The sequence below is a fragment of the Hymenobacter sp. FMD4 genome, assembly GCF_058932745.1.
The window spans coordinates 1-115,343 of sequence record NZ_JBZYWH010000010.1 but is presented as its reverse complement, the minus strand read 5'-3'; the positions used below and the strand labels follow the sequence as shown (position 1 = coordinate 115,343).

Sequence of the window (115,343 nt, the reverse complement as noted above, 5' to 3'; positions counted from 1 at the left end):
TGACACGAATATACGCCCTATTCGTGGCCGCTCGTAACCATGTATATCCACGAACGCAAAGATTGGCCATGGTTTACTTGGCAGGCGAATCGCATTGAGACTTTACTGGGTGAGGTGAACCGTCAGCAGGGGCGGTTGCTGGGTCGGATGGAGTCGCTGGGCTTTGCCCTGCAGGAAGAGGCCGTGCTGGCTACCATCACGCAGGATGTGGTAAAGTCTTCGCAAATCGAGGGTGAGCGGCTGGATGTAGCGCAGGTGCGCTCATCAATCGCGCGGCACTTAGGGCTAGAGGTAGCTGGGTTGATTCCGTCATCCCGGCAAGTGGACGGCGTAGTGGCCATGCTGCTGGACGCCACGCAGCGCTACCAGCAGGCCCTGACGGCCGAGCGGCTGCTAGGCTGGCACGCCTTGCTGTTTCCGACCGGCTACTCGGGGATGTACCGGATCCGGGTAGGGCAATGGCGGCAAGACGAGTCGGGGCCCATGCAGGTGGTGTCCGGCGCCCCGGGCCGGGAGAAGGTGCACTTCGAGGCCCCGGCGGCCGCGCGTCTGCCGGCGGAGATGGACCGGTTTCTGGCTTGGTTTAACGAGCCGGTGGTTGTATCAGGCCTGGATCCGGTACTCAAGGCCGCCCTGGCCCACCTGTATTTTGTTACCCTGCACCCGCTGGAAGACGGCAACGGCCGCATTGCCCGGGCCGTTACCGATATGCAGCTAGCCCGGGTGGACCAGACGGCCAAGCGCTTTTACTCCATGTCGTTTCAAATCGAGCGCCACCGCCGCGCGTACTACGACATCCTGGAGCAAACCCAGAAAGGCGACCTGGACGTTACGGCCTGGCTTGCTTGGTTTCTTACCTGTTTGGGCAATGCCATTGCCGCCTCCAACGATCTGCTCTCCGCTATTTTGCGGAAGGCGGAATTCTGGCGCCTGCACGCGGCTACGCCGTTTAACGAGCGGCAGCGCCGGATGATCGATAAGCTTTGGGGGGACTTTGTCGGCAAGCTCAACTCGAGCAAGTGGGCCAAGATGAGCGCTTGCTCCAAGGAGACGGCCGTGCGGGACATCAACGACCTGTTGGCGAAAGGCGTGCTGCGCAAGGAAGAGGCTGGCGGCCGCAGCACCAGTTATCTACTGAACCCTGAATCGGGTGGCTGAGCAATCGCTCTGCAGTAAACTTAGTACCGATAATACTTACTTATCGGTACTAAGTTTAAAAGTCGTATTTTCGAGGTGAAAACTCATCGGTACTCCTTTATTATATAGCACATGGAAAAGTCAGCCCAGCTCGCCGTGGTCGTACCCACCCGGAATCACGCGTTGGTCGAGTTACCACCTTCGGTGGCCAAGTACGTCGAGGCCGGGCTACACGGCGCGGAGAATACCAAGCGCGGGTACGCTGCGGACTTGCGGAGCTTTCAGGATTTTTGTGAGCACCATAACCTAGTGCATTTGCCAGCTGATGTGACGACCGTAGCAGCGTATGTGTCGCAACTGGCGGATCGTGGATTGAAACTAGCTACCATACGCCGGCATGTGGCGGCCATCAGCAAGTTGCATCAACTCGCGGGGCAGCCTTCGCCTACGAACCATGAAGCGTTGAATGTGGTGCTGGACGGCATTGCGCGGGTGGTTGGCAAACGGCAGCGGCAAGCTCCTGCCTTTACAGTGGCGGAATTAAAGCAAGCTATTCGGGCAATGGATCTGACTACACCAACAGGTCTTCGGGATCGGGCAGTGCTACTGCTGGGCTTTGCCGGAGCGTTTCGCCGGTCTGAACTCGTGGCGCTCAACGTAGAAGACGTGGAGATGACGCGTCAAGCATTGGTGATTCATCTGCGGCGTAGTAAGACGAACCAGTACGGGCAAGAGGAAGACAAAGCATTATTTTATGCTCCTGGTGCAGATTATTGTCCAGTGAGGGCGGTACAAGAATGGATTGAATTTTTAGGACGGAGTACCGGGCCGCTGTTTACGCGCATGAGCCGTGGTAACAAGAATCGTCCCGCTCAACCCGGGAAGGCACGTTTGAGCGACCAGAGCGTGAATGATTTGGTGCAGCGCCACCTTGGCCCTGCTTACACTGCTCACTCGTTAAGAGCGTCATTTGTTACCGTTGCTGTGGAAGCTGGCCAATCAAACAAAGCAATCAAGAACCAAACGAAGCAAAAAACGGATGCAATGATTGAGCGCTATGCTAGACTAGATGATGTCAAACGCTTTAATGCGGCTCAATATTTAGGACTTTAAAAGTCCACCTACAGCAAGCCGCCTCGCATCTGCTATCCTGCATCGGCCGTCATCTCCCGTCCGACCACCCCAACGTCGAGCACCTGCGCCAACGCCTCACCGTCATTAACCTCAAGGAGAAGCGCGGCCTCTTCCCGCATGACCAAGATCAGCTGCTGCATAATGCAGCCCACGCCGCTCAGCCCCAAAGCTCATTAATGCGCGACAACGCGCCTAAGAGTGCCGCTTAGCCGTGCAATATCCCCTAACCCTGCCGTCTGAGTTATCCGTGCGTACTCACCTATGCCAAGCTGCTGCAGCTACTTGTTAAGTGCTGAGTCAAGTCCTGCCAAACCTGCCTCGAGAAGCATAGTAGCAAAGCGTTTTCCATCTATCAACTGAATGCCCGATTCTTGCGCTGCTAACTTACAGTCTTCTGCAAAGCCATCAGCTGTAGAAACAACCCAGCACACGCGAGAATAATCGCTGTCTGTTACCTCCTTGCTTTCCTTGTATGCTTTGATTTGTTCAGCTGCCCAAGAAGAAGTTTCCCTCGTGTGAAACTTTGCTTGGACATAGATGATAGTCTTAATAGGCTCGAAAGTGGCTACAACGTCTGCATCCCCTTCTTTGTCTGCTGCATTCTTCGCAGGTATCCATACATCCGAAGCTCCTACACGCTGGAAATACCATTTGATCAGCCTCTCCAACTTGTCAGGGTTTAAGCTCTGGTGCATAGCCGCAAGCACACTGGGTACACTCGCTTCAGTAATCTGGGCGTGAAGGTTGATAGGTCGGTTTTGGTTGCGAGCTGCAATAGCGTTTTCTACGCTTTGGCGCAGGTCTCCAATCCAAGCATTTGTTGACCTGATCTTCATTCTTGCAGTTAGAGCAGCATCAGCATACTGTTCTCTACTAATGCTCAAACAGACAGGTGTGACTTGCCATACAAAGCCCAGATCAATTGCTTCCGATTGTGGTGACTCATTAGTTGCGGCACGGTGTAGCAGGTTATCAGCACCTACTTCTATGATGTTATCGTGCCAGTCTTTTAAATCAGGAGCTTGTATTTGCCCAATCGGTAAAGCTTTGCTTCCAGTCAATTCGTAAACGGAGAAGTTCCCCCAACTAGGAACAACCACCCAGTCTCCTGTTTTCATTTCGTGGATAAACCGCCAAAGATTATGACGCGTTCTAGGCCTCGAGCCCCATTGTTCGTCACACATTTGCTCTAGAGCTTCCCATCCTATAAATAGTACATCATCTATAAAACTACTGGTGGAGAAATCAGAAAAGCCGATACTTAAGTAGTTGTGTTGCAGTAATGGGTAAGTGACGTCTGCGTGATGAGATATGCGGTGGAGCCAGATGTTGCTCATTGCGGATGATGATAAGAAAGGGGAACGTACAGTATGTAAAAGGCAATTTGCTTCAATACATATACTTACAACACTTCTACCCGGGCACTCACAATGTCTTCAAAACCCAACAAGAGGCCGTTCGCATCTATCCATCGGTCTAGTTCTCGTAAGTAAGTAAACACATGTAGTCGCGGAGTTGTCAATGCTTGACAAACTATGCACAGCCGGTAATTGGTAGTATCGGCTTTTAGGTGCTTATACTCATTCGGCGTAAGCTCTACTATCAACCTTGAACCAGAAAGGCCTTTTACTTCCAGCTTCAGCAGTTGCTTTTTCAACTTAGCCTCTAGGTCCCAACCCACATTGTCCTTTTCAACAGAGTCGACAGAATAGCCGAGTGCTACATAGTGCTTCTCAACTACCTCAATAGCCTTTCTCTCAACAGCTATACGCTTTAAAACGTCGGGCTGGCGCGCAGCCTTCGGCCGCTTGGTCAATACTGGAGGCAACCCTTTGTCTGTGTAATGCTGGATATAGTGTAGCACAGTTTTTACGAACGGCAGGTTATCATCAGCAAACCAAACATTGCTCTGCCCCATACCATCCTTGCCACGGGGCACTAACAATGTGCGTGCATCTGGCTCTAGGAGTCTTGCATTATTCTGGTCAGCTACCGCATGATACCCGACCTCACGTCCATGCCAACCCCACGATTTAGATCGAGTGAAGTCTAAAGGCTTGTATCCTCGATAAACGGTTGCTGACGTGTACCAGCCTACTACATAGGTTCCACCATTCATAGGATGCCGCGCTGTCCAGACCACTGTTACCTCTGAAATAGAAACGTCAGACGGGGAAGCGCCTATCCTTGATATGTTAATAGTATTACCTCGCACGGGCTGTACGTACCCGTACATTTTTCCACGATGCGGCATGAAATTGTACATTTCACCACCGCTTTCATTCTCTTCAACATACCGTCCTCCACCTTGGATTCTGTCATTATCTGAACCTGCATATCGGTTCATCCATCCTGTATTGAAGAATATAATTCCGCGCATGCTCTATCGTTTTGGCAAATATGCTTGTAATAATGTCCACTGCACTACAGAGTGCTGACGTGTCGACTCAACTCCTTTTTGAGCTGCCTGGCTGTGCTATCAAAGCTGTTGGCATGTTGGTTTTAGATGCAGCAGTAGGTAATATTATCACCTAATTTGCGTCAGACAACTAATCCTGAGTTTCAACAAAGCCTTCCACAGATGTATCTAGTCGATCGTATCCAGAAGAAGATGAGTGTTATCGAACCTGTGACGTTTGGCAGTAAAGCCTTATCCGAGCGGGCCGATTTGCAGGAGTGGTTAGTAGCTAACCCAACAGCACTTGGCGAACCACTCCTCATCATTCAAAAGGAGTTTGACGGCTTTGATGGTACCTATGAGCGTTTGGATCTACTTGCCCTTGACAAGCAATTCAACCTCGTTGTTATCGAGAACAAACTCGATGATTCCGGCCGTGATGTTACTTGGCAGGCCCTGAAATACGCTTCTTACTGTGCCGGCTTAAGTACTCAGGATATCGTACGCCTCTTCCAGTCATACCTCGACAAATACCACAAAGGGGATAAAGCGGAAGAAAAGCTCATTGAGTTTTTTGAAGGTGCTGCCTACGAAGGCCTGCTCAACCAAGCCGACAACGGTATTCGCATCTTCTTGGTAGCGGCACGTTTCCGCAAAGAGGTAACGTCTACTGTGCTGTGGTTGCTTAATTACAACGTGCGCATGCAATGTCACCAGGTAACCCTTTATCAGCTTGGTGACCAGCTGCTACTGAATGTAGAGCAGATCATTCCGCTGCGGGAAACGCAGGAATACACCATTCGCATGGCTGTAAAGGCGCAAGAGGAAGCGCAAACCAAAGCCGCCGAAGTGCACCGCCACGAGATTCGTCGCAAGTTCTGGCAGCAGCTCCTCCCGCTAATCAACCAGAGGACTGACCTTTTCTCAGGCGTAAACCCCACGCGCGACCATTGGCTGTCGGCCGGCTCCGGTGTACGCGCTGCTCCTTATTCCTTTGTCATTACCTACCGCTCAGCCTCGGTACTGCTCAACCTTTCCCGCCCTGAGCGCTGGGAGAATGTCTGGCTGTACGACCAGCTCTTTGCTCAACGCGACCAAATAGAACAAGCCTTCGGCGCCCCACTTACCTGGGATATCAAAGACGGACGAATTTCCGTCAAGATAGAATACCGCAAGGAAGACGTTAACTACTTCGACCAAACGCAGTGGCCCGCCATCATGGCTTTCCTCACCGACGCCATGGCTCGCCTAGAAGTAGCATTCAAGAAGCCCCTAGCAGCTGCTTACGCTGCCTTGGCTACAGCCAGTCCAGAGGCCGCCCTTGCTGATTTAGAGGAAACAACGCCAGTCCTGCCCGAGCTAGTCGAATAGCCCGCCATTTGCGCCGCGTAGTTAGTGGTTATGTGCTATTGCTGGGGGCATTTTCGCATCCGTCTGCGTGCCTGAAAGTTCGTCGCCATGACGACAAGTAACTATGCCCTGTTCTGTCAGGCTAGCTCATGCAGGAGAATAACTCCAATAGTGGCCTGGCCTGACAGAGCAGCTTGGAGCAGTAATTTGATACTCGGTTGTAGTGAAGCATTGTATAGCTTTACCCTCCAAACTTTGCCTTTTCAATTCAGGCCACACTTTGCAGTTATCCTTCTTTACTCCCCCAATGGCCCAACCTTCAGATAATCAGCAGTTCTTTCGCAAGCTCGACCGCGACTTGTGGAGTTCAGCCGATCAGCTCCGCTCCAACCTTGATGCTGCAGTCTACAAGCACATCGTTTTAGGCCTCATATTCTTAAAGTATGTATCCGACTCCTTCGAAGACCGCCGCACCGAACTGAGACAACAATTTCGAGACGAAAACCACGACTACTACCTAGGAGGCGATGAAGGACTTCTCGAGCAAGAGTTGGAGGTGCGCGACTACTACACCGAGAAAAACATCTTCTGGGTGCCGCCGCGAGCCCGTTGGGAATTCTTACGCGCTAATGCCAAGGTAGCTCCGGGTGAAGTTATTACGCTGCTCGATGCCACGCCTCTGATTGAGCCCAATAGCAAGTCACCCAAGTACCCCGACGGTGAACCTGAGAAGTTTAAGGGTCTCGACATCCTGCTCGACCGCGCTATGCAGGCCATAGAAGACGAGAACCCTGCCCTTAGGAACGTACTCACCAAAGACTTTGCCCGCCTGCAGCTTGATCCTGACAAGCTCGGTCGATTGCTCGATTTAGTTGCCGGCATCCCCTTTAACCACGGCGAGCTGAAGGCTAAGGACATCTTGGGCCATGTGTATGAATTCTTCCTCGGCGAGTTTGCCAGCGCCGAAGGCAAGAAGGGAGGACAGTACTACACACCTGAGTCTGTGGTTTCCCTCATTGTTGAGCTGCTCGAGCCTTACTCAGGTCGTGTGTACGACCCCTGCTGCGGTTCAGGCGGTTTCTTCGTGCAGAGTGAAAGATTCATTGAAGAACATGCCGACACCCAGACTTTCGACCACAAAGACCGCAAGAAGGCCGTAGAAGCCCGTAAGCGTCAGATTTCGGTGTACGGTCAAGAAAGCAACCCCACTACCTGGCGGCTTGCTAAGATGAATCTGGTTATTCGCAATATCGAAGCCGATATTCAGCTTGGTGATACACTGTTGCAAGACAAGTTTCCCGATCTAAAAGCCGATTTCGTGATGGCTAACCCGCCCTTCAACCTCAAGGATTGGGGCGGTGAAACCATTCGCGACGACCGCCGATGGGAATACGCAGTGCCGCCCTCCTCAAATGCCAACTTTGCTTGGATACAGCACATGCTGTATAAACTAGCACCCACCGGCCGTATGGGACTAGTGCTTTCCAATGGCTCTATGTCGTCGAACACCAACACGGAGGGCGACATCCGGCGCGCCATCGTGGAGGCCGACCAGGTGGAGTGCATGGTTGCTCTGCCCGGCCAGCTCTTCACCAACACCCAGATTCCGGCTTGTATTTGGGTGCTCAGCAAGAGTAAGGCCGCCCGCGACGGCCGCCGCGACCGCCGCGGCGAAACTCTATTCATCGACGCCCGTGAAATGGGCTATATGAAGGATAGAGTGTTGCGCGACTTCACAGATGCTGACACTAAGCAGATTGCTGATGCCTTCCACAACTGGCAGCGGGGCGTTGACTATGTGGACGTACCCGGGTTCTGCAAAAGCGCCACATTGGCCGATATTGCCGCTCACGAATATGTGCTGACGCCTGGCCGCTACGTAGAGTCTCAAGCTAAAGAACGCCAAGGTGATTCGTTTGAAGTGGTGATGCCTCAGCTAGTGACTCGCCTACGTGAGCAGTTCGCGGAGAGTGCGCGCTTGCAAGAAGAAGTAGCAAGTAAATTAAGCATCCTAGGCTATGAAATTTGAGCTTGTTCCGTTTACTGAATTGCTTTCAAAAATTATTGATAACAGAGGCAAGACTTGTCCAATAGCCGAAACAGGCATTCCGCTAATTGCGACAAACTGTGTACGCAATACGTCGCTTTATCCTTCTTATGAAAATGCACGTTACGTTTCGCAAGAAACATATGACACTTGGTTTAGAGGCCATCCAGAACCTGGTGATTTAATTTTTGTAACGAAAGGTTCACCAGGCCGCGTTTGTGTTGTACCTGATCCAATTGATTTTTGCATCGCGCAGGACATGGTAGCTGTTCGAGCTGACGAAAGCAAAGTGTACCCACACTACTTGCTTGCTGTGCTTCGCTCGGAGTACACAAAACGTGCAATTGAAAATATGCACGTTGGCACATTGATTCCTCACTTTAAAAAAGGAGACTTTAATAAACTTAAACTTCCCCTCCCAGATAGAGAAACACAGGTTACAATAGGAGGTACATATTTTACGCTTTCCGCCAAAATCGAACTAAACCGCCAACTGAACGCCACGCTAGAACAACTGGCGCGCACCCTCTTCCAATCATGGTTCGTTGATTTCGACCCTGTACGGGCCAAAGCTAGTGGCGAGCCAGAAGAAAGCATATGCCGCCGCCTCGGCCTCACGCCGGAACTGCTAGCGCTGTTCCCGGCGGCGTTGAAAGATTCAGTAATGGGTGAAATTCCAGTTGGGTGGAAAGTGAAACCGATTAGAGAATTGGCTATGATCAATAATCGGTCTTTATCTAAACAGGACTCTCTACCCTACATAGACTATGTTGAAATTGCAGAGACAAACCGTGGGAGTATTGGTTCAATCACCCGCTATGAACCAGGTCGAGAACCGAGCCGGGCCAAACGCAGGGTGAAAAACGGAGATACCGTCATTTCAACAGTTCGTCCTGACCGAGGGGCCTATTTTCTTTGTCTTGAACCTGCTCCTGAGCTTGTCGTCTCAACAGGATTTGCGGTAGTTTCACCAACAGCTGCCCCATGGAGTTTTATTTATTCTGCCCTGACTTCAGAGGATATGCTTCAATACTTAGGCCTTATTGCTGATGGGGCAGCCTATCCTACTGTTAATCCTAATGTAATTGGAAACAAAGAATTTGCCTGGCCAGATAACGAAGCTATTGTTGGTGCTTATCAAGAGTATGCTGGACCGCTTTATCTACAGAGTGAGAGTTATAGGAAAGAATCTCGCACCCTAGCTGCCCTTCGCGACGAACTGTTGCCCAAACTTTTAGCCGGCGACATTCGCCTCACTTAGCACCCCATGAAGCGGTTAAAACGCGAATTTGAGGAACAGGTGCGAGCGGACATGTTAGATGGAAATGTGTTAATTGGCGAGGTGCTAATGAGTCCGTTAGCCATTCTGCAACTTGACACCGACGCTTACAATGCCGAATACGAGCGGTGGCTCAACGAAGAGTGGTATGATCCCCGCAGGGAGAAATTAGACAGCATTTTAGCTTTAGCTCCGCACAATTTAAAAAGGTATCAGGAGCTGTGCGAGGCATTGAGGCGCCGGCAGGTAGTGCCGTTTGTAGGAGCAGGAATGTCGCGAGCATCGGGGCTGCCAGGGTGGGGTAATTTACTTGGGGCACTTCTCAACGATTCTACTTGCAGCCGGACAGAATTTCGCAGATTAATTAGACAAGGGAAATTCGAGGCCGCTGCCGATTTGCTCCGCGCTGGAATGCCGGACCCGTTGTTCAACGAGCAGCTTAACCATCTGTGCCAGGTAGCACCGGCTGTTGTTGCTGGCCCCGTGCGCCTACTACCCGCGTTGTTTCCGCAATTGGTACTCACCACCAACTTCGACCGGGTGCTTGAGTACGTGTATGAGGAGGAAGGCCCACGCATGGACCCGATCTTGTACGGCGACCTGTTAGCTACCTACCGACAGGAGCGTGACCCCAACTTAACGACACTCATCAAGCTACACGGTGACTATGCTACCGAGCGCGGCCGTGTGTTCACTACCGCCGAGTACAACGCTGCCTACACTACAAGCAGCTTGCTGCTACGAGAGTTACAGCTCGCTTCAGCGTCTAACAGTTTACTCTTCTTGGGCGCCAGCTTGGGGCCCGACCGTACCGTGGAAATACTACAAAAAGCCGTTGCGAACGATCCACATCAGCCCAAGCACTATACTTTCGAGTGCACTCCGGCTACTGAGGCCAAGCGCCGCACGCGAGAGCATTTCCTAGTAGATCGTGGAATCTATCCTATCTGGTTTCAGGTCGAAAACAATGACTTTGATGAGAATTTGGAGGCGCTTTTAGTTGGGCTGCTGAAACACATAGGCAAAATTTAACGGGCAGCTTCGATGATAAACGAATCCACTCTCGAGCAATTGGCGGGTACCTGGTTTGCCGAAACTGGTTGGCAGGTAGCCCATGGCCCCGATGTAGCCCCTGACACCCCCGACGCCTTACGTACTACCTTCCACCAAACTAGCTTGGCTAGCCACTTGCTAGCTGCCCTTCGTCGCCTCAATCCCACCTTGCCAGAGAATGTTGTGTTGGAAGTGGCCGAGCGAGTTGTTCGCGCCCAACACCCCGACCAAGTAGAAAGCAACCGGCTCTTGCATAGCTGGCTCACTGATGGGGTACCCGTAGAAGTACTTAGCACTTCAGGAGAGCTACGCGGCGACCGGGCTTGGCTTGTAGACTTCGACGACGTTGCCCAAAACGAGTGGCTTGTAATTAGCCAATTTACGGTGCAGGCCAGCCGCCGCAACCGCCGCCCCGACCTAGTAGCTTTTCTGAATGGGTTACCGGTAGCAGTCATTGAGCTGAAAAACCCGCTCGACCGAGAGGCCGATGTGTGGGCCGCCTACGAGCAGCTGCAGACCTACCGCACCGAGCTACCCGAGCTGTTTCTGGCCAACGTGGCCTTAGTAGTGTCCGATGGCAAATTTGCACGCGTAGGCTCTCTTACTGCAGACCGGGAGCGGTTCATGCCTTGGCGCACCATCCTGAATGAACACGACCAACGGCCGCTGGAGTACGAGCTAGAAACCGTAGTACGTGGCTTCTTCAACCGAGAACTGTTCCTGGACTACCTACGCCACTTTGTGCTCTACGAGCCAGGTTCAGGCGATACGCTCATTAAAAAGATAGCGGCTTATCACCAGTTCCACGCCGTACGCACCGCTGTCGATGCCACCATACTGGCCACTCAGAAACCAACCGCTACCCTGCCCATGGTCCACGACGCGCCAGCCCCTTTTGCAGGCCGTCTACCTGGCATCGAAGAAATAGAGCCTGGCTCACGTAAGGGAGGCATCGTCTGGCATACCCAAGGTTCGGGAAAAAGCATTTCCATGGCTTGTTTCGCGGGTAAGCTGCGCCAACAACCCATCATGCGCAATCCAACGCTAGTAATAGTAACCGACCGGAATGACCTGGATGGGCAGCTGTTTCAGCAGTTTGTGCACGCCCAAAGTGTACTCAAGGAAAAGCCTGTGCAGGCTTACGACCGGGAGAACCTGCGTACCCTACTTGCTGACCGTCCTTCGGGGGGCGTTTTCTTCACCACCATCCAGAAGTTCAGCCCGCTACCCGGCGAAAACACCTTCCCCAAGCTCTCCGACCGTTCCAATGTTGTCGTCATCGTCGATGAAGCTCACCGCTCCCAGTATGGCCTCAGCAGCAAGCTCGATAAGAGGACCGGCAAGTACAAAACAGGTTTCGCCAAGCACCTACGTGATGCGCTACCGCTAGCCACCTTCGTGGGCTTTACCGGAACTCCTCTCGAAACCGATGACGTAGATACACGCCAAGTCTTTGGCCCCTACGTAAGCATCTACGATATCGAGGACGCCGTACGCGACGGAGCAACCGTACCTATCTACTACGAAAGCCGATTAGCCCAACTGCATTTGGTGGAAGGTGAAGAGGTAATAGCTGAGATAAACGAGGAGGTCGAAGAAGTACTTGAGGACGAAGAAGACACAGCCCGCCGCGAAGCTGAAAAAGCCTACTGGACCAAACTTGAGAAAGTAGTTGGCTCCCAGTCCCGCCTCGACCTAGTAGCTGCCGACATTGTGCAGCACTTTGAAGCACGCTCTGCAGCGGGCAACATCGCCGGTGGCGGCAAAGCCATGATAGTAGGGATGAGCCGCGAAATCTGCGCCCGCCTTTACGAAGCCATTGTTCGATTGCGTCCCGAGTGGCACGACGACGATGTAAAGAAAGGCGCCATTAAGGTAGTAATGACCGGTTCGGCCGCCGACAAGGACTACATCAAGAAGCACGTTCACCCCGCCGGCGTGCGCAAAACCTTCGAGAAGCGCTTCAAAAACGCTGCTGACCCACTGCGACTCGTCATCGTTCGTGACATGTGGCTTACCGGCTTCGATGTGCTCAGCCTGCACACCATGTACATCGACAAGCCCATGCAGGCTCACAACCTCATGCAGGCCATTGCACGCGTAAACCGCGTCTTCAAAAACAAGTCCGGAGGCCTTATCGTCGACTACATCGGCATTGCCACTGAACTGAAACGCGCCCTCAAAACTTATACAGCCAACGGCGGCAAAGTAGGCCAGGACGGTAAGGGCGCCCCTACCATTGACCTAAACAAAGCCCTGATTGAGTTGCAGGAAGCTGTACGCGACGTCCGGTACTTGTTGCGTGGAGTTGGCTACCTTAATACCTACCTAACCAATCCGTTGCCGCTGCTCCCCAGTGTAGGCAACCACGTATTAGGACTACCTGAGACCGAGCGCAAAGAGTTCTTTGATAAAGTATTAGCTGCTACCAAAGCCTTTGCCCTCTGCAGCACCTTACCCGGTGCACAGCAACTGCGCGACGAGCTGGCTTTCTATCAAGGCCTACGTGGATTCATCACCGAAAGCACCACGCCCGAAGAAAAGTTAGACCGCGACCAGAGCCGCTACATGCTCAAGCAGCTCCTCGATCGGGCAGTGCAGCCCGCAGGCGTAGAAAGCATCTTCGCCCTGGCCGGTATGGACTCCCCAGACCTAAGCATTCTGTCCGATAAGTTTCTGGCCGAAATGCGCGACCTCCCGCAGCGCCACCTAGCCGTTGAGCTGCTGCAAAAGCTCCTGCACGACCAGATTCATGCCCGCACCCGCACCAACATTGTGCAGGAGCGCCTGTTCACCGACCGCCTTGATACCACGCTGGCTAATTACCGCAACCGCTCCATTCAAAGCGCTGACATACTAAATGAGTTAGTCCAACTAGCTCAAGACTTACGGAATGCCGACAACCGGGGCGAATCACTAGGATTGAGTACCGCCGAGCTAGCTTTCTATGACGCCCTAGCGGACAATGGCAGTGCCACAGAAATATTGGGCGACGAAATGCTGCGCAAAATTGCCGCCGAGCTACTCGACAAAATTAGGCGTAACGCAGGCATCGACTGGCAAAAGCGGGAAAGCGTTCGAGCGCGTCTGCGCAATCTGGTACGTATCACGCTCCGGCGCTACCAATACCCGCCCGACAAGCAGGAAAACGCCATTACTCTCGTCCTTGAGCAAGCGGAGAGGCTGTCAGATGTTATAAGTGCCTCTGAAGTTGAGGTATAAGCATACGCGTCATATCCTGAATGAATGGCGGCTCTTTGAATTTGTTGGCAATGACTCAAGTAGGCTGACGCGTGGCGTTGTAGAGTCGTATGGCTTTTTTAACCACGCCTTAACGGCCTGGCGTGAGACGTCGAAAATGCAGGGGAACCCGCGCAGGCTCGTGAGTTCTTGGTAGACGCGCAGGGCTTTGCCTTTGCGCGCTTCCGAGTACGCGCTGCAGCCAAGCGCACTGCGACGCGGGCGCCAGCAGGTACATCAGTGGTACGCTGCTAATGGTTCGCCGCCACGCTGCTCTAATACATGGTTCCTGCGCCGCGGTAATAACAAGTTTGCATCTGCTGATATACGTGTGTAAGCGGAGTTGAGCCACTAGTCAAAATAGACCTTACTATAGAACAATAGATTGGCGCTACCTAACTATGAAGGCAGCGGAGGACGCTTATATTTGGTTCGAAAACACCAGGAATCCTGCTTTGCTCAGCCTTTCATTATAAAGCATAAAAGAATAAAAGACATATGAAGTTCTACAAAGTTACTTATCCCAGCAAATTTCCTTTGCAAGATGTAGAATATCCATGTTGCATCTTGATGACTAACTCTTGGAATGATTATGGATTTAGAACTCTGTTCAATATCTCAATTTATAGTGCTAGTAAGATTAGACTTATGCGTGATGAAGTAAAAATATTACAGGAAAATATTTCGGATGCACTCTTTGGCTCCTACATAGAGACAGATATACCCGACCAATTTACAGTTTTAAGTAATGACTACTGTTCATTAGGGCAAACTGTGTCGTTTTACGAAGCCTTACATGGTGCCGGATTTGATATTTATGATCCAATATTGAGAGGCTTGCGTGATGTGGTTTATGATCCCAATATCGCTCCGCATTTTCAAGAAATGCCTGGTTTTAAATTATCATTGATTAGGTTCAGTGACGCAGAAAAGGCGTATAGGGAATCAGGTGCGTTGTTTAGAGCCGTTGACAATGAAAGGATATTTAAATTCAACTTTAAATGTCGGATACCAGGTGCTTTGGCAGATCATTCTGTTAATTTTGACTTCACTGAACATCCGACAGGCTTGCATCGGATTACTGTCATCATAGGTCGAAATGGAACTGGCAAAACTCAATTTTTAGCTGAATTTGCTTTGGCAATGAGCGGTTTGGGCTCAAAAGAAAGTTCATCGTCGTTCAGTCCAAGGCGTCCAAGCTTTAGCGAGGTAATAGCTGTGTCATATAGTGTTTTTGACGAATTTGCTAGACCCAATTCACAAACATTCAGTTACACCTACTGTGGGATAAGAGCTCCTAATGAGTCTATTGACATAAATGGCGCGCTTTCTAGAGCAGAGAAACGAAATGAGCGTTTCTTAACCCAGAAACAACTGAGAAAAAAATTGCAGGACTCCGCTAAACTAATTGCAAACCTAGATCGGAGCGACACTTGGGTTTCTGTACTTAACGTTCTGCTAGAAGGAGTATATACCCATGAAAAAACCAAGGATGATTATTTTGAGTTTTCATTCTACGACAGATTGAGTTCAGGCCAACGGATTCTAGTTAATATAATCACTGATATAATAGCAAATATATCACCACAAACAATTATACTTTTTGATGAGCCTGAAAATCATCTTCATCCAGAAGCATTCTCTTCATTGATTAGAGCTTTTAACAAAATACTTGTCAAGTATGATTCTTATGCCATAATCGCTACACATGCGCCTTTGCTATTGCAAGAAACTTTAAGTAGGCAAGTACGAGTTTTTGAAAGAGCAGGAAACAGGCCAAAAATTTCTATGCTTAGCATAGAATGTTTTGGAGAAAATCTAACAGCAATTACTCACGAAGTCTTTGCAATGCAAGGGTCTGCAAATAACTTTATATCATATTTAAAGGAGTTAAGTGAAGAAAGAAATGTTGAGCAAGTTGAGTCGTTATTTCCGTTAGGATTACCTTTGCAAGCAGAAACGTATTTACAAGCGTTAAAAGACTATCCTTCTTCTGTCATATGAGGAACCTATTCCCTCTTTCAAATACCTGTATTTCATATTATGATGATATAATACTGAGTAAGGTCCCTCCTAGAGATAAAATATTATCAGATTTGCGTAACAGAATAATTGCATTATATCAAAGCTACGAATCCAATACTTCCACCCTTAATTTATTAAGGCCGGCAAAGTTTTTACCACATGAAGAAGAAGCTTTGAGGCATTGCTATACAAGTTCAGCTTCAGGGTTAGAAAAACTTAAGTTTCATATCGAATCTTTACAAGATGAGCAGGATCCTTGTGCTGCTGCTATTTGCCAGTATTGCAATTTAAATTTTAGACCAAGGAGTATTGATCATTACCTACCCAAAGAATTGTTTGCTGAGTTTTCCGCTTTATCAATAAATTTACTTCCATGTTGCTTAGATTGCAATAATTTGAAAGGACAAGCATGGTTGACAGATACCGGAGAGCGTCGAATAATTAATTTTTATTATGACTCATTGCCTGCTAGACAGTTTCTATTTGCAAATACTAACATTATAAATGGGAAAGCTTCTTTTGACTTTTATCTAAGCGCAAATTCTGCTGACTTTTGCGGAATGGAAACAATCATCAAAGAACATTTTAATAAGTTGGAACTTTTGGCGCGTTATGCAAAAGCATCCGCGTTAGCTATTGCCGAGGAGAAGAACAACATGAATAGTGTCAGGGATAAGCGTCTTCTCGCTAGTGCTGTTGCTTCAGCCAATAGAGCTTTGAAGAAAAAAATCATCTCTACTAGCACGAATTTTTCGCCAAACTACTGGAAAGTAGCACTTTACCAAAGCATGGTTGCAAACCCTGACGTCTTAGAATGGTGCTTAATATAAAAATAGAGCCTGTTGTGCATTTGGTAATAGGGCAAACCAACACTAACCAGTAAGTTGCGTCGGGAGCTTCTAGGTTACCGCTGTATTATGGTTCTGGCACCAGCTCAACACGGTTGTCAATGCGCTGCGCGACCTAGACGAGTTCAAATGCGTCATCAAGCCGCTGCAGTGTTCCTCAGAGGCATTTTTTCCACGACACGTAAAGTTTAACCTTGGTCATATTAGCTCCTTGACATAGTCGGGCTCGATGTGGTAGGCCTTGTGATTGACTAACTTCGTCAGCATGAGGTCCAACCAAGTTGCTTGATTAACTTTAAACAAGCGGGCAGAATTCTTAAGCAAGAGGTTCCGATAATTAAAAGTTATCGGAACCTATTACATCAAAGATGGGGTACACGCCGTAGCTGAACTTCACCCTTGCGCTGCGCAAGACCAGCTGTCACTGTCCTAGCCACCTCGTTCGGTGCCATTCCAGAAACCGCGGATCAGGCAGGAAGCGCGGCTTCTTGGGCAAGCGCAGCGACTGCTTATGGTACTGCCCCAGCAGCGCCCCCGCAGCGGCCGCATCCAGTCGGTTACCCGCCCGCACGGCGGGCGCCACTTCAATCACGTAATCACCGGGCCGAATGGTGAACAAGCCCAACTCAAAAGCCCGGTCGTGCAGCGCGTTCAAGGCAAGTCCATTGCGCGGGTTAAGTCGGTTAGCCTCATCTTCCGCCCAAGGTTTGATGTGCCCCGCCACCAGCAGCGCGGGCTGGCGCAACCCCGTCACGCAGCAGGTATTGTCATACGCCGCCATAACCGTCTTGCGGAAGAACTGCTGATTGACGCGCACCTTTACTAGCTGCTCTTTTACCCGCCCCGCCGGCACCGGCGGCAGTGGCTCGTACTCCGCCGCCACTTCTTCCAACGTCAAATGCTGCGCCTCCGCCAGCAGCTGCTCGCTCTCCAACGCCTTGCCCGACCAGTCAGCATAAAACTCCTTCCATACCTGCCGGTCCAGGTGACTGGCGTTGCTCATGCCCGCCTGGGATAAGCCCGGGTCCAGGCTGGCGAAGTTCACCAGCTTCAACGCCACCGAGCTAGGCGTACGCTCCAATAAACCAGCCAGCTTGATGATGGCCGGATTACCCTTGTGCAGCTGCCCAAAAGGCAGCTTGCAGTAAAGGTTAATCGCCATCAATAATTCGTCGCGCGTCCAGAGCCGTTGACCTGCTTTCATGCGAGCGAAACTACGCGTTAGTTGTCGAGCGAAAAGTACAACTAACTCAATTGCGTCCTAAGCTCGGCTGTGTAACTTACCCGCCCTTTTGCCTTTATCCTTCCCCCTGAACTTTGCTTAAAGCACTACTCTTAGCCAGTTCGCTCCTCGTTAGCAGCTTTTCCTCCTCCGTTCCGTTAAGCCTCCCAGCCAATTACCATGCTACCGCTGCCGCGGTGTATGTCTGCATGAGTAAGTCGTCCGTGGCTTACCACGCCACCGATAACTGCTCGGGCCTCAACCGGTGCACCCACGAAGTACGCAGCATGTCCGTTAGTGCTGCCCAGGAGCTAGGGAAACGAGCCTGCCACAAGTGCTATTGATATCCGCAGACTGCCCCACTGCTCCAGCTGAATGAAGATCATCCAGTCCCACGACGTTCAAAGCAAACTGATGAACGTCATCCTGACCGCCAAGAAAGAGCTGGTCATCGTTTCGCCCTACGTCAACCTTACCTATACCAAGCAAGTATCCGCCGCCCTGGTTGCGGCCCGCAACAAAGGCGTCAAAATCGATTTTTACATTCGCGACGAGCCCAGCAATGCGGTGAGCAAAGAGCAGGTACTGAGCATGGACATCACCCCCCGGCTCATTCCTAACCTTCACGCCAAGCTCTATTTCAACGAAACCACGGGCATCATTGCGTCGCTGAATCTGCTCAGCAGTTCTATAGGCAACTCCATTGAAATTGGCGGCCAATTGGAAACTCCAGAAGAACTCGAAGAGCTGCGCCTGTTCGTTGCGCAGTTCATAGCTCCTCATGACAACACCCGTCCCCCTGTCGTCGCCACGCAGGCACCCGTTGCTGCTCCTGCAGCCCAAACGACGCTATCTTCAGAAGACCGGTATATCAGTCATGCCCGCTTTGCGACGGCTCTCATGAAATTTATTGATGCCCGTTCGCCCAAGCAGATGTTCGACTCCTGGCGGAGCGACGTCGAGCCGGGCAAGGATGGAAGCTTATTGACCATACGGGCTGTCGGCAATACCATCATGCTGGTGACGGATGAGCCTACCCGCACAGTGCGGCTGCACGCCATTGTATCCGGACGGGAAGCCGAGCGCTTTCCAATCAAGGTGAGCAAGCACTTCACATCCCCAACCTTAAGCTATAACGTCCATCCGGCCGACGACACCCCACTATTTAAGTACAACACCATCCGGGCCTTACTAAAGCAGCCTCTCTCGAGCCTCGATCTGGATAACTTACCGCTACCCGAGAAGAAGAACCTCCTTTTTGATATAGCCGACTTCGTCATTGCCACTGCGGATTACAAGCAGGATTACCGCGTGTGATGATTTTCAACATTCATATTCGTGCTAGCTCATTCCCATCATGCGTCCCTCGCATCAGGCGAGCAGACTATTGCCACCATCCTCAAGCACGATAAGAAGACCAACAGCTACAAAATAGCCTTGCTGCGGGCCATCAACGACTTGTCCCTGCTTTACCCCGGCTTGGTGCGAGCAGGCCAAGCCGTAGCCGTGCCGCTCTCGCGCCTAGCGGAGCTCTGGACCGCCTACTACTGGCCCTTCGCCGACGCCGACCAGCCCATCTACCAGGGCGCCCGCGCCGTGGTCAGTGGCCAGCTCCGCAACGACATAGCCTTTCGCCCGGCCCTGACGGAGCTCCGTCAGGAGTGGCAGCGCACCGTGCAGTTGCCTGCCCAAACCGCCGACGGCTTCTTCCTGCTCACGGAGATGCGCACGCCGCGCCGCCGTGCCACCTACGCCCGCGAGCTGCAGCAAGCCTACGCCCAAGCCGTAGCCGCTGCGGCCAAGGCCTTGCTCATGCCCATCCGCTACGCCGGCCCGGGCGTATGGTGCATCTTCGCCAAACCCGTGCGTTTCGATCAGCTGCCGCCGCACGTTCACCCGTTGCCCGGCACCAACCCCCAGGATGCCTGCCTGGTTGTGCCAGCTACGCTGTGGGAAGCCTTCCACCGCCTCTCGCTCTACGTCGAAGCCCTCTGCCTCCACGAGTGGAGCCTCTTCACCGAAACCGTCACCCAAGACGCCGGCCACGTTGTCACCCGGGGCCAGGTCTACACCCTGCTCACTGCCCGCCCCGACAACCGCCGACCCCTCACTTGGGAGCGGAACCAGGTCGACATCCTGCTCCACGAAAACGTGCGCTTCACCTGCCCCTGGACGCAGAAGCCCCTGACACAGCCTCAGCACTACGACCTCGACCACCTGCTCCCGCTCACGGTCTACCCCGTCAACGAGCTCTGGAACCTGCTCCCGGTCGACCGCCAGTTCAACCAGCACACCAAACGCGACCGGGTACCCGACGCCCAGCGCCTATCCGCCGCCGAGCCCCTGTTGGCCCAGGCCTACGCCACCTACCAGCAGTCCGCTACGTTGCGCCAGGTCATGCTCGAAGACGCCACCCTGCGTTTTGTGGGACTGACACCCGGCCACGACTTTCCCACCCAACTAGCGCAGCGAGCTACCCTATTCATCAACGACGTGGCCAACGCCCGTTACGTCCAACGCTTCTAACTCATGCAGTACCACAAGCTCATCCGTGACCGTATTCCCGCCATCATAGCCCAGTCCGGCCGCGCTTGCCACACGGAAATTATGAGCGAGGAAGAGTTTCGCCAGGCCCTGCGCGAGAAGTTGGTTGAGGAGGCCCGGGAAGTCGAAGCTGCTTCACCAGACGAGCTACCGACTGAATTAGCCGACGTCTTGGAGGTATTCGAGTCCTTGCTCAACGCTCACGGCCTCGACATGGCCGCCGTGCAACGGCTTCAGCAACAACGACGTGCCGAACGGGGCGGGTTTACGGCTCGGCTGCGGCTGTTGGAAGTGCAGTCCTCTCCTTCCGACGACAACCAAACAGCCTAATGAATGGCATTGTAGTGCCGATTCATTCACTAGTAGCTATAGCTAAGTGACGCCGATTCACCTCTCGTTCATCCTGCCAACCAGGCACCTGATATCGGTACTGAATTGTACTCAAGATAGCGTTTATGGTATACTGTAGTAAGTAAACTTTATCGGATCCTAGATAAATGTGATTAATGTAATCCTACTAGACTCAATAGACCAGACAAGCGCAGGTCGACGGTGCTCGACAAAGAGTGCAGTTGCGGATGGTCTCGCAGATGTACACCGGGATGCGAATGGTCATCAGCTAGTGAGAGACTGAAGCACCACAAGTATGAATGGGCAACTGGGTTCCGAAAATGCTTTAATGGCAACAAGTAAATCCCCAAACCGAAGCCCATGATTCGTTTTTGAACCTGTTAAGCTCTACATTCGAGCTACCCTTACGGCGTGACTTAAATCACATAACTGTTTGTTGGGTCCGTGTTTCGGCTGGTAGGCTTGCACCAAGCGCCCCTGGCCTGCAGCCGACTGTACTTATCCTTTCGTTGCGCCATATAGTCGACAATTACTTGCCCTTCATGCGGTCTATTGCTGTTGCCGCGTTGCTATTGCTGAGCACGCCCATACCCTCCTTACTTGCTCAAAGCGACGTAAACGAGGAAACTGCCTCAACCACTATTTACCTGTGTCAAAGCAAGCGGAGCGCTGCTTATCACACTAACCGCTTGTGCGTGGGGCTGAATGAATGTTCAAGAAGCATTCGGAAAAGCACCAGGGCGAAGGCGCGGAAACTGGGCCGCCGCCTCTGCCGCCTGCAGGACTGCCGACCTGCCCCTCCCTCACCGGATTCGGAGGCCGCAGTAGCACCATCATCCGGGAATTATGCGCTGGTCGCCTCCACCGTGGGATTGGCCAGCCTCCTACTTGGTTTATTCGGGTTTCGGCAGGTCGCTACCCGCAACAAACGACGGGATCGCAGCTCCCAGCTGCGCGTTGCCCTAGTAGGTATTGAGCAGGCGGAAGCGGAGTTCAGGTTGCTCACCAACCCTGCCGCCGGCTATTTAACCCACAGCCGCCTTGGTGAGTGGAAAAACAGGCACGTAGGTCTGCATAAGGAAGTACAAACTGCCTTGGTTGGCTCTAATGATTTGACCGCGGCGGAACAGGGTGTCATCAACGACTTTATCCAGCACCAGGAGCAGGGCGAGCCGCAGCGTCAGGCGTTCAATGCCCATGTCATTGCGCAGGAGCTGCAGCAGTACGACTATTTATTCAGCCACGTGGAGGGCCGCAGCCTCGACCAGCAGCAGCGAGCGGCCATTGTCAGCGATGAGGACAACAGCCTGATTATCGCCGGCGCCGGTTCGGGTAAGACCACCACCATCATCGGTAAGGTGAAATACGTGCTAGATCGCTACGGAACCGCGCCCGGTAACGTATTGCTTATCTCGTTTACCAATATGTCGGCTACGACGCTGGCCGATCGCATCGGCGTGGCCGGCATTGAGCCCCGGACCTTCCACAAGTTTGGTAAAGACATCATATGCGCCGTGGAAGGAAAACAACCATCACTTTACGACGAGAGCCAGTTTCCGGCGTTTATCAGCGCTACCTTCAACGCGTTGATGCAGGAGCCGGCGTACGCCGAGCAGGTAACCTCCTACTTTTTGCAAAACCTTAAGCCCGTAAAAGCTTGGGATGAGTTTAACAACCAGGGCGACTACATCCAGCACCTGAAGGACAATAACTTCCGCTCCTACAAGCGCATCCCGCGTCAGCACAACGGCAAACTCACCTACCGGCAGGAGGTGGTTAAAAGCGTGGAGGAATGCCACATCGCCAATTTCCTGCTCTTCAACGGGGTTGAGTACGAATACGAGGCGCCCTACCCGCACGAGACGGCGACCCTAAACCATGCGCAATGGAAGCCGGATTTTACGATTCGGCAGGGAAACAAAACTGTCTACCTAGAGCACTTCGGCGTAGACCGGGAGGGCAATGTGCCGCACTTCTTCGCCCACCCAGGGCAGCCCCTGGAAGTGGCTCGCAACCGGTACCAGCGCAAAATGGCCTGGGCCCGACAAACGAGCGATCAGCACCGGACCGTGCTGCTAGAATCGTATAGCTACGAGATGTTTGAGGGCACCCTCTTTGCCAACCTACAGGCCCGGCTGGAGCAGCACGGCATTGTGCTCCGGCCCAAAAGCCCCGAAGCTAAATGGGAGATCATTAGCGCCGCGGCCGAAGAAGAAGTCAACAGCTTTACCTCCCTGCTGCAAACCTTTATCACGCTGCTCAAGTCCAACAACTACACGGTAGCGGATGTGCAGCGCCGAATTCAAGCCAGCCACAAGGCGCAGCGGCAGCGAAATCAAAAGTTTCTGGCGCTCGTACAGCCCGTATTCGAACGCTACGAGCAGATGCTGGCCAAACGCCGGGAGATTGACTTCAGCGATCTAATCAACAAAGCAACGGCCTACCTGCGGTCCGGCGCCTATCAAAAGACGTTTGATTACGTCATCATCGACGAATTCCAGGACATCTCCCAAAGCCGTTACCAACTCATCAAAGCCGTTAAGGACCAGAGCCCGCAGTGCAAGCTGTTCTGCGTGGGGGACGACTGGCAATCCATATACCGCTTCGCCGGCAGCGACCTTTCCCTGTTCCGGGATTTCGAACAGTACTTCGGCCATACCCTGAAGTCACGAATTGAAACCACCTACCGGTTTCACGAGCCGCTCATTAGCGAATCGAGCCGTTTTATCACTAAGAATCCTAACCAGACGCCCAAAGCACTGCGCAGCGGTAGTCCGGGTCGGCGCACGGACTACCATATTGTGTACCACAGCGCCGTGGAACAGGACGACACGGACGCGCTGAAGCGCATCCTCGACGGGCTAATCGCTTCGGAGCCCCACCTCGAGCAAAAAGAGATCCTGGTGTTGGGCCGGTATGCCTTTGATCGCCATCGCATCAAAAACCGGTGCAAGTCCTTCGGCTTCAACGAGCAGACCGGCACGCTAACCTACGCCTACCAAAGCCCGCAGGGTACACCGGCCGTCTTGCACCTGCCTTTTCTCACCGTGCACAAGTCCAAGGGCCTGGAGGGTGATATTGTCATCATCCTAAACTGCAACTCCGGCAAGTTTGGCTTTCCGTCCGAAATGTCGGACGATCCTGTCCTCGGACTTTTGCTAAGTGAGGCGGACCAGTACGAAAACGGCGAGGAGCGGCGGCTTTTTTACGTGGCCCTTACCCGTGCCAAACAGCAGGTGATCCTGGTTGCGGATCCCGCTTACAAGTCCAAGTTCATTGCTGAGCTGGAAGCAAACTCTCCGCAGGCCGCCGTGCGCAAGTGCCCGCGTTGCCGGACGGCCGATCTAGTCACGCGCCGGTCGCTTTCGACCGGGCGGCAGTTCTACGGCTGCGTCAATTATGCGTACGGTTGCCAGCACCGGGAAATGATTGCTTCAACTCTCGCTTCTGCTGGTGCTTGCTAGCAGCATGGCGCTGGCGTGCTTCTTTGGCAGAAACGGATCCTTTCCGGCGTGAAAAAGACGACAGGCCAATTGGCTTGGCTTAGTGGCAGTTCCGGCAAGCCCTCTTGCCTAAGTCCTGCGCTTCCCGCAGCGTAATCGCTCGCACTTTTCGGGAGCAAAGGTTTAGTCCGGTACACTTGCTGCTGGTATGATACGTGCCGGACGACTTGCTCATGCACAGGTAAACGGGCTTGGCAACAACTCGATTAGAGCTGGTGGTGAGATTGTTAACTCCGATTGCTGGTAAGACGTGCAGTAAGGTGCAGGCTAGCAGTAGGGTATGTATCATAGCAAAAGAAAGGCTAAGCAGGAATTACTGCGCCAACAGCTATCCGAAAATTTATTAAATCGGTGAATGTAGCTCGGCAGTAATACTAAACACAATGCTACGTCATTCCAGCCGCTGTGAAGCAAGGGTAAAGAGCTTATCTTACTCCCGAGCATGATTTTTGGTAGTGGCTCAGGTAGGCTGACGAGTGCGGTTGTAGTCGTGTAAGAACAGGTGTACGCCTGCGTCGAGCAGCTTCAAAGAGCAGGAGAAGGATAAGGATTTGCGCACCCGCCGGCCGAGGCGGGCGTGCAGCGTGGCGTTGAGCCGCTCGACGTGGTTGGTGGTGCCGCGGCACGTCGCCGGTGGGTGCTGGCGCCACGGAATGACGCAGGTGTACGCCTCCCACAAGTCGGTGTAGCACCAAGCGCGGCGGTATTCTGGCGGTAGGCGGCGCCACAGCTTGCGGGCGGTGCGCTTGCCGCGGCAGCCCAACACGTAGGCCACGACATGGCGCGTACGCCGGCACAGGGCCAGCCAGAGCCACACTTTGAGGCTGAGACGTTCGACAACGAGCACCTATCGTCCAGTTCGAAGCAGAACCCGCGGCGGGGCTCCATCAGGAAGGTCTGCAAGTGGTCGATGATGGCCTGCTCCAGCTCGCTTTCGCTGTAGCTCGCCCGCTGCTCCAAGCCGAGAAGCTAGAGCACGTATGGGTTCCTGACGATGTCATCGGGCCGCAGTGGGTGTGCGCCCGCGTGCCGGACCAGCACCGCCTCCTTGTCGGAGGACAAACCTGTTCGCTCGTACAAAACTGAATCGATGGCCCGCTCGAGCTCTCGAACCGACCAGTTGTTTTTCACCACCTGTACCTCGTAAAACGCCCGTTGTAGCGGAGTGTCCAGGGCTAGTGAATCGATAAAATGCGAAAAGCTCAACCGCTGCAGCAACGCCGGGTCCGCAGGGTACTTCTGCGACTGGTTCGGCAATTGGTCAGACAGTGTCTGACTAATTGCCGGCAGCGCGTGACCCGCCGCCTGCAGAGCCGCCGCTTGGGAATGCAACAGCGCAGGGTACGCGTGGTAAAGCTGCCGGCACAACTTCAGGTTGGTAGGCGAAAGTCCGCAGACGCGGCGAACGCGTAATTCGCGGGCGAGTTGAAGGATAAGCTGGCCGCCGTAGACGGCCCGGTCCTGCCCGTGCTGCTCGTACTGCTCGTACTCCACCAAGTAGTAGCCCACCAGCCAATTGTGGGCGGTAAGCCAGTGATTAACCTGATGCAGAGCGGCCCGCTGCGCGGCCGCATGTACGCGGTAAACGATCCGCTAAAGCGATAAATGAATCGGGTATTGCCTACTAAGAAACAGCATCGATGAAGGGCTAACCGTAATACTAACAATTGCCGCGAGCTTTATCAGCCGATGGGATTCGAAGTACGGTGGCCGGTCAACAGCTGACTATCTGGGAAGCTGAAGCGTAGATCAAAATGCAACGTGTGGAACAAGACCGGTTGGCGCATTAACTCAAGGACTAGAAGTAAAGTAGCCTTTTCAGAAGCAATGGGCTGGTTCCAATCCGTTATGCTATTCAACATTATGCAGTGGTTGACAGCTGTTTCAAACCTGCATGGCGGCGTTGAACGGCGATAAGTAAACATTATCGGACCTTATGATTTTTCCATTGGATTGGTAGTCGTATTCCTCAAGCGAGGCTGGTTGTATCACCTATGTTAAGAAACCCCCCATTTGTTTAATATAGATCAGGATCCTATGTAAAGAAAAATCAAGTTTCTTTACATAGCTAAATTTGCTCTCTTCCTGCTAGTACTTATTCTACGTGCAAACAAACTGGCAACCCTCCGCACTTCCGCCTGCATTAGAACTGGAAACGCGAGCTGTACTAAAAAAGCTGCCTGCGGCCCACCGTGCTTTAGCAGAGCTCAAGGGTCTGGTCGCCGCAATCCCTAACGAAAGCATTCTGCTTGATACACTGCCGTTGCAAGAAGCAAAAGACAGTTCAGCAATTGAAAACATCGTCACTACTCACGATGAGCTCTTTAACGCTGAGCTTAATCTAGGGGTATCACAGGCTGCCAAAGAGGTGCAACGCTACGCAGCGGCCCTGCGCCTGGGCACGCGCTTAGTACAGCAATTCGGTTTTCTGAGTGCCAACCACATTGCCCAAATACAGGAAGAATTGAAACGCGATAACGGGGGCTACCGCAAGCTGCCAGGAACTACACTTAAAAATCAACGTGGGGAGCTGGTGTACACGCCACCACAAGACCCGGCAACCATCCTTGACCTGATGGGGAATCTGGAGCAGTATCTCAACGATGATTCCTTGCACGACGCCGACCCACTGGTAAAGATGGCTGTGCTGCATTTTCAGTTTGAGAGCATCCACCCATTTTATGATGGAAACGGACGTACCGGGCGCATCATCAACATCCTATACCTTGTACTTAAAAAACTGCTGGATATTCCAGTGCTTTACTTAAGTCGCTTCATCACGCATAACAAAGCTGATTACTACAACTATCTACAAGCGGTGCGCGATACCGGTGCCTGGGAGCCGTGGCTACTTTACATGCTGGAGGGCATCGAGCAAACAGCCCGCGAAAGTATAGTACTGATTACCGAAATGCGCAGTCTGATGCAGCAAACCAAACAACAACTGCGCACTTATAAATTTTACAGCCAGGACCTGCTCAATAATTTATACCGACACCCCTATACCCGCATCGAATTCTTACAGCAGGAACTCAATGTGAGCCGTCCTACTGCCGCCAGTTACTTAAACAAACTAGCCGAAGACGGCATCTTGGTTAAGCGCAAGCAGGTTAATTCGAATTACTACGTAAATCAGCCGCTGTTTGAACTTCTCGCGCGTCTAGGTTAAGGCTCGGGGCCTCACTCATGTTGCCTAAGTAAGGTTAGGCTGATGTAAAACCTGGAGAGCTCGATGGTGCTGTAATGATCATCAAGGTTGAGTAGGTTCCGATTAAAAGTTATCTGAACCTATGGCCGGTCATCAATGATGTTCGATACCTATCATTGGCCTTGCTTGGCCTCGTAGTCAACTACTGCAGCCTGATATACTATGGAGTAGGGGTTTGGGCTGGTTTAAAGCTGCAGCACAATGCTTGCCTTGAGCGGAACTGCCCAGTACTCTCGCCTGGTCAAGCCGGTGTTGTCTACTTTTATTACCTTGTCTACGTAAAGTAGACACGTGGAAAAGAATAGACAAAGAGCAACAGCGCCGCCCTTGCTTGCCCAGGTCAAAGCGGCTATGAAAAGCGTGTTAGGCAAGAATCTGCTGATTCGTATCACGACGGATGAGCCGCATCAGCACACGCTAACCGTCGGGCAGCAAGCCACCTTTACGGTCGTGGCCAAGGACGTATACTTACAGAAAATAACTCCCCTGCAAGCTTATGTACCTCACCCGCCCGGTCATCCTTGGGTGTTGCTGCTGCCCTACGTAACCGAAGAAATAGGAGAGGAACTGCGCCGTCACGGCCTCTGCTACGCCGATGCCGCCGGCAACGCCTGGCTGCACCACCCCGCCGCCGACCTGTTCGTACTGGTGCAGGGCCGGCCCAAACCCAAGAAGCCCAAGCCCGACGCCGACCCGGCCCACGGCCGCGCCTTTCGCCGCAGCGGCCTACGCGTGCTCTTCCACCTGCTTACCGAGCCCGAGCTGGTCCGCCAGCCCTACCGCACCATCGCCGCCCGCACCGACACGCCCGTGGCCACGGTGGGCCTCATCATGCGCGACCTCATGCAGCAAGGCTACTTGCTCGACGAAGAGCCGCGCCAGCTCCTGCGCATTGACGAGCTCATCCGCCGCTGGGTCGAAGGCTACGGCGACACCTTGCGGCCCCGCCAGCCCGCTCAGCGCTACCGCTGGGCTACGCCCGACGCGGCCGCCGGTGGCTGGCAACAGTTGCCCTTGGGCGCCGATACCCACTGGGGCGGCGAGCCGGCCGCGGCTCTGTTGCTCGACGGCTACCTGCTCCCGGAGTTCTTCACCCTCTACAGCACCGCCACCCGTCCCGCCCTAATGCGCCAATTGCGGCTCATCCCGGACCCCACCGGCCCGGTAGAGGTGCTGACACCCTTCGACGACCGTCTGAACTTCACCCACCCGACCAGCCAATGCGTTCCGCCGCTGCTGGTCTACGCCGACCTGCTGCTCAGCGGCGACGTCCGCAACCGCGAAGTCGCCCAGAAACTCTATGCTCGATATCTCCACCATCCCGCCTGAGCGGCGCTTTCCCACCGGCCTTGACCAAGTACTGCCCGCTCTCACGCGCGGTATGCAAAAGCTAGGATTGGATTTTTTCTTGGTCGGCGCCGTTGCTCGGGACCTGTAGTTGGATGCCGCATTAGGCCCCGCCACGCGGCGCCGCATCATGGACGTTGACCTTGCAAAGCCCTGCTTGAAGGATTGCAAAGCGTGCCTGAACAGGAGAGCTAAAATCCAGAAAGGGATGCGTGCCTAACAGGCCAAGCCAATAATTTCGTACTAGTACCCGAATTCTCTTTCGGGATCGTCGTGCTGTACTTGTCCGCTCCGTTACCCACTTCATGCCACGCGAGAGCTGCCCACAACGCGGGGGAAGCCGTTGGCAAGCTGATGCAATACTTAGCGCACGAACAGCTGCTCCGCGGCTCTCATCGGCTGGTAACTTCTTTTAAGCTGCTATTAGCTAAAGCAAGCGAGATACGGGTATTCATGAAGGGCCCGGCTGTAGGGCGTTACGCTAAGACCAGGGGGGCGCTAGCGATTAACCATAAACTTTACTTTCTCCCATTTTTCGCCCGTGAAAAAGGTCACAAAGTAGAGGCCTATGGGAAAGCTGCTCAGTTGCAGGGTAACCTTGCGCTGAGCGGGCGCGGCCCGCAGCAGAACTTTACCGGTGACATCGCAGACAAACAGCTCTTTGATCTCACCGTCCAGCTCGACGTGCAGCACGTCGGACGTCGGATTGGGGTAACACTTCCAGACGTACCCTTTTCCCCGGCGGGTGGTGCCGGTATCCCGCACGGGCTTCGAATGGGGCGAGCTGGCAAGCAAGTCAGCCGGGCTTGCCTGGCGGGTGCCCGCTACCTGACAGGGGGCCGTGTAGGCATACCTGGCCACGAGCTTAACCAGCAAGGTATTGAGCCGCTCTACGTCAAACTTGTCCGTCGTGGGCTTCAGGTGGGCATGGCCGACGCCGCTGTCGTCGGTTAAAAACACGTACGTGCCGTTTGTGGCCAGGGCCGCGGAGCGCATCAGGTATTCCGTGCTTTTGTCGATGCCGCTGGCTGCGATGGGAATGATACGAATGCCTTTGGCAGCCGCCCGGCGGATGGATTGCTGCAGGGAGGCCAGCACCTGCGGGTCTTCGTGGGGCGGCGCGTCCAGGATCAGAAACAAGAGCCGGGCCCGGGCGTGCTCGCTCCAGCCCAGGTTGTTCAACGCTTCGGTCAGGGCCTGGTCGACGGCTTCAGGGGTGTCGCCCCCGCCACCGGCTTGCTGGCGGCGGATAAAGTCCAGCGTCTGCCCGATGTTCGGGTTGAGGGGGGTGCTCCGGGTCACGTACTCGTCCCCGGCATCCCGGTAGAAAACGCTGCCCAGGTTGATGGTGGCGGAAGCCAACGAATCCTTTACAGTGGCCATGACATCCCGGAGCTCGGCTTGCAGGTACTCAATCTCGTCGCCCATCGAGCCGGTGGCGTCCACCACGAACGCGATGTCGACCACCGCCGGCGCCTGGCAGGGCCGCTGAATCCGCAGCACGTTGATGCCCTCGTGAAACCGCGTGGGGCGGCTGAGCGAATAGCTTTTCCCGTCCACGACCGCGTGCAGGGAAGCAGCGGATTGCTCCGGCCCGCCGGTAAACAGGTTGCTCCAAAGCTCACAGTTGCCGGTATTGTCGCTTCGGGCCTGCCAGATCACCGAATCGCGGGAATCTTTCAGCTGCACAACCGCCCCCACCACCGGAAAGCCTTCCATGGTAAGCAGCTGCGCCGCATAGCGCTGCACCGGGCTGATGCGCCAGCGGTGGCGCCACTCCCTCAGGTCCTGCTGGGCGATGTCCGGCCAGAGCAGCCACTTGCCAAAATCGTTGACCTCCCCGGCGGTAAGCACCCCGGCCCGGACCCGCGGCCCATCCCGTTTGGCTACTGGTGCAGGGCGGGCTGCCTTGCTGCTGGCGCCGCGGATGCGCACGCCCTCCACGCGCCCCTCCAGGGCGGAAACGGCTCCGCTTATCTCCCAGCGCGGGGAAGCCGAACCGTACCCAACGACCACGACCTCGGAGAGGGCTTTCGAATCCTGCTCGAGCAGCACCACCAGGGAGTCTTCGTTTCGGGTGATGGTTACCTCGCGGGCAACATAGCCCACGGAGGAAATCAGCAGCCGGGGGGCGGGGCCGGTGGTCACGAAGCGGAAGCGGCCTTGTGCATCGGTGGAGGTGCCCGAGGTGGTTCCCTTCTCGACGATGGTGACGCCGGGCAGCCCCACCCGATCAACTTTGGCGCGAACCACTCCCCTGACGGCAAAGGACTGGGCGCTGGCCAGTAGAGGAAACAACAACAGGAGATTGAGCAGTAGTGCTTTCATAAGGAGAACAGCCTGGGGTTCGGCAAGCGATAAGCACCCCGCCATTGGGCTCAGGATGATCGCTCAGGAAGAGGATGCCGCTACCATCTTTTTTCCACATTCTCAGCAAAAAATATTTCGGCCTCCTTACCACAGAGCTGGCTAACACGCGCTTACCAGCCCAATTCCGCAGAACGGCAGCGCGTGAATTGGAGAGAGGACAGTCAAAAGGGCCCCGAAAGGGCAGGTTTTATAAGTCAGAAGCAAGCGGCCCGAACGAAAAGAAAGGTTTGATAAGCCTTCCCGCCTATTCGCTTGCGCCACCATCAACCATAGTCCAAGGCCGCGAAAGGAAAGGTTTCATAAGCTGGCTGGTGACGGCCGTTATGAAAGGAAAAGTTTTATAAGCCAACCCGAAAGGATGCCCGGTGCAAAAGGAAAGCTTTTATAAGTTGCTGGGCGCCCCATAGTACGACGGATCGCCCAGGACCTAAGGCGGCTCAGCCAGTAATTCCGTGAAGCTCACGGTCGAAATATGTTGCCTTCCTAGACCCGCAAATTGTACGTCTGTGTCTTCGCCGGCTACAGTGCCGAACGGCATTAGGTCCACTCTCACGGGGGCACCGGTTAAGGGATAATGCAGGCTAAACGCACGGCTTTGAGCTTTGATCAGCCCTCCTGCTCAACCAGCGAGGGTTGAAGCGCTCCGTGTTGGGCCAAGTCGAAAAAAATCAACGGCCACGATGTGGTGTCGGGAGCAACAATGCTTTAGTTTTGCATCGTGCTTCAACCAAACAACTTGTTGATGAAGCGTGGGACCCTCCTGCTCGGCAGGGAACCGCGAGTGGACCGCGAGGTCTTCGCCGCCATCGGTTTTCCCGATTTTGACTCTAGCGTTTCCGTTGTTTTTTCTGGGTGTTGCCCCGCTACCGTTTCGGATTTCGAAACGGTTTTTTTATGTCCATTGGGTTCGTTGGCTGCCGCCCCGCAGCCCGTGCATTGCTCAAAAGCGCAACGCAAACCTCTTTTGGACGCCAGCAACCTCACCTCCAGGGGCTGCGGCCACCAGCGCCTAGGCCCGCACCGGCCGCCAGGTGCCCCATCATGGGTACTGGCAAATCAGCCTTCACCCCGTCCGTTTTAGCTAGTCGACCTCACTTTTCCTCAACTCCGGTATGGCACGTAAAGACCTGCTCGACATCGCATCTCTTCACCGTGAGGAAATCGAGTTCCTGCTCGACCAATCCACCTCCTTTAAAGAACAGTTCACCAGTTCGGTGAAGAAAGTCCCCACCCTCGAGGGCAAGTCCGTGCTTATGCTGTTCTATGAGCCCAGCACCCGGACGCATACCTCCTTCGAAGTCGCGGCCAAACGCCTTTCCGCCGAGGTAACGAATTTTGACGTCGCCCAATCCTCCATCACCAAGGGAGAATCGGTGCGCGAGACGGTCGAGACGCTCCAGGCCATGCGCACCGACTACATCGTCGTCCGTCACGGTCGGTCCGGCCTGCCCGGCATGATTGCCCGCCTGACCAAGGCTTCGGTTATCAATGCCGGCGACGGGGCGCACGCGCACCCGACCCAGGCCCTGCTGGACGCCTTTACCATCAAGGAGAAATTTCCCGATCCTAGGGGCAAAAAGGTCCTCATCATCGGGGATATTCTCCACTCCCGCGTCGCGCGCTCCACCAGCAACCTGCTGAAAAAGCTGGGCCTCGAAGTGGCCTACCTCGGCCCGGGCTCGTTGGTGCCCAAGCACGGCCCGGAAAACATCCGCCGCTTCACCAACTACGACGCGGCCATGGCCTGGGCGCCCGATTTCGTGTACCTGCTCCGCGTGCAGATGGAGCGCCAGGACGTGCAGTTCTTCCCTAGCCTGCGGGAATACCACCGGCTCTACGGCATCACCAACACGCGGCTGGAGGAAATCCGCCAGCGCGGCCTCTACCTCATGCACCCCGGCCCCGTGAACCGGGGCGTGGAGCTGTGCGACGCCGTTATGGACTATGAGCGCTGCCTGATCAACAACCAAGTCGAAAATGGCATTGCCGTGCGCATGGCCGTGCTCGACTGGCTCACGCCGGGCGGGGAAGCCCCGAAGTCGGAACCGACTTTTGAGCGGTCTTTTGCCCCGCTTCCGCACCTTACGGCCTAGCCCCCGGTCCCCGCCTTGCGCCGCAGGCGACGGCTGATTTCGCTCTTTATTTGCATCTCCAAAAGCCAGGACTTCCCATCACCCATTGCCGGTTTACCGCAATCAACCCTCCATGCTTCTTCTTCAAAACGCCCGCATCGCCTCCGAACATTCACCAGCACTTCTCGAGGGCGACGTCCTGATTGTCGAAGGAAAAATTCAGGAAATCGGTCCGAACCTGGCTGTGCCCGAGGGCGCCCGCGTCATCGACGCGCGCGGCCGGGTTCTCATGCCGGCCATGTTTGACGCCCACGTTCATTTCCGCGCCCCCGGCTTTGAAAACAAGGAAACCATTACCACCGGCAGCGAAGCGGCCATCAACGGCGGCGTGACCGGCGTGGTGATGATGCCCAACACCCGCCCGGCTATCGACTCGGCGGCGGTGGTATCAACAGTATTGGAAAGCGCCCAGCGCAAGGCCCGCATTCCGGTGTACACCTCCGGCTGCGTCACCAAGAATCGCGAGGGCAAAGAGTTGGCCGAAATCGACGGCATGCGCATGCTCGGGGTGAAAATGCTGACCGACGACGGGGATACCACCAACGACCCGGCGGTGCTGCTGCGGGCCATGCAGTACGCCACTGAGTTCGGGATGTTTTTCGCCAGCCACTGCGAAGTGCCGGAACTGGCCGGCCCGCGCGCCCTGAACGAAGGGGTGATGAGTTACCGGCTCGGCATCAAAGGGTCGCCGGCTTGCGCGGAGGAAATCATCATCGACCGCGACATTCGCCTGGCCCGGGCGGCGGGAGCACACATTCACATTCAGCACGTGTCGAGCAAGCTCGGCATGGAGACTATTCGCTGGTGGAAGTCCCGCGGCGACGTGAAAGTCACGGCGGAAGTAGCTCCGCACCACCTGCTGTTCACCGACGAGCACATCGGCGACTACGACACGAACTATAAAATGAACCCGCCGCTGCGCACGCAAGCGGATTGCGATGCGCTGCTCGAAGGGCTCAAGGAAGGCGTATTCGACCTTATTGCCACGGACCACGCGCCGCACACGCCGTTCGAAAAAGCGCAAGACTTCATCAGCGCACCCAACGGCATTACCGGTTTGGAAACGGCCCTGGTGTCGCTCTACCACTATTTTGTGCGGCTCGAGAAATTCGGGTGGGACCTGGTGGTGAAGCGCTATTCGGCGGAACCCCGCCGCCTGATGGGCCTGCCGGTACCCACCATCGAAGTCGGCCAGCAAGCTGAGTGCGTCTTGTTCGATACCGAAGCGGAAACGACCTTCACGAAGGAATTCATGAAATCCAAATCCCAGAACACGCCCTTCATCGACCAGACGCTGCAAGGCCGGGTGGATATGGTGATTCTGGGTACGGAAATCCTGCTGGAGCGCGAGCAGCTAGTGGAGCATAGCTGAAAAAGAACGTCATGCTGAGCTTATCGAAGCATCTCTACCGCTTCGTTGCTCACGTTCAGATGACGCTAATGCATCCCTAACATCACTGCCTAGATGCGCCACTCGGATTTACCTGAACGTTGGAAAATCAAGCTGCGAGATTACCTGACGGCGAAAGGGAGTAACCATGAAACGCTCAGTGCTTCTGACTTTCTTGTAAACAGCATGGTGCGCATTGAGTTCGAAGACGACTCGAAAGTGGAGTTCAGATATGCATTTGCCATTGAGGCGCCTGAGTTCAAAGAAACAGCCGTTTTCACTGAACATTGCGGCCATCATCTATTTCAATTGCATGAGGGAATGTCTCTTACAACAGAAAAGCGGTAGAGAGGCTTCGACAAGCTCAGCATGGTGACCAAATAAATTCAATGAGTACTCTCTCCCCCTCCAATACCCCCAAACCCCTGATCGGCGTGGTCATGGGCTCCAGCAGCGACTGGGACACCATGCAGCACGCCGTGCAGATGCTCGCGCACTTTGGCGTGGCCCACGAAGCGCGCGTGGTGTCAGCCCACCGCATGCCCGACGACTTGTTTGCCTACGCCGAACAAGCCGGTCCGCGCGGCTTGCAAGCCATCATCGCCGGCGCGGGCGGGGCCGCCCACTTGCCGGGCATGATGGCCGCCAAAACCACGCTGCCCGTGCTGGGGGTGCCGGTAGCCAGTCGCCATTTGCAGGGGGTAGACTCGCTGCACAGCATCGTGCAGATGCCCAAAGGAGTGCCCGTGGCCACGTTTGCCATTGGCACTGCCGGAGCGGCCAACGCCGCGTTGTTTGCCGTTAGCCTGCTGGCCCTGCACGACCCGGGCCTGGCGGCCAAGCTGCAGGCGTTTCGTGCCGAACAAACCGAGGCCGCCCGCGCCATGACGCTGCCGGTATGAGTGCCGAAAATTATACTGCCGCCATGACCCCGGTTTTCCCGGGCAGCGAGGATGCCGCGGGCCAGCGGGCCACCCTGGGGGTGCTGGGGGGCGGCCAGCTGGGCCGGATGTTTGTGCATGCCGCCCAACGCCTGGGATACTTCACCGCCGTGCTGGACCCGGACGCGCAAAGCCCGGCTGGGCGGGTAAGTCACCACCAAATCCAGGCCGACTACAACGACCCGGCCGGGCTGGCGCAATTGGCCCAGCTGTGCCAGGCCATCACCACCGAGTTTGAAAACGTGCCGGCCCAGGCCCTGCAAACGCTGGCGCTGACCCGCCCCGTGGCGCCGGGTGCGGCCGTGGTGGGCATTGCCCAAAACCGCATCGAGGAAAAAGCCCACTTTGCGGCCTGCGCCAACGTGTCTGGGGTGAGTTGCGCGCCCTACGCAGCGATTGAAACGCCGGCCCAGCTGCAGTCCGTCCAGGCCGACCGGCCGGATTTGCTGCCCGGAATCTTGAAAACCGCGCGCCTGGGCTACGACGGCAAGGGCCAGGTCCGCGTCAAGACCCCCGCGGAGCTGGCCACCGCCTGGGTGCAGCTGGGCAGCGTCGCCTGCGTGCTGGAAAAAATGCTGCCGCTCACCGCCGAGTGTTCGGTGCTGGTGGCGCGCGGCAGGGACGGGCAGGTGGTCAGCTTCGCCCCGCAGCGCAACGTGCACGTCGATGGCATTTTGGCCGTCACCCACGCGTTCGAAGGCAATATGCCGCCCGCCCTGGCAACCAGGGCCCGCGAGGCGGCCGTTTCCATCGCGCAGCAGCTGGGCTACGTCGGGGTGCTGTGCGTCGAGTTTTTTGTGGTGGACGACGGCAGCGCGCACGGCGGCTTGGTGGTCAACGAAATGGCCCCGCGCCCGCACAACAGCGGTCACTACACTATTGACGCCTGTGACGCGTCGCAGTTTGACTTGCAGGTCCATGCCATGGCGGGCTTGCCCTTGCCGCAGCCGCGCCAGCATTCCCCGGCCATCATGCTTAACCTGCTGGGCGAGGTGTGGCTGGACGCCAGCGGCGGGCGGCGGGAGCCGGACTGGGCCGCCGTGCTGAGCCTGCCGGGAACGCACCTGCACCTGTACGGCAAGTTGCAGGCGCGCGCCGGCCGGAAGATGGGCCATTTGACAATCACTGGCCCGGATGTCGCCAGTGTCAAAACTGTGGCCCGCCGTGCCGCTAGTTTGCTCGGCTTGCCGGGGCTGGAGGCCATTTAGATGCTATTGACTGCTCTTGACTAGGTGGGTAGCCGCTGCTCCTTGCCTGCTGCTGGCTACCCTAGTCACCACTGCTTGGCCGATAATGCAAGTAGTGCTACGCCTGGTCGAAAACAATGATTCGCCCACCGGTTTTGCCGTCGCCTTCCGCGGCGCACCGCTTACTCGCCCGCCAGGCCCGCCCGACGATGACCCATCCCATCCCAAGTCTAGGTCTCATTTAACCCGGCCCCGGTGGTTTTAACGGGTGCGGCAGGAAGGCTGGCTAACCCAAGTTTGGTGAAATGAGGGAGGCTATCCACCGGTTTCGCGTAGCTTGCCACCCTCGGGAATCTTTGCCGGCTGCTGATGAGCAGCGAAGTTTTGCCTTGCGCTAACCTCTTGTTTTGCCACCAGCTTATGAGTTTTGCCCACGCGGCCCTCGTTTTGGTAATGTGGCTATGCTTGGCGCCCTGCCGGGGTCAAAGCCGGCCGCCGGACACCACGGCCGCCCGGGTGCGCTGGGGCGAGGTAATGCAGGGGGTAGAGGTCAGCAAGCTGGCGGCGCATCCCACCCGGATGGGCTGCTACGCCCTCGGCACAATCAAGCGGGAAACGCGGTGGGGCCGGGACACGCTGCGGGCCTGCTGTTCCGGGGAGCAGCCGGTGTACCTGCTGCGCCGCACGGCCCACGCAAGCGGCCAGTGGGCCCTTGTTTTACCTGCCGGGACTGCAGAAATCGGCGCCGACAGCCGCGGCTATGTGTACGTGCTGACTTCCACCGACTCCCTGCGCGCCAACGCATCCTTGGGCTACCGCGTGCAAACGGGCTGGGTTGTGCGGCGCTACGATTCGCTGGCCCGTCCGCTGGCCAGCTTGCCGGTGCGGGGTCAGCCCCGCGCCCTGACGGTTGGGCCCCGCGGGCACGTGCTGGTGCTGCACGACCTGGACACCACCCAGCGGGCAAGTTTTTATGACGTGGCCCCCCTGCAGCTGACGTTGTTTGATCCCGCCGGCCACGAAAAATGGAGCCAGCCAACGGCGACGGCCGGGCGGCCGATTACCTGGGGGCAGGGCCGGCACCTATGGGGGACGCGGAACCCATCGCCGGGCTGGACCGGCGGGGCCGCGCCTGGCTACGGGGGTGGCTGACGCAGCCGGATACGACGGCTCCGGCCCCCGAGGGGAGCGGTATACCCCGGCGCCGGACCACCAACGTGTTTTTTCGCTACGGCGCCCGCGGACAGCTGCGCCGCACGCTGCTGCTGACCTCGCGGGTAAGTACCGAAGACCAGGCCGGGGCCGGGCTGGCCGTTACGTCCCGCGGCACGGCGTACGTAGTGGCCTACGGCGATAGTTCCGCCTGGTCCGGCGTCCGCGGGTGGGGTCGGCGGCAGCTCGTCCACGGTAACAGCCTGCTGCGCCTGGGTCCGGGCGGGCGGCTGCGCTGGGTTCGCGCGCTGCCCTACCCGGCCAAGGCCGTGGCCCTGGACCACACCGGGGCTCCTTACGTAATGGGGTTTGCCCGGCGCCCGCTGCCGGGAACCGCGGGGACACCCGGCCGCGAACCCGCCCACCAGGAGGATGTATGGCTGGGGCGCTACAGCCGCCGCGGCCAGTTCCGGGGCGGCCAGCACGGGGGAGGCAGCAACGACGAGTCGGGGCTGACCCTGGCCATTGGGGCCGGGGCCATCGTGTACGCCGCCGGGGTTGTGCAAATCCGCAACCAGGACTTGCCGCCCGGCACAACCCGATTCGGGCCCTTGGGGTTTGATTCCGAGCGCGACTACGGCCAGCCCCTGCTCGTCGGGTACGACTCCCTGGGCGTGGTGCAGCGGGCGCAGCGCCTTAATGCCCATGACTCGCCCAGCCCGGCCGCGCTGCAGAGGCAGTACGCCGAGTACTCGGGCCGCACCGGATTCTATGACGTGGCGCCGGAGGCAGCCTCCGGCACCTGGCAGGCCACGAAGGTGGTAGCCGCCAGTACGCCCGGCACCGGGTACGCCCTGGCGCGTTTGCAGGACTAAGCCGCGGGGCTACGCCCTAGGGATACGCTGCGCGCCCACTCGCCAAACCGGGCCGATTGGCTGATTCTCAAGTACGGGCCAAACCAGCAGCTGCACTGGGTGCGGCAGGTTTCCGTGCTTAGCGTGCAGAAAATGGAGCTGCTCAAGCTGGCCACCGACGCGCACGGCAACATTTTCGTGTTGGGCGCCTTTAACGGGGCACTCCGGCTCGACCAGCGGGTGCTGGCCCCCGCGGCCGGCCCCGGACTATACCAGACCCTGCTGCTGAAGCTTGATACGCTCGGGCAGCTGCGCTGGAGCTGGGTGGGCGAAGCCCGGCGGGAGGAGGTGGGGCTCTACCGCCTGGTACCCGACGGGCGCGGGGGCGTGTACTGCCTGGGGCAGAGCATGAGCAGCCGGATGGTTGGACGGCATCGGCTGGCTTCTCCCCAACCCGGCCAGTGTCCCGATTATGCGTACGCGGTGGCCTTTGACGCCGGGGGGCAGCCGCGGTGGGTGCGTGCCCTGCGCGGGGTTACTCCCCTCAGCTGGCTGCGGGACTTGCAGCTCGGAGCTGATGAAGTGACGGGCGAGCTGACTTTGGCCCTGCAGCCCTACCTGGCGCTGGATCCAACCCTCCCGCGCGCGCCGCAGCAGCGCGCCGGCGGGGCATTAATGATTGATTCGGGCTTCCCGGGCCGGGCCGGGGTGCGGCAGCCCCTGGATTCGCTGTGCCAGCTGCTGCTGGTGCGCTACAGCCCGGCCGGCCGCCTGCAGTGGGTTCGGTCCGGTCCGGTGACGATGGGCGGTCCGTTTTCCTTTGCCGTGGACCGCGGCGGCACCCTGTACGCGGGCAGCAGCCGGGGCCAGACGCTGACCGGCGGACCGGACAGCACCCGGGCGCGGGGGCAGCGCTTTACTGACCTGGGGCTGCTTACTTCCTTTGATGCGCAGGGGCGGTTGCGCTGGAGCCGGCGCCTGCCCGCGGGCCGGGACCTGCTGGGGCTGGTAACGGGCTTGGGCGGTGTGGTCATCAGCGGTACGCGCCCTATCACCACCGGAAACGTGCTTAATCAGGCATTGCAGGGCGACCAGCTCTGGGTAAGCGCATACAGTTCCGCGGGGGAACGGCGCTGGGACCAGGAAAGCACGGGACTCAACCCGAAACGCCACGTGGGGTTGGGAATAAGTTCCCAGGGCGAGGTGCAATTGCTCAGCGCATTTCAGCCCGCCCCTCCCCCGGCCGTGGCGGGCACCAGCCGCTTTGGGCCAGTGGAGCTGACAGGCTTGGAACCTACTTTGGATTATTTGCTCCAGGACGCTTACAGCTACTTTTGGTTGAGCATGCGTTTTCTGGACTAGTTTCCTATTCGTACTAGCCTGGAGCTCTCCGCCCGACTTGGGTCAGCGCCCTTCTATTTCGCGACTTAGGGTAAAGTACCGTCATGATGTGCGGCATCCGCCTTTTCCAAATGGTCGCCGCTTGAAGAGCCCAAACCCATTAACCAAGCTGGCGGCCGTACCGGTTCAGGTAGCGTTGCAGCCCCGAGGAGTACAAACCCTTTTTCCTGGATTAATGTGCCTGCTCCGCCAGCGGTCGGCAGTCTTGCCATGCGCACGCCTTCCGGCTTTAGGCCAATAGTCAAATTTATTTTATAATATTTAGGGTTTTATTCGTGTTTTATCTGCTAAAAATGTAGCATAGGGCCTCATTCCATCCAAGTCTCGCTTTAGTTACTACTGCCCGCCACGCCGAGCTGCAAGGCAGCAGAGCGGCTAATCATGAATTGCTTACGTGTAAGGCCATTCCTTTAGGCAGCCCTATAGGCAGCTGCCAGGCTGATTGAGAGGAAGTGGCTCGCTTCTCGTTCGTTGTATCCTGCAAGATCCTGGTCATGGAGCCTGTACTACGCGTTGGAGTCGCAGCTTTGACTTGCGGCAGTTTGTTGCTGGCTGGTTCGACCTTGGCCCAGCCCACCATTACATCCCAAACTCCGGCCGCCAACGTTTGCAACGCAGATCTTGCTGGTGCGGTACAGATTCAGTTTTCCCAGCTGCTTGATCCCAGCAGTGCGGCTGGGCTTCATCTGCACAGTAGGGTTAGAGGAGGAAGGCGCACCGGCAACAGCGCCACTACCGTTGTTCAAAACTCGGCTTTGGTGGGTACGCCAAGCTACAGTTGGGCCCCGGGTGAAAAAGTGGAAGCTACCGTGACTACGGCTGTTCAAAACCAGGCGGCGCAATTCTTGCCGGCCCCGCGAGTGTTCCAGTTCACAACGGAGGTTGGCGGCAGCGGCCGGGGCAACTTTGTGGCCCCGGCAATGGGGAGCGAGCTTCCCGCAGCCTCTGCGCAACAAGTGGTGGTAGGTGATTTCAACGGGGATGGGTACGTGGATTTGGCAACAAGGAATGGCGGGGTTTCCGTGCGGTTCAATGACGGTAGCGGTGGCTTCGGGTCTGGGGTAGATTACCCCGTTCGACATTCGGATCCGAACGCTTTCATGCAAACCCTAACCACGGGCGACGTTGACAACGATGGGGATTTGGATCTTGTAGGTTACGTCTACGGACCGAGAGCCCGCGACATCTCCGCATTTCTAAATGACGGAACGGGTCAGTTCACGTACGTGGCAACAATGAGTGCTGACGTAGGACGCTTCACTACCATTACGGAGTTAGCCGATCTGAATGGTGATGGAAGCTTGGATTTGGTAGCTTCCGAAGCCTCCCCAAGTAGAATTTCTGTTTCGCTCAACAACGGGTCGGGGCGCTTTGCAGGTGGGACGGGGTTTTACCTGCACAGCACGGCTACCTCTGCTCCTCAGCTGGATTTCGCCGATGTTGATCAGGATGGGGACTTGGACCTGCTCACGCACAACCACGGCAGGGGAGTAGCCGTGCGCCTTAACGCTGGGAACGGTACTTTCTCCGGCGGGGCAGACTACGCGTACGGCGCTACCACCGGGCAACTACAAACGGCAGACGTTAACCACGATGGAGCAGTGGATTTACTTGCTCTGGTGCCTTCCAGAAATGCCGTCTCGGTCCGGTTAAACACCGGCAGCGGTGGGTTTGACGCAGGGGTTGAGGTCCTCGTTGGAACGGGACCCACCAGCCTGCAAGTGGCCGATGTTGATGGGGACGGCGACCTGGACCTGATTACCGCCAGCCCCACAACAAACACTGTTACCACTAGCTTAAATGATGGCAGCGGAAACTTCGGCCCGGGCGCTACGGTCCTGGTTGGCAACCGACCCGTCCGACTGCAGGTTGCCGATGTGGATGGTGACTTGGACTTGGATGTGGTAACCCTTAACGAGACAGCCCGGGAGTTGAGTATCCGCCTAAACCAGCCGACGCCGCTACCGGTTGAGCTGGTTAGCTTCCAAGCCGAACGACGCGGCCCCGCAGCCCTTCTGCGCTGGACTACGGCCACCGAAACCAACAACCGCGGCTTTGCCGTCGACGTCTCCACTGACGGGCAGACGTTCCGTCAAGTCGGGTGGCGGCCGGGACAAGGCAGCACGACCCGCCCTACTCGGTACCAGTTCGAAGACCCCGCCTGGCCCCACAACGCCAGCTCGGTCGTCTACTACCGCTTGCGCCAGGTTGACAACGACGGAACCGAACACCCCAGCCCGATTCGTACCCTGCAGGTGGCTAAGCAAGACGAGCTCCTGGGCGAGGTGTGGCCGAACCCCTTCGCTGACCAGCTTCAGGTGCAGGTGCAGGCGCCGGCGGGCAGTCCGGCTACCTTCACGCTGACCGATGCCCTGGGACGGGTGGTGTGGGCTCACCGGGTTGAACTACCGGCGAGCAGCAGCACGGTTGAGCTGGCCTTGCCCGGCCGGTTGCGAGGTGGGGTGTACTTGCTGGAAGTACGCCACGCCAACCAGGCCCGGCGCCTGAAACTGCTCCGGCAAGAATGACCGGCCCGCTCGTAACTTGCCGGTTCACTCCGCTTTGGTACCTGCTTCTTCATGCCGTCGTCCTCCCCGCTCACCCGCGTTACGGTCCTCGCTTTCCTGGGCAGTGCGCTGCTGAGCGGCTGCTTCGGGGCCGCAGAATCCGAACGCGCTGACGAGCTGCCCCTGGACCGTTACCGCCGCAACCTCGAGCCGCACTTAAGCCGCCAGTACAACAACCAGGTTGCACTTTACGCGGATCTGACCCGCCCCTCCAGCCAAAACCGCTTTTTCGTCCTGGACCTGCGCACCAGCCAGGTGCTGGCTCAGGGCCTCTGCTGCAACGGGCGCACCGACGCGCGGGGCAACGTCCGGTACTCCAACGTCAACAACTCCCGCTGCAGCTCCCGGGGAGCGGCCAAGGTTGCTTATGCTTACCAGGGGGCGTACGGCAAAGCCTACAAGCTCATGGGCCTGGAACCCACAAACAGCAACATGTTCACCCGCGCCGTGGTACTGCACGCGCACAACTGCGTACCTGCCGCCCCTCGGCTCCTGCCCATCTGCCAGAGTGATGGCTGCCCAACCGTAAACCCCGCATTCCTGCAAACCCTGGCGGGCTACCTGGACAACAGCCCTAAGCCCGTTTTGCTTTACATCGAATAGCAAAAGAATTGATCAGCCTTCTAACAATCAGCCTGGAGCGGTAATCTCGCCGGCATCCCGGCCGGGCAGTGGCTCTTGCTGCTCACCAACCTATTTTCCAGCACCGCCGGCTGCTAGGTGTGCCGCGTTCAATAGAGTAACTGACTGTTGAGCGCAAGAAGTTAATCTCCGCTTCATATGCGGCCAATGCGTGCGCTCTTCTCCGCCCACTGCCTGGCATCCTCCTTCCTGCGCTAGGGAACCGTGCTGCCCCTCCGTAAGCCCGGATTAGCGGCTAACTGTTCAAAGGCATTAGACCTGATCATGATTGCGCCTACCAGGAATCAATCCTTGTCTGGAGGAACCGGCCACCGGGCCATGCTTGCCGCCCCTCCGTACAAGGCCCATGAGCTACGAACCCCCCAAGCTGCAGCGCTTTTTGGAGGCGCAGGAAAACGACTACGCCGTTGCCCTGGCCGAAATCCGGCGGGGGCGCAAGCAGAGCCATTGGATGTGGTACGTCTTTCCCCAGCTGCGGGGCCTGGGCTTTAGCGCCACCTCCCAGTACTACGGGGTGCAGGACGCGCAGGAAGCCCAGGCATACGCCCGGCACCCCGTGCTGGGGCCTCGGTTGGCGGAAATCAGCCACGCGCTGCTGGCCCTGGGCGAGACCAACGCCACCCGCGTGCTGGGCAGCCCCGACGACCGCAAGCTGCACTCCAGCATGACGCTCTTCGCGGCCCAGCCGGACGCAGACCCGGTGTTCCAGCAGGTGCTCGACCGCTTCTTCGGGGGCCAACCCGACCCGCAGACCATCCGGCTTTTGGCAGCGGCCGGCAAGTAAGGCGCGCGGTTTTCTTACTATACCAGGAGGGTTGTGCTGCAGCGCCCGATTACATGTTCCCGAGGAGAGGGCTGTAAAGGTGAAACGGGGCTTGGAAGCCTTTGCAGATTAGCCCAGCTCCAGTTGCGCAAACCGCTGCGCTAGCAGGTCGTGGTACTGTTCCTGCAGGGCGGCCGGCAGAAAGCTTTGTTCGATAAAGGCGTGCCAGGCCGGCCGCGCCTTGCCAAACCGCGCGAGCACGCTGCTCATTACCTTCTCGTCCACGCCGGCCCGCTGCGCTGCCTGCCGGAAGTCGCTTTGCCGCAGCCGCCGCTTTTTGCCGTTGAGCGTGAGGGCCAGCTCCTCCGTATCGGCCGGGTTGACCAGCGCTGTAGCTACCAGGTCGTAGGCCGGGGCCAGGCCGTAGCCCAGGCCCGGCGTCTGCAGCAGCGAGAAGTTCTTCAGGTGCATGTCGGCGTTGCCCGTCAGAAAGCTGAAGAGCACCAGCTCGTAGTAGTTGACGACGTCCAGGCCGGGGTTGGCGGAATACCGCAGAATGGCCTTGGCTACCTGTTCGTGGGAGCCGTCGTACTTGTTTTCCGTCAGGCGCTCGGTGAGCTGGCACATGTCTTCCATGGCCAGCTTGCGGCCCTTGCGACGGTCAATGCGCCGCGTAACGTAGGCCAGGGCTCCCCCGTCCAGGCGCAGCAGCCCGTGGGGGACGGTCGGGAGCCGGGCCAGCGCGGCCAGGTGCATGGTCAGATCTTCGACTTCCGGCAAGTGCCGGTAGTGCGGCGTCGGCGGCTTGAGGATGTACACGCCGTCCAGCGCCCCGACGATGGTGAAGCGCATCGGCTGGTCCGCAGCGGGGCCGGCCGGGGCAATGGTCAGCGACAGCTTGGGCTGCACGCCCGTCACGGCGATGTGCTGGCGCACGACGGCTTCGGCCAGGGCCAGCATCTGGCCTTCGGTGTAAGGAAACGCGGGCGGCTGGGGCTTGCCGAACAGCCGGCGGCTGCAGGCCGGGTGGTAGGCCGGGCCGCTGCTGTCCTCGGGCAGCGGCTGGTAGCAGGACAGGCAGCGGCTCATGCGTCGGGGTCGGTTGCCAGCGGGTGAATGCTCACCGCTCCGATGCAGTCCTGGCAGCAGGCCAGCAGCAGCCCCATCCGGTCACGGGCGTTGAGCTTCCAGTTCTTTTCGGCTACTGCCAGCAGCCAGCCCTCGGGAATGAGGCCGTCAAAAAACGGAAACAGCACGCGCTCCACGTACGGGGCTGGCCGTAGCGGCAGGGTCAGGCTGACCGGCTCGGCGGTAGCGGCCGCAAGGTAGTCGGCAGTGTAGGCAAAGGTGTAGCCCTGCTCGTCCTGCGTCAGGTGCCCGGCCAACTGCCCGTGCAGATATACCGCGGCCTTTCTCATGCCTGCTCGTCCAGTAGCCGCGTGCGGTCCAGCGGGGCGGGTGCCAGCTCGTGGCCGAACAGGCGCAGCACCAGGTTTACTTTATCCAGCCGCAGGGTGGCTTTGCCTTGCTCCAGCTCGCGCACAAAGCGCAGGCCCACCCCGGCTTTGGCGGCCAGATCCGGTTGCGAGAGCTGCAGCAGCTTGCGGCGTTGTTTGACAAAAGCAGCCAGGGGAGAAAGCATACAGTATACCCGTTCGGGAACGATTTAGCAGTAACGCTCGATTTAACACCCGTTCGGGTATAAAATTGCGTGCCGTACTGCAAATTATACCTAATCGGGTATAATTTGTTTAAAAAGCCCCGTGCGTTCACGGCGGACTTAATGGACAGTAATGGTTGATCAGGGTACAAGTAGCGGGACGTAGGCCCCCCGGACCCAGCACGGCTGTTTGCGGAGCGGCAGCGGCAGGATCGGTCCCGGGCTTAACCTTTCAGCCTGCTGGTAAATCGGGTACCTAAGCAAGCTTACGGATCTGCGCCCCGCGGCTACTCAACTTCCACCACCATTTCGACTTCCAGGGCCATGCCCATGGGCAGCGCGTTGGTGCCGATAGCCGTGCGGGCATGCCTGCCCCGTTCGCCAAACACCTCCAGGAGCAGGTCGGAGTAGCCGTTGATAACCTGGGGTTGCTGGGTGAAGTGGTCGGCGGAGTTTACGTAGCCGTTGACTTTGACAATTCGCCGGACCCGGCCCAGATCCCCGAGCTCCTTTTTTAGCACAGCCAGCTGCAGCAGGGCCGTGAGGCGGGCCGCTTCGTAGCCCTGCGCCGTGGTCAGGTCCGCGCCCAGCCGCCCGGTGACGTAGGCGCCGCTGCTTTGGCGGGGCCCTTTGCCGGAAAGAAACAGCAGATTGCCTACCCGCACCACGTCCACATAGCTGCCGCTGGCGGCGGCAACCGGCGGCAACGCCAGGCCCAGCTGGGAGAGCTTGGCTTCCGGGGCCTGGGCGAAAGCGGGGCCGGAACAGGTGAGCAGCAGACCAAGCAGTAGGTTTTTCATGGGCGGGGCGAAGGGCTAAACCAAGTGAGTGGGGCTAGTAGGTATAATCGAGAGGCTCCGGTCGAGGGCTTAGTTAAGCAGGTTAATTCATAAAGCCAACCAGCTCGGCGTTGAACTTCTCCCGCTCTTCAATGAAAAGAGCGTGGCCGCTGTGCTCAAACGGAACCAACCGGGAGTTGGGCAGCAGGGCGTGGGTTTGCTCGGCCAGTTCGTAGGCGCAGATTTTGTCGAGCTTGCCGTGCAGGATGAGGGTGGGCAAGGTTATCTGCCGGAGGTCGGCGCGCAGGTCGCTGTCGCGCAGCAGCTGCAGGCACTGGCCCATGGCGTAGGGCGAGGCTTGCGCCTGAATGGTGCCCAGCCAGGCGCCATGGCCGGCGGAGACGCCCGTGGGCGAGGCAGGGAAAATCTGGCCGAAATTGGCGAAAAGCAGGGGCCGGTCGGTGTTGTTGAGCGCAATCAGGCCGTCTACATCAGCCTTGGTCCAGCTGCCGAAGGCAAAGTCCGGGCGTTTAACCCAAAGCGGAGCCGCGGCCCCGAACAAGGCCATCCGGGTTACGTGGGCTGCTTTGTGCTTGGCCACGTAGCGCACCACCGTAGCACCGCCCATGGAAAAGCCGCCGATGGTAGCCCCTTCGATTTTGAGCTTGTCGAGCACGACCTTGATATCGTCGGCAAGGACGTCGTAGCTGTACGCTCCGCCGGGCTTGTCGGAAAGGCCAAAGCCCCGCAGGGTGATGCCGATGACGCGAAAGCCCTGCTGCACGAGGTGAGCGTACTGGTACTCGTACATGGCGTCGCTTAGGGGCCAGCCGTGAATGAGCACGACCGGCCTGCCCTCGCCCAGATCGGTGACGTGGAGCCGGACGTGGGGCTCCACTTCGATGTACTCGGCTCGCCCGAGGCTGCCGGGCTGGCGCTTGCTTTGGGCAGTGGCCGTCAAGGCCAGGCCCGACACGAGCAGGGCGAGGGCTACGAGGCTGCTGGAGTGCAGGGAATTTTGCATGGCGTAAAGGGAATTAAGGTTGAAAAACAGGGGGTAAGGGACAGCTGGACCCGCTGCCCAAGGAGGGCAGGCCAAGCCCGGGCAGGCTGCCATAGCGGGGCCCGCAGCGCCGGGCAGTGCCTATGCCCAAAGAGGATTGGTGGTGCTTTTGGGCGAGCGGCCTTAGGGCACGGTAAGCACCGCCTTGCCGATAACCCCGCCCTGCTCCGCCTCCGCGTAGGCCCGCTGGAAATCGGCCAGCGGGTAGCTTCGACTAACTATTACTTCCAGCCCGCGGGCAGCTAGTTCAGCCAGCTCGCGCAGGTAGGCAGGGGTGGGCTTGAGCAGCAGCACCCGGTACTGCTGCCGGGACACCAGGTTGTGCAGAAAGGAGCCCAGGATTTCCCGGGGGCCCGGCACGGTGTTGACGTAAGTACCCGCGGGCTTGAGCAGGCCGCGGGCCGCGTGAAAGCTCAGCTTCCCGGACAAGTCCAGGACAGCGTCGTAGCGCTGCGCCAGGTGGCGGAGGTCTTGCTCGTGGTAGTTCAGCACCACGTCGCTGCCCCAGTACCGGGCCGGCTCCAGGCCGGCAGCTCCTACCACAGCCGTGACCCGGGCGCCCCGCTGACGGGCCAGCTGGGTAGCCACCATGCCGATGCCGCCGCTGGCGCCGTTGATTAGAATTTCGCTGGCCGGCCCCACCGCCACCAACTGGTCAAATACCTGCAGCGCCGCCGATCCCACCACCGGCAGGGCCGCCGCCTGCGCAAAGGACAGGTTGCCGGGTTTAAGGGCGAGGCTAGCCGCGTCGACCACTACGTACTCGGCCAAGGCGGCGGCTTTGAACACGTCTACCAGGCCAAATACTTCGTCCCCGGGGCGAAAGCTGGATACGGCGGCGCCCACTGCTTCCACCACCCCGGCGAAGTCGATGCCCACGCCCTTGGGAAACGCCGAGCCGGCTACGAGCTTCATCTCGCCCCGGCGGATTTTCCCCTCCAGCGGGTTAAGGGAGACGGCCCTTACCCGTACCAGCACCGCGGCCGGTGTAAGGGCCGGCCGGGGTACGTCGGCTAGCTCCAGTGCTTCCACGCCGCCGTACCGCTTGTAGAGCACCTTTTTCATGGCCGGTGGCGCAGCTGGTTGCCGCTGTACATGCCCTGGTCGGAATAGGTGCTGTTGGGGTCGGTAACCAGCAGCACCAGGTCGCTGCCGGGGCCCGCCACCAGCCGCGCCGTTTCTTCGGCCAGCACCAGGCTTTCGCCCTTAATCAGGCGCAGCTCGTCGTTAACCACCACTGCGCCGCCAAATACATACAGCAGGCTGGTAGCCGCCGCCACCGGCGGCTCGGGCAGGGCCAGGGCCTGGCCCGCCTTCAACCGGGCGTCGTACACCCAGGTCTGGCTGCGCACGAGAAGGGGAAAGCCGGCGTCGGGACCGGCCAGGGGCCGCCACTGGTTCAGGCTGTAAGTTGCGACCGGCGCGTGGAACTGCACCTGCGGGGGCAAACCCCGTTGGGCGGGGCGCAGAAAGATTTGCAACCCTTCCAGCTCGCCGCCGGTGGCCTGCACCTGCTCTTCGTGGTAAAAAGTAGCTCCCGCATTCATCAGCATAAAGCGTTCGGCGGAAATGGATTCGTAGTGGCCTTCCGAATCGCGGTGCTGCACCCGGCCGCGGCGCAGGTAAGTCAGAATTTCGTCGTCGCGGTGGGGGTGCATGGGCACCAGGGTGCCCGGTCGCACGTGCGCGTGGTCGATGCGGCCGAGGGTGCCCAGGCCGGAGTCGGCGGTGCCCAGGGCCTGGCCCGGGAAAAGGATGTCAATCCCGAATCCGCCGTGCTGCTTGCTGATTTTCTCAGCGGTGCCCAGCTTATGCATATACGGGGGCGTTGAGTTTCTCCTTCAGGAAGGCCGCCGCCAGCTGCAGGGCTGCGGCGCCCATTGGTCCCGCGCCGAAAAAGCCGTGGACGTTATCGTAGTTCCGGTAGACGGTTTCCACCCCGGCGGCCCGCAACTGATTGGCGTAGGCCCGGCCTTCGTCGCGGAGCGGGTCGAAGTTGGCGGTCAGAATCAGGGCCGGTGGCAGGCCTGCAAAGCTGGGCCGGCGCAGCAGCGAGGCCTCTTCGGCGCGGTCGGCATCGGGCAGGAAGTTGTCCCAGAACCAGCGCATCATGGGGGCCGTCAGGATGTACCCTTCCGCGTTTTCTGCCCACGAAGCGTGGCCGGCGGAGTAGTGGTCGGTAACCGGGTAGGCGGCAAACTGGGCCTGCAGGTTAATCCCTTCGGCCGCCAGCTGCCGGGCCACGGATAAGGCCATGTAGCCGCCCGCGCTGTCGCCGGCCACGGCCACGCGGCGGCCGTCCGCGCCGAACTCGGCGGCGTGCTGCATCAGCCAGCGGGTAGCTGCCAGGCTACTATCCGGGCCCGCGGGAAAGGGGTGCTCGGGGGCCAGCCGGTAATCCACCGACATCACCACGGCCCCGGACAGGCGGCAGAGCTGCCGGCAGACCTCGTCGTGGGTGTCCAGGCTCATGAGCACAAAGCCCCCGCCGTGAAAATAGGCCACCGCGGGAAAGGGCCCCTCCCCTTCCGGAAAGTAAAGGCGAACGGCAGTGCCGCCATCCGTGACGGTGTTGACAACCCGGCTTACCGGGGTCGGGTTGGGGTTCTTGGGAAAAGCCTGCATCAAGGCCCGGGTTGCGTCCGGGGGCATGAGGTGCAGTTTGTCGAAACCCTTTTGCTGGGCGTAGGCAATATTTTGGCGAATTGATTCGGAGAGGGGCATCGTCGAGAGGAGATAAGTTGATAAAGTGACTCCGCTTAGGGTTGCAGCACATCGGCCAGCACCGGGTAGTCGGTGTAGCCCACCGGCCCCGGTGTGTAGAGGGTGGCGTAGTCCGGCGCGTTCAACGGCGCTTCTTCCGCGATGCGCAGCGCGAGGTCGGGGTTGGCCAGAAACGAGCGGCCGAAGGCCACCAGGTCGGCAAAGCCGGCGTTGAGCGCGGCCTCCGCTGACTCCGGGGTAAGGCCGTTGCAGAGGATGATGGTGCCGCGGTAGGCGGCGCGCATGGCCGTCAGCAACGCCGGGGGAATGGGGGCATTGACCCCGATGTGCAGGTAAGCCACGCCGAGCCCGTCCAGCTCCCGGGCCAGGTACTCGTAGGTTTCCTGTACCTCCAGCTCGGGGTAGGCGGCCAGGTCGCCCAGGGTGGAGAAGGGCGAAAAGCGAATGCCGACTTTCTCGGGTCCGATGGCCGCCGCCGTTTCGCGGGCCAGCTCCAGCGCCAGGCGGGCGCGGTTGGCAATGCTGCCACCGTAGGCATCGGTGCGGTCGTTGACGTGGGGGTTGAGGAACTGCTCGATCAGGTAGCCGTTGGCACCGTGCAGTTCCACCCCGTCGAAGCCCGCGCTGATGGCGTGGCGCGCGGCGCTGACGTGGCCCGCGATAACCGCCCGGATTCCTTCCGCGGTTAGGGCATCCGGGGTGGAATGATCCTGCAGGCCGGCCGAGTCGGTAAAAATCTGCCCGGCAGCGGGTAAGCTGGACGGCCCGACCAGCCGGGCGCCGGCCGGCAGGTTGTCAACGTGACCGATGCGGCCGGTGTGCATCAGCTGCAGAAAGATGCGGCTGTTACCGGCGTGCACGGCCGCGGTAACCGGCTGCCAGGCGGCCACCTGCCCAGGTGAGAATACGCCCGGAATGCGGGGGTAACCCAGGCCCTCGGGCAGCGGGGCGGTACCCTCGGTGATGATGAGGCCGGCTCCGGCCCGCTGGCCGTAATACTCGGCCATCAGGGCGTTGGGCAGGTTACCGGTGGCGCGGCTGCGGGTCATCGGCGCCATCACCAGGTGGTTTTTAAGCGCGAGGCTGCCGCGGCGGTAGGGCGTGAGGATCTTCTTCATCTTTGGGTCGGTGATTGGTACGACACAAAGGTGAGGGCCCCCGGCGGCGGGAAATAACCCGAAAAGCCGCAAGAATAGTCCTATCCGCCAGTCGAGTAGCGCTTGGGCTTGGCCCCCAGGTGCTTTTCAAACAGGCGGGTGAAATGGCTCAGGTTGGTGAAGCCGAGCCGGAAGCCCGTTTCCGACACCGACAGCCCGCTGTGCCGGAGCAGGAAGGCGGCCTCCTCCATGCGGGCCCGCTGGTAGTAGTTGTAAATGCTGTCGCCGTACACTTGCTTGAACAAGGCGCTGAGCTTGGACTCGCTCATGCCGGCCAGGCGGGCCAGTGGCGGCAGCTGCGGGGGCGTGCCCAGATCGGCGAGTACCGCCGCCTGCACCAGGGCCAGCTTTTCGGCATCGGCGCGGTTCAGGGGGCTGTGGGAAAGGGAGTTGCGCTGCAGCAGCTTCTCGAACAGGCAGTAAATGAGCTGCTGCGCCCGGATGCGGTAAAAGAGGGTGCTCAACGGGTCGGCCGGGCCCGCGTCGCCGAGCTCCTTGAGAATGCGCTGCTCGTCCGCGCCCAGGCGCTCGTGGTACAGGAAGCCGGCACCCCCGCTCAGGATGGTGGCCACCACGGGGTTGGGCCGCGCCACATTAAGCAGGGTGCGCAGCGCCGGCACCAGCACCCCCACCACGGTAAAGTAAATTTCCGTGTGCGCCGGAAAGTGAATGGTCGTATCCAGGTCGGTGGAGGAAATCTCCACGGCATACTCCGTGTTTTTTGCGAAAGGAAACTGCTGGTCGCGCGCTTCCAGGCGTACGGGCTCTTCGTTGAGGTTAAAGATCAGGCTGACCAGCTCGTGGTTGGGTAGCGGGGCCGCCCGCCGCTTGAGCACCAGATCCTGCTTCAGCCGGTAGCGGTGCACGAACAGCCGAAATTCCGGGCCCAGCTCAATATTGCGGATGCGGCCCTCGCCCAGCGCTGGGGGAATGTGCAGCGTGTCGCCCGCCACCGGCAGGCTGAACTGCTCCCCAAAGCTTTTCAGGAAGTCGAAGCCAGGATTGGGAACAAATTCAAACACCATGGCGCGGCGGGCCCGGGTAAACAGCAATCCAGTTACCCGCAGCAAATGCGTCTCAAGGTACAAAGCGTAAGCGGACGAGCGCGGAGGTCCGGGCAGAACGTAGGCAAAGGCGGGTGAGCTGGCATGCTGCTACTGTAAACAGCGTGGACGGCCTTGGAGAGGTGCGTAACAACCCATCCTTGCCTATGGGAAACCCGCTGCCGGGCTTCAGCTTGCCGGCACCCAGGGGGCAAAGTTGGTTGCCCGGTAAGGTGCTCGACGTGGGCGCGGGGGGTATACCGATGGCCGGAGCGGCTACGACGGGCCGGGGTGGGTAAGCTTGAATCGACCCTTGCCGCGCTAAGCCCGGCTTTGCCGGGGCAACCCGCACAATATTTGCGGTAGTTAATACTTTGGGACGCAAACGGGTAGGCCATGAATTCTTCGCGAACTAAACCGCTGGCCGGGGCGGGTAAAAAAGGCATGGCGTTAGCGCTAACCCTGGGGTTCGCGGCGGTGCCGGGGTGGGTCCAGGGTCAGGTAGCCGCGCTGCCCGCCGGCGACGGGCTGGTGGGCGCTTACTACCGCGGCCCCAACTTCGAGCAGTTTGTGCTGCAGCGGCGGGACGGCGCCATCGATTTCGATTGGAACTTCCGCCCACCCGCCCCGGGCGTGCCCCACGAATATTTCTCGGTGCGCTGGACGGGCTGGCTGCTGGCGCCAGCCACGGGCCGCTTCCTGCTGCACGCCCGGGTTGACGACGGCATTCGGGTGTGGATCGACGAGGAGCTGGTGCTGGATGAGTGGCGCCCGCAGGTGGTGCGCGACTTCACCGCCACCGTGCTCCTAACGCAGGGAGTGGCTTACCGGCTCCGGGTCGAGTACTTTCAGGATGTGCGGCATACCCGCGCTTTTCTGAACTGGTCGCCGCCCGAGGAGTCCAACGCCGAACGGCGCGCCAATGCCGATTCCCCCATTCCGACCCGCTACCTGTTCAGCACCGACCCCGCGCCCGCCCTGGCGGCTTCGTCGCCGGCCCCCGTTGCCCCAGTGGCCGCGCCGCCTGCCGACACCAGCCGCCGCGCCCAAGTAGCGCGGCTGGAAAAGGGCGGGGAGCTGCCCTTGCCGGAAGTGTATTTCCAACGGGGACAGGCCACGCTCCTGCCCGTGGCCCTCACGGCCCTGAACCGGCTTGCCCCGGCGCTGCAGGCCGCCCCTGACCGTCGCTTCGAAGTGCAGGGGCACACCGACAACGTGGGCGCGCCCGAGCTCAACCGTCTGCTCTCCCAGCGCCGCGCCGAGGCCGTGTGCCGCTACCTTATTGCGCGGGGCGTGGCCCCCGACCAGCTGACGCCCGTGGGGTACGGCAGCACCCAGCCCGTAGCCGACAACGCCGACCCCACCCAGCGCCCCCGAAACCGGCGGGTGGTGCTGCGCCGTCTTTAGCGAGCCGGCTTTTGCTTCTCCGTCGCGCTTGTCTTACTGACGGAAAGCGGCTTTGGCCCGCCCGTGGTTTAAGCTCGGTCCAGGGCTTCAGCTCTTGTTTATTTGTCTCAGGGCTCAGCCCGGGCCTGGAGGGCCGCCGCGGGAGTACGCTATGTAGATGGTTGCACCCAATTAAAGCCTCGCCGCGTTAGACGCTTGGTTGGTCATTCATGAATGTTATGGGCTTTTCTGTGCGGCGCTGGCTGCTGGTTTTAAGTAGCGTATTGGTTTGTACAACCATTGTCCGCGCCCAATCCGCCCCCCAGCCTTCGTTGGCGGCTTGGTTAAAAGAAAGCCGCTGGCAGAAACGGGTGCTGCTGCTGTGCGCGCCGACTGCCGACCATGGCTTGCTGCTGCGCCAACGCCAGCTGCTGGCTACTGCCGGCCCCGGCCTGGATGCGCGCGACCTGCTGGTGCGCGAAGTGCTCTTCAGCACGCTGTCGGCTGCTGACCGGCAATACCTCACCCAAACGCTTCGCGTTCCGGCCACTGGCTTCACCGTGGTGCTGCTGGGAAAGGACGGCGGCCCCAAGCGCCGGGAGACGGAGCCGGTGGCCCCGTCCTCGCTTTTTTCAACGATTGACGCCATGCCCATGCGGCAGCAGGAAATGCAAAGCCGTAAGCAGCGGTAGCTAACAGTGCCAGCGAAGTAAGCAAAGGGTTGGTTATGGGTTGAACCCCGGCTGCTCAGTGCTCCGCAGTGGCTAGAACCTGCCCGATTGGTTGATGCTGCGGAGCAGTTGGTTTTGCAGCAGCTGCTCGCGGTAAGCCTCTTCCACGGCCTGCCGGGCTGCTCCGGGCTTGCTGGCTTCGTGGATTAAGCGGTCCGCCTCCTGGCGCAGCTGCAGGGCTTTAACCATGTTGTCGTTGGCCTGGCCCATGGCCCGTAGCCGTTCGGCTTCCGTCATGGAGTAGCGACCGGGATTTTTCAGGGTGGCCATCAATTCGACGCTTTGGGCGGTCATCTCGTCGGCAATCTTTTGGTAGTTGAAGGCGGTTTCCACGTGCTTTTTCTTGAGCACCTCCTCGTAGGCGTAGGCTGACGCAAAGGCTTCCTCGCGCATGCTTTTGTAGTCGCGGTACGTAAAGGACTGGGCTCCGCTGCGGCCAATGTCCAGCCCGGCGAAAGCCCGGTACACCGTTTCCACGTCCTGCTCGGTGCGGCCTTGCAGGGCCTGGCGCAGCCGCTGGGCTTTGCGCACCACGGGCATGTAGTCGGGTTGAGAGCTGGTATTCATGGCCAGGGACCGGCTAAACAGCTCCAGCGGGTTGGCGTAGCGCAGGTCCCGTACTGATTCGACCTTGCGCAGGTTTGCCTGAATCTGGCGCTGCAGCTCCAAGCCCTCAGCGGTAAGCTCTTTTACCTGCCCGGTAATATCGCGGGTAACGCCGGCAATCTGGCGCGCATCCTTAATGACCTGGTAATTGCGGATGGTTTCGCTCCACTGCCGGAGCTGCTTGGCAAATTGCCCGATGTGCACGCCCATGTGCACGGGGTCGTTCACCACAAACTGGGCGGTGGCCTGAAAAGGGGCCGCGATGGTAGCTGTTGCCAATGCGACCGTAATTGTTGTTTTCTTCATTTGCTAAGAAATAATAATAATTGTTTCCTGAGAAATTAATTACTGTACCGGAACCGTCGCGTCCGTGGCTCCGGTAGTAATGAGTACGGGGTAGCCATCGGGTAGGCGCACCTGGCGCAGCTTCTGGCGCGGCGACGAGGCCCGGCCCACCAGGGCCGCGGCTACCCGGCCACCCACGCCTACCACGGAATTAGCGGCGGATGCGGAGCGGTCAATGGCCAGGCCTACTTCCTGGGCGCCGATGGCGCGCACATCGCTCAAGGGATTATCGGCGGCTGGCAGCGGCTGGCGTTTCTGCGGGTCAATCATCAGCCCGGGCAGGTAATGGTAGTCGTAGATGTCGGCCGCGACCCGCGTGGGGCCCAGCCGGCTGATGCGGATGGCCACGTGGTTGCTCTCCACGCTGGCCACGCCGGCGAAGACCAGGTTCTTGGGAAACGTCTGCCCGCTGATAATAGCGTCCTCCACCAGGCGCAGCAGCACCACCGAGCCCGTGCGGATCTTCTGCTCGCCGTTGACCACGGCCTTATAAAAAAGGTCGGGCAGCAGCGGCGACGCACAGGGCCGCCAAGCAGATTTTATGCGAAATGGGAGGAGGCGTCATGAGTAGCTTAATAGAAACAATAATAACGCTCTTTTTTCCAACTTGCGGGCGTCCGTTGTAGTGCCCAATAAACCTGCCAACAGGCCGCAGAAACTCCCTCGCAAGGAGTTCACGAAACTCATGCCCTCTTCGCATTTCGTGAACGTTGAAAGGTGAACGGGTTTCTTAAACTCAGGCTACCCGACTAGTAGCCCGTAGCAGAGTATGCCCCCTTGCGGAAGGTAGACAGGCCCGCGCCGTGGTTTATCACGACCTGGCCCTGGAAACCAGCGCCACCCTGCCCCGGGACGCGAGTCGTACGGCTCATGCCCGCTCCGCTACCAGCCGGTACAGGTCTTGGGCATTTTCAAAAGCGGCGCCCATGGTATTGTTGAAGTAGGCATACACGTCTTTTCCATCTTGGAGGTAGTCGTGTATCTGCTCGGCCTGGTCGTGCAGAAAGTCGCGCTCGTAGGACTCTCGGTAGTTTCCCTGGGGGCCGTGGAAGCGCTTATAGACAAAGTCTGCCCCTTCGTTGAGCCGGGCGTTTCGGGCGGGGCCTTTGTCGTGCAGCACGAGGCTGGCGCCGTGGTGGTCCAGCATATCAACCGTATCATCTGCATACCAGCTTGGGTGGCGAAACTCCACCGCTTTGCGCCACTCGTGGGCGGGGTCTGCCGCTGCAAGCACATTTAAGAGGGCACTGACCGCGTGTAGCTGGCGAATGGTGTTGCTGGGCGGGAACTGAATGAGCAGGCATCCCTTTTTGGGGCCCAACTCACGTGCTGCATCCATAAAGCGGACAATGCCGGAGAAGTCATCGGCAAGAGCGTTGGTGTGCGTGATATCACGCCAAAGCTTGATGGTAAAGTTAAACGCAGGTCCGGTTTCAGCGGCCCAGGCAGCAAACGTTTTGGGCTGGGGTATGCGGTAGAAGGTGCTGTTAATCTCAACCGAGTTAAACAGGGTGGCATAGTAAGTGAGGCGGCTCGTCGCCTGGTAGGCCTCCGGAAAGGTGGCCTTCGGGCCGGGCACTACGATGCCGCTGGTGCCCGTGCGCAGGGTGCCAAGGAGGGCAGGCATGGGAAAGAGGTATAGGGGAGTTTCGTGGTATAACGGTCCACGCGGCCTCGACGTTTTACCCCAAGCGCATCTTCACGGGGTCCCAAAGTATCATCTGCTTGTCATAGTAGCTCTTTTTGCAGGCCCGGCAGGGGGATGCCGCTCGAAGGCCCTGCACGCCGCCGAAGGCAACGAGTTGCGCTACTACGCCGGGTCCCTGCTGCGCCTGCCCGACCAGCGCCCCCTGGGCACGTTCTGCATCATCGACCGCCGGCCGCGCACCTTCACCGCCGCCCAGCAACGGATGCTCGACCTGCTGGCCGCCCTGGTCAGCCAGGCCCCTGCCCTGCGCCTCACCTGCCTGGCCCAGCCCCGGGCAGCGGGAGAAAACCCGCGCCCAGCTGCCGGAAGAACTGCGCGAGTTCACCGCCCTGGTGCGCTACCACTTCACCCGCCACGGGGCCAGATTCCGGGACCCGTCGAGCTGCTGGCCTAGGTTGAACGCCGCTTGCTCGACTTGCAGGATGGGCTTACCAAGCGGCAGTGCTAACGAGCCCAGTGGGCGGACTTTCACTCGTAGAAAAATGCCCAGTCGGGGCCCTTTAACCGAACAAATTCAGCAATGCCTAACGGGTCCACGAAAAGGTCCGAACAGCAAAAGGAGCGTTCAATCGGTCGAGAAAGAATGAGGGTGGTCTGGGCAATACAGCGGGTGTTCTTGGTAAACGCGGCCTTCAGGCAGCGAGTACCACACGCGGCACTCTGGGCGGATAGTGTGTACCCCAAAGGCGTCGCGGGTCAGCCATTTGCCGTGCTTGACCACCGCATAGACCGGGTCGTAGGCGCCCCAATTCGCGCCTTCGTGCAGCAGGGCTTGCACCTGCTTCCCTTCGTCCTCCACATACGCGAATAAGCGGCTGGTTGTCAGGTTTTTTTCCAGCAGCAGGTGCGCGCGGTGTTTCCTGTTCCGCGAGAGCTTCTCGGGGTAGGCAACCCGAAATTTCAGGTCGCGGTCCAACACTTGCTGATAGGCGTTGGCAAATGCCGCCGCGTCCCAGTGGTAGGTTTGGCACAGGTAGCCGACCGCCTCGTGCAAGCACACCAACAGGTAGCGCAGCTTGTCCGCATCCGGCAAGGCATCGTAGGTCGGGGCATGCACCGCTTGGTATACAAGAGCCACCGACCCTGCCATTGAAGGGTAGCGAGGCTGCTGTTCTGCCACCAAGGTGATGCTGATGCGCGACGTCTTCGGGGGCTTGTAGTCGCCCAGGCCCTGCACGTAGAGCTCGCCGATATAGTTAGCCCGGAGCCGAAACAGGTGCGGGCCTTCCGCGGGATAAAAATCGTCGTACAGTGTAATATCGGTTAAGCGGGCCATGTGGGAGAGGTACTGCGGCGTGAACTGCTTCCGTTGGATTACAAAAACGGTCGTCTAAGTCACCAGCTTTTGTCCGAAGAGAGCCATTATGGCAACAAAGAATTTCTGGGGGCTGTCTATGACTAGGAACGCGCGCCGTATTTCTCAAATCTTATCTACTCTGCGTATCATGGACAGGACAGTGCGTCCAGACCGTAGCATAGCGGCGGGGCGAAAATAATGATCCTACCTGCGCAGCTGCTACCAGCCGCCAACCGTCACAAGCCAGAGTGCCCGTTCTACGTTGTAACGAAGAGCTCTACCACAAACGTCCGCACCCTTTGGCGGACCAAGCTGAGCCACGAGCGAAACCACTAACCGTAGCTGCTATGAGGCCTGAATTGTGAGTGTTGTTAAACAAATAGGGAAAACCTCGGAGCGGGCCTATGCGGGTTAGCTCAGCGGATGGCAGGCGGCAATCAGGTCCATGTCCAAGGAAGGTTCGGCCCGCAGGGGCTGGTTGGCGAAGTCGTATTCGCTGTACCGGTTGAGGTGGCGGCAGGAGGGCACGGCGGAAAGCGGGAGCGAGGCCAGCGCGGCGGCCTGGTGCGCGGGCGGCAGCCGGGCCCGGTGCTGGGAGAGGTGCAGCTAGTTCCAGCAGACAATGCCGTTCATCAGCAGGCGCTTGCAAGACTAGGTCACCAGCTGCTCTGAGCGGGTGGCGGCGTGAAACGCCTGGTTGCGCCCGTGCCCGACCGCCGTATCGCTCTAACCTGCGATACGGCGGTCTGCTATCTGTTGCCATGTCATAACTTTGCTTGTACAATTCTACTTTTGTTGAAAGTTGCGGTAACCTTTTCTAGTCAGGAAGCAGACCCGTGGTTTCATTAACTGGTCTACTTTCTTTCGGATGGTAAACTTCTTCGCTGCTTTCCGGCCCGTGTCCTGCATCCATTGGCTGTTGCTTTTCTTACTAGTGGGGTGGGTGAGTGGGGCCCGTGCGCAGACGGTTACTTACTCCTGCACCGGCGGCCCTCAGACCTACGTGGTGCCGGCCGGCGTAACCCAGCTGCAAGTGGTAGCCACGGGTGCAATCGTGGGGTCCGCGGGTGCTATATCCACCAGCGCAGCTGTGGTGCGGGCTACCGTAACGGTAACGCCCAATGAAATTCTTACGGTGGTGGTGGGCAGCCACGGCGCGTCTGGTGGTGTGCCCTGCGGTGGCGGTGGCGGTGGCGGGGGGATTCCTATCGGCTACAACGGAGGAGGCGGGAATGGCGGCAACGGCACCGGTGCTGGCGCTACCGACCTGCGGCGCAGCGGCGCCAGCACCGGCGACTACCTCTCGAGCCGCAATGCACTGCTGGTGGCGGGTGGCGCCGGTTCCGAAACCAGCAACCCTTGTGTGGAGCATTACAATTTTGGTGGGGCCGGTGGTACCCCTATTGGGGGCAATGGCTCCACTATTTCCGACATTACCTATATAGGCCGCGGCGCTACGCAAACCGCGCCGGGCACGTCGCAGCGCGGCGCAGCGGGCAACAATAACGTTGGCGGTGCGGGTGCAAACGGCGGCGGCGGCGGCGGCGGCGGTTATTACGGCGGCGGCGGCGGGGCTTACAATGGCAGTACCAGTAACTTTATCGGCGGCGGCGGGGGCGGCGGCTCGTCGTGGGTAATGCCCACCGGGAGCAGTGCCATCAGCTACGGGACCACCAGTACTATTGATTATTACGGCGGGTCCATGACCATTACGGCCCCACAAACAGCCGCCCCCGTCGTGACGGCGCCGGCCAATGGCAGCTCCACCGCCTCCACCACGCCCACCTACAGCGGCACGGCCCCGGCCGGCAGCACGGTGCGCGTGTTCCTCAGCGGTGCCTTGCAGGGCACCGTCACGGCCACGGCGGGCGGCACGTTTAGCTTAGTGCAGCCCACGGCCCTGGCCCCCGGCACCTACACGGTGCTGGCCACGGCCCAAAGCGCGGGCCAGGCCGTGAGTCCCAATTCCAACACGAACAGCTTCACGGTAACCGTCCCCGCCCCGACCATCAGCAGCTTTACGCCCGGCAGCGGCCCCACCGGCACCGCCGTCGCCGTGACCGGCACCAACCTAAGCAACCCGACCACCGTGCGCGTGAACGGCACGGCCGGCACCGTGCTGGGCACCCCCGCGGCTACCAGTACGGGCTTCAGCTTCGCGGTGGGCGCGGGCAGCACCAGCGGAGCCGTGACGCTAGCCACGGCGGGCGGCGTTGCCACCTCCACGCTCACGCCCGTGCTGCGCCTGCAAGCCACCGGCGGCAGCGCCGGCGACCGTACCGTGTACCTCGACCAAGTGGAGCTGCTCAACGCCAGCGGCACGGTGGTGAGCGGGGGCGTGGCCAACGGCAGCTTCGAAACGGGGGCTCCCGCGGGCGCCATCACCTACAGCCCGACCACGGTCACGGGCTGGACCTTTGCCGGCAACGGCGGCAACGCGGCCATCTCGACCACGGCCAGCCCCTTTTCCCCGCCCGCCCCGCCCGACGGCACGGCCCGCCTGGCGCTGTTGCAGCTGGCCGGCCCCTACGTGGAGCAAGCCCTGAGCTTGGCTGCCGGCACTTACCGGGTGCGCTTCCAGCTGGCCCAGCGCCAATGCTGCGGCGCCGGCCCCTACGACTTGGGCGTGCAGGTCTCGATTAACGGAGTGGCGCTGGGAGCGACCCTCCTGAACACCGCCGCCGGCTACGTGCAGGTGGTATCGGTGCCCTTCTCGGTGTCGGCGGCCGGGGTGTTCACCGTGTGCCCGGCCCCCGTGGCCACGGCCCGGGACGTAAGCGCCCCGCTCGACGCCACTAGTACCGTCGCTGTCACGACCGCCCAGGTAAACAACGGCAGCACGGCTAACTGCGGCCCCGCCCCCGCCAGCGCCCTGAGCCTGCAGAAATACGTGGTCGGTACTATTTCCGGGGAAGTAGCCCAGAACGGCACGCTCACGCTTACGGCTCCCAACGGCGGCATCTTCACGGCCATCAGATTTGCCAGCTACGGCACGCCCACGGGCACGTCCGGCAACTACGCCGTCAGCGCCTGCCACGCCAGCAACAGCACGACCGTCGTAGGCAATGCCCTGCTGGGCAACAACACGGGCAGCATCGTTGCCAACGCCACCACCTTTGGCGACCCTTGTCCGGGCACGACCAAGAAGCTGGCCGTGACGGCGACCTACGAGTATTATGCGGCCGCCGCTACCGCCGCCACTTCCCTCACGTATACCTGTGCCGAAACCGGCCCGCACTACGTGCAATTGGTGGTGACCGACGCCGGCGGCAATCGCAGTACCGCCCGGGCCAAAGTAACGGTGAGTGTACCGGCCACCCCCACCACCACGTGGCTGGGGGCCAGCTCCGACTGGACGAACTGCGCCAACTGGAGCTTCGGCAAAGTGCCCGATGCGGCCACCAGCGTTGTGATTCCCACCGGCCGGACCAGCTACCCCAGCCTGCCAGCCGGCACCTACCCGGTGAATGGCCTGACCATCGACGCGGGCGGCGCGCTGACGGTGGGCAGCACTGCCACGCTGCAGGTAAACGGCGGCTTCACCAACAACGGCACGGCCACCCTAAGCGGCACGTTGGCCTTTGTGGGCAGCGCCGCCACCCAAACCTTGGGCCACGCCGGCGGCTTTACCACGGTGGTCGTCAACAAGCCCAGCGGCACGGTGCAGCTCAGCCAGCACCTGACCATCAACGGGGCCCTGACCCTGAGCAGCGGCACGCTCACGACCGGCGCCTATCAGGTGAACTTAGGCGGCTCGGCAACCCTGAGCGAAACCGCCACCAGCTACGTGACCGGCAAAGTGGTGGTCAGCCGTACCCTGACGCCCGGCACGGCGCAGACGTTCGGCGGGCTGGGCTTGACGCTGACGCCCGCCCCCGGCTCGACGGCGCCCGGTGCCACTCAGGTTACACGCGTGACGGGCTCGGCCCTGAGCGGCACGGGCTCGAGCCAGAGCATCCGGCGTTACTACGACATCGTGGCCACCCAGAACACGGGCCTGAACGTGACGATGGCTTTCCGCTACCTCGACCACGAGCTCAACGGCATCGCGCCGGCCAACCTGGCCTTGTTCAAGTCCACGAGCGGCACGGCCGGCCCGTGGCAACCGCAGGGTCCGGTCACGCTAAGCGCGAACGTGGTGACCAAGACCGGCATCAATGGCTTCTCGGTCTGGACGCTGGGCAGTACCCTCAATCCGCTGCCGGTGGAGCTCGTCAGCTTCACGGCCGAGCGCCAGGGCGCGGCGGCCGTGCGCCTGGCCTGGACCACGGCCGCGGAAGCGAACAGCCAGCAGTTTGAGGTGGAGCGCAGCAACGACGGCGTGGCCTTCGCCCGCGTGGGCACGGTGGCGGCGGCCGGCAGCAGCAACGCCCCGCGCCGCTACGGCTGGCTCGATGCCCAGCTGCCGGCCGGCGCGGGGCTGCTCTACTACCGCCTGCGGCTGGTCGATACCGACGGCACATTCGATACCTCGCCGGTGCAAGCTGTCGCGCTTCCGGGCTCGTCGGCCCGCGGCCTGGCCCTGGCGCCCAACCCGGGCCGGGCCACCACCCTGACCGGGGCCGCCGCCGGGGCGGCGGTGCAGGTATACAGCGTGCACGGGCAGTTGATGCTCTCGGCCACGGCCGATGCTACGGGCACGGCCCGTCTGGTGCTGCCGTCTGCGTTGCCGGCAGGCGTGTATGTGGTGCGCAGCGGCCGCCAGGCCGTGCGCCTGGCCGTGGAATAGGCCAGTTGCTAAAAGATAAAAATGCCTCGGCGTCTGACGTCGGACATTTTTACATGAAAAATATTTTAAGGCGTGGCCCTCTATCCAGAGCCTAGGGCGTGGTGCAGACTTCAACGTACGACGTCGAGTGCATCCTGCACCTGCACGCACTGGGTGTACCGCTGGTTCGACTTGACACCCTCGTCTTCCTGCCTTATCGGCCCTGATGCGGTTATTTGAGGATGTGTTTAATAAGTCGCATTAGCTACCCTGGTTAACATAGTTTGACTTCTACGACAGCGGTAAGTTTGATCTCAGCACCTTACCCCCACTCGGGTGCCACTTGGCATACGGCATGATAACGGGCCCTTAGCGGTTCCTATCCGAACGACGGTGGCTGTTTAAATTTAAATTACCGCCCTAACATATGTTTATGTATTTCGTTTTGTTAGCAGCCCTGACCACCGCACTACTAGTTACTTGGTGGTTTATGCGCAAACAAGCGCAGCAGAAGCGCGCCCCGAAACGCCTTTCCATTGCGGTGACCGAAGGCATTGCCATGGTTACGCTGCCTGCCGCCTACCAGGTGGAGGACGAGGCGGTGCTGTGGGAGTTCCTGCGGGGCAAGGAAGCGGCGGCGAACCGCGCCCGCGTACACAGCCTGCTCTACGACTGCTGCGCGTGGCGGTGGTCCAATGTGTTGGGAGTTGAAATGGCAATGTGGCAGGCCGAAGCGGATTGGACGGGCGACACTATTTTTTGCCAGTTAAGCCCGGAAATGAAGTCGGTGATGGACCTGTTGCTACGGGAGGAGCACCGGCCGGAAAACCCGGTAACCTTTCGTCCATGCCTCTACTTTGCGACCGTGGAAGAAGGATTGACTTATGCCCGAGCTAAGCAAGCCTGAACGGCGCTACATGCCCTTCTTTCGGTGAACGAAAGAAGCCAGCCCTACCCCTGGTGTCCAGCAGCCCTTTGCAACGCAGGATGTGTTTCGTAGACGCGAAAGCAAGTACTTTTCCGGGCCTAGGCAAATAGAACTTTAGGAAAAGTGGGGCAGTGCAACCAGCGCGGGGTTCATCTGGGTTCTGTCGCTTTACGTAATGGCCCTTCTAGAATTTAGTGCAGCCCGATCATTTGGCTTATGAGTAGCGTTTTCGGGAAGTCAATCGATGCGGTTCCGCCACGCTTCGTCATGGTTGATTAACGCAATAGCAATGCCGTAATTGAATTCTAGTCCCCGTATAGTGTCGTGATTCATGCTCACCAGGAGGGATTGGTTGCCCTGGATGAGCAGGACGGTGTCCCGTTGGTAGCGACCGAAATCCACATGAATAGTGTGTCGGCCTGGGCATACGGAAAAGTCTTTGACCCAATATTCGGAACCCGTTTTGAGGCTGGCGTAGGAGTCCTGCACGAGTAAAGAATCATTGAGGATAATTCGTGCTTGAGCCAAGGTATCGATGAAACTATCATTGTTCACAGACAACGCTACAGGCCGTCGTTGGCATGTTCTGTTGCGTACCGATGACTGCTGACAGCCCAACTGCAAGCCACCCAGGAGCAAACAAACAAATAACAGCTTCATTGAATGGGGAGCAAAGACGCTACCTTTTTGCCAAGCACAAGTTAGACAAAATGAAGAGTTGCAACTCCTATCAAGCGGAGGCATATAGCGGAATCCTTTCTAAACATAAGTTTAGTTATACACGCCACCTTGGAAAAGTGGTGGTTTTGGCCTTCCTAAGCGTGAGGCTGCCGGCGTGGTACTTTGCCTGGTATAGAGCTGCCATTGGGGTATTTACGTATCTCCAGGTATTGCAGTAAGCTCACTCCACAAAGAGCCCTAGCTGTTCAATTTTTCGGAAACACTCTGGGTCTGGGACCTCGAATCCTAAGTGCATGTAGAAGTCGTAGCCAAATTCTAGGGCTTTGGTCTAAGTGTCGTCAACCAACCGAAACCAGAGGCATTCGCGCAGAGCTAAGGCCACCAGGGCCCCTAAATCTGAATAGGGAAAGGAGCAAACGTTGTTTTCAACTTGCTTATATACTGCTGTGAGCGCCTCGTCCATCTCACCTGCCCAGTGGACTTCCACGGACTCGAGTTTGACCTGCGCCGCACCCGCGAAAAAGAGTTGCGCAGCCTGGACATACCGCGCTTCGACGGCCAGATACTCTTCAAGGCGTAAACGCTGGCCAGCAAACTCGTCGCCCACCTGAGTAAACAGGTACCACTCGTCGGGCAAGTAGTGACCCTTTGCGTTGCGAAAAAGGGGATTATACTTGGTCACCTGCTTATAAAACGAGCTTTTGTGCATCGCATACTCCAGAGGAAATGTAGATGGGTAGCTAAGGCCTCTGGGCTCCGAAATTACCAATTTCCTAACCGTGCACTAAGGTTGCAGATTAGCTTACCCAAACGGTAGTTGAAACAGTCAGCAGGCTTTTTACATACTGGAGAGGACGGTTTACAGCACGTAAAAGCGCCTACCTCCTTATCCCACCGCCGCGGCTGTGCTGCTGCGGGGCTTGGTGGATGCGCTGCTGGGCCACCTGGCGCTGCGCTTCCTGCTCCAGCTGCGGGTCAAGCTTCGATTAGGTCCGATCACACGGGCTTATGGAACGTGACACCTCCGGCTAGCTCTGCGTTAGCCCTGGCTGTCGGGGGTGGCGCGCTCCCAGAGCCGTTGCACCTGCTTGTGGGTGTAGGCCGCTCCGCGCCGGGTGCGGAACCCTAGGGCGTTGAGCTCCGCCGCGACCTGGCTGTAGCTCGCCTGCTGGGCCATCCTGGCGACGACCAGCGCCGTGGCCTGCCGGTTGGCCTCACTGCTGCGGGCGTTGGTCTGACGTGCTTCTAATCCCTTCTGCCGGGCTTCAGCGGTCAGGTTTTGCGGCGAGCCCAACGGCCGGCCCTGGCTTTTGAGCACGGCCAGCGCCTTGCGCGTGCGCTCCGAGATCAGGTCGCGCTCCTGCTCCGCGAGGGCGGCGAAGATGTGCACGGTGAACTTGTTGGCCTGCGGCTGGTCGGTGGCCACGAACTCCACCCCCGCGTCCATCAGGGAAGCAATAAACGAGACGTTGCGGCTGAGCCGGTCGAGCTTGGCGATGACCAGCACCGCCCCGTGCGCCTTGGCCAGCTGCATGGCTTGCTGCAACTGCGGCCGGGCGGCGTGCTTGCCCGACTCTACCTCCGTGAACTCCCCCAGCAGTACCCCGTCCTTGATGAACGCCTGCACCATGTTGCGCTGCGCTTCCAGCCCCAGCCCGGACTGTCCCTGCTTGGCGGTGCTCACGCGGTAGTAGGCGACGAAGGCGGGCATAGGTGGGCAGTGGGCAGGTGGGAGTGCGGTAAAGGTAGCGGCTGCTTGGACATTTTATAAACGAGCGTTTATGTAGTGTCCTGAGGTCTGCTAGCGGATTATGGCGACGGGTTACTGGAAGGGTGTTTGCGAATTAGGGTTGGCGGTTTAAGCAGATACTTTATCTCGCCACATCTGTGCCCCCGTTGCCCAATAGCCTTAATCCCTATCGACGTTTGCCTGTAGTCCTGTTTCAAGATCTTTTCACTGCGCAGCCCAATGCTTTTGTCGTCGTAACCTTAATAGCTTGCCCGGCTTCCAAGGCGTTAATGGCATCTTCAACGTATAATGCCTTTTGGTTATTTCTGTTCCAATTATCGTTGTCCAAGGCCCCGGTATACAATACCCGGTATTTAGAAGTTTCTTTTGTCAAAAGAAAGAAATGTGGGGTTGCCCTCGCTCCAAACTGGTTGGTAACTAGTTGTCCTTCATCAAACAAGAAAGGAAAAGTAAAGCCTTTGGTTTGGGCCTTTTTCTGCATCTGCTCAAATGACTCACCCGAAAAAAGCCGTGGTGGATTGGGATTGATCGCAATAACAGGATAGCCCTTGGGCTTGTATTTTTTATCCAGTGCTATGATGCGATCTTCGTACTTGATGGCAACGGGACAGGTATTGCAGGTAAAAACCACGATTATCCCCTTGGCTTCGGGGTAATCTTCCAGCGAGACCATTCGCCCGTCGATATTTTTTAGCTTAAATCCAGCAGTGCTATCTCCCGGCTCAAGCGTTTTTATTACGCTTTCATCGGTGTTTGCACAGGATAAAAAAACAAAGAAGCCCAGCAATGTGAACGAGTTTTTCATGGGAGGTTATTTGAAGCGTTGATACTCTTGTAAAAGCGTTGAATAGGTGAATTCCTTTTCAAGCAGCTTTTGGGTTTTGCCTTTTACAAAAAGGGTTGCGGGAATAGAGCCGCTCCACGTTTTGTTTACCTTGTCGATGTAGACCTGAGGGTCTATTTCATCCAGAAGAAACACTTCAGTTCTCAGTCCAGACCGCTTTACCAAGGGTGTTACCGACTTATTTAATCGATCTTTACTATCAACGCTAACCAGGAGCACTTTTAGCTTCTCGGCCTTTTTCTGCTGCTGCAGTTTTTCAAAGTGGGGCAGCTCTTTTATGCAGGGTGCACACCACGTGGCCCAGAAGTTGATAATATAAGTAGTGTCCTTGCCCTGCTTTATTCGCTTGTTTAAGCGATCGACGGTCAGTAGCTCTACCTTCTGACCAAAACCAGCGGTTGCTGTCAACAGAAACAGGATCAATATCAAGTAGGACTTCATGGTGGTTTTGCTTTCGTGCGGCGAGCAGCGGTACCCTGGTGCGGGGAATTAATTTTCAGGATCGGGAAGGTGGCGGTGTCCCAAACCCGACCGCTTAGTCGATAGGTCCTGGCCGCGCAACCCGGCCCTCCCCCACCCTCGCGGAGGAAAGCTTGGAGCTGCTGCCTGGCTGTGGCGGGTGATTTAAAGCAATGAATTCTGGCGGCTTCTGGGTCAGTTGCTTCCCGGCCCGTTGTCGCCGTCGCCGGTTTTCTGGTCGTCGTTGCCGATGCTGCGCTTGGGGCGGCTGGGCTTGTTTTCCACCTTGCCGAAGCGGTAGGCGAAGGCCACGCGCACGCCGCGGTTGTAGACGTAGGTGGTGTTGGCCGACACCGACTGGCCATTGTCAAATTGAGTGGCCAAGCGAGCGTAGCGGCCGAACGGGTTGTCGGCGTTCAGGGTCAGGTCGCCTTTGCCCTGCCACAGTTCTTTGCGCAGGCTCAATGAGTAGGTCCGCCAGGGCGAATTGCGGCCCTGCAGTTGGATGCGCGGCGAGTTGACCATGGCAAACAGCCGGGCACTAAAGCCTTTGCCCAGCTTGTAGCCCGTGTTGAGGTTAGCCGAGTACACCACGCCGCGGTTGCTGGTGTTTAGCAGGTTGCTGCGCAGGTACACGTAGTAGGCGCTGAGGTTGCCGCTGATGTTCCACTTGGGCCGGGGCTTGGCCGAGCCGAACAGGTTGAGGCCGTAAGTCTGGTTGCGGGCTACGTTCCCGTAGGTGGTGAGCACCCGGCCGGCATCGTCGGTGCTGTACACTTGCTCGATGGCGTTGTTGGTCTGCCGCGTGAACAACGACACGTTAAGGCTGGTACCCTTGGCCAGGGTATTCCAGTTCAGCTCGTAGTTGTCGGTGAATTCCGCGTCGAGCTCGGGGTTGCCCTGCTGAATGGTGCGCGGGTCCGACTCGTTGCGGTACGGGTTGAGAAAGAAGATGCTGGGACGCTGGATGCGGCGCGAGTACGTGGCCCGCAGCGAGGAGCCCGGCTGCTTGAGGTTGCGCGTCAGGGCCAGGTTGGGCAGCACGTTGGTGTAGCCCAGCCGGAACTCGTTTTCCTGGCTCTGGAAGTTGCCGCGCAGGTCGGTGCGCTCCACGCGAACGCCCAGGCGCGCGCTGTACTTTTTGCCCACGCTCAGGCCGTAGGTGGTGTAGCCGGCCAGCACGTCCTGGTCGTAGTTGAACTTATTGCTCAGGCTGGGCTCCAGGCCGAATACGCCGGTGCCCGGGTTGGTGCGGAACACCTCGTAGTCGCTCAGCACCGTGCGCTGAATCATCTTGGCGCCTACTTCCACGGTTTGTGCCGCCCCCATGGGGTGCACGTAGTCGGTTTGCAGGGTTGTTTCGAGGTTGCGGGCTAGGTTGGGGCTTTCCTCGCGGTAGTTGGGGTTGTTGAAGTCGGGGTTCAGGAGCGGAAACTGCGTCACGTCGTATTCGCTCTGCCGGCGGTTGCGGCTATGCTGGGCCAGCACGGTCCACTCGCGTCGGCTTTTGCCGAAGCTGCGAGTGTAGGAGCCCTGCAGGTCGTAGGTGCGCACGGCATTATTGACTACTTGCTCGCGGGTGTAGTTGCCAAACAGCGGTTGGGTGGTCGTGGGCTGGCCTTCGTCCAGGGTGTAGCGGTTGTTGACGTCGATGTCGAAGCGGTTGGTGAGCAGGGCAGTGCTGAAGGTCAGGCCAAAGGCGTGGTTGGGAGCGGGCTCGTATTCCAGGCCAATGCGCCCCTGGCTACCCGCGCCCAGGCCCCAGGCGTCGTTGCGCTGAAACAGGCGGCCCGTGGTAAGTAGTGGCTGCCCGTTTACCTCGGTGCGCACGTCCCGGTCCACGCGGCTGATTTCCTGGGCCCTGGGAGCGTAGAAGGCCGCACCATTCAGGGCGGTGGTCAGGGCCAGCTTGCCTTGGCGCACGTTCAGGGTCAGGTTGGCGTTGGTGTTGCGGGTGCCCAGGGCCAGGCCCGCGCTGCCGTTCACGCCCTGCAGGTTGTTTTCCTTGAGCACGATGTTGATGATGCCGGCCGAGCCTTCGCCGTCGTACTTGGCCGAAGGCGAGGTAATCACCTCCACGCTCTTGATCTGATCGGCGGGCAGCTGCTTAAGGGCCGTGGCCAGGTCGCCCGCCACCGCCGCGGAGGGCTTGCCGTTTAGCAGGATGGTCACGTTGCCTGAGCCGCGCAGCTGTAGGTTGCCGTCGGGGTCCACGCTCACCATGGGGGCTTTGCGCAGCACGTCGGCCGCGGTGCCACCTTGGTTGGTGGCGTCCTGGGCGGCGTTGTACACCAGGCGGTCGGGCTTGCTTTCTACCACGGACCGCTCGCCGGTCACGGTTACTTCGTTTAGCTCCCGGGCGGCAGCCGTCAACGCCACGCTGCCCAGGTCGACCACCATTTTGCCGTCGGCCAGCGTTACCGGCTGCGTTACGCTGCCGTAGCCGAGGAAGCTTATCTGCAGGCGGTACGCGCCCGGGGCCAGGCCCTTCAGGGAAAAGCGGCCTTTCTCGTCAGCCACGGTGCCGTCTACCGGCTTGCTGCCGCTGGCCGGCAGCAGGGCCACGGTGGCAAACTCCACCGGCTTGTTGGTGGCGCCGTCCAGCACCACGCCGCTGATGCGGCCGTTGCCGCGCGCAGCAGGGAGCGGGCTCAGGACCGGAGCCACGGCCGGCGCGCCCGGAGCGCCAGTCGGGATACCGGCAGGACCCCCTGCGGGCCGGGATGCCGGGGCCGCAGGCACCTGAGCAGCGGCTTCAGTAGCCAGGGCACTGGCTAGCGCCATCACCCACAGGAAGCGGTGGCTCAGTAGTATTTTGCTAGCGCAGGTCAGGGCCTGAGCCGGGGGCCGGGCGGAGGGGTTTTTCATAGAAACCGGGGTGAAAGTCGGGAACTGTCCCAAACCTATTCCCTCCCCTGCCCCATTGCCCGCCTTACCTAATGAACGGCGCTATTCCCTTACCAACGGCGCTAAGCCGCGCCCCGTGGGATGCCCTGGGCTTATCCGTGTCCTCGTTTTCTGGAGTTGGGTAACCCAGCGCGGGCCGCCCGGCTCGGGCTGGGCCGACATGGCGCGCTCCCCTAGGCGGTCAGCCCAGCGCCTGTTTAAGTTCCTTGTACCGCTCGCGCCCGACCGGCAGGACGGTCCCGCTGAGCAGTTCCAGCTCGTACTTGCTGGAGCCGTGGCTGAGCAACTGGCGCACGTCCACCAGGCGCACGATGTAGGACTTGTGCACGCGCTGAAAATCCGGGGGTAGTACCTCCTGCAGGCGCTGCAGCGACTTGTCGTGGAGTTCCACCGTGCCGTTGCGCAGGTGCAGCTCAGAGTAGATGCCGGCGCCCTTGATGAAGAGAACCTCGTCGATGTCGAGCAGCCGCAGGGCGTTGCGGCGGCGCACGGCCAGGTATTTGAGCGGCGCGGCCGCGCGTGGTTCGCGGTGGTCGAAACGCGCCAAGGCCTTTTGCAGCCGCTCGGCGGTCACCGGCTTGCCCACGAAGTCCAGCACGCCGTAGTCAAAGGCCTCGATGGCGCGCTGCCTGTTGGCCGAGACAACAATGGTGTGAAACGAGCCGGCAACGGCCTGCTGCAGCAGCTCGAAGCCGTCTTGCCCGTTCAGGTTCAAGTCAAGCAGCAGCAGGTCGACGGGCGTATCCTGCAGAAAAAACTGCGCGCTTTCCAGCGAAGGCTGCACGGCCACGCTGCTGAGCCGCTCGCCCAGCACTTCGCGCAGCAGGCGTACGATGCGGCTGGCTACCAGGGCCTCGTCTTCGACAATGAGCACGCGCATGGCCCTAATGCGAGGTTTCCAACAGGTCGATTTCCACGGCCCAGCCGTCATGCACCGGGGCCGAGCGCAGGCGCCACGCGCCGGGGAAGGACTCTTCCAGGCGCATCTTGACGTAGCGCGAGCCGGTGCCTTCCACTACGGGACGGCTGCAGGCGGCCGCGTCGCTGTCGTTGAAAAGCCGGTAGCGGACGCCCTGGCCCAGCGGCTCCTTGGTGAGCACAAAGCGCCCGGTGCCGCGCCGGGCGTAGCCGTGCGTCAAGCCGTTTTCGATCAGGGTGTGGAAGGTGGCCGGCGGCACTTGTTCCGTGCCGAGCAGGCCGCGGGTTTCGAGCACAAATTCCGACTGCCGGCGGAAGCCCATGATTTGAAGGTGGGTGCGGCAGATCTGCAGCTCGTCCTCGATGGAAATGAGTTTTTCCTCGGCGATGCTGGACACCAACTCAAATTCAGCGGCCAGAGCGTCGATGAGTTGATTGGCCTGCCGGGGGTTCTGCTCAATGAGCTCCTGCAGGGACATGAGCGTGTTGAGCAGAAAGTGCGGCTGGATGTTTTTGCGCAACAGCTCGTTTTCCAGGCGTGCCGAGCGCAGCTGCGCCGCTTGCTGCTCCCGGTAACGTTTCACCAGCTGCCGCCCGATGGAAAACGCCATGATGCCGATAAAGCACACAATGCCCCAGTAGTAGCCCAGCGGCAGCAGCCAGAGGTAGCCCAGAAACGTCACTCCGGTCAGGCCCACGATGCCGGCCAGCGCCCAGCGGCTGACTTCGCGCTTAAGCCGCACGGCCAGCAGTCCGGCCGCCACCAACACCACCGTAAAGACGGCAAAGTACAAGCCTACGGGCAACCACCCGTACGCGGCTATTGAAAACGCCAGGGCCCCGGTCAGCCACCAGCGTCCCTGCGGCAGGCGAAACTCCAGCACCAAAAACGCCAGCAGGCACAGGTTGTTGGCCAGCAGGGCCAGGTACGAGACGTCGTGAACCAGTAGAAAGTAGGCGGCCTGGCTGGCATCGGGTGCGGTACCCCGCAGGCCCCCGTAGATTTTCAGGGCGTGCAAGGCGCAGTAGGCGCTTAAAAACAAGTAAGACCGCTGGCGCGCAAAGCCGAGGTACAACAGCCCGCAAAAAAGGGCGGAGGCGCCCAGGATCCCGATGATGAGCGTAGCCGAGGACGTCTCCTGCTGCTGCCGGGCAAGCAAGTGCGGCCAGGTGGTCAGGGTGGCAACCGGCTGCCAGGGCCGGTCGGCAAATTGCTGGTTGGACACGCGCACCAGCAGCGTGTGCGCCCCGGCCTGCGCTTGCGCCGGGGTGAGGGGCAGTTGCTGGTGCCAGCGCCCCGGCTGCTCTCCCCGGGACCCAAGCCGGCCGTTGCGCTGTAGCAGCTGGCCGTCCCAGTACACCTCCGAGGCGGTGCTCCAACCCTGCAGCACCAGCAGAACGGGGTCGTGGCTTTGGGACTCGCTGATGGTCACCCGTGAGCGCACCCAAAACTCTCGGGCGGGGCTGTGCTGCCCGTCGACGGCGGTGTTGCACCAGTACGCGGGCCGCCACGGGCCGGTGTTGTCGGGCCGCTCAAGCGCGCTTGCACCAGCCGGCTGCCACCACCAGCGCGCCAGCCTTAGTGATGTCGGGGCAGTGGCTTGGGCGCGCGCTGCCTGACCTAGGCTGAAAAGCAGCCCAAAAAAAAGGAGAAAGCGTACCACCGGTGCAGGAGAATTAAAGAGTCCTGTAAGTTAAATGTATTCGGCACACCCGCCAGCTTTTCCTTCCGCTGGCCCGGCACCCCTTAGGCACCGGCGAGCCTAGGTCGTATACCGACAAGCCGTTTTGCATTCCCTCTTGAATGAGCAGGTTTCTCCATCCCCCTCATTTGGAAAATTTAATTTAAGCAAGTGCAGCCGCTAAGGCATTTGAGCTGTCAAGACTCAAGGGAAGGGTTATTTCACTTGCGTACCTCGAATCCGGATGCCTATCTCCACTGCTGTCGTTGATGAAGCCCTGCTGGCCGCGTGCCGGCGCGGGGAGTCAGCGGCGCAGTATGTGCTCTACCAGAAGCTTGCCAGCACCCTACTGGGCGTGTGTTTGCGCTATTGCCCCACCCAGGCCGAAGCCGAGGACGCGCTGCAGGAAACCTTCGTCAAAATCTTTACCCGCCTCGAACAATACCGGGGAGAGGGCCCATTCGAGGCCTGGGCGCATCGCGTTGCCGTGACCACGACCCTAAACGCCACCAAGCAGCACCGCCTGCGCCACCCCGCCTGCAGCGTTGACTTGGACGAATTGACGGGCCATTTGCCTGCCTCGGATTCCACGGGGCTGGAGCAGCTGGCTGCCAGCGACCTCATCGCGGTGGTGCAAACCCTGCCCCTGGGCTACCGCACCGTCCTGAACCTCTACGCCGTGGAAGGCTACTCGCACCCGGAAATTGCCGCGCTGCTGGGCATCACGGAAAGCACGTCCAAATCGCAGCTGACCCGCGCCCGTCGCTTGCTCGAAACCCGCTTGGTGGCCGCCCACCGCATCCGAACCCCATGAACGACCGAGACCCCGACGACTTGTTTGACGCTTTGCGCCGCGCCTGGGCCGACTCCCACCCGCAGCCGCCGGCCTCGCTGTGGAACCGCGTTCAGGCGCAGGTCCCTCCCCGTGCCGTTCAACCCCAGCTTCGGCGCCGCAAACGGCAGGTAGGCTGGCTGCTGGGCTTGCTACTGCTTTTGGTGAGCGGCCTGAGCTGGCACTTTTGGCCCGCGCCAGACTCGCGTTTGCGGGAACCTCACCGCGGCAGCAGTGCCAGCCAAGCGCCGCGGGCAGCTTCCAAACAAAAACCCGTGGCAGGAAATGGAGCGGGGTTGAGCCAACGCGACACCACCCCTTCTCTTATCTATCCACCCGGCCCGGCTTCTCCAGCCCCGACGGTGGCTGAGCGGGCTAAGGCTGGTAATGGCCGCGGGTCAAGGTCGCCTGTCGCCACCAACTTGTTCGGGACGGATTCGAGCGCCGCCGCGACCAGGATTTCGCCAAGTCAAAAGGCCGTAGCAGCCTACCCCCTAATGCCCACCACCGGATCACCGTCGGCTACCCGGCGCACCCGGGCCGCGCAGCCGCGGACCCCGGCTGGCACGGTGCTGCCAGGCAGCCGGGCGCGCCGGCTGCGAAAGCCAGTGGTGCTGGCTCAACTGCCCGACCGGCGCCCCAGCCTGGCCCGTACCAGGGAAACAAGTTCCGAATCGCCTTCTTCAAAGCATGGCTTGGTTTTACCGGAGCTCCGAGCTGCCCAAAGCCAGGCCGTACAAAACCAGTCCGAACAAAACCAGTCCGGATTCGTGACCAGGACCAGGCAGTCGCGCGACTCGGCACGCTCTTCCTCGCCTCGCGCGCTCGAAAAGGCGGAAGCCGTGGCTGGTCGTGCCGAACCGGCTGGCCTGGCTGCCGAAGGGCACCCCGCCCTGCCCGGGCCCGACACGACGGCCTTTGACTTGCTAGCCCTGCGCAGGGTAGCCCTAGCCGCCGCTGCGTTTCCGTTACCCGACCCGCACCTGCGCGCTGACACCTCAATCGTAAAACCAGTTCCCCCACTACTCAGGCGTTGGTCTATCCAGGTGTTGACCGGCCCGGCCCGTAGCTACCGGCGGTTGGGAAATGAGAAATTTACCCTCTGGGGGCGTCCCGCCTCCCTGCCGCCCTTTCCCATCCGCTTAGGACCGGGGGCCCCAGCCGCCAACCGGCGCGCGGAGTATGAGCAACCCGGTATCGGTTGGAGTTTGCAGCTCCAGGCGCACCGCATGCTGACGGGACGTTGGGGCCTGAGCGCAGGGGTGGGCTATCAGGAATACGCGGTGGAGAGCATGTATCCGGTGCTCCCGGTGGTCCTGCTTCCCGGTGGGAGGCTGGCTCCTCCGTACACTGCCCGCGACACCTACCGCCTGGTAAGCGTACCGGTGCGCGTGAACTATACCCTCGGCCGGGTGGGTCGCCTGTGGTACGGCCTGCTGGCTGGCCCGGACCTGGCCCTGTACGTAGGGGGGACCAGCGCCGGCACCGGGCAGAGCCCGCGGGCCTGGCGCACCGCTGGAAGCCCTTACCGCCCGCTCCACGTGGCCCTGAATGCGGGGCTGGACCTGCGCTACCAGCTCGGGCCTGGTCTGCAGGCCAGCGTGCAGCCCAACGCGACTGCCTACCTCAGCTCGCTGACGAAACCGGAGACCGGGCTGGCGCGCCGGCGTTTGCAAGCCGTGGGCATGCAAGTGGGCCTATCCTACGGCTTCCCTACGCGCCAGCGGTGAGTCCCCGGGGCTGATCGGCCCCATAAGACCCTTGCCACCGGTGGGGCCACCTGCCGGACACCGGCTTCAACAGCTGCTTTCCGGGTGTACCCGACCCTGCCTTGCCCCCTCACCTTTCTGCTGTACCCCTATGCTCAAACGTTTACTTTCCCTGCGCCGGGCCGTGCTGGCCGGCGCGCTGGTTGCCTGCCTGGCCACGCCGGGGCGGGCGCAAACCCCGGGCGTCAACGAACGGACCGCCCCCGGCCCCGAGCTCCCCTGCGGGTTTGACCGCGTGCAGCAGCCCGGCGACAAGGAGCAGTACCGCCGCCTTCTGCAGGAGGCCGCCCGGCTCAGCCTTTCCGAGCAGGCCCGGGGGCTGGCTCTGCCCGACGTGACGGTGCCCGTGGTGGTGCACATTATCCACACCGGCGGGAGCAACAACATTTCCGACGCCCAGGTGCACGACGCGCTGCGCATCCTCAACGAGGACTTCAGCAAGCGCAACGCCGACACCAGCACGGTGATTGCGCCGTTTCAGTCCCGCCTGGCCAACGTGGGATTTCGGTTTCGGCTGGCCCAGCTTGACCCCAACGGCAACTGCACCACGGGCATCACCCGCACTTACTCGCCGCTGACCAACATCGGGGACAACCAGATGAAAAGCCTGATGGTGTGGCCCGTAAACAAATACCTCAACATCTGGGTGAGCTCCGCGGCCAACGGGTACGGCGGGGGTTACGCCTTCGGGCCCTGCTCGCCCCAGCCGAACCCCGGGGTCGTGATTCGGCACATGTATTTTGGCAGCATCGGTACGTCCAACCCCAGCAACATAGCGTCGCGCCTGCTTACCCACGAAGTCGGCCACTACTTTGGCCTGCCCCACACCTGGGGCCCCAACGACAACTCCGGGCTGCCTTCCAACTGCGGCATTGACGACGGCATCGCCGACACGCCTAACACCATTGGGTCCCAGTACGTCTGCAACCTGGCCTTCTCGCCCTGCACCGATGCCAGCAGCCAGCCCATTCTGGCCAACGTGCAGAACTACATGGACTACTCCCCCTGCGCGGCCATGTTCACCACCGGGCAGCGGGCGGTGATGCGCGCCGGCCTGCAGCTGCCCTGCCGGGCCCAGCTCACCACGGCGGCCAACCTGCTGGCCACCGGCACCAACGACGGCTTTGTGGCCCCGCCCTGTGCCCCGGTGGTGGCGTTTGAGCCTTCTTCCACCAGCGTCTGCGAAGGCGGCTCCGTGACCTTCACCGACTACTCCTACAACGACGCGCCGGGCGCCGCCCGCACCCACAGCTGGAGCTTTCCCGGCGGCAGCCCCGCCACTTCCACGCTGCCCAACCCCACCGTGACCTACCCGAACCCCGGGCAGTACAGCGCGACGCTGACCGTGACGAGCACGCCTGGCGGCGGCGTTACGCACACCCGGGCGCAGCTGGTGCAGGTAACCGGCGCCAACTCCGGCCTGGCCGGGCCGGTAGTCGAGTCGTTCGAGAATGCCAGCTTCCCCAGCAATTTCGCCGCGCCCGACCCGCGCAACTGGATTGCGACGGCGACTTCACCCGCGGTGCTGGGCGCCGCGTGGGTGCGGGCCAATCCGCCCAGCGGCGGCCTGGTCGCCAGCGACGGGGCGGCCTGCGTGTGGGTGCGCAGCAATCTGCTGCCCACCAATACCACCACCTGGCTCACTTCGCCCAACATCAACCTGAGCGCCTTCAGCGCCAGTAATCCCCCGGTGCTGACCTTCGACCGGGCCTACGCCCAGCTGCCCACGCCCGTGGTCGAAAACCTGCAGGTGCAGTTCAGCAACGACTGCGGCCGGACCTGGTTTATTGCTGCCTCTTACGCCAGCACGGACCTCAACACCATGGGCACGCTGCGCACCAACGGCTTCGTCCCCACCGCCGCTTCCGACTGGCAGCCCCTGCAAGTGCCCATCGCCCCCGGCTTGATCGGTCCCTACTTCCAGCTGCGCTTTCAACTCAACTCCAAGCTGGGCAACACCCTGTACCTGGACAACGTCCGCCTCGCTCCGGCCAGCGTCACCAGTGCCGCCGCCGCGGCCGCGCGCTACGAGCTGCGCCTGCTGCCCAACCCCGCCACCGCCGACACCAGGGTGGAGCTGACCCTTGCAGCCGCCGCGACCGTGCAGGTGCACCTAATCGACCTGCTGGGGCGCCAGGTGCTGGCCTTGCCGGCCACGCGCCTAAGCGCCGGCCGCCAAGCGGTAGCGCTGCCCGGGGCGGCCCAGCTGGCGCCGGGCCTCTACCTGGTGCAGGTGCGCACCCAAGGGCAGGCTTTATCCACCAAGCTTTTGGTGCGCTAGGCATCGAACCAATCCTTTCCACAACCAATTTGACCCTGCTCATGACCTCCTTCTTTACCCGATTCGGCCGCGGGTCCGTAGTGACCCGGTCCCTTCGTTTCTGGTGCGCGAGCCTGGGGCTTGCCTTGCTGCCGGCGGCTCCGGCCCTAGCCCAGACCCCGGCCTGGCAGTTGGCCCTGAGCGGCAACCACCCGCCCGGCACGCCCAGCACCTCGGTGACCACAGCCACGGCCGTGGACGCCAACGGCAACGTGTTCATCACGGGCTTCTTCAACGGCACAGTCAGGTTTGGCAGCACCCAGCTGACAAGTGCCGGAAGCGACGACCTATTCGTGGCCAAGTGGGATGCCTCGGCCCAGGCCTTTACCTGGGCCACCAGCGGCGGCGGTTCGGACCTTGATGAGGGCCGGGCCATCGCGGTGAACGGGACGAACGTGTACGTAACGGGAGCGTTTACCAGTAACGCCAGCGCCAGCATCGCCGGGCAGGCGCTGGCCGGTGCCGGGGGGCTGGACGTGTTCGTGGCCAAGTACGTGGACACGAGCACGGGCAGCACCCCGGCCACCAGCTCCTTTGCCAACGCCTGGGTTACCAGTGGCGGCGGCACGAGCAACGACGTAGGCATCGACCTCGCCGTGAGCGGCACGGGCGTGTACGTAACGGGCCTTTTTGCCAGCAACACGAGCGCCAGCTTTGCCGGGCAGGCGCTGGCCGGCGCCGGGGCCGGGGACGTGTTCGTGGCTAAATACGTGGACACTAGTACCGGGAGCTCACCCGCCACCAGCTCCTTTGCTAACGGCTGGGCGACCAGCGGCGGCGGCACAGCCGGGGATGTGGCCCGCGGCATCGCCGTGAGCGGCAGCAGCGTGTACGTAACCGGTGATTTCACCAGCAACTCTTTCGTTAGCATCGCCGGGCAGGCGCTGGCGGGCGCGGGCGGTCAGGACGTATTCGTGGCCAAGTACGTGGACACGAGCACGGGCAGCACCCCAGCCACCAGTTCTTTCGCCAACGCCTGGGCGACCAGCGCCGGCGGCACGGGCGCCGAGCTAGGCCAGCGCATCGCGGTTAATGGAACGAGTGTGTACGTGACGGGTACTTTCTCTAGCAACACCTTCGCCAGCTTTGCCGGTCAGGCGCTGGCCGGCGCCGGGGGGCTGGACGTATTTGTAGCCAAGTACGTGGACACCAGCACCGGGAGCACTGCGGCTACGAGCTCTTATGCCAACGCCTGGGCCACCAGCGCGGGCGGCACGGGCAACGAGCTGGGGCTTGGCATTGCCGCGCACGGCACGGGCGTGTACGTGACGGGGGTCTTTGCCAGCAACACGAGCGCCACCTTTGGCGGGCAGGTGCTGGCGGGAGCAGGGGGCGATGACGTGTTCGTGGCCAAGTACGTGGACACGAGCACCGGCAGCACCCCGGCCACCAGCTCCTTTGCTAACGCCTGGGCCACCAGCGCCGGCGGCTCGGGCAATGACCGGGGGCGGGGCATTGCCGTGAGCGGTAGCCGCGTGTACGTCGTAGGCAATGCAACGCCACCGGCTACGTTCGGCAGCATCAGCTTCGCGGGCAGCGCGAGCGGCACTAGCAACTTCCTGGCCGCGCTGCCGGCGGCGCCCGTCATGGCCACGGCCAGTGCCGTTAACCAAGACGTAACGCTGTCACCCAACCCCACGCAGGGCGCAGCTCGGCTCACGGGCGTAGCGCCCCATGCCGCCGTCACGGTCCTGGATGCGGTGGGCCGCCCGGTGTACCAGGCCACGGCCGACGCGGCCGGCACGGCCCGGCTGGCGCTGCCCGCCGGGCTAGCCTCGGGCGTGTACCTGGTGCGCAGCGGCACCCACGTGCGCCGCCTGCTGGTGGAGTAGTGCGGCTGCGCAGCCTTTGCGGGCGGCGAAAGGTCGGCGAACTACCCTGGGTTTCGGTCGCACACAACAACACCCCCGGCCTCTAGGCAGGGGTGCTAAGAGAGCGTGATCAGCGCGTGCAAAGCAATGCTAGCGGCCAGCGTCGCCCCGCCAAGGCCGGCATGGCGTAACAAACACTTTTACCCCACTCCATGGTGGAAATATAATGTAAACAGGTGCAGCCGCTAGGGAATTTGAGCTGACAAGCCCTGCTGGCCGCGTGCCGGCGCGGGGAGTCAGCGGCGCAGCTCGGGCCTGGTCTGCAGGCCAGCGTGCAGCCCAACGCGACTGCCTACCTCAGCTCGCTGACAAACCCAGAGACCGGGCTGGCCCGCCGGCGTTTGCAAGCCGTGGGCATGCTGGTGGGCCTATCCTATGGCTTCCCTACGCGCCAGCGGTGAGTCCCTTGCCACCGGTGGGGCCACCTGCTGTGGCCCGGCGTTAACAGCTGCTTTCCGGGTGTACCCGACCCTGCCTTGTTCCCTCACCTTTCTGCTGTACCCCTATGCTCAAACGTGTACTTTCCCTGCGCCGGGCCGTGCTGGCCGGCGCGCTGGTTGCCTGCCTGGCCGCGCCGGGGCGGGCGCAAACCCCGGGTGCCAACGACCCAAACGCCCCCGGCCCCGGGCTTCCCTGCGGGTTTGACCGCGTGCAGCAGGACGAATTCCGCCGCAATCCGGGCGCTGCCCAGCAGTACCAGGACTTCCTGCGCCGGGTAGCCAACATGACGCCTGCCGAGCAAGCGCGCATCGCGGCTCTGCCCGACGTGACGGTACCGGTGGTGGTGCACGTGATCCACACCGGCGGGAGCCACAACATTTCTGACGCCCAGGTGCACGACGCGCTTCGCATCCTGAACGAGGACTTCAGCAAGCGCAACGCCGACACGGCGAGCGTCATTCCGGCGTTCCAGTCCCGCATAGCCAACGTGGGCTTTCAGTTCCGGCTGGCCCAGCGCGACCCCAACGGCAACTGCACCACGGGCATCACCCGCACTTACTCCACCCTGGCCCACGTCGGCGACAACCAGGTGAAAAACCTGATTAAGTGGGACCAGAATCGCTACCTCAACATCTGGGTGTGCGCCACCGTTTTTGGGGGCATAGCCTACGCCTCCCTGCCCTGCACCGGGGGGCCCTTCGACGGCATCGTGATTCGGCACGACTACGTGGGCGGCACGGGCACGGCGGTCCGCACCCCCCGGGCGCAGCACACGCTCGCCCACGAGGTGGCCCACCACTTTGGTGTGCCCCACACCTGGGGGCTCAGCAACACGCCCGGGCTGCCCAGCAACTGCGGAATTGATGACGGCATCGCCGACACGCCCTACACCTCCGGCTCCACGACCGGCTGCAACCTGGCCTTCTCGCCCTGCACCGATGCCAGCAGCCAGCCCATTCTGGCTAACGTGCAGAACATTATGGACTACGCCTCTTGCCCGGCCATGTTCACCACCGGGCAGGGGGCGGTGATGCGCGCTTCGCTGCAGCTGGGCTGCCGCTCCCAGCTCACCACGGCGGCCAACCTGCTGGCCACCGGCACCAACGACGGCTACACCGGCGGCCCCTGCCCGCCGGCAGTGGCCTTTGAGCCCTCCGCCCCGAAAATCTGCGAAGGCGGCTCCGTGACTTTCACCGATTACTCCTACAACGACCAGGCGGGCAGTACGCGCACCTACAGCTGGAGCTTTCCGGGGGGCACCCCCGCCACCTCCACGCTGCCCAACCCGACCGTGACCTACCCTACTCCCGGGCACTACAGCGCGACGCTGACCGTGACGAGCACGCCCGGGGGCAGCACCACCCTCACCCGGGCGCAACTCGTGCAGGTGGCCGGCGCCAACGCGGGCTTGGCCGGGCAGGTAGTCGAGTCGTTCGAGAATGCCGCGTTCCCCAACAACTTCGCGGGCAACGACCTGCGCAACTGGACTTCCACGGCGTCTTCGGCCGCAGCGGCGGGGGCCGCGTGGGTGCGGGCAAATCCGCCCAGCGGCGGCTTGGTCGCCAGCGACGGGGCGGCCTGCGTGTGGGTGCGCAGCAACCTGTTTCCCTTGGGCACCACCACCTGGCTGACCTCGCCCAACATCAACCTGAGCGCCTTCAGCGCGGCCAACCCACCGGTGCTGCGCTTTGACCGGGCCTACGCCCTGCGCCCTGCGCCCGTGGTCGAAAACCTGCAGGTGCAGTTCAGCAACGACTGCGGCCGGACCTGGCTCACCGCTGCCTCTTACACCAGCACGGACCTCAACACCATGGGCACGCTGCGCACCAACACCTTTGTGCCCACCGCCGCGGCTGACTGGCAATCCCTGCAGGTTCCCCTCGACCCCGCCTTCATCGGCCCCTTCTTCCAGCTGCGCTTCCAGCTCACCAGCCAGCAAGGCAACGCCTTATACCTGGACAACGTCCGCCTCGCCCCGGCCAGCGTCACCGGCACCGCCGCGGCCGCTGCCGCGCGCTACGAACTGCGCCTGCTGCCCAATCCCGCCACTGCCGACACGCGGGTGGAGCTGACCCTGCCGGCCGCCGCGACCGTGCAGGTGCACCTGCTCGACCTGCTGGGGCGCCAGGTGCTGGCCTTGCCGGCCACGCGCTTGGGCGCCGGCCGCCAAGCCGTGGCCTTGGCAGGAGCGGCCCACCTGGCGCCAGGCCTTTACCTGGTGCAGGTGTGCACCCAAGGGCAGGCCCTGACCACCAAACTGCTGGTGCGCTGAGCACCGATTCCGCACCCTTAACAACCGAGCACTCTATATGACCTCCTTCTTTACCCCCTTTGGTGGCGCGGCCGCAGCGGCCCGATCCTTTCGTTTCTGGTGTGCGGGCCTGGGGCTGGCCCTGCTGCCGGCGGCTCCGACCCTGGCCCAGGCCCCGGCCTGGGAGCTGGCCCTCAGCGGCAACAACAACCCGCCCGCCACGACCGGCACCTCGGTCACCACAGCCGCGGCCGTGGACGCCCGGGGCAACGTGTTTGTCACGGGCTTCTTCACCGGCACGGTCAGCTTTGGCAACACCCTGCTCACCAACGTGGGCACCGGCACCAGTACCGACGTGTTCGTGGCCAAGTGGGACGCTACAGCCCAGGCCTTTACCTGGGCCACCAGCGCCGGCGGTACGGGCAACGACGATGGGCGGAGTATCGCCGTGAGCGGCACAAACGTCTACGTGACTGGCGTTTTCGCTAGCAACGCGGGGACCAACATTGCCGGGCAGGCGCTGGCCGGGGCGGGGGCTAATGATGCCTTCGTGGCCAAGTACGTGGACACGAGCACCGGCAGCACGCCCGCCACGAGCTCCTTCGCCAACGCCTGGGCCACCAGCGCCGGCGGCACGGGCAACGACGTGGGTCTCGACATTGCCGCGAGCGGCCCGAACGTATTCGTGACCGGCGTCTTTATCAGCAACACAGGCGCGAGCATCGCCGGCCAGTCGCTAGCTGGGGCGGGCCTCCAGGACGCATTCGTGGCCAAGTACGTGGACACGAGCACCGGGAGCACCCCGGCCACGAGCTCCTTCGCTAACGCCTGGGCCACCAGCGCCGGGGGCACGGGCAACGACATCGGCCGGGGTATTGCCGCGAGCGGCACGGGCGTCTACGTGACGGGAGACTTTGCCAGCAACACGGGCGCCAGCATCGCCGGGCGGGCGCTGGCCGGCGAAGGCGGCCAGGACGTATTCGTGGCCAAGTACGTGGACACGAGCACCGGCAGCACTGCGGCCACGAGCTCTTATGCCAACGGCTGGGCTACCAGCGGCGGCGGCACGGGCGTCGACCTGGGCCGGAACATCGCCGTGAGTGCTACGGGCGTATTCGTGACGGGCACCTTTTCCAGCAATACCTTCGCCACCATCGCCGGGCAGCCCCTGGTAGGAGCAGGCAGCGGGGACGCATTCGTGGCCAAGTACGTAGATACGAGCACTGGCAGCACGCCCGCCACGAGCTCCTTCGCTAACGCCTGGGCCACCAGCGCCGGCGGCACGGGCAACGACGCAAGCTCCGACATTGCCGTGAGCGGCACGGGCGTGTACGTGACCGGCGTCTTTATCAGCAATACGGGCGCGAGCATCGCCGGCCAGTCGCTAGCTGGGGCGGGCGGCGGGGACGTGTTCGTGGCCAAGTACGTGGACACGAGCACCGGCAGTACCCCGGCCACGAGCTCCTTCGCTAACGGCTGGGCCACCAGCGCCGGCGGCACGGCCGGTGATGTAGGTCAAGGTATCGCCGTAAGCGGTAGCCGCGTGTACGTTGTGGGCAATGTAGGCCCGCCGGCAACGTTCGGCAGCATCAGCTTCGGGGGCAGCGCGAGCGGCCCCATTAACTTCTTGGCCGCGCTGCCGGCGGCGCCCGTTATGGCCACGGCTAGTGCTCTTAACCAAGACGTAACGCTGTCGCCCAACCCCACGCGGGGCGCGGCCCGGCTCACGGGCGTGGCGCCCCATGCCGCCGTCACGGTACTGGATGCGGTGGGCCGCTCGGTGGCCACGGCCACGGCCGACGCGGCCGGCACGGCCCGGCTGGCGCTGCCCGCCGGGCTAGCCCCGGGCGTGTACCTGGTGCGCAGCGGCACCCAGGTGCGCCGCCTGGTGGTGGAGTAGTACGGCTTGACCATGTGGGGCGTAGGCGCGCGGCCATCGGCGCTTGCGCCGGGGACGAGTTAGGCCACCAACGTGTCGGAATTGAAACCGCTGTCCGCCAGTACCCAGGTTGGCGTGAGCCCGCCGAGCAGCGGCATGGCTGGCGGCGCGTCATGGCACTGACCCGCCGTGTGGCGGCAGCGCACCAAGCGCCCGTGCGCATCACTAGCCCCACGCAGCTTGGTGGTGCGCCCGCACCGTCGTGGGGTATACTAGCATTGGTGCCCGCGGGGTAATTGGAGTAAACACTTCCATGCTGCGCATTGCCTTCGTGGAAAAGAGCGTTAAGAAACCACGTCCCGGCGCACGGCCTGGCATGGACCCTTGGGGATACGCATTCACGTCAGCTACAAACTACTGCGGCGGCGGCGCTAGAGACGCCACCTTGCCGGAAGAATCAGCGGTATCGTTCAGCCAATGCGCCAGCTGCCGGGCCAGGTGCTGGCTCTGCAGCGGCACGCCCCGCTCGTTGAGGTGGGTGGCATCGCGCCAGTAGCGGATATCGGCCGCCAGCTGCTCGACGGGCTGCCGGCCGTAGTTGATGAAGGGCACGCCGGCCCGGCGCAGCACCGAATCCACGATGCCGGCGGAGTGGGGCAGGTGCGGGGGCGTGCGGTAGTACGGGGCCGCAAAGCAGATTAGCCGGACGTGGTGCTGCCGGCACAGGTTCACGAAGTCCTGCAGGTAACGCAGGTGGCCGCGGTTGAGCTGGTACTTCTCCTCGGCCAGCTTGCGGGAGGAGTACAGCGTATTGATGCTGTCCTGCGGCGAGGCGGGCCAGGGCGCAAAGCCCTGCTCGGGCGGGGCACCGCGCAGCTGCTGCAGCTGGGTTTTGGCCAGGCTGAACAGGCGGCCGTTGTGGCGGTACAGCCCGAAGCGGTACTTGATCGGCTCCCAAACGGACAGCTCGTCGCTATACTGCGTGACGAAAGGGGCCTCGCCGTAGTAGTGCTTCAGGTTGCGGATGTCAATCTCAAACGACGGTCGGATGTACTCGTCCAGATCCACGTGCAGCACAATGGTGCGCGGCAGCTTCTGGCGCTCGGCCAGCAGGCTCAGCAGCCCGGTCTGGAAAATCTGGCTGGTGCCCCAGTGCGCAATGCTAAACGAATTCGGGTGGATGCTGTCGGGGTTGATGTTCAGGGCCAGGCGCGAGTTGCCCATCAGCAGCACCTGCGGCTGGGCGGGCCGGGCCAGGTAATTGTTCAGAATGCCGCCTTTCTGCCCGATGCGGATGCGTCCGTAGACCCGGTCCAAGGCCCAGGCCAGGCTTTGGTCGAGCACGATCAGCAGGCTTAGAAAGGCGCCTAGAAACAAGGCTATCTTCTTCATGAGGCCGGCTTAGAATTGGAAGTAGATGAACTGCTCGCCGTACGACACGCCGAAAAGCAGAATCAGCAGGCTGATGCCCAGCGAAAATGCCAGCGGCCGGGCCCAGCCCCGTGCCGGCGAAAAGGCTTCCAGCGTTTGATGGCGCAGAAAGCCGTACTCAAACGCCAGCAACACCAGCAATCCGAGCAGGATGGGCGCGGCCGTGCCCGGCTCTATCTCCAGCGCCACGCCCGGCACCGGCTCAAAGATGTGCTGCACGATGTACAGGGCCTGCTCAAACGAGGTAGCCCGGAAGAACACCCACGTGAGGCAGATCAGGTGAAACGTAATGAAGACGCGCAACGCTTTCATGGGCCAGCTCATGGCGGCATCCAGCCGCACGCCCAGCATCTTCTCCGCGCTCAGGTACAGCCCGTTGAGCGCGCCCCAGACAACGAAGTTCCACGAGGCGCCGTGCCAGAGGCCGCCCAGCAGCATGGTCAGCAGCAGGTTGCGGTAGGTAAACCACTTGCCCAGGCGGCTGCCGCCCAGCGAGATGTAGAGGTAGTCGCGCAGCCAGGTGGAAAGGGAAATGTGCCAGCGCCGCCAGAACTCCGTCACGCTCTTGGCGAAGTAGGGCATGCGGAAGTTTTCCATCAGCCGGAAACCCATCACCTGCGCCGAGCCCAGGGCCATGTCGGAATAGCCGGAGAAGTCGCAATAGATCTGCACCGCGAAAGCGTAGGTGGCCAGCAGCAACGACCAGCTGGAGTGCACCTCGTAGTTGTTGTACACCGAGTTGACGTACTCGGCCAGCACATCGCCCACCACTACTTTCTTGAACAGGCCCCACAGCATGCGCTGCAAGCCCACCACCGCGCTGTCAAAATCAAACTTCTTCTCCTCGTAAAACTGCGGTAGCACGTTCTGCGGCCGTTCGATGGGCCCCGCCACCAGCTGGGGGTAAAACATTACGTAGAGCGCGTACAGGCCCAAGTGGCGCTCGGCGGGGTAATTGCCGCGGTACACTTCTATAGTATAGCCCATGGCCTGAAACGTGTGAAACGACAAACCAATGGGCAGAATCAGCCCCAGGTAGGGCAGCTCATACGTGGTGATGTTCAGGCTGCTGAGCAGCGCTTTTACGTTGTCGGTAAAGAAGTTGTAGTACTTGAACACGGCCAGCACGCCCAAGTTGGCCACGATGCTGAGCACCAGATACTGCTTGCGCCGCTTGCCCTGGGCCTGCTCGATCTGGATGCCGGCCACGTAGTCGATGCCGATGGTGAAGAGCAGAATCAGCAGGTAGACGGGAATGAAGGCGGCGTAGAACACGCAGCTGGCCACCAGCAGGTGCAGCCAGCGGTAACGGTGGGGCAGGGCGAAGTACACCACCGTCACGACGACGAAAAAAACGAGGAATTCAAGCGAGTTGAACAGCATCCCGGGGAGGTTGATCGTGGTAAGCTCCAGGCACGTGGCAGCAAGCGCGCTTGGCCGAAGGCAGGGCGGGCACCGAACGTTAAGCAAGCGACGCGTGCGGAAACGCGTTGCCAGGCCATGCAGCAGAAAGTAGATTGCCCAATAGGGACGGCCCGCTCGCAGTCGGGCTAGGAGCCAGCAGAAGCCGAGGAGGCCGCAAAGCCCTGGGGGCAGACAAAGGGTTGCCTGCGGCACCGCAGGGCCATAACCTGGAAATCCGGTACCCTACATGGAACCGGCCGATCAGCCTCGGCTAAGCAGATTTCTTGGCATTACACCCCTGCGACTTGGATCACAATGGAGTAGGCTTGATGTGTACAGTAAAGCTAACCAGACTGACCTTGATAGCAAGGATTATGTTAATAATTTACTATTTAATTGCACGGGCTTTTGAGGCGCGCACTTTGCCGGGCTTAACCGGGACGGGGACGTCCGGGCCGGTCTTGTTGTAGTGCGTTCTGTTGCTCAGCAGCGCCTGGACGTGTGTGGTTGCCAAGGAGCCTGGCGCGGCTTGCCGCATCGTTTGGCGGGCCGCTTCATTGCGTAACTGGTGCGCCGGAGCGGAGAGCCCCGCGGCATGCGCTGGTGCGGTGGCCGTCTAAGCTGACTGCTTGGGCTGCTGGCTTTGCAGCGCGCCGTTGGCTTTGACTGGCGCCGAGCCGACGGCTTGCGTGTCGCCGGGGACCAGCTCCTGCGCCACGCATAACGCAAAGACGCGGTCAAACAATTGCTCGAAGAGCGCAGGTGAGAAGGGCTGCCGCGAGCGGCTGACGGTGGAGTTTCACGGCCTCATCCAGGCCGTAGCCTAGGAAGCGCAAGATATCCAACCGCAACGCGCAATGCGCCAGCAGGCGCCGGTTGCTGCCCATGTTCTTCAGCCGCCCGGTGTGGCGGTAGAGCTCGGCAGTGGCGTCATAGAGAAAGTCCAGGTCCAGCAGCTCGTCCAAGCACCGGTACAGGTGGTGTTCCGGCACCCGTTCCGAAAGCGGAAACGAAGTAAGAGGTTGCTCCAGGTACTGCTTCTTGCCTTGCATACCTCCTCTACCCAGGACTTCTTATGCGGGGAGCCCCAGTTCTGCAACAGCCACTTTCGTTTTTCTAAACAAGTCATCTGGCATTTAAGCAGCCTCTCCCCTACTCAATCGGCGGCAACAAGGGTGCAGCGTAACAAGCTAGCATTCGTAAGCATGGGGGCTTTCATTGAGTAGACCGGAGCTACTGGAAGTTGCGGCACTCGCCGGCGCATTGTAAAAGCCTCGCGCGTATCAGCCGGCGATACGCGCAAGTGCAGCCCGCGCACCTGCACCCCCGCCAGCTACTGCAGCTCGCCGGGGGTGCAGCCGGTATTGGAACAGGATAGGTGGGCCCTCGTCAGGCGGAACCGCCGCCGCTGGATTTGTCGGCGGAGCAGCCCACCTGGCAGCCGCACATTTATCGGCCGCCTAGCCACGCTGCTGGCAACCCAAACCCAGATACGCCTCGTGCTGGACTACGTGGGGGACGACGAAGCCATGATGGCCAAGCTCATGAAGATTACCCCTCCGGTGCTGATCAGCTTCGAAACCAAGAGTAAGGTGGACGACAACTTAGGCGAACAGCCCCTTAAACACATTGCCCGTCTTCGGCCTAGCTTCCTTCAACCAGGCTTACGGGACCAGCCTGGTTTGCTGGCGGCACCCCCTGGAAATAGAAAAGCCCTGCTACCGGGTGGTGCAGGGCTTTTCTGGCAGCGAACTTCCTTAGCGCAGTTCCATTCTCAGGCTGTGCTTGCGGGTTTGGGTGCTTACCACGACCGTGTAGATGCCCGGCTTCAAGCCCGCGACACGAACGCTCACGGCCTGAGCGCCACTCGGGTATAGGTTGTCGGCGAGGGTGCGCACGCAGACCCCCATGGAATTGTGGATGCGAATGGACACCCGGCTTTTCTCGGGCAAGGCAAACGCTACGACCGCCTGGTCGGTGGTCGGGTTGGGATAGAGCTGGGCGGTGAAGGCCTCGGTCTTCCTTTCGACTGCCGGCGCGGCTTGGGCCTGCGTTGCGGAAGCCGCTGCGCGGCTGCTCGTGCACGCGGCGGCGGCCGGGCTGTTGCCCGTTACCTCCAGCCAATCGATGTTGGCAAATTCCGCGGCCACCGTGGTTTCGAGCCGCAGCGCGCTGATGCCGGCTGGCAGGCTAACCGTGGCCGTGGTGGTGGTCCAGGTTGACCAGGAACTGGTTTTGGGAAACGGCACGCTGGCCACGGCCGCAGCGCCGTTCACCAGCACCCGCGCCGTGGTGGCGCTGCTGCTGCCGCCGTTGGCGTAGCGGAAGCGCAGCGTGTACGTCCCCGCGGCCGGTACGCTCACCTTCCAGTTGATTCCTTGGCCGGACGAGTTGGACAGGTTGATGTAGTAGCCGTTGTCGGCCCCGGTGTAGGAGTTCTGGCGCGACCCGTTGGCGCCGCAGTAGCCGCTGGTGGCCGTAGCGGCATCCTCGATGCGCAGCGTGGTGGTGCCGCCCGCCCCGGAGGCCGTGAAGTTGGCCGTCAGGGTTTTGTTGGCATCCATGGTCACGGAAGTGTTGGCGGTAGTGGCTGTCGAGGCCCCGCTCCAGCCCGTGAAGGTATAGCCACTGGCCGGCGTGGCCGAAGCCGACACTACCGTGCCGGCCGCGTACGTGCCGCCGGCCGGGCTTAGCACCACGCTGCCGCCCACCGCTGGGTTGCTGCTTACGGTCAGGGTGTAGCTGCTGGCCGGATTCTGGGTAAAGGTGGCCGTTACGGTTGTATTGGCATTCATCGTCACGCTGGTGGTTGCGTTGCTGCCGCTGGCATCGCCGCCCCAGCCACCAAAGGAGTAGCCGCTGGCCGGCGTGGCCGTAAGCGTGACCACCGTGCCGGCCGCGTAGCTGGCCGCGTTCGGGCTCCGCGTGATGGTGCCGCCCGCCGTGGGGCTGGCCGTGGTGGTGAGCGTGTAGCTGGCGGGCGTGGTGGTGCCGCAGCAGCCGCCGGGGCTGCTCAGCGAGGCGCCGGCCCCGCACGTGGAGCTGGTGACCTGGGCCTTCACATCGGCCGCCGGTGTCACCGCTAACGCATAAGGGGGAGTAAAAGCCGTGCCGCTGCCCGCCGTGTTGCCGGTCGTGCCGATGAAGATGTTGTTGAGCGAGGAAACGGCCGTGAAGTTGTTCTCGAACAGGTCGATGGGCTTGTTGACGTTTTCAAAGTAGTTGCTCTCCACCCGCAGGTTGGCTTCGTAGCCGGCGCGGATGCAGTGGTTGTTGCCCGCCGAGCTGAAGTAGTTGTTTACCAGGTGCACCTGGCCGAACCGGACCCGCGGCATCCGCTCCCGGCAGCCCTGCGCCCACCAGCAGTTCTGCATTGTGATGCGCAGCTTGCCCCGGTCGGTGGTGGCGCCGTCGCTGGAGCCGAACAGGTTGGAAAACCGGTGGTCGGCGGCCCCGCCGGAACCGCCGGCGATGGGGGGCTTCAGGTACACAAAGCGGCACCAGGTAATGGAGATGTAGTCGGCCTGCGTCTTGACGTCGAGGTTGCCGTCCATGCCATCCTGAAAGTCGCAGTGGTCCACCCAGACGTTGGTGCTTTGCTCAATCGTCAGGTTGTCGTGGCCGCCCGTGTCGTAGGCGCCGGGGCCTTCAAACGTGATGTTTTGCAGAATGATGTTGCTGCACCGCTTCATGTACAGGATGCCCGAGCCGGCGGCCGACAGGTCGGTGGACACCAGGCGGGAGCCGGGCAGGCCGTAGATGGTTTTGGCCGTCTGGTCCTGCAACGTGAGGCGACCCGCCGCGGGTAACACGATGCTGCCGGAGATGTGAATCACCTTGACCGTGGCCGAAGCCACTGCGTTTTTAAGGTCGGTGTAATTGCTGACCACGGTGGGCGTGGCCGAGCCCCCGCCGGTGGTGCCGCCGTTTTGCGTGGCCCAGCCCACCACGCCGCACGTGGGCGAGGTTTGGGCCGCTGCTTGAAACCCGAACAGCAGCAACAGCAGCTGCAAGCGGGCCAAAAGAGGTAAAAGATTTACGTTCATAGGGTTTGGTGGTTGTGGGTGATAGAGGTGGTTGAAAAAAGGGCGTGGTACTGTAAAAGCACGGGACGCGCGGGGCCGCAGGTCCTGGTCAGGAGGCGGGTTGATCAGCCGGAAGCCGCTCCACTGAACGACTTGTGGAAGGCGGCTTGCTGCTTCGCCCTCCTTCCTGCCGGGCGCAACGGACGGCCGTAGGGTAGTCGTGAAAATGCCGGCATTCGCTGCCGTCCGTTTGGGTTCCTCAGAAACCAGCTAGTCGCCAAGGGAAAGTGGTGGCCGATGCGGCCCCTAATCTGCGGCGATGGCCTTAAGCTTGGTAGCACCCTTCCTGCCTCAGAACTGCGGCCTGGACGCACGCGCCTGGCCAGTCGGGGCCGTTGTTGGCTCCGGGGTAGCATGGGGCGAAGCAAAAGGAGGCGGATACCGGCGGGGAAGGTTTCTGGTAGCGCATTTCGCCGGTGGTTGATCAAAGAAGCCTGCCGCTGCTCCGGTGGGGAGCAGTCAAGATACCAGCAGGAAAGCAGCCGGCCGGGCTAGGGTGTCCGGCTGGCCGGCGGTTCTAGGTGGCGCGATGGCGGCGGTGCAAGAAGCTGCCCTTCGGGGGGGCAGGAGCGTTGCTTTCATGGCTTGGTGGGAATCGGTGAGGGGAAGTAGCAGTGCGTATGCGGGTAATTGTACTTCTAAATCAGCATCCCATCTGTAGCGGATGAATGCAGAGTTACTCGACTGACCGCCTCACCGACTGAGGCCGTCATCAAACTCGGAACAGGGCGAGGCAGCACGGTGACCCCACGGCTGGTCGGCCATGCTGCCTCGCCCGCAAAAAATCCTGTGCTTTGTTACGATTGTATCAATGATTGTAACGGGTTGCTGGAAACTTTGGAATGGCGACCCGAACATATATTTGCGCAATCGATGCCGGGAACGTTTGCAGTGGCCGCTACAGTCACTTGCCCCAAGTCTGCCCACTTGCGCCAGGATTCCTGCTTGGCGTAGGTTTCGGAGCCATGCGAGGCCTTTTCCGTGGGCGTGGCCCGATCCAGGCGCTTGGCGTGGCGGGTGGAGTGAGCCACCCCGCGAAACAGCGTGGCCTAAAAGTCCTTCCTAATGTGAAAGTTGCCGGCCTCGGGCACGGTCATGGTGTCCGTGCTGGTGCGGTAGTGCGGCTCGCTGCCGGCGTACTCGATGGGGGGCCACCGGCGTAGCCGGCCCCAGCCTGCTTGGCCGCCTGTCGGGGCGTATGCTCGCCGCTGGTTTGTTCGGGCAGCTGCCGCTGCCACTCCACCCCATCAATCCAGGCGATATTGAACACAGTGAAGTACCCCGGATGGGCATTTTCGTTTCCTTGCCCAGCACGTCCTCCTTCTTCAACACTTTAATGACACTTCCGGCATGCCCCTCTCCTACACCTGCCCGTCCAACTATTTGGCGTGGTTCTAGGTCAGGTACAGAGCTGCTGGGAAGGAAGCAAGCCCAGCAGCTGGGCGTAAATGCCTTGCTACACGTGCAGGCTGCGGTAATTGCGGGGCGCAAGGTGGGTGGCGTTGCAGCTTTGCTTCCAGGTCATGCCCCGATTTTCAAAACCGTATTAATCCCGTTAGTGATGAACTTATACTTGTGGGCGCAGTGGGAGAGGCAGCTTGCTAGCTATACGATTAAAGAGTGAGCAAATGCGCGTTAAGAGGCGCAGTCAGCATGGGCAACGGGACCTGATTCCTGGGCCTGTCGCCACCAGTAAGCCATTGCTTACACCAAAGCCTGGACGACGCTTAACCTGATTTTACCGGATAGCCTGGCAGCGGCACCCAGGCGGAAGAAGCAAACCCTTTAGTGGCGGGTACCGGTGAAGAACACGTGGGCTGGCACGCTCTACTACCGAAAGCAAGGCCGCCGAGCTAGCCGGATGGTCACCTGATTGCGTATGGTCATCCTGCGTACTGCTTACATAGGTAGCTACTCAGTCAGCGCTACTGCTCTTCTTTCGCCGCTGTTTACATGGATTCCGCACCTGCTTCGTCTGATGCTTTCTCCTTTCCCGATAGTCTGCTGCACGACCTGCTGGCCATCTCGCTGACGGCCGTCAATGTGCTGCGTCCGCTCTACGGGCCCCGCGGCGAGTTAGTGGATTTTGCTATCGAATACCTCAACCCCACCGGCCAGCGCCTGACCGGTCTTGTGGAGCGGCCGGGCGGTACGCTCCTCACCCGCTTCCCACCCGCCGCCGCGGCAGCTATCTTCAGCTACTACAGGCGGGTGTATGAGGCCGGGGAAGCGGGCTGCTACAAAGTCAACTACCGGGCTGACGGCCTCGACAACTACTTACGCCTTGCAGCCCGTCGTAGCGGCGACCGGCTCGTCGTCAGCTTCACCGACACGAGCGACCAGGACCGCAACCCCGTGCAGCAAGCAAGCCAACGGGCCCTGCTCTACCAGATATTTGAAGAAACCCCCGCCGCCATCTGCATTCAGCGCGGCCCGGAACACCGCTACGAATATGCCAACGCGGCGTATCAGGCCTTCTTCCCCGGCCGGGAGCTTCTCGGTCGAACGGTAGCAGAGGCCTTGCCCGAAACCGTGGACAGCGGCGTAGTTGCACTGCTCGACCGCGTGTATGCGACGGGCGAAACTTACTACGGAGAAGAGTTGCCGCTGCTCATTGCCCAGCCCGACGGCCGGCCGCCCAAGCAGATGTATTTCACCTTCACGTACCAAGCCGTGCGGGAGAACGGCGAGATTGTGGGCATCTCCACCTTCGCCTACGACGTGGCCAACCAAGTCCTGGCCCGGCGGCAGCGGGAAGTGCAGCAGCAGCAGCTAAGCGACTTGTTCATGCAGGCTCCGGCGCCCATCGTGATTCTGGACGGCCCCGATCTGGTGTTTCAGCTAGTCAACCCGGCCTACCAACGCATCTTTCCGGGTCGCGAGCTGCTGGGCAAGCCGCTGCGCAAGGCGTTGCCGGAAGTCGTGGGCACTTTTATCGACGACGTGCTGCAGCACGTGTACCGCACGGGCGAAACGCAGGTATTTCAGGAATTGCCTTTGCAGCTGGCGCGCCGCGAAGGCGGCCCGCTGGAGGAAATCTTTTGGACCTTCACCTACCAGGCCCGGCGCAACGCCGACAGTGAGGTGGACGGCATTCTGGTTTTCGCCCACGAAGTCACGGACCAGGTGCAAGCCCGGCGCGTGGTGGAGCGCAGCGAACGGTACCTGCGCCAGATGGCCGACAACGTGCCCGCCATGATCTGGCTTACCGATATCCAGGGGCAGTGCACGTACCTCAACCGGCAGTGGTTTCAGTACACGGGCCAAACGGAAGCCGGTGGGCTGGGCGCAGGGTGGCTGGCCGCCGTGCACCCCGACGAGCAGGAGGCTACGCGAGCCGCCTTTTTCGACGCGAGCAGCCGGCATACCGCCTTCAACCTCGTTTTCCGCCTGCGTCGCCACGACGGCCGCTACCGTTGGGTGATTGATGCCGGCCTGCCGCGCTTTAACCACCGCGGCGAGTTCGAAGGGTTCGTAGGCACAGTGTTCGACATCCACGAGCAGAAGCAGGGCGAGCAGGCCCTGCGGCGGCTGACCATCAAGCTGCGCACGGCCCGGGACGAAGCCCAGGCGCTGAACGCGGAGCTGCAGGCGGCCAATGAGCAGCTGGTGCGCACGAACGTGGACCTGGACAACTTCATCTACACCGCTTCGCACGACCTGAAGGCGCCCATCACCAACATCGAGGGCCTGCTGCACATGATGCAGGGCGAGTTGACCGCCGAGGAGGCGCTACGCTTGAAGTTGGAACCGCTGCTGACGATGATGCAGGAATCGGTGGCGCGGTTCCTGCGCACCCTCGAGCACCTGAGCGACGTGACCAAGCTCCAGAAAGAGCACGACCAATCCGCCACAGACGTGCCGTTGGGGGCCGTAGTGGAAGACGTGTGCCAGGACCTGCAGCCCCTCATCGACGAAATTGGGGCACAGCTGGAGGTGGACATCGGCGCCTGCCCCAGCGTGCCGTTTTCGCACAAGAACCTGCGCTCGGTGGTGTATAACCTGCTCAGCAACGCCCTCAAGTACCACCACCCCGACCGCACGCCCCGCGTGCGCATCGGCTGTCGGGTGGAAGGGAATTGGGTTGTGCTCAGCGTGCAGGACAACGGGTTGGGCATTGAGGAAAGCCGGCACCACGACCTCTTTACTATGTTCCGGCGGTTCCACAACCACGTGGAGGGTTCCGGCATCGGGCTGTACATGGTTAAGCGCAGCGTAGAGAACCAGGGCGGGCGCATCGTGGTGGAAAGCCAGCCCGGCGTCGGCTCCACGTTCTCCGTTTACTTCCGCCGCTGAGGTACGTATACCCGCTTGGCGCGCCCGTCGTCGCGGTGCTGACGCGCGGCCGCTTTTCATCAATGGAAAAATTGCAAAGCGTATTGCTGGTGGACGATGACAAGACCGCCAATTTTCTCAACCAGTCCCTGCTGACCCGGCTCGGGGTAGCCGAGCAGATCCTCGTAGCCCTGGATGGTCAGCAGGCGCTGGACCAGGTGCTGGAGCATTGCGCCGTGGCTACGCCCGCGTGCCCGGCGCTGATCCTACTGGACGTGAACATGCCCGGAATGAACGGCATCGAGTTCCTGCAGGCTTACCGGCAGCTCGCACTGGTGCAGCGGCAGGCCACAGTTATCGTTATGCTCACCTCCTCCCTACACCCGCGCGACGTAGCACGCGTGCAGGACTTGCAGGTTGACGGTTTCCTGAACAAACCCCTGACCGTTGATAAGGTCAACGAAGTGCTGCGCACTCACTTTGACCGCCAGCTACCCGCGGTATAACGAGCGGGGATTGGCTGTCGAGGGCTCTACATGAGTGAGGCCGCAGCCACCGGAATCGTGATGAGGAATGTTGTACCCTTTCCTTCGGCACTCTCGAAGGTGATGGCTCCCTCGTGCAGCTCCACAATGGTCTTGATAATGGACATGCCCAGGCCGGTAGTCCGCTCCCCGCGCAGTCCCGGACGACGAGCCTTGGTGAACTTCTCAAACAACCCCGCTTGCAGGGGCAGCGGAATGCCCACGCCGGTGTCGGCCACTTTCACCAGCGCCCGATCGGCACGACAGGCCACCCCCACCGTTATGGTCCCGCCGTCCGGGGTGAACTTGATAGCATTGCTGATCAGGTTGTTGACGGCTTGGTGAAACTTGTTTTGATCCATCTCCACGTACACCGGCGCCTGCTCAGCTTCGAACACGAAGCGCTTGGCCAGCTTGGATTCCGCCGCTTGGTACTGCTCCATCAGCTGGCTCATTTTTTCCACCAGGTCTACCCGCTCGCGCTTGAGCACCACGTTCACGGAGTCCATAAACTCGTGGTCCACAAAGTCGCGGATCAGATTCACGCTGTCGCGGCACAAGTCGCGCATGTGTTCGATCATTAGGGTTAATTGCCCGTTCTGCAGCGGGGCTACCGTCTCGTGGAAGTAGTTGCTCATCTGCTCCAGCGTGGTGAACGGTCCGGCCAAATCGTGGGATAGGATTTCCAGCGTCGTGTTTTTCTTGGAGTTGTACTTGTCGGCATGCCAGAGCATGATCTTAGTGGCCGTTACGTCCTCGACCAAGCCCCCAAACTGGGCAGTACCGTCGGCGCCCAGCAGGCGGTGCGGGGTGATGCACAGGTGCTGGTCCTCGCCCGGTGCCCACTGCAGGCGCAACTCAAAGGGTTCCTGCAGACGGCCCTGTTGCCAGCGCTGCCAGCAGTCGGCGGCGTGGTTCCAATCGTCGGGATGAATCCGCCGCAGCAAGCCGGGCAGCTCCTCGTTTACCCGCGCGCACTGTCCCTGCAGCACCCGCTCGTACGCCGGGCTGACGTAGCTTACGTGGCCTGCCGCCGTGTCGTAGACGAAGAAAACCTGGGGGGCGTCTTGTAAGAAGCTTTCGAAAAAAGCGGAAGGGTGGGACATGTTAAGCTTGACTATGCTAAAGAAAAGATAGAGATAGGGGTTGGGTTATGGGCATTACGCTGCACCAAGCTTCCCCGTCGTGTGCTTAGCTCGCGGGTGCTGCCGGGAGCAGCAGGAACCCGAAAATCGGATGACTACACCCGGCGGGCGCACCGGCAAGGATGCCTTCGTCTCTCCTACCTGCCAACTACGGGCCTGAATGTTTGCGGCTAATGTTGCGGGCTATTTGCCGCTTAAAGTGGGAATTAGCTTAGGAACAGGACTTTTTCCTGGAAAGCCCAGTTCTCCCGCCGTATTATCGCCCCAGCTCCAATACGTGCCGTCCGTGCGCATGCCCAACGAATGGGTTGTCCCAGCCGCGACGTATTGCCAGGTTTTTGCGACGCCGATTTGCACCGGCCTCGGCCGTTCGGTGCTGGTGCCGTCGCCCAGCTGACCCTGCTCGTTGGCGCCCCACGCCCACAGGGTTCCGTCCGCGGCAACGGCGAGGGAATGCACTTGCCCAGCCGCCACGTCCTGCCATTTTTTGTCCGCACCGATTTGCACGGGCGGGCGGCTTCCTTCCCCGGATCCATCCCCGACTTGGTGGTGGCGGTTGAGGCCCCAGGCCCACAGGGAGCCATCGGTGCGTAGCCCCAGCACGTGGCCCCCCCCGACACTTACGTAGCGCCAGGTGGCTCCGGTACCGACCTGCACGGGAGTGCTGCGGCCAGCGGTGTAGCCGTCCCCTAACTGGCCGTAGCGGTTGTCCCCCCAAGCCCAAAGCGTGCCGTCGGCCTTGATGGCCATGCCCTGGTCATCACCGGCCGCTACCTCCACCCAGTTCGTCGCCGCGCCTACCTGCCGCGGGGAGGTGCGGTAAGCCGGTTTGCGCGCTTCCGGGCCCTGGCCGGTCTCCCCGAAACGGAGGCCTTTTTCCTCACGGTCCTGGGTGTTCTTGGCATCAACGGCTGGGTCCCCTAGCTGGCCCTTCCGATTGTCGCCCCAACTCCACAGGGTGCCGTCGAGGCGCACGGCCAGCGAGTGCCCGCTGCCCGCGGCTACGGCGCGCCAGGTAGTGGCCGTCCCAATCTGCACGGGCGTGGTGCGGCTTTCGGTGGTGCCGTCGCCCAACTGGCCTTTACTATTCTGTCCCCAGGCCCAAAGGGTGCCGTCAGCCTTGATGGCCAAGGTATGGGCATTCCCGGCGGCCAGTGCTTTCCACGTGGTGCCGGTGCCGATCTGAGCGGGCAGCGGGCGCTCGGTGCTGGCATCTGCCCCCCATGCGGTAAATCCCTCGGTATCGCCCCAGGCCCAAAGGGTGCCGTCGGCCTTGATGGCCCCCGAATGGGCCATGCCCACGGCTAAGCCCTGGCCCAGGACGGCAGCGGGGCACCCCAACAGCAAAATCAACAGCCAAGCCGCTGCGAGGCCTGGAGGAAGCCAAAAGGTGCCGGGGCAAAGCTGCTTAGCTAGTTGGCCTTCCGGTCGGGTTTGCTGAAATAGGAAATTACTCATTAAACGAAAGCTTTTTGGGGTTTACGCGCAGCCCTGGTGCCCCGCCGGCTACTTAGCAAGACCTAAGTGCACAGGGATGAACCAGCTTGATGCATCAGCAAAAGGGGCAAGTTAATTAACCCGCAGCAGTGAAAATAGCGCATACCGGGCCCGAGTGCTCAGTACCTTCATTGCTATTAAGCCGCTTGATTCCTGCTTGAACTTGCCACCACTTCTTCTCGGGCATGGATAAACAACCTTAGATGAACTGCCCATATGAGCCTTAAGGAGGCCCGCTGGCTGGGCGCAGGTGAGATCAAAAAGACAGAGTTTCTAGACCATACCCCCGCTAAATCAAGTGAAGCAAACGCCGCCAAAACCAGAAGTTTTAAGCAATTGATAACCGAAACCTTGTCAATTGCCTGGCGCTTGGCTTCGCAAGCATCCGTGTTTATGCGAACAGAATAAGAGAAGCTCAGTATTTATTATAATTTTTGAAGAAGTACCATTCTATTTTACAAGTACAAATCTATTACTGCTAAGGACGATGAAGGGTAAAGAATATGCATACGCCTGCGGGCACTTATTGAGCGTTCTGCACCTGTTACTTCCGTTGCATTAGCTTGTGAGCATAACCGAGATATTACAATTTACTACCGGATTTGCACCAAGCTTTATTAAACAAAAAAAGCTCGACCAACTTAGCCGAGCTCTGAAGTTTTGCCGTCTAAATGCGTGCCTATTGGTTTCGCACCACAATCTCTACGCGGCGGTTTTGCTGCCGGCCTTGTGCCGTGGCGTTTGAGGCCGCAGGAGCCTGTTCGCCCATAGGCTCGACGCTGACGCGACCGGCGTTGATTTTGCCGTTCTGCACCAGCCAGTTCTTGACGGCCTCGGCGCGTTGCTCGCTCAGCTGCAGGTTGAAGTCCTTGGAGCCGCGCGCGTCGGCAAAGCCCATTACACGCACCTGCTTGTCGGCGAAGCGCTGGCCGATGGACCCGCTAATCTGCTCCAGGGTAGACTTGGCCGTGGGCTTGAGCGTGCTCTTGCCGGTGTCAAAGAAGAGGGCTTCGTCCACCGTGTACACGCTGTAGCGGTCGTTGCCGCGGACGGTCACGTCTTTGGACGTGATTTCGTCGTAGCGCACGTCCGGCAGGTCTAGGTCAATGTCCCAGCGGTCGGCCGCGGCGCCCGCGGCGTCAGCGGCGGTCTGCCCGTCGCGGTAGACAACGGCCGTGTCCTGGGTTGCTTCCTGGGGTTCATCTTTGGCTTGGGGCTTGTTGAGCCCGTCGCAGCTGGCGAGCAAGGCGGCGCCGGCCAGCAGGGAGAGAAAACGATGATGCATATAGTGGTAAGAAAGAGGGGAAATCACCTCGATACGCAGCGCCAGGGTAAGGGTTTGCCATGGGACAACGCTGCCAGCGGGTTAGCTGCAATTTTTGAGCTTTAGTTAGTGCAATTCCCTGGAGCTGAGCATGCGGATAAAGCTCTGGCCTTTCCTCTTTGCTAGTGCCGCTTCCCGGTCTGCAGGCACGCCATGCCGCGACTGGGGTGTATTACAAGCCGCTTTTGCGTACAATAAGGCTAAGCTCGGCAGCAACATCTCGCCCCCTGGCCGGAGTACGACTGTTGCCCTCTTTAACTGCTCCGCTTGGCTTACGCCAGCTTACCAGAGGCAGGTAGTGCGCAATATTCCTGGCCACTTTCAACCATGCCCACAGTGAGGGGAATGTTCGATGGTGCCGCCCACGCTCAGCAAGCCGCCCAGCAACTGCAGGCGGTCGACTTTAAACAGGATGATGTAGTTGTCGCCTAGGGCCAGGCCGGTCCCCAATAAGCGCGGCGGCCAGTGGCTGATTATTAGTGGCCGGTGAAGCTTACCGTCGAAAAAATCGGCGAAATAGCCACACGGGTATTCCTACCACCAGCCCGCCGACTACGACGCCGGCCCAAAAGCCGGCTTCCAGCAGGTCACCGGCCAGTTCGCATCCCGACAGGGGAAGCAGTAAGACGATCAATAAGACCGGTAACCACAGGGAACGATGTTGCATGCCGGTACAGGTGAAGAGTTAGCGCTATCTACTATGACAACGGCGGGTTTCGAGCATACTGCTTCATCATCCAAAAGGTTGGCTGCCGGCATCCTGATAACCCTTGCTCGTGATTTAACATACGGCATGTTGATCCTAATGGTCAATTCGGTTGACCAACAAGGTAAGGGGTGCTAAGCAGCAACCCCGCGGGACGCACTCCGGCGCGGATACTGCCTGGTGATTATTGTATTCAAGAAAACGTAGCCTGCCGGACTTCAAAGCGAACCTCTTGGCGCCTGGCGAAGAGCGTTGCCATGCCTGCTTGCGCTGTTGCTGTAAAAAGGATGGCCGCTAATAAATGTACACTAAGTCAAAGCTCAAAGCTCCCGGTGGAAAGGCGCCGTCCTTAGCGGCAGCCATAATCAAGACCAAGGCAGGCGGGTTGTACATCCAAGAACCTATAAGCCGTACTTCAACCAGCGGGTTGATGCGCATCATGGATTGCCTTGCCGCGCGTCATGGTATCTCCGTTAGCGCGGCTGCACCTTTGCCTTGGTTGCTGCCTGCATTAGCGTCAAACCAGTTGGTTGTGTTTTTTTGTCCTACCTAAAGGGCAAAGGAAATGCGGTTGGTTTTGCTGCGGTGCAGGGATGCGAGTGCCTTTTTCTTCGGCCTGAATCGGGTAGTGTACGCTTCACTCTTTCCCCCCATCCACCGGATGGGCTCCTGAGCGCTCTGGCTGCCTTAAGCGGGCATGGGTGTAGAGTCGTATCACCAGCCCGCTTCCAGGCTTCCAGTACTTACTCCTCGTTTTTGCTTTTCCGTTGTATGACCATTCCCAAGCAAGTCCTGACCCATCAACTCGTCGCGGCAGTAGCCCCTCACCTGAGTTCGGACCCTGCGGCGCAGGCGCCCAAAGCCGTCGTGAAGACCGCCGTGCTGCTGGCCAAGCAGGTGCTCCGGCATCAAAACAAACTGGCCAAAGCTGCTAGCCAGGCCACCGCCGATACCAAGGCGCTACGCAGTGCCTTGGCCGAGGAACTCACCGCAGCCTTGCAGCCCCATTTTGCCCCCGGCGCTCCTTCTAAAGGGGTAACGGATGCGGTAAAGCGATTGGCGGGCTTGTTGCTCAAGCAACGACGTAAACTGGTTAAGCAGGCTGCTAAAGCAGCGGAAAAAGGCTCCACGAAGCACTTCGCAACGGAGCTTACCTCCTTTCAGGTGCCCCAATCCGCCCGGCGCCGATCGACGCCGGCTACCCCACCCGCCCCAGCCCGCCGCGCCGCATCGGTTAAGCAAGGAGTGCCCAATCCTACGCCGGCGCTTACTGTTGCGGACCAGGACCAGCCGGCAGCCTCAGCCGCGGCGTAACCCGGTAGCAAGCCCCCTCGGCTGACTTTTTCTGGCCTGTCGGCTTAGTCCGGCGGGCGGGCTTGCACACGCTTGCGGTCCGGCTCACCCCAACCCCTTGCCAGCTTGTTTGCACGCTTTCCCAGCCCACCCCAGCGGCCTCTTCAACCCATTGCTTCCCAAGTAATGAGTTGAAGGGGCCGTTTGTCAACGGAGCAGCAGCAGTTGCCGCTCCGGTTAGGCACCGGCATGAACCGCGGCGCAACGCCCGCTGCCCGGCGGGCTAAATGGTGGAAGCCAGTAAAGGATCAAGCCACGAGCATGACCGCGGTCATGTGAGCGGGATGGGCGCCGGCGTAACCTTGTAAGTGCCCAGCAGTGGCATTCAACGCATTGCAAGCCAGTGCCTTCTAGAATCACTTTATCCGCTGGCGCATCCTCGCCTGGATAAAATCGGCAGCCTCTGCGGGTGCTGGACGCTCCTTTCCCTTCGTTATGAAACAGATCCTGCTGCTTGTGCTTTCCGTCGGGCTTGCCTTGGTTACTCCCGGGGCATCCGGCCAACAACTGCCCGTCGCCCCCTCCGCCAGCTTGCTCGTCATCACCCACGTCAACGTGGTAGACGTGGTCGAGGGAGAGGTGCTGTACAACCGCATGGTTGTCGTGCGCGACGGCTGTATTGAATCCATTGGCACGAGTGCCCCGGGCGGGCGGGCCGTGCTGCGCCTCGACGGGCGCGGCAAATACCTCGTGCCCGGCCTCTGGGATACTCGCGTGCAGGCGCCGGCCACGGTCGAGCTGGAGCAGGAACTGTTCGCTCAGCTGGTTGCGCGCGGCGTCACCAGCATCCTCTACTTCAGTGCCCCGGTTAATCGGGTGGCTATGCTGGCGACCATTCACGTTCTGGAAGCCGGCGAGCAGGTGGGGCCGCGCGTCGTGTGGGTAAGCGCCGAGTCAGGCCCGGCCGTGCCCTATCCGTTCCGCACGGGCCGGGTGATGGATGAGCTGACGCACAAGACCACTACCGGTAAGACCCCGGTTCAGGTGCTGCGGGCCGCCACGGTAGGGGCTGCGGCCGCGGCCGGCTACCGCTACTCCCTGGGGCAGATAGCCCCCAACTTCCTGGCGGACATGCTGCTGCTCGACGCCAACCCGCTGGACAACATTGGCAACCTGCAGCACGTGCGGGCAGTGGTGCTGCGCGGGCGCGTGTTTGACCGGGCTGCCCTGAATGCGCTCAGCGCCCGTGGGCCCGCCGCCGCCGTGCTGGTCAAAGCTTTGCCTTCCCCCGCGCAAATGATGCGCTAACAGCCCATCCCGGGGTACTCATCCGGCTTTTGAGAAACCTTTTTTTCCTGCTGCCCATGGCAACCGCTCCCCTGCTGACGTCGCCTGCTCCCGCGGCACGCGTGGCCGATACCGATATTACGGCGGCTATCGAAACGCTCTTTTCTACCCGGAAAGGGTTGACAAGGCATCACATTACCGTTTCCACCCAGGGCGGCACCGTGGAGCTGACCGGCTTTGCCGATAGTCTGCTGGCCCGGCAGCGGGCTGAGGAAGCCGTCATGACCGTGTGCGGCGTGGCCGACCTGCGCAACAAGCTGGAACTACGCCCCGCCGAGGTAGCTGACACGGAGCTGCAAAGCGCCGCGACGCGGGCCCTGGCCGATGATTCGGCCACCAACGAATACGCCGTGCAGTGCGTGGCCAGCGCTGGAATGGTGGCGGTAAGCGGCACGGTGCAGTCCGCAACGGAAAAACAACTGGTGCTCCGGGTGCTGGCCGGGGTGCGCGGGGTCAAGGCAATCACGGCCGACGACCTCTTTATCAGTGGCGGAGCTATCGTCAACTCCGACGAGCGGATGACCACCCAGCTCCGGGCATTGCTCGACTGGGATGTACGCCTCGACGGGGCCTTGGTAGAAGTCCGCACCAACGAGCAGGTTATTCACCTTTCGGGAACGGTGGGTACCGCCGCCGAAAAGGACCGCATCGTAGCCATGGCGCACCAGACCGGGGCTGGCCGCGTAGATGCCCGCGACCTGTTTGTGGCCTACTGGGTGCTGGGCCGCGAGCTACGCCGCACCACCTACGCGCCCAAAACGGACGGCAGCATTGCCCAGGCTGTGCGCGACAGGCTGCTGCTAAACCCGCGGGTGCGCTCCACCGAAACCCTGGTTCAGGTGCTGCACGGCGTGGTAACGCTGGCGGGCACGGTGAGCAACCTCCGCGCCAAACAGGAAGCCGAGCAGGATGCCCGCCACGTGGCCGGCGTCGGGCACGTGCACAACCTGATGAAAGTGCGCACCGAGCTCATGGTGTCCGACGAAGTCATTTTGCAGACCATGACGGCTGCTTTGGCCCGCGACCCGTACGTTGGACACCTCGTGTTTGATATTCGGGTCTACCGCGGCCGCGTGTTGCTCATCGGGCGGGTGACCTCCAGCGAAGAAAGCGACCAAGCCCACGACGTGGCAGCCGGCATCAGCGGCGTACTGGCCGTCGATAATCAGGTGGAAGTTTCCCCGGATTGGCACGGCAGCGCCCCGTACCGAGCCTGGGGGCCGCAAGCGCATGCCTTGGAAGACTCCACGCCGGACCACGCCCTGGCCGTCCGCATCAAGGCGCGATTGGGCTGGTCGGCCAGCCTGCGCGACCAGAAAATCGGGGTGGCGGTAGACCACGGATCGGTCACGCTTACCGGCACCGTAGCTACCTGGGCGGACCTGCACCTGGCCGCTCTGCATGCCCGGGAGGCCGGTGCCCGCGCCATCACCAACGGGCTGCAGGTGCTTACCCCCCCGCCTACGTCCGTCATCGGGCTGCCCCCAGCCCTCAGTATCCTCTCGCTCTAGCAGCTGCAGGCCGGGTTGGCCCTGCAAATCCCCAGTGCTTCTTTCCTCGCCCATAATGGAACCTGCCTTTATTGTACTGGTAAACCCCTCGGAAGCGGCGCCGCGTACCGTGGACTATGCCTCCGCACTGGGGACCGCCCTGCACGTGCGCTTGACCTTGCTGCACGTGAACCCCGAGCCCCGGGAGCTGGTTTCGGAGCAGGTGCGGGCGACAGCCGGCCTGGTGGACCGCGAATCTGCCGAAACGACGGCCGGCGGGCAGCATCTGGCCCGGCTGGTAGCCGAGCCTGCGGACGCGCCCGAGGTGTCAACCCTGCCCTTGCCCGAAGCAATAGCGCTGGCCGTGCAGCAAGTTCAGCCCCTGCTGCTCGTGCTGGGTTTGAGCGCCGAGCACAACCTGCTGGACCAACTGCTGCACAACCGCCTGCTGCCCGTACTGCGGAGTACGCATCAGCCACTGCTGCTGGTGCCGGAGGGCGCCAGGGCCTTCGGACTGCCGCGGCGGGTGCTGCTGGCCATCGACGCGGAGCCTTATAAGCTCGCTGCCGCTGCCCGGGCCCTGACCCCGCTGCTGGCTTCCTGGCAAGCCGTTTATACCATGGTTCACATCCGGCCGCCCCACGCGCCCGCTCCCTACCGGAACCGGCGGGAGCCACCCGACGCCCGCGTGGGCGGCCTGTTGCCACCCGACGCGCCGCTGAGGCGGTACCGGGAATCGGCGCCGTCGTCGTCGGAGGGCATACTCCAGGCGCTAGCGGACACCCAGGCCGATTTGCTTATTCTGCTGGCCCGGCCCCGCAGCTTCCTGGGAAGCCTGTTTCACCGGAGCGTCACGGCCGAAGTACTGCGGCGTTGCCCGGTGCCGGTGCTGCTGGTGCCCGTAGCGGCCCCGGATCAGCCCGACTGGATGCCTGCCATGAGCTAACATAGTTTATCGGTTGAGCGCTGCCGCCGCACGGGGAGAAATCCGCCCCGCCCTACCGTTATCGGCGGGTCGAACAAGGCGGCAGCCCCAGGCGGCCGCCAAACGAGTTTCCTTTTTTCGTAAGATCGTGCTACACAGTCCGCTTCTAGCCGAAACCGGCGCCATTGCCCAGTTCACCGGACGGTTTTTCCGCGAGGGCTTCCGACCCCGCTACGAGGTCCGGGAGTTTCTCTACCAGTGTTACGTGGTGGGCTACCAGTCGCTGCCCATGGTGGGTATCACGGGCTTTATCATGGGGCTGGTGCTCACGCTGCAAAGCCGGCCCACCATGGCGCAGTTTGGGGCCGAGTCGTGGATTCCGACGATGGTGGGGCTGACCATCATCCGGGAGATGGGACCCATTATCACCGCCCTGATTTTCGCGGGCAAAATCGGTTCCCGCATCGGGGCCGAGCTGGGGTCGATGCGCGTGACCGAACAAATCGACGCCATGGAAGTGTCGGGCACGAATCCCTTCAAGTACCTCGTCGTCACGCGGGTGCTGGCCACCACGCTCATGCTGCCCGTGCTGACGCTGCTGGCCGATGCCATCGGCTTGTACGCCTCCTACGTGGGCATCAACACCCGGGGCGTAACGACGCTGGCGCTGTTCACCAACAACATCCTGAGCGGGCTGACCTTCGCCGACGTGCTGCCGGCCTTTTTCAAAACGTTCTTCTTTGGCTTTGCCGTCGGCCTTATTGGGTGCTACAAAGGGTATTACGCCGATAAGGGCACCGCCGGCGTGGGCCAGGCGGCCAACTCGGCCGTGGTGCTCTCCTCGCTGATCATCTTTATTCTGGACTTGCTGGCGGTGCAGATTACCGGCCTGCTGGGCTTCAACTAACCTCCCTTCGCGATGCTGCCCACTACTTCTGTTTCCGCCGCTACCGCCGCTGCCACCGCCCTTTCAGCGGTGGACAGCGACGTGGTGCTCACGCTGGAAGCCGTCAGCAAATCCTTTGGCGACCACGACGTGCTGCGGGAATTCACCCTGAACCTGAACCGCAACGAAAACGTGGTGGTGCTGGGCAAGTCCGGCTCGGGCAAATCCGTCCTGGTCAAGTGCATCATCGGGCTGCTGCGCCCCGACTCCGGCCGGATTACGGTGCTGGGCCAGGACATTGCAACCCTCAATCACGCCACGCTGGATGAGCTGCGGGCCCACCTGGGGTTCTTGTTTCAGAGCAACGCCCTGTACGACTCGATGACGGTGCGCGAAAACCTGCTGTTTCCGCTGCGCCGGCAGTGGCTGGCCCACCGCCGCGGCGAGGAGCAGGAGCTGGTCCGCCAGGCCCTGGAAGACGTGGGCCTGGCGGACACCATTGACAAGATGCCGGTGGAGCTGTCGGGCGGGCAGCGCAAGCGCATTGCCCTGGCCCGCACGCTTATTCTGCGGCCCGATATTATTCTGTACGACGAGCCCACCACGGGCCTGGATCCGGTGACGGCCCGCGAAATCAGTGGTCTGATCCGCACCGTGCAGCAGAAATACAACACCGCGGCCTTTATCATCTCCCACGACATGGACTGCGTGCGGCTTGTGGCGGACCGGGTGGCCCTGCTCGCGGACGGGTGCTGCTACGCCCAGGGCACCTACGAGCAGCTGGCACAAAACCCGGATCCGCGCATCCACGAGTTTTTCGTCTGAGCGCGGCCGCTGGTACGCCCACCCAGCGGCGGCTTTTCTTTCCTACTCAACCACCCTTCTTTTCCTGTCTGTCATGCCTGCCAATACAACCAGCAACCATGTGCGCCTCGGCTTATTTGTCCTGGGGGGGCTGGGCTGCCTGCTCGCCGTGCTGTTCCTGCTGGGCCGCCAGCAGAACCTGTTCAGCCGTAGCGTGCCGGTGTCCGCCGATTTTCGCAACGTTGCGGGCCTGCTGGCCGGCAACAACGTGCGCCTGGGCGGTATCACCGTGGGCACGGTCAAGCGCATTCAGATTATCAACGACAGCACCGTGCGCGTGGCCATGGCCCTGAACGAGGAAGTACGCCCCTTTGTGCGCCAAAACGCGGTGGCCAGCATCGGCACCGACGGCCTGGTGGGCAATACCATCGTTAACCTCACGGCGGGCCCGGGCACCGCCCGCGCCGTGCAAGCCGGCGACGTGCTCAAAACCACTGCCCCCGCCAGTTTTGACGCCATGCTCGGTACCCTGGACGTGTCCAACAGAAATCTGGTTGGCATTACCCAGGGGCTGCGCGAGGTTACCGATAAGCTGAACCAGAGCGAAGCCCTCTGGAAGCTGCTCAGCAACGAGCAGCTCAGCACCGACGTGACGCAGAGCGCCCACAACGCCGCAGCCGCTTCGGCGCAGTTGCGCGGGGCGGCCCGGGATGTGCAGCTGCTCACCGCCGGCGTGCGCCAGGGCCGCGGCCCATTGGGCTACCTGCTGACTGACCCCGCCTTTGCCCAGCAGCTGGGGCACGCCTCCCGGCAGCTGGCGGGCACCTCGGATACGCTGGCGGCCACCCTGAACGGGCTGCAGCGCCAGGTGCAACGCGGGGCCGGCCCCGTGCAGACGCTGCTCACGGATACCACCGCGGCCCGCCAGCTCCGCCAGACCATGGGCAACGTGGCGCAGAGCACGCAAAAGCTCAACCAGAGCATGACCGCCCTGCAGCACAACATTCTGGTGCGCGGCTACTTTCGCCGCCAGGCCAAGCAGCTGGCGCGCGACAGCGCCCGGGCACAACGCGAACCGGCCGCCGCGGCGCAACAAGCATCGGTGAGCTCTACACCATAAGGGTGGTGCCTCCTCAAGCACCCGTCCGTAAGCTTTTAAGCTGCCGCGGGCTCCCGTTTATTTCGTGATGCTTGATGAAAGTTATGTACGTCTTCACTTGCTGCGTAAAGGCAGTGTTGTCATCCTCACCCAGAATCTTGTCCGAACCATTGCTGTAAACCCGGGGCGGCAGGGAAAAATCCGGCCCGCGAGCGGCTTTGGCGTGACGCTTCGAGTAATGCTGTGGAATAGGGAGGTGGTTCTGAATACCCCGGCGTCGGTCAGGCGCATCACGACCCGATAACGGGTCGCGTGATGCGCTGCTCGCCAAAAAAAGCGGGCCAAGACCCGCTTTCAATCCGAATGCACTTTCATGATTCTCATTCCACGGACAGCTGCTTGGCCTAACACAAAGGACGATAGTTGAAAGTAAGTCTGGGTGCCGCCCCGGCAACGCCCCAGTGCGCTGCCAGGGCGGCACCCAGTGGCGTGAATAACCTTGGGGTCTTACGGGGCCGGTAACAGCTTGCTTAGCAGCAGTTGCGCCATCTGCTCGCCCTCGGGCAGGCCCTGCTGCCGCCACAGCTCCACGCCGTCGCGCACGAGCACAAAGGCGGGCAGGTCCCGGTCGTCGAAGCTGTGAACTACCGCGGGGTGCGTAGCCTGGTCGATGCGTAACACCCGAATGGCAGGGGACACCTGCTGCTGCAGGGTATGTAGCAAGGCTAGGGTTTGCGTTCGGACCGCTGAACCTGGCTGCTCTTCCTCCGCACCCATCGCCGGCAGCAGCACCAGCAGCATGGCGACGTGAGCGGGGCACGCGGAGGAGAGAGCATTTGGGAGCATGGGATTGAAAATAAGGCCGGTAACGGGGAGGTGTAAAAATATCGTTACTGCCATTCCCCGCGTATGATGGGCATCAATGCGCTGGAGTGATGCTTATCAAGTCCGGCTGCCTTACCCCCGCTGGTTCCCACTCAAGGGTGCTAGGCCGGCGGCCTTTCCTTTTCCACCCATGCTGCCAGCTTCGTATTCCCCTGTCCTGGCCAACCTGCTCTTTGCGCATTCTGCCGAGCTGGTGGGGGTGTACGACCCGGCCGCCGGCTGGTTCACGCACGTAAACCCGGCCGGGGTGCAGTTGCTGGCTTACCCATCCGAAGCGGCCTTTCTGGCCGATCCCAACCATTCCCTGCGCACCCCACCGTGGACGGCCGCGCAGTGGCAGCAGCTTTGCGAGCGGGCCCGGCGCGAAGGGCACCAGGAAGTAGAAGCCGAAATTCGGCGGTACACGGGCGAGCCGTTGCAAGGCTACCTGCGCATGACTTATTTCGAGGCGGGGGCTCAGCCCCTGTTTCTGGTGTACCTATCGGCGCGCAACCGCCTGCAGCAGTCGGAGCGGCAGCTGGCCCACAGCGTGCGGCGCTTTGAGGCCGTGTTTGCCAACGCTACCCTGGCCATCATTGTGTGCGACCGGCTGGGGCGGATGGTATCGGTGAATGCCCAGGCTGAGCTGCTCTTTGGCTACGGCCCGGACGAGCTGCTCGGGCAGCCGATCGAAGTGCTGGTGCCGGGCGCTGCGGGTCGCTACGAGCAACTGCGCGAGGCGTTTAAAGAGCACCCGCAGTTGCGCACCGTGGGCCACAACGGGGTCCTGCAGGGCCAACGTCACAACGGCTCGGTGTTTCCCCTGGAAGCAAGCCTGAGCAACTTCTACCTCGACGAGGAGCTGTACGTAGTGGCTTACATCCAGGACCTGTCAGCCAAGCAGGCCGCGGAACAGGAGCTGCGAACCGAGCAGCAGCACGTGAGCCGGCTTAACGCTGAGCTGGAGCAAAAGGTAGTGGACCGTACCAATGCCCTGCTCATTACGCTGGATCAGCTTGAACGGCGAGGAGACGAGCTGGCTCTGGCCCTAGCCGCGGAACAGGAGCTGGGCGAGCTTAAGTCGCGCTTCGTGTCCATGGCTTCGCACGAATTCCGCACCCCGCTTACGGCCGTGCTTTCCTCCGCTGACCTGATCGAAGATTATCCCGAAGGCCACCAGCAAGCGCAACGCCGCAAGCACGTGCAGCGCATCCGCGCCGCGGTGCAGCATCTAAACGACATCCTGGAGGAGTTTCTCTCCGTGGGCAGCCTTGAGGAAGGCAACACCAAGGCCCACCCGGCCAACTTCGACCTGTCGGCCCTGCTCCAGGAAACGGTGGCGGATCTGCAAAGCCAGCTGAAGGCGGGACAAACCATCGAGTGGCAGGCAGACTGTCCGGTGCCGATTCGGCTGGACGCCTCGCTGCTGCGCAAAATCATTGTCAATCTGCTTTCCAACGCCCTGAAGTACTCCGCTGAAAATACGGTGGTGTGGGTGCGCGCCCAGTGCCAGCCCCGGCAATTGACGCTTACCGTGCAAGACCAGGGCGTGGGCATCTCCGCTCAAGACCAGGAACATTTATTCAAGCAGTTTTTTCGGGCCCGCACCGTCACCTCCATCCCCGGCACCGGGCTGGGACTTTACATCGTTGCCCGCTACCTGGAGTTGATGGGCGGCACCATCCACCTGCACAGCGTCCTGGACCAGGGAACGACCGTCACCATTACGGTACCCCTGACTTCCCCCGACTAACCCCGCGCCATGCAAACGATTCTGCTCATTGAAGACGATCAGGCCATCCGGGAAAACACGGCTGAGCTGCTGCAGATGGCCGGCTACGCCGTGCACAGCGCCCCCAACGGCGACGCCGGCGTGAAGCTGGCCCTGCAAAGCCGGCCGGACCTGGTGGTGTGCGACATCATGATGCCCGTGCTCGACGGCTATGGCGTGCTGCAGATCTTTAACCAAAACCCACAGCTGGCCGGCGTGCCCTTTATTTTCCTGACCGCCAAAACCGAGCGTGCCGACCAGCGCCGCGGCATGGAGCTGGGTGCGGATGATTATCTGACCAAGCCCTTCGTCAAGGCCGAGCTGCTGAGCGCCATCAGCGGCCGGCTCAGCCGTTTCCAGCACCTCAAGCCCGACTACGAGCCGACCGCAGACGGTCTTCACGCGTTTTTGCAGGACGCCCGCGCCGCCGGTAATCTGGCCAGCCTTTCGGTGGATCGCAAGGTTCATTTGGTGCGCAAAAAACAGGACGTGTACCAAGAAGGCGACGAGCCCACGCGGCTGTACTTCGTGCATTCGGGCCGGGTAAAGGCCGTTAAAACCACCGAAACGGGCAAAGAGCTGCTGGTGGGCTTGTATGGCCCCGGCGAGTTTTTTGGCTACCTGCCGCTGTTGGAAAACACTCCCCACAGCGAATCGGCCGTGGTCGTAGACGACGCCGAGCTGCTTTATATTCCCCGGGAGGACTTTACGCAGCTACTGCTGCGCGATGCCGTCGTGGCCCAGCAGTTTGCACGGCTGCTGGCCGGCCGCATCAGCGAGCAAGCCACCCGGCTGTTATCAATGGCCTACAGCTCTATTCGCCGGCGCGTCGCCGATGCCCTGCTCCGCCTGCACGAGCAAGCGGCGGCAACTTCGGACGCAGGCATTCAGCTGACGCGTGAGGACATGGCCGCCATGGTTGGCACCACGCCCGAATCCATGAGCCGCGCCCTGAGCGAGTTCAAGCAGGATGGGCTGATCGAGTTAAGCCCCAACACAATCCGGGTGCTGAAGCCCGAGACGCTGCGCCGGGCCCGCTGGTAACTTCCGGGAAGGTAAGCCTCGTTTCACCCGGCCCGGTATTGGTTGCTGCTCGACAGTTGAGCCGATGCCGCCGCCAGGCGGCTACTTTTCGGGCCGGATGCACGGTCCATGGCGTTCAGCAAAGCCAAGCTTAACAGAATGAAATATCCCGCGCTGCAAAGCCTACTCAGGGCTGCTGCGCGTTGGCTGTTAGCTGATTAGCCTTTTCCACGTTTCGAGTGCTTTAGGCTCGTTGAGACGCACCACGCGCGAAATCCTTTGCCCTAAGAAGTAAGCCGGTCGGAGCGGGCTTCGAAGGCCGATCGTCAGGCCCATCCCTGCCTTCCCGAATAGCTGCTGCTCGTCACGGCAAGCCGGCGAGCTGATCAATCCCCGGTGCTAAGATGGAGTCAAGGTGCGGCTTCTCCGGCCGGAGCGGGCTACGCGGCTTACTCTGTCGCCGGTAGCACCAGCACGGGCACGGCGCTGTGCATCAGCACCCAGGCCGTGACGCTGCGGTGAAAAAAGCGGCTGAGAAAGCTACGCGGCCGGGCGATAAGCACCAGTAAATCGACTTCGCTGGACTGAGCCGCCTGTACAATGGCAGGCCCCGTTTCGGTAGCCACCACGGTGCGGGTGTGCACCGGCTGGGGCAGGTCGGTGGTGAGGCCGGTACGCAGCACCGAGTTCAAGGCCTGGGCGGTGCAGGCTGCGGCGCGTGGCTGCTGGGTGACGTGCAGCACGGTTAGCTCGGCGTCCAGGCAGTTGAGCAAGTGCCGAATGGGCCCCGCGTGGCGGTCCAGCGAAAAGTTTTCCCCGTCGACGGCCAGCCATACGCGCCGTGGAGGGTGGGTGGCGTGTCCCGTGCGGGGCACGGCCAGCAGCGGGTAAGGCACCGTGCGCAGGATGTCAAGGGCAGTAGCCTCTACCAGCTCATCGGGCGTGTTGCCCACCTCGGAGCGGCCCAGCACTACAAGCGAAGGTTGGTGCTGGCTGATGGCTTCGGCCACGGCGAAAGCTACCTGTCCGTGTCCTACTTCAACCACGACCGGTACCGGCAGGTTGCCGGCCAGCCGGTTGAGCGCTACGGCTACGGTTTTCTCGTTCAGGTTCGACAGTTGGCTGGTAAACAGCGCGGGGTCCAGCAGCGAGTCGCGGCGCACGTGCAGCAAGACCAACCGGGCGCCGAGGGGCTGCGCCAGGTTGGTGGCGTAGTCAAGGGCTCCGTAGGAGGCTTGCAGGAAGTCAGTGAGAACCAGTAGGGAGGAAACCATGGCATCGATGAAATCGGGAGTGAACCGCCCTGCCAAGTTCCGGCGACCTGGTTCGGACTGCCATGCGCAAGGTCTGCCGGATGCATGACCTGCGTCATGCCGCGGCCAGCCCGCTAAGGCGACCTTTACTCGGGTTGCAGCTCCCCGGTCAGGCTCCGTTTGCTGGCTTGCGCTGCCGTTTCTTTTTACCGCCCTTCCGATGAAAATTACCGTTTTCAGCGCCCACGCCTTTGAGCGTACTTACTTGCTAGCGGCCGCACAGGATAAGCACGAACTGATCTTTGTTGACGAAGCGCTGAGCCTGGTCACGGCCGAACAGGCCCAGGGCAGCAGCGCCGTGGCTATCTTCGTGAACGACGATGCCTCAGCCCCCGTGCTGTCGCAGTTGGCAGCCCTGGGCGTAGGCTACGTGGTAGTGCGCGGCGCCGGTTACGACCAGGTAGACCTACCCGCCGCCCGCCGCCTGGGCATGCGCGTGGCCAACGTGCCAAAGTACTCGCCCTTTGCCATTGCCGAGCACGCCCTGGCGTTGATGCTGGCCCTGAACCGGCAGTTGCGGCGGGCGGACGCGCAGGTGCACCGCTCTGACTTTTGTCTTGATGAGCTGGTAGGCTTTGATTTGCACGGCAAAACCGTGGGCATCATCGGCTGCGGGACCATCGGCGCCACCGTGGCCGGCCTGCTGCACGGCTTTGGCTGCCGCCTGCTCGGAACTGACGTGGTTGAAGACGAAACCCTGACCGAGCGCTTCGGCCTGGAGTTCGTGCCGCTGGATGAGCTTTGCACCCGCTGCGACGTCATCACAGTCCATGCGCCGCTCACGCCAGCAACCCGCTACCTGCTCGGCGCCGCGCAACTGGCTCGTATGAAACGGGGCGTGATGCTTATCAACACCAGCCGCGGCGCGCTGCTGGATACCCGGGCGGCCCTGGCAGCCCTGGAGTCAGGCCAGCTGGGCTATCTGGGCCTGGATGTATATGAGTACGAGAAGGGGCTGTTTTTCCAAGACCACTCCCAACAGCCCCAGCATGACCCGCTGCTCACCCGGTTGCTTGCCCGGCCCAACGTGCTGATAACCGGCCACCAGGGCTTCTTAACGCGCGATGCCCTGGGCAACATTGCCACCGCGGTTATTGGCGCGCTAAACGAGTGGCAGTCGGGCGTGCCCGCTGCCAATGAGCTGTTGCCTGCCGCGGCTTTTCCGGTCCGCGACCCGTCCCCGGCCATACTCTCCAGCCTCAGCTTGGGTTGATGTAACGCCGCCCAGGCCATTTGCTTTGCGCTTCTTTCAGCAGCGGCTTTACCATCCTCCCCGTCGCTGTATCCTCAGTGTTAAGGCCTTTACCGGCAAC

Annotated in this window: 90 protein-coding genes; 49 read left to right on the top strand and 41 right to left on the bottom strand. The window is 60.6% G+C overall.

The window, feature by feature from the left end; genetic code table 11:
• Positions 1-39 precede the first annotated feature (39 nt).
• Complete coding sequence (locus tag AC5FXY_RS11630) at positions 40-1,158, top strand: Fic family protein (RefSeq protein WP_493556845.1); 1,119 nt, start codon at positions 40-42, stop codon at positions 1,156-1,158.
• A 111-nt stretch (positions 1,159-1,269) separates the two neighbouring features.
• Positions 1,270-2,250, top strand: coding sequence for a tyrosine-type recombinase/integrase (locus AC5FXY_RS11625; RefSeq protein WP_493556844.1), 981 nt, complete (start codon positions 1,270-1,272; stop codon positions 2,248-2,250).
• Positions 2,251-2,282: 32 nt separating this feature from the next.
• Here the strand turns inward: AC5FXY_RS11625 and AC5FXY_RS11620 are convergent, their stop codons facing one another.
• The 3 genes from AC5FXY_RS11620 to AC5FXY_RS11610 all read right to left on the bottom strand — a co-directional run bounded on the left by AC5FXY_RS11620 (position 2,283) and on the right by AC5FXY_RS11610 (position 4,651).
• A complete protein-coding gene (locus AC5FXY_RS11620) occupies positions 2,283-2,411 on the bottom strand; it encodes a hypothetical protein (protein WP_493556843.1) in 129 nt (42 codons plus the stop codon).
• A gap of 138 nt (positions 2,412-2,549) precedes the next feature.
• On the bottom strand, positions 2,550-3,608 hold the full coding sequence (locus AC5FXY_RS11615) for a restriction endonuclease (protein WP_493556842.1): 1,059 nt from the start codon (positions 3,606-3,608) through the stop codon (positions 2,550-2,552).
• Positions 3,609-3,673: 65 nt separating this feature from the next.
• Positions 3,674-4,651, bottom strand: a complete 978-nt coding sequence (locus AC5FXY_RS11610) for a protein NO VEIN domain-containing protein (RefSeq protein WP_493556841.1) — start codon at positions 4,649-4,651, stop codon at positions 3,674-3,676.
• 201 nt (positions 4,652-4,852) lie between these two features.
• Between AC5FXY_RS11610 and AC5FXY_RS11605 the strand changes: the two genes are divergently transcribed.
• The 7 genes from AC5FXY_RS11605 to AC5FXY_RS11575 all read left to right on the top strand — a co-directional run bounded on the left by AC5FXY_RS11605 (position 4,853) and on the right by AC5FXY_RS11575 (position 16,493).
• Entirely contained in the window at positions 4,853-6,040 is a 1,188-nt protein-coding gene (locus tag AC5FXY_RS11605; RefSeq protein WP_493556840.1) for a DUF4268 domain-containing protein, read from the top strand.
• A 286-nt stretch (positions 6,041-6,326) separates the two neighbouring features.
• Complete coding sequence (locus tag AC5FXY_RS11600) at positions 6,327-8,048, top strand: class I SAM-dependent DNA methyltransferase (protein WP_493556839.1); 1,722 nt, start codon at positions 6,327-6,329, stop codon at positions 8,046-8,048.
• Positions 8,038-9,327, top strand: coding sequence for a restriction endonuclease subunit S (locus tag AC5FXY_RS11595; protein WP_493556838.1), 1,290 nt, complete (start codon positions 8,038-8,040; stop codon positions 9,325-9,327). The genes AC5FXY_RS11600 and AC5FXY_RS11595 overlap by 11 nt, the downstream gene beginning before the upstream one ends.
• A gap of 6 nt (positions 9,328-9,333) precedes the next feature.
• Positions 9,334-10,377: an SIR2 family protein gene (locus AC5FXY_RS11590; RefSeq protein ID WP_493556837.1), complete on the top strand. Its 1,044-nt coding sequence runs from the start codon at positions 9,334-9,336 to the stop codon at positions 10,375-10,377.
• 12 nt (positions 10,378-10,389) lie between these two features.
• Complete coding sequence (locus AC5FXY_RS11585) at positions 10,390-13,620, top strand: type I restriction endonuclease subunit R (RefSeq protein ID WP_493556836.1); 3,231 nt, start codon at positions 10,390-10,392, stop codon at positions 13,618-13,620.
• A 588-nt stretch (positions 13,621-14,208) separates the two neighbouring features.
• Complete coding sequence (locus AC5FXY_RS11580; protein ID WP_493556835.1) at positions 14,209-15,642, top strand: AAA family ATPase; 1,434 nt, start codon at positions 14,209-14,211, stop codon at positions 15,640-15,642.
• On the top strand, positions 15,639-16,493 hold the full coding sequence (locus tag AC5FXY_RS11575; protein WP_493556834.1) for an HNH endonuclease: 855 nt from the start codon (positions 15,639-15,641) through the stop codon (positions 16,491-16,493). The genes AC5FXY_RS11580 and AC5FXY_RS11575 overlap by 4 nt, the downstream gene beginning before the upstream one ends.
• A 439-nt stretch (positions 16,494-16,932) precedes the next feature.
• Here the strand turns inward: AC5FXY_RS11575 and AC5FXY_RS11570 are convergent, their stop codons facing one another.
• Positions 16,933-17,715 (bottom strand): HNH endonuclease, encoded by a 783-nt coding sequence (locus AC5FXY_RS11570; RefSeq protein ID WP_493556833.1) that lies wholly within the window; start codon positions 17,713-17,715, stop codon positions 16,933-16,935.
• A 393-nt stretch (positions 17,716-18,108) separates the two neighbouring features.
• Between AC5FXY_RS11570 and AC5FXY_RS11565 the strand changes: the two genes are divergently transcribed.
• The 4 genes from AC5FXY_RS11565 to AC5FXY_RS11550 all read left to right on the top strand — a co-directional run bounded on the left by AC5FXY_RS11565 (position 18,109) and on the right by AC5FXY_RS11550 (position 24,092).
• Positions 18,109-19,050, top strand: a complete 942-nt coding sequence (locus tag AC5FXY_RS11565; protein WP_493556832.1) for a phospholipase D-like domain-containing protein — start codon at positions 18,109-18,111, stop codon at positions 19,048-19,050.
• A gap of 21 nt (positions 19,051-19,071) precedes the next feature.
• Positions 19,072-20,259: a DUF8808 domain-containing protein gene (locus AC5FXY_RS11560; protein ID WP_493556831.1), complete on the top strand. Its 1,188-nt coding sequence runs from the start codon at positions 19,072-19,074 to the stop codon at positions 20,257-20,259.
• Between the two features lie 3 nt (positions 20,260-20,262).
• Positions 20,263-20,607 (top strand): pyrophosphohydrolase domain-containing protein, encoded by a 345-nt coding sequence (locus tag AC5FXY_RS11555; protein WP_493556830.1) that lies wholly within the window; start codon positions 20,263-20,265, stop codon positions 20,605-20,607.
• Between the two features lie 893 nt (positions 20,608-21,500).
• Positions 21,501-24,092, top strand: a complete 2,592-nt coding sequence (locus AC5FXY_RS11550) for a UvrD-helicase domain-containing protein (RefSeq protein ID WP_493556829.1) — start codon at positions 21,501-21,503, stop codon at positions 24,090-24,092.
• Positions 24,093-24,591: 499 nt separating this feature from the next.
• On the opposite strand, the gene AC5FXY_RS11545 is transcribed toward AC5FXY_RS11550, so the two are convergent.
• Both AC5FXY_RS11545 and AC5FXY_RS11540 read right to left on the bottom strand, forming a co-directional pair.
• Entirely contained in the window at positions 24,592-24,978 is a 387-nt protein-coding gene (locus tag AC5FXY_RS11545) for an IS1 family transposase (protein ID WP_493556828.1), read from the bottom strand.
• Between the two features lie 122 nt (positions 24,979-25,100).
• The gene (locus AC5FXY_RS11540) at positions 25,101-25,721 is read right to left on the bottom strand and encodes a DUF1016 N-terminal domain-containing protein (RefSeq protein WP_493556879.1); all 621 of its coding nucleotides are present in this window, start codon (positions 25,719-25,721) and stop codon (positions 25,101-25,103) included.
• A gap of 514 nt (positions 25,722-26,235) precedes the next feature.
• On the opposite strand from AC5FXY_RS11540, the gene AC5FXY_RS11535 reads away from it, so the two are divergent.
• Both AC5FXY_RS11535 and AC5FXY_RS11530 read left to right on the top strand, forming a co-directional pair.
• Positions 26,236-27,300, top strand: a complete 1,065-nt coding sequence (locus AC5FXY_RS11535) for a Fic family protein (protein ID WP_493556827.1) — start codon at positions 26,236-26,238, stop codon at positions 27,298-27,300.
• A 390-nt stretch (positions 27,301-27,690) separates the two neighbouring features.
• Complete coding sequence (locus AC5FXY_RS11530) at positions 27,691-28,668, top strand: type IV toxin-antitoxin system AbiEi family antitoxin (protein ID WP_493556826.1); 978 nt, start codon at positions 27,691-27,693, stop codon at positions 28,666-28,668.
• Between the two features lie 516 nt (positions 28,669-29,184).
• Here AC5FXY_RS11530 and AC5FXY_RS11525 read toward each other — a convergent pair.
• Complete coding sequence (locus tag AC5FXY_RS11525; RefSeq protein WP_493556825.1) at positions 29,185-31,014, bottom strand: carboxypeptidase-like regulatory domain-containing protein; 1,830 nt, start codon at positions 31,012-31,014, stop codon at positions 29,185-29,187.
• A gap of 1,154 nt (positions 31,015-32,168) precedes the next feature.
• On the opposite strand from AC5FXY_RS11525, the gene AC5FXY_RS11520 reads away from it, so the two are divergent.
• From AC5FXY_RS11520 to AC5FXY_RS11475, 10 genes are all read left to right on the top strand, one after another.
• Positions 32,169-33,149 (top strand): aspartate carbamoyltransferase catalytic subunit, encoded by a 981-nt coding sequence (locus AC5FXY_RS11520; RefSeq protein ID WP_493556824.1) that lies wholly within the window; start codon positions 32,169-32,171, stop codon positions 33,147-33,149.
• A gap of 112 nt (positions 33,150-33,261) precedes the next feature.
• Entirely contained in the window at positions 33,262-34,560 is a 1,299-nt protein-coding gene (locus AC5FXY_RS11515) for a dihydroorotase (RefSeq protein ID WP_493556823.1), read from the top strand.
• Between the two features lie 93 nt (positions 34,561-34,653).
• Positions 34,654-34,926 (top strand): hypothetical protein, encoded by a 273-nt coding sequence (locus tag AC5FXY_RS11510; RefSeq protein ID WP_493556822.1) that lies wholly within the window; start codon positions 34,654-34,656, stop codon positions 34,924-34,926.
• A gap of 41 nt (positions 34,927-34,967) precedes the next feature.
• Positions 34,968-35,480: a 5-(carboxyamino)imidazole ribonucleotide mutase gene (gene purE / locus AC5FXY_RS11505; protein WP_493556821.1), complete on the top strand. Its 513-nt coding sequence runs from the start codon at positions 34,968-34,970 to the stop codon at positions 35,478-35,480.
• Between the two features lie 23 nt (positions 35,481-35,503).
• A complete protein-coding gene (locus AC5FXY_RS11500; RefSeq protein ID WP_493556820.1) occupies positions 35,504-36,727 on the top strand; it encodes a 5-(carboxyamino)imidazole ribonucleotide synthase in 1,224 nt (407 codons plus the stop codon).
• Between the two features lie 1,004 nt (positions 36,728-37,731).
• Positions 37,732-38,733 (top strand): hypothetical protein, encoded by a 1,002-nt coding sequence (locus AC5FXY_RS11495; RefSeq protein WP_493556819.1) that lies wholly within the window; start codon positions 37,732-37,734, stop codon positions 38,731-38,733.
• A gap of 132 nt (positions 38,734-38,865) precedes the next feature.
• Positions 38,866-40,074 carry a hypothetical protein gene (locus tag AC5FXY_RS11490; RefSeq protein ID WP_493556818.1) on the top strand — a complete coding sequence of 403 codons (1,209 nt, stop codon included), beginning with the start codon at positions 38,866-38,868 and terminating at the stop codon, positions 40,072-40,074.
• Positions 40,075-40,607: 533 nt separating this feature from the next.
• Complete coding sequence (locus tag AC5FXY_RS11485; RefSeq protein WP_493556817.1) at positions 40,608-42,641, top strand: FG-GAP-like repeat-containing protein; 2,034 nt, start codon at positions 40,608-40,610, stop codon at positions 42,639-42,641.
• A 51-nt stretch (positions 42,642-42,692) separates the two neighbouring features.
• On the top strand, positions 42,693-43,283 hold the full coding sequence (locus AC5FXY_RS11480) for a murein L,D-transpeptidase catalytic domain-containing protein (RefSeq protein WP_493556816.1): 591 nt from the start codon (positions 42,693-42,695) through the stop codon (positions 43,281-43,283).
• 385 nt (positions 43,284-43,668) lie between these two features.
• Positions 43,669-44,106, top strand: coding sequence for a DUF1810 domain-containing protein (locus tag AC5FXY_RS11475; RefSeq protein ID WP_493556815.1), 438 nt, complete (start codon positions 43,669-43,671; stop codon positions 44,104-44,106).
• Positions 44,107-44,214: 108 nt separating this feature from the next.
• Here AC5FXY_RS11475 and AC5FXY_RS11470 read toward each other — a convergent pair whose 3' ends face one another.
• From AC5FXY_RS11470 to AC5FXY_RS11425, 10 genes are all read right to left on the bottom strand, one after another.
• A complete protein-coding gene (locus tag AC5FXY_RS11470) occupies positions 44,215-45,174 on the bottom strand; it encodes a HipA domain-containing protein (RefSeq protein ID WP_493556814.1) in 960 nt (319 codons plus the stop codon).
• On the bottom strand, positions 45,171-45,503 hold the full coding sequence (locus tag AC5FXY_RS11465) for a HipA N-terminal domain-containing protein (protein ID WP_493556813.1): 333 nt from the start codon (positions 45,501-45,503) through the stop codon (positions 45,171-45,173). Before AC5FXY_RS11465 ends, AC5FXY_RS11470 begins: the two co-directional genes overlap by 4 nt.
• Complete coding sequence (locus AC5FXY_RS11460; protein WP_493556812.1) at positions 45,500-45,727, bottom strand: helix-turn-helix transcriptional regulator; 228 nt, start codon at positions 45,725-45,727, stop codon at positions 45,500-45,502. Before AC5FXY_RS11460 ends, AC5FXY_RS11465 begins: the two co-directional genes overlap by 4 nt.
• Positions 45,728-46,032: 305 nt before the next feature.
• A complete protein-coding gene (locus tag AC5FXY_RS11455) occupies positions 46,033-46,545 on the bottom strand; it encodes a RidA family protein (RefSeq protein ID WP_493556811.1) in 513 nt (170 codons plus the stop codon).
• A gap of 82 nt (positions 46,546-46,627) precedes the next feature.
• Complete coding sequence (locus AC5FXY_RS11450) at positions 46,628-47,548, bottom strand: alpha/beta fold hydrolase (RefSeq protein WP_493556810.1); 921 nt, start codon at positions 47,546-47,548, stop codon at positions 46,628-46,630.
• Between the two features lie 162 nt (positions 47,549-47,710).
• A complete protein-coding gene (locus AC5FXY_RS11445) occupies positions 47,711-48,652 on the bottom strand; it encodes an NAD(P)-dependent alcohol dehydrogenase (RefSeq protein ID WP_493556809.1) in 942 nt (313 codons plus the stop codon).
• Positions 48,649-49,404 (bottom strand): pirin family protein, encoded by a 756-nt coding sequence (locus tag AC5FXY_RS11440; protein ID WP_493556808.1) that lies wholly within the window; start codon positions 49,402-49,404, stop codon positions 48,649-48,651. Before AC5FXY_RS11440 ends, AC5FXY_RS11445 begins: the two co-directional genes overlap by 4 nt.
• A complete protein-coding gene (locus tag AC5FXY_RS11435) occupies positions 49,397-50,311 on the bottom strand; it encodes an alpha/beta hydrolase (RefSeq protein WP_493556807.1) in 915 nt (304 codons plus the stop codon). The genes AC5FXY_RS11440 and AC5FXY_RS11435 overlap by 8 nt, the downstream gene beginning before the upstream one ends.
• A 35-nt stretch (positions 50,312-50,346) precedes the next feature.
• Positions 50,347-51,429, bottom strand: coding sequence for an alkene reductase (locus AC5FXY_RS11430; RefSeq protein ID WP_493556806.1), 1,083 nt, complete (start codon positions 51,427-51,429; stop codon positions 50,347-50,349).
• Positions 51,430-51,509: 80 nt separating this feature from the next.
• Complete coding sequence (locus AC5FXY_RS11425; RefSeq protein WP_493556805.1) at positions 51,510-52,556, bottom strand: helix-turn-helix transcriptional regulator; 1,047 nt, start codon at positions 52,554-52,556, stop codon at positions 51,510-51,512.
• Between the two features lie 351 nt (positions 52,557-52,907).
• Here AC5FXY_RS11425 and AC5FXY_RS11420 point away from each other — a divergent pair, with 351 nt between their 5' ends.
• Positions 52,908-53,918, top strand: a complete 1,011-nt coding sequence (locus AC5FXY_RS11420; protein WP_493556804.1) for an OmpA family protein — start codon at positions 52,908-52,910, stop codon at positions 53,916-53,918.
• A 311-nt stretch (positions 53,919-54,229) separates the two neighbouring features.
• Positions 54,230-54,589, top strand: coding sequence for a DUF4174 domain-containing protein (locus AC5FXY_RS11415; protein WP_493556803.1), 360 nt, complete (start codon positions 54,230-54,232; stop codon positions 54,587-54,589).
• 72 nt (positions 54,590-54,661) lie between these two features.
• Here the strand turns inward: AC5FXY_RS11415 and AC5FXY_RS11410 are convergent, their stop codons facing one another.
• The 3 genes from AC5FXY_RS11410 to AC5FXY_RS11400 all read right to left on the bottom strand — a co-directional run bounded on the left by AC5FXY_RS11410 (position 54,662) and on the right by AC5FXY_RS11400 (position 57,206).
• On the bottom strand, positions 54,662-55,540 hold the full coding sequence (locus AC5FXY_RS11410; RefSeq protein WP_493556802.1) for a hypothetical protein: 879 nt from the start codon (positions 55,538-55,540) through the stop codon (positions 54,662-54,664).
• 39 nt (positions 55,541-55,579) lie between these two features.
• Positions 55,580-56,062 carry a conjugative transposon protein TraM gene (traM, locus tag AC5FXY_RS11405; RefSeq protein WP_493556801.1) on the bottom strand — a complete coding sequence of 161 codons (483 nt, stop codon included), beginning with the start codon at positions 56,060-56,062 and terminating at the stop codon, positions 55,580-55,582.
• Positions 56,063-56,447: 385 nt separating this feature from the next.
• Positions 56,448-57,206, bottom strand: a complete 759-nt coding sequence (locus tag AC5FXY_RS11400) for a DUF72 domain-containing protein (RefSeq protein ID WP_493556800.1) — start codon at positions 57,204-57,206, stop codon at positions 56,448-56,450.
• Positions 57,207-57,381: 175 nt separating this feature from the next.
• On the opposite strand from AC5FXY_RS11400, the gene AC5FXY_RS11395 reads away from it, so the two are divergent.
• Positions 57,382-57,681, top strand: a complete 300-nt coding sequence (locus AC5FXY_RS11395; RefSeq protein ID WP_493556799.1) for a hypothetical protein — start codon at positions 57,382-57,384, stop codon at positions 57,679-57,681.
• 171 nt (positions 57,682-57,852) lie between these two features.
• On the opposite strand, the gene AC5FXY_RS11390 is transcribed toward AC5FXY_RS11395, so the two are convergent.
• The gene (locus tag AC5FXY_RS11390) at positions 57,853-58,563 is read right to left on the bottom strand and encodes a hypothetical protein (RefSeq protein ID WP_493556798.1); all 711 of its coding nucleotides are present in this window, start codon (positions 58,561-58,563) and stop codon (positions 57,853-57,855) included.
• Between the two features lie 919 nt (positions 58,564-59,482).
• Here AC5FXY_RS11390 and AC5FXY_RS11385 point away from each other — a divergent pair.
• Both AC5FXY_RS11385 and AC5FXY_RS11380 read left to right on the top strand, forming a co-directional pair.
• Positions 59,483-63,313, top strand: a complete 3,831-nt coding sequence (locus AC5FXY_RS11385) for an Ig-like domain-containing protein (RefSeq protein ID WP_493556797.1) — start codon at positions 59,483-59,485, stop codon at positions 63,311-63,313.
• A 412-nt stretch (positions 63,314-63,725) separates the two neighbouring features.
• Positions 63,726-64,199: a hypothetical protein gene (locus tag AC5FXY_RS11380; RefSeq protein ID WP_493556796.1), complete on the top strand. Its 474-nt coding sequence runs from the start codon at positions 63,726-63,728 to the stop codon at positions 64,197-64,199.
• A 258-nt stretch (positions 64,200-64,457) separates the two neighbouring features.
• Here AC5FXY_RS11380 and AC5FXY_RS11375 read toward each other — a convergent pair whose 3' ends face one another.
• The 8 genes from AC5FXY_RS11375 to AC5FXY_RS11340 all read right to left on the bottom strand — a co-directional run bounded on the left by AC5FXY_RS11375 (position 64,458) and on the right by AC5FXY_RS11340 (position 73,443).
• Positions 64,458-64,880 carry a hypothetical protein gene (locus AC5FXY_RS11375; RefSeq protein ID WP_493556795.1) on the bottom strand — a complete coding sequence of 141 codons (423 nt, stop codon included), beginning with the start codon at positions 64,878-64,880 and terminating at the stop codon, positions 64,458-64,460.
• A 349-nt stretch (positions 64,881-65,229) separates the two neighbouring features.
• Positions 65,230-65,610, bottom strand: coding sequence for a hypothetical protein (locus AC5FXY_RS11370; RefSeq protein WP_493556794.1), 381 nt, complete (start codon positions 65,608-65,610; stop codon positions 65,230-65,232).
• Between the two features lie 330 nt (positions 65,611-65,940).
• The gene (locus AC5FXY_RS11365) at positions 65,941-66,612 is read right to left on the bottom strand and encodes a recombinase family protein (protein WP_493556793.1); all 672 of its coding nucleotides are present in this window, start codon (positions 66,610-66,612) and stop codon (positions 65,941-65,943) included.
• 232 nt (positions 66,613-66,844) lie between these two features.
• Positions 66,845-67,456: a thioredoxin family protein gene (locus tag AC5FXY_RS11360; protein WP_493556792.1), complete on the bottom strand. Its 612-nt coding sequence runs from the start codon at positions 67,454-67,456 to the stop codon at positions 66,845-66,847.
• Between the two features lie 6 nt (positions 67,457-67,462).
• Entirely contained in the window at positions 67,463-67,936 is a 474-nt protein-coding gene (locus AC5FXY_RS11355) for a TlpA disulfide reductase family protein (protein ID WP_493556791.1), read from the bottom strand.
• A 213-nt stretch (positions 67,937-68,149) separates the two neighbouring features.
• On the bottom strand, positions 68,150-70,822 hold the full coding sequence (locus tag AC5FXY_RS11350; RefSeq protein ID WP_493556790.1) for a TonB-dependent receptor: 2,673 nt from the start codon (positions 70,820-70,822) through the stop codon (positions 68,150-68,152).
• Between the two features lie 220 nt (positions 70,823-71,042).
• Entirely contained in the window at positions 71,043-71,741 is a 699-nt protein-coding gene (locus AC5FXY_RS11345) for a LytR/AlgR family response regulator transcription factor (protein WP_493556789.1), read from the bottom strand.
• A 4-nt stretch (positions 71,742-71,745) separates the two neighbouring features.
• On the bottom strand, positions 71,746-73,443 hold the full coding sequence (locus AC5FXY_RS11340) for a histidine kinase (protein ID WP_493556788.1): 1,698 nt from the start codon (positions 73,441-73,443) through the stop codon (positions 71,746-71,748).
• 262 nt (positions 73,444-73,705) lie between these two features.
• Between AC5FXY_RS11340 and AC5FXY_RS11335 the strand changes: the two genes are divergently transcribed.
• From AC5FXY_RS11335 to AC5FXY_RS11310, 6 genes are all read left to right on the top strand, one after another.
• A complete protein-coding gene (locus AC5FXY_RS11335; RefSeq protein ID WP_493556787.1) occupies positions 73,706-74,275 on the top strand; it encodes an RNA polymerase sigma factor in 570 nt (189 codons plus the stop codon).
• Entirely contained in the window at positions 74,272-76,023 is a 1,752-nt protein-coding gene (locus AC5FXY_RS11330; RefSeq protein ID WP_493556786.1) for a hypothetical protein, read from the top strand. The genes AC5FXY_RS11335 and AC5FXY_RS11330 overlap by 4 nt, the downstream gene beginning before the upstream one ends.
• Before the next feature lie 130 nt (positions 76,024-76,153).
• Entirely contained in the window at positions 76,154-78,343 is a 2,190-nt protein-coding gene (locus tag AC5FXY_RS11325; protein ID WP_493556785.1) for a M43 family zinc metalloprotease, read from the top strand.
• Positions 78,344-78,384: 41 nt separating this feature from the next.
• A complete protein-coding gene (locus tag AC5FXY_RS11320) occupies positions 78,385-80,214 on the top strand; it encodes a hypothetical protein (protein ID WP_493556784.1) in 1,830 nt (609 codons plus the stop codon).
• Between the two features lie 544 nt (positions 80,215-80,758).
• A complete protein-coding gene (locus AC5FXY_RS11315; protein WP_493556783.1) occupies positions 80,759-82,966 on the top strand; it encodes a M43 family zinc metalloprotease in 2,208 nt (735 codons plus the stop codon).
• 37 nt (positions 82,967-83,003) lie between these two features.
• On the top strand, positions 83,004-84,845 hold the full coding sequence (locus AC5FXY_RS11310; protein WP_493556782.1) for a hypothetical protein: 1,842 nt from the start codon (positions 83,004-83,006) through the stop codon (positions 84,843-84,845).
• 393 nt (positions 84,846-85,238) lie between these two features.
• On the opposite strand, the gene AC5FXY_RS11305 is transcribed toward AC5FXY_RS11310, so the two are convergent.
• The 6 genes from AC5FXY_RS11305 to AC5FXY_RS11280 form a co-directional block, all read right to left on the bottom strand.
• Complete coding sequence (locus AC5FXY_RS11305; RefSeq protein ID WP_493556781.1) at positions 85,239-86,216, bottom strand: hypothetical protein; 978 nt, start codon at positions 86,214-86,216, stop codon at positions 85,239-85,241.
• Positions 86,217-86,225: 9 nt separating this feature from the next.
• A complete protein-coding gene (locus AC5FXY_RS11300) occupies positions 86,226-87,638 on the bottom strand; it encodes an MBOAT family O-acyltransferase (RefSeq protein WP_493556780.1) in 1,413 nt (470 codons plus the stop codon).
• 637 nt (positions 87,639-88,275) lie between these two features.
• Positions 88,276-88,404 carry a hypothetical protein gene (locus AC5FXY_RS11295; RefSeq protein ID WP_493556779.1) on the bottom strand — a complete coding sequence of 43 codons (129 nt, stop codon included), beginning with the start codon at positions 88,402-88,404 and terminating at the stop codon, positions 88,276-88,278.
• Positions 88,397-88,711, bottom strand: coding sequence for a transposase (locus AC5FXY_RS11290; RefSeq protein ID WP_493556778.1), 315 nt, complete (start codon positions 88,709-88,711; stop codon positions 88,397-88,399). Before AC5FXY_RS11290 ends, AC5FXY_RS11295 begins: the two co-directional genes overlap by 8 nt.
• Positions 88,712-89,416: 705 nt before the next feature.
• Complete coding sequence (locus AC5FXY_RS11285; RefSeq protein WP_493556777.1) at positions 89,417-91,705, bottom strand: pectate lyase family protein; 2,289 nt, start codon at positions 91,703-91,705, stop codon at positions 89,417-89,419.
• A 1,132-nt stretch (positions 91,706-92,837) separates the two neighbouring features.
• Positions 92,838-93,014, bottom strand: a complete 177-nt coding sequence (locus AC5FXY_RS11280) for a hypothetical protein (protein ID WP_493556776.1) — start codon at positions 93,012-93,014, stop codon at positions 92,838-92,840.
• Between the two features lie 683 nt (positions 93,015-93,697).
• On the opposite strand from AC5FXY_RS11280, the gene AC5FXY_RS11275 reads away from it, so the two are divergent.
• Complete coding sequence (locus tag AC5FXY_RS11275) at positions 93,698-96,040, top strand: PAS domain-containing sensor histidine kinase (protein ID WP_493556775.1); 2,343 nt, start codon at positions 93,698-93,700, stop codon at positions 96,038-96,040.
• Positions 96,041-96,102: 62 nt separating this feature from the next.
• Entirely contained in the window at positions 96,103-96,525 is a 423-nt protein-coding gene (locus AC5FXY_RS11270; protein WP_493556774.1) for a response regulator, read from the top strand.
• A 26-nt stretch (positions 96,526-96,551) separates the two neighbouring features.
• On the opposite strand, the gene AC5FXY_RS11265 is transcribed toward AC5FXY_RS11270, so the two are convergent.
• Complete coding sequence (locus AC5FXY_RS11265; RefSeq protein ID WP_493556773.1) at positions 96,552-97,649, bottom strand: PAS domain-containing sensor histidine kinase; 1,098 nt, start codon at positions 97,647-97,649, stop codon at positions 96,552-96,554.
• A gap of 222 nt (positions 97,650-97,871) precedes the next feature.
• On the bottom strand, positions 97,872-99,146 hold the full coding sequence (locus AC5FXY_RS11260; protein WP_493556772.1) for an RCC1 domain-containing protein: 1,275 nt from the start codon (positions 99,144-99,146) through the stop codon (positions 97,872-97,874).
• A 255-nt stretch (positions 99,147-99,401) separates the two neighbouring features.
• On the opposite strand from AC5FXY_RS11260, the gene AC5FXY_RS11255 reads away from it, so the two are divergent.
• A complete protein-coding gene (locus tag AC5FXY_RS11255; protein ID WP_493556771.1) occupies positions 99,402-99,593 on the top strand; it encodes a hypothetical protein in 192 nt (63 codons plus the stop codon).
• A gap of 271 nt (positions 99,594-99,864) precedes the next feature.
• On the opposite strand, the gene AC5FXY_RS11250 is transcribed toward AC5FXY_RS11255, so the two are convergent.
• Positions 99,865-100,470, bottom strand: a complete 606-nt coding sequence (locus AC5FXY_RS11250; protein WP_493556770.1) for an OmpA family protein — start codon at positions 100,468-100,470, stop codon at positions 99,865-99,867.
• Between the two features lie 360 nt (positions 100,471-100,830).
• Positions 100,831-100,959 (bottom strand): hypothetical protein, encoded by a 129-nt coding sequence (locus AC5FXY_RS11245; RefSeq protein ID WP_493556769.1) that lies wholly within the window; start codon positions 100,957-100,959, stop codon positions 100,831-100,833.
• Between the two features lie 1,027 nt (positions 100,960-101,986).
• On the opposite strand from AC5FXY_RS11245, the gene AC5FXY_RS11240 reads away from it, so the two are divergent.
• The 7 genes from AC5FXY_RS11240 (at position 101,987) to AC5FXY_RS11210 (ending at position 109,080) form a co-directional block, all read left to right on the top strand.
• Positions 101,987-102,529, top strand: a complete 543-nt coding sequence (locus AC5FXY_RS11240) for a hypothetical protein (RefSeq protein WP_493556768.1) — start codon at positions 101,987-101,989, stop codon at positions 102,527-102,529.
• Positions 102,530-103,003: 474 nt separating this feature from the next.
• Positions 103,004-103,816 carry an amidohydrolase family protein gene (locus AC5FXY_RS11235; protein WP_493556767.1) on the top strand — a complete coding sequence of 271 codons (813 nt, stop codon included), beginning with the start codon at positions 103,004-103,006 and terminating at the stop codon, positions 103,814-103,816.
• Positions 103,817-103,872: 56 nt separating this feature from the next.
• Complete coding sequence (locus tag AC5FXY_RS11230; protein WP_493556766.1) at positions 103,873-105,366, top strand: BON domain-containing protein; 1,494 nt, start codon at positions 103,873-103,875, stop codon at positions 105,364-105,366.
• A 55-nt stretch (positions 105,367-105,421) separates the two neighbouring features.
• Positions 105,422-106,291, top strand: a complete 870-nt coding sequence (locus AC5FXY_RS11225; RefSeq protein WP_493556765.1) for a universal stress protein — start codon at positions 105,422-105,424, stop codon at positions 106,289-106,291.
• A gap of 127 nt (positions 106,292-106,418) precedes the next feature.
• Positions 106,419-107,177: an MlaE family ABC transporter permease gene (locus tag AC5FXY_RS11220; protein ID WP_493556764.1), complete on the top strand. Its 759-nt coding sequence runs from the start codon at positions 106,419-106,421 to the stop codon at positions 107,175-107,177.
• 12 nt (positions 107,178-107,189) lie between these two features.
• Positions 107,190-107,981 carry an ABC transporter ATP-binding protein gene (locus AC5FXY_RS11215; protein ID WP_493556763.1) on the top strand — a complete coding sequence of 264 codons (792 nt, stop codon included), beginning with the start codon at positions 107,190-107,192 and terminating at the stop codon, positions 107,979-107,981.
• 73 nt (positions 107,982-108,054) lie between these two features.
• Entirely contained in the window at positions 108,055-109,080 is a 1,026-nt protein-coding gene (locus AC5FXY_RS11210; RefSeq protein ID WP_493556762.1) for an MlaD family protein, read from the top strand.
• A gap of 486 nt (positions 109,081-109,566) precedes the next feature.
• On the opposite strand, the gene AC5FXY_RS11205 is transcribed toward AC5FXY_RS11210, so the two are convergent.
• Positions 109,567-109,905, bottom strand: a complete 339-nt coding sequence (locus AC5FXY_RS11205) for a thioredoxin domain-containing protein (RefSeq protein ID WP_493556761.1) — start codon at positions 109,903-109,905, stop codon at positions 109,567-109,569.
• Positions 109,906-110,074: 169 nt separating this feature from the next.
• On the opposite strand from AC5FXY_RS11205, the gene AC5FXY_RS11200 reads away from it, so the two are divergent.
• Positions 110,075-111,676, top strand: coding sequence for a sensor histidine kinase (locus AC5FXY_RS11200; protein ID WP_493556760.1), 1,602 nt, complete (start codon positions 110,075-110,077; stop codon positions 111,674-111,676).
• Between the two features lie 9 nt (positions 111,677-111,685).
• A complete protein-coding gene (locus AC5FXY_RS11195; protein WP_493556759.1) occupies positions 111,686-112,738 on the top strand; it encodes a response regulator in 1,053 nt (350 codons plus the stop codon).
• A 428-nt stretch (positions 112,739-113,166) separates the two neighbouring features.
• On the opposite strand, the gene AC5FXY_RS11190 is transcribed toward AC5FXY_RS11195, so the two are convergent.
• Positions 113,167-113,991: a universal stress protein gene (locus AC5FXY_RS11190; protein WP_493556758.1), complete on the bottom strand. Its 825-nt coding sequence runs from the start codon at positions 113,989-113,991 to the stop codon at positions 113,167-113,169.
• 199 nt (positions 113,992-114,190) lie between these two features.
• Between AC5FXY_RS11190 and AC5FXY_RS11185 the strand changes: the two genes are divergently transcribed.
• Complete coding sequence (locus AC5FXY_RS11185; RefSeq protein WP_493556757.1) at positions 114,191-115,243, top strand: 2-hydroxyacid dehydrogenase; 1,053 nt, start codon at positions 114,191-114,193, stop codon at positions 115,241-115,243.
• Positions 115,244-115,343: the final 100 nt, after the last annotated feature.

What these genes read in the sequence shown, in the direction of transcription:
- AC5FXY_RS11630 (WP_493556845.1), top strand. Translation starts at nt 40, where the DNA reads ATGTATATCCACGAACGCAAAGATTGGCCATGGTTTACTTGGCAGGCG.
- AC5FXY_RS11625 (WP_493556844.1), top strand. Translation starts at nt 1,270, where the DNA reads ATGGAAAAGTCAGCCCAGCTCGCCGTGGTCGTACCCACCCGGAATCAC.
- AC5FXY_RS11620 (WP_493556843.1), bottom strand. Translation starts at nt 2,411, where the DNA reads ATGCAGCAGCTGATCTTGGTCATGCGGGAAGAGGCCGCGCTTCTCCTT.
- AC5FXY_RS11615 (WP_493556842.1), bottom strand. Translation starts at nt 3,608, where the DNA reads ATGAGCAACATCTGGCTCCACCGCATATCTCATCACGCAGACGTCACT.
- AC5FXY_RS11610 (WP_493556841.1), bottom strand. Translation starts at nt 4,651, where the DNA reads ATGCGCGGAATTATATTCTTCAATACAGGATGGATGAACCGATATGCA.
- AC5FXY_RS11605 (WP_493556840.1), top strand. Translation starts at nt 4,853, where the DNA reads ATGTATCTAGTCGATCGTATCCAGAAGAAGATGAGTGTTATCGAACCT.
- AC5FXY_RS11600 (WP_493556839.1), top strand. Translation starts at nt 6,327, where the DNA reads ATGGCCCAACCTTCAGATAATCAGCAGTTCTTTCGCAAGCTCGACCGC.
- AC5FXY_RS11595 (WP_493556838.1), top strand. Translation starts at nt 8,038, where the DNA reads ATGAAATTTGAGCTTGTTCCGTTTACTGAATTGCTTTCAAAAATTATT.
- AC5FXY_RS11590 (WP_493556837.1), top strand. Translation starts at nt 9,334, where the DNA reads ATGAAGCGGTTAAAACGCGAATTTGAGGAACAGGTGCGAGCGGACATG.
- AC5FXY_RS11585 (WP_493556836.1), top strand. Translation starts at nt 10,390, where the DNA reads ATGATAAACGAATCCACTCTCGAGCAATTGGCGGGTACCTGGTTTGCC.
- AC5FXY_RS11580 (WP_493556835.1), top strand. Translation starts at nt 14,209, where the DNA reads ATGACTAACTCTTGGAATGATTATGGATTTAGAACTCTGTTCAATATC.
- AC5FXY_RS11575 (WP_493556834.1), top strand. Translation starts at nt 15,639, where the DNA reads ATGAGGAACCTATTCCCTCTTTCAAATACCTGTATTTCATATTATGAT.
- AC5FXY_RS11570 (WP_493556833.1), bottom strand. Translation starts at nt 17,715, where the DNA reads ATGAAAGCAGGTCAACGGCTCTGGACGCGCGACGAATTATTGATGGCG.
- AC5FXY_RS11565 (WP_493556832.1), top strand. Translation starts at nt 18,109, where the DNA reads ATGAAGATCATCCAGTCCCACGACGTTCAAAGCAAACTGATGAACGTC.
- AC5FXY_RS11555 (WP_493556830.1), top strand. Translation starts at nt 20,263, where the DNA reads ATGCAGTACCACAAGCTCATCCGTGACCGTATTCCCGCCATCATAGCC.
- AC5FXY_RS11530 (WP_493556826.1), top strand. Translation starts at nt 27,691, where the DNA reads ATGAAAAGCGTGTTAGGCAAGAATCTGCTGATTCGTATCACGACGGAT.
- AC5FXY_RS11525 (WP_493556825.1), bottom strand. Translation starts at nt 31,014, where the DNA reads ATGAAAGCACTACTGCTCAATCTCCTGTTGTTGTTTCCTCTACTGGCC.
- AC5FXY_RS11520 (WP_493556824.1), top strand. Translation starts at nt 32,169, where the DNA reads ATGGCACGTAAAGACCTGCTCGACATCGCATCTCTTCACCGTGAGGAA.
- AC5FXY_RS11515 (WP_493556823.1), top strand. Translation starts at nt 33,262, where the DNA reads ATGCTTCTTCTTCAAAACGCCCGCATCGCCTCCGAACATTCACCAGCA.
- AC5FXY_RS11510 (WP_493556822.1), top strand. Translation starts at nt 34,654, where the DNA reads ATGCGCCACTCGGATTTACCTGAACGTTGGAAAATCAAGCTGCGAGAT.
- purE (WP_493556821.1), top strand. Translation starts at nt 34,968, where the DNA reads ATGAGTACTCTCTCCCCCTCCAATACCCCCAAACCCCTGATCGGCGTG.
- AC5FXY_RS11500 (WP_493556820.1), top strand. Translation starts at nt 35,504, where the DNA reads ATGACCCCGGTTTTCCCGGGCAGCGAGGATGCCGCGGGCCAGCGGGCC.
- AC5FXY_RS11495 (WP_493556819.1), top strand. Translation starts at nt 37,732, where the DNA reads ATGGAGCCAGCCAACGGCGACGGCCGGGCGGCCGATTACCTGGGGGCA.
- AC5FXY_RS11490 (WP_493556818.1), top strand. Translation starts at nt 38,866, where the DNA reads ATGGAGCTGCTCAAGCTGGCCACCGACGCGCACGGCAACATTTTCGTG.
- AC5FXY_RS11485 (WP_493556817.1), top strand. Translation starts at nt 40,608, where the DNA reads ATGGAGCCTGTACTACGCGTTGGAGTCGCAGCTTTGACTTGCGGCAGT.
- AC5FXY_RS11480 (WP_493556816.1), top strand. Translation starts at nt 42,693, where the DNA reads ATGCCGTCGTCCTCCCCGCTCACCCGCGTTACGGTCCTCGCTTTCCTG.
- AC5FXY_RS11475 (WP_493556815.1), top strand. Translation starts at nt 43,669, where the DNA reads ATGAGCTACGAACCCCCCAAGCTGCAGCGCTTTTTGGAGGCGCAGGAA.
- AC5FXY_RS11470 (WP_493556814.1), bottom strand. Translation starts at nt 45,174, where the DNA reads ATGAGCCGCTGCCTGTCCTGCTACCAGCCGCTGCCCGAGGACAGCAGC.
- AC5FXY_RS11465 (WP_493556813.1), bottom strand. Translation starts at nt 45,503, where the DNA reads ATGAGAAAGGCCGCGGTATATCTGCACGGGCAGTTGGCCGGGCACCTG.
- AC5FXY_RS11460 (WP_493556812.1), bottom strand. Translation starts at nt 45,727, where the DNA reads ATGCTTTCTCCCCTGGCTGCTTTTGTCAAACAACGCCGCAAGCTGCTG.
- AC5FXY_RS11455 (WP_493556811.1), bottom strand. Translation starts at nt 46,545, where the DNA reads ATGAAAAACCTACTGCTTGGTCTGCTGCTCACCTGTTCCGGCCCCGCT.
- AC5FXY_RS11450 (WP_493556810.1), bottom strand. Translation starts at nt 47,548, where the DNA reads ATGCAAAATTCCCTGCACTCCAGCAGCCTCGTAGCCCTCGCCCTGCTC.
- AC5FXY_RS11445 (WP_493556809.1), bottom strand. Translation starts at nt 48,652, where the DNA reads ATGAAAAAGGTGCTCTACAAGCGGTACGGCGGCGTGGAAGCACTGGAG.
- AC5FXY_RS11440 (WP_493556808.1), bottom strand. Translation starts at nt 49,404, where the DNA reads ATGCATAAGCTGGGCACCGCTGAGAAAATCAGCAAGCAGCACGGCGGA.
- AC5FXY_RS11435 (WP_493556807.1), bottom strand. Translation starts at nt 50,311, where the DNA reads ATGCCCCTCTCCGAATCAATTCGCCAAAATATTGCCTACGCCCAGCAA.
- AC5FXY_RS11430 (WP_493556806.1), bottom strand. Translation starts at nt 51,429, where the DNA reads ATGAAGAAGATCCTCACGCCCTACCGCCGCGGCAGCCTCGCGCTTAAA.
- AC5FXY_RS11420 (WP_493556804.1), top strand. Translation starts at nt 52,908, where the DNA reads ATGAATTCTTCGCGAACTAAACCGCTGGCCGGGGCGGGTAAAAAAGGC.
- AC5FXY_RS11410 (WP_493556802.1), bottom strand. Translation starts at nt 55,540, where the DNA reads ATGAAGAAAACAACAATTACGGTCGCATTGGCAACAGCTACCATCGCG.
- AC5FXY_RS11400 (WP_493556800.1), bottom strand. Translation starts at nt 57,206, where the DNA reads ATGCCTGCCCTCCTTGGCACCCTGCGCACGGGCACCAGCGGCATCGTA.
- AC5FXY_RS11390 (WP_493556798.1), bottom strand. Translation starts at nt 58,563, where the DNA reads ATGGCCCGCTTAACCGATATTACACTGTACGACGATTTTTATCCCGCG.
- AC5FXY_RS11380 (WP_493556796.1), top strand. Translation starts at nt 63,726, where the DNA reads ATGTATTTCGTTTTGTTAGCAGCCCTGACCACCGCACTACTAGTTACT.
- AC5FXY_RS11375 (WP_493556795.1), bottom strand. Translation starts at nt 64,880, where the DNA reads ATGAAGCTGTTATTTGTTTGTTTGCTCCTGGGTGGCTTGCAGTTGGGC.
- AC5FXY_RS11370 (WP_493556794.1), bottom strand. Translation starts at nt 65,610, where the DNA reads ATGCACAAAAGCTCGTTTTATAAGCAGGTGACCAAGTATAATCCCCTT.
- AC5FXY_RS11365 (WP_493556793.1), bottom strand. Translation starts at nt 66,612, where the DNA reads ATGCCCGCCTTCGTCGCCTACTACCGCGTGAGCACCGCCAAGCAGGGA.
- AC5FXY_RS11360 (WP_493556792.1), bottom strand. Translation starts at nt 67,456, where the DNA reads ATGAAAAACTCGTTCACATTGCTGGGCTTCTTTGTTTTTTTATCCTGT.
- AC5FXY_RS11355 (WP_493556791.1), bottom strand. Translation starts at nt 67,936, where the DNA reads ATGAAGTCCTACTTGATATTGATCCTGTTTCTGTTGACAGCAACCGCT.
- AC5FXY_RS11350 (WP_493556790.1), bottom strand. Translation starts at nt 70,822, where the DNA reads ATGAAAAACCCCTCCGCCCGGCCCCCGGCTCAGGCCCTGACCTGCGCT.
- AC5FXY_RS11345 (WP_493556789.1), bottom strand. Translation starts at nt 71,741, where the DNA reads ATGCGCGTGCTCATTGTCGAAGACGAGGCCCTGGTAGCCAGCCGCATC.
- AC5FXY_RS11335 (WP_493556787.1), top strand. Translation starts at nt 73,706, where the DNA reads ATGCCTATCTCCACTGCTGTCGTTGATGAAGCCCTGCTGGCCGCGTGC.
- AC5FXY_RS11330 (WP_493556786.1), top strand. Translation starts at nt 74,272, where the DNA reads ATGAACGACCGAGACCCCGACGACTTGTTTGACGCTTTGCGCCGCGCC.
- AC5FXY_RS11325 (WP_493556785.1), top strand. Translation starts at nt 76,154, where the DNA reads ATGCTCAAACGTTTACTTTCCCTGCGCCGGGCCGTGCTGGCCGGCGCG.
- AC5FXY_RS11320 (WP_493556784.1), top strand. Translation starts at nt 78,385, where the DNA reads ATGACCTCCTTCTTTACCCGATTCGGCCGCGGGTCCGTAGTGACCCGG.
- AC5FXY_RS11315 (WP_493556783.1), top strand. Translation starts at nt 80,759, where the DNA reads ATGCTCAAACGTGTACTTTCCCTGCGCCGGGCCGTGCTGGCCGGCGCG.
- AC5FXY_RS11310 (WP_493556782.1), top strand. Translation starts at nt 83,004, where the DNA reads ATGACCTCCTTCTTTACCCCCTTTGGTGGCGCGGCCGCAGCGGCCCGA.
- AC5FXY_RS11305 (WP_493556781.1), bottom strand. Translation starts at nt 86,216, where the DNA reads ATGAAGAAGATAGCCTTGTTTCTAGGCGCCTTTCTAAGCCTGCTGATC.
- AC5FXY_RS11300 (WP_493556780.1), bottom strand. Translation starts at nt 87,638, where the DNA reads ATGCTGTTCAACTCGCTTGAATTCCTCGTTTTTTTCGTCGTCGTGACG.
- AC5FXY_RS11290 (WP_493556778.1), bottom strand. Translation starts at nt 88,711, where the DNA reads ATGCAAGGCAAGAAGCAGTACCTGGAGCAACCTCTTACTTCGTTTCCG.
- AC5FXY_RS11285 (WP_493556777.1), bottom strand. Translation starts at nt 91,705, where the DNA reads ATGAACGTAAATCTTTTACCTCTTTTGGCCCGCTTGCAGCTGCTGTTG.
- AC5FXY_RS11275 (WP_493556775.1), top strand. Translation starts at nt 93,698, where the DNA reads ATGGATTCCGCACCTGCTTCGTCTGATGCTTTCTCCTTTCCCGATAGT.
- AC5FXY_RS11270 (WP_493556774.1), top strand. Translation starts at nt 96,103, where the DNA reads ATGGAAAAATTGCAAAGCGTATTGCTGGTGGACGATGACAAGACCGCC.
- AC5FXY_RS11265 (WP_493556773.1), bottom strand. Translation starts at nt 97,649, where the DNA reads ATGTCCCACCCTTCCGCTTTTTTCGAAAGCTTCTTACAAGACGCCCCC.
- AC5FXY_RS11260 (WP_493556772.1), bottom strand. Translation starts at nt 99,146, where the DNA reads ATGAGTAATTTCCTATTTCAGCAAACCCGACCGGAAGGCCAACTAGCT.
- AC5FXY_RS11255 (WP_493556771.1), top strand. Translation starts at nt 99,402, where the DNA reads ATGAGCCTTAAGGAGGCCCGCTGGCTGGGCGCAGGTGAGATCAAAAAG.
- AC5FXY_RS11250 (WP_493556770.1), bottom strand. Translation starts at nt 100,470, where the DNA reads ATGCATCATCGTTTTCTCTCCCTGCTGGCCGGCGCCGCCTTGCTCGCC.
- AC5FXY_RS11240 (WP_493556768.1), top strand. Translation starts at nt 101,987, where the DNA reads ATGACCATTCCCAAGCAAGTCCTGACCCATCAACTCGTCGCGGCAGTA.
- AC5FXY_RS11235 (WP_493556767.1), top strand. Translation starts at nt 103,004, where the DNA reads ATGAAACAGATCCTGCTGCTTGTGCTTTCCGTCGGGCTTGCCTTGGTT.
- AC5FXY_RS11230 (WP_493556766.1), top strand. Translation starts at nt 103,873, where the DNA reads ATGGCAACCGCTCCCCTGCTGACGTCGCCTGCTCCCGCGGCACGCGTG.
- AC5FXY_RS11225 (WP_493556765.1), top strand. Translation starts at nt 105,422, where the DNA reads ATGGAACCTGCCTTTATTGTACTGGTAAACCCCTCGGAAGCGGCGCCG.
- AC5FXY_RS11215 (WP_493556763.1), top strand. Translation starts at nt 107,190, where the DNA reads ATGCTGCCCACTACTTCTGTTTCCGCCGCTACCGCCGCTGCCACCGCC.
- AC5FXY_RS11210 (WP_493556762.1), top strand. Translation starts at nt 108,055, where the DNA reads ATGCCTGCCAATACAACCAGCAACCATGTGCGCCTCGGCTTATTTGTC.
- AC5FXY_RS11205 (WP_493556761.1), bottom strand. Translation starts at nt 109,905, where the DNA reads ATGCTCCCAAATGCTCTCTCCTCCGCGTGCCCCGCTCACGTCGCCATG.
- AC5FXY_RS11200 (WP_493556760.1), top strand. Translation starts at nt 110,075, where the DNA reads ATGCTGCCAGCTTCGTATTCCCCTGTCCTGGCCAACCTGCTCTTTGCG.
- AC5FXY_RS11195 (WP_493556759.1), top strand. Translation starts at nt 111,686, where the DNA reads ATGCAAACGATTCTGCTCATTGAAGACGATCAGGCCATCCGGGAAAAC.
- AC5FXY_RS11190 (WP_493556758.1), bottom strand. Translation starts at nt 113,991, where the DNA reads ATGGTTTCCTCCCTACTGGTTCTCACTGACTTCCTGCAAGCCTCCTAC.
- AC5FXY_RS11185 (WP_493556757.1), top strand. Translation starts at nt 114,191, where the DNA reads ATGAAAATTACCGTTTTCAGCGCCCACGCCTTTGAGCGTACTTACTTG.